Origin of the sequence: Halomonas sp. 25-S5 (assembly GCF_029889845.1) — a bacterium.
Classification (GTDB): Bacteria; Pseudomonadota; Gammaproteobacteria; order Pseudomonadales; family Halomonadaceae; genus Halomonas.
In genome coordinates this window covers 1-92,951 of sequence record NZ_JARANV010000017.1, presented here as the reverse complement: position 1 = coordinate 92,951, position 92,951 = coordinate 1, and the positions used below count along the sequence as shown (strand labels likewise).

General features: G+C 65.4%; 99 protein-coding genes, 5 tRNA genes and 1 rRNA gene. 84 read left to right on the top strand and 21 right to left on the bottom strand.

Annotated features, from left to right (window positions below; translation table 11 throughout):
* The 47 genes from rrf to rplQ form a co-directional block, all read left to right on the top strand.
* Positions 1-109: ribosomal RNA gene (gene rrf, locus OP498_RS12910) — 5S ribosomal RNA — on the top strand; the annotation flags it as partial.
* A 293-nt stretch (positions 110-402) separates the two neighbouring features.
* Complete coding sequence (locus tag OP498_RS12905) at positions 403-1,386, top strand: biotin--[acetyl-CoA-carboxylase] ligase (protein WP_280548524.1); 984 nt, start codon at positions 403-405, stop codon at positions 1,384-1,386.
* Positions 1,383-2,222, top strand: coding sequence for a type III pantothenate kinase (locus OP498_RS12900; RefSeq protein ID WP_280548522.1), 840 nt, complete (start codon positions 1,383-1,385; stop codon positions 2,220-2,222). The genes OP498_RS12905 and OP498_RS12900 overlap by 4 nt, the downstream gene beginning before the upstream one ends.
* Positions 2,223-2,338: 116 nt before the next feature.
* A tRNA-Tyr gene (locus OP498_RS12895) sits at positions 2,339-2,422 on the top strand.
* Positions 2,423-2,471: 49 nt separating this feature from the next.
* A tRNA-Gly gene (locus OP498_RS12890) sits at positions 2,472-2,545 on the top strand.
* 29 nt (positions 2,546-2,574) lie between these two features.
* Positions 2,575-2,649: transfer RNA gene (locus OP498_RS12885), tRNA-Thr, on the top strand.
* Positions 2,650-2,800: 151 nt separating this feature from the next.
* Positions 2,801-2,876 (top strand) — tRNA-Trp (locus tag OP498_RS12880).
* A gap of 72 nt (positions 2,877-2,948) precedes the next feature.
* Entirely contained in the window at positions 2,949-3,317 is a 369-nt protein-coding gene (secE, locus tag OP498_RS12875; protein WP_133636922.1) for a preprotein translocase subunit SecE, read from the top strand.
* A gap of 8 nt (positions 3,318-3,325) precedes the next feature.
* Complete coding sequence (nusG, locus tag OP498_RS12870) at positions 3,326-3,859, top strand: transcription termination/antitermination protein NusG (RefSeq protein WP_280548517.1); 534 nt, start codon at positions 3,326-3,328, stop codon at positions 3,857-3,859.
* A gap of 92 nt (positions 3,860-3,951) precedes the next feature.
* Positions 3,952-4,383, top strand: a complete 432-nt coding sequence (gene rplK, locus OP498_RS12865; RefSeq protein ID WP_106232368.1) for a 50S ribosomal protein L11 — start codon at positions 3,952-3,954, stop codon at positions 4,381-4,383.
* A gap of 2 nt (positions 4,384-4,385) precedes the next feature.
* A complete protein-coding gene (rplA, locus tag OP498_RS12860) occupies positions 4,386-5,078 on the top strand; it encodes a 50S ribosomal protein L1 (RefSeq protein WP_280548514.1) in 693 nt (230 codons plus the stop codon).
* 258 nt (positions 5,079-5,336) lie between these two features.
* Positions 5,337-5,840 (top strand): 50S ribosomal protein L10, encoded by a 504-nt coding sequence (gene rplJ, locus OP498_RS12855; RefSeq protein WP_071943769.1) that lies wholly within the window; start codon positions 5,337-5,339, stop codon positions 5,838-5,840.
* A gap of 90 nt (positions 5,841-5,930) precedes the next feature.
* Positions 5,931-6,302, top strand: coding sequence for a 50S ribosomal protein L7/L12 (gene rplL, locus OP498_RS12850; RefSeq protein ID WP_280548513.1), 372 nt, complete (start codon positions 5,931-5,933; stop codon positions 6,300-6,302).
* A gap of 231 nt (positions 6,303-6,533) precedes the next feature.
* Complete coding sequence (gene rpoB, locus OP498_RS12845; RefSeq protein WP_280553784.1) at positions 6,534-10,619, top strand: DNA-directed RNA polymerase subunit beta; 4,086 nt, start codon at positions 6,534-6,536, stop codon at positions 10,617-10,619.
* A gap of 10 nt (positions 10,620-10,629) precedes the next feature.
* Positions 10,630-14,847 (top strand): DNA-directed RNA polymerase subunit beta', encoded by a 4,218-nt coding sequence (gene rpoC, locus OP498_RS12840; RefSeq protein ID WP_280548511.1) that lies wholly within the window; start codon positions 10,630-10,632, stop codon positions 14,845-14,847.
* A 154-nt stretch (positions 14,848-15,001) separates the two neighbouring features.
* Positions 15,002-15,376 carry a 30S ribosomal protein S12 gene (rpsL, locus tag OP498_RS12835; RefSeq protein WP_071943783.1) on the top strand — a complete coding sequence of 125 codons (375 nt, stop codon included), beginning with the start codon at positions 15,002-15,004 and terminating at the stop codon, positions 15,374-15,376.
* A gap of 119 nt (positions 15,377-15,495) precedes the next feature.
* On the top strand, positions 15,496-15,966 hold the full coding sequence (gene rpsG / locus OP498_RS12830) for a 30S ribosomal protein S7 (RefSeq protein WP_040183143.1): 471 nt from the start codon (positions 15,496-15,498) through the stop codon (positions 15,964-15,966).
* A gap of 60 nt (positions 15,967-16,026) precedes the next feature.
* Complete coding sequence (gene fusA / locus OP498_RS12825) at positions 16,027-18,147, top strand: elongation factor G (RefSeq protein WP_280548507.1); 2,121 nt, start codon at positions 16,027-16,029, stop codon at positions 18,145-18,147.
* A gap of 29 nt (positions 18,148-18,176) precedes the next feature.
* On the top strand, positions 18,177-19,370 hold the full coding sequence (tuf, locus tag OP498_RS12820) for an elongation factor Tu (protein WP_280548506.1): 1,194 nt from the start codon (positions 18,177-18,179) through the stop codon (positions 19,368-19,370).
* Between the two features lie 163 nt (positions 19,371-19,533).
* Positions 19,534-19,845 (top strand): 30S ribosomal protein S10, encoded by a 312-nt coding sequence (gene rpsJ, locus OP498_RS12815; protein ID WP_280548504.1) that lies wholly within the window; start codon positions 19,534-19,536, stop codon positions 19,843-19,845.
* Positions 19,846-20,007: 162 nt separating this feature from the next.
* The gene (gene rplC, locus OP498_RS12810; RefSeq protein ID WP_280548502.1) at positions 20,008-20,646 is read left to right on the top strand and encodes a 50S ribosomal protein L3; all 639 of its coding nucleotides are present in this window, start codon (positions 20,008-20,010) and stop codon (positions 20,644-20,646) included.
* Between the two features lie 14 nt (positions 20,647-20,660).
* Positions 20,661-21,269 carry a 50S ribosomal protein L4 gene (gene rplD / locus OP498_RS12805; protein ID WP_280548500.1) on the top strand — a complete coding sequence of 203 codons (609 nt, stop codon included), beginning with the start codon at positions 20,661-20,663 and terminating at the stop codon, positions 21,267-21,269.
* A complete protein-coding gene (gene rplW, locus OP498_RS12800; RefSeq protein ID WP_280548497.1) occupies positions 21,266-21,562 on the top strand; it encodes a 50S ribosomal protein L23 in 297 nt (98 codons plus the stop codon). Before rplD ends, rplW begins: the two co-directional genes overlap by 4 nt.
* A gap of 17 nt (positions 21,563-21,579) precedes the next feature.
* Positions 21,580-22,410 (top strand): 50S ribosomal protein L2, encoded by an 831-nt coding sequence (gene rplB, locus OP498_RS12795; RefSeq protein WP_280548495.1) that lies wholly within the window; start codon positions 21,580-21,582, stop codon positions 22,408-22,410.
* 33 nt (positions 22,411-22,443) lie between these two features.
* Positions 22,444-22,719 (top strand): 30S ribosomal protein S19, encoded by a 276-nt coding sequence (rpsS, locus tag OP498_RS12790; RefSeq protein WP_089714455.1) that lies wholly within the window; start codon positions 22,444-22,446, stop codon positions 22,717-22,719.
* 18 nt (positions 22,720-22,737) lie between these two features.
* Complete coding sequence (rplV, locus tag OP498_RS12785) at positions 22,738-23,070, top strand: 50S ribosomal protein L22 (protein ID WP_280548492.1); 333 nt, start codon at positions 22,738-22,740, stop codon at positions 23,068-23,070.
* Positions 23,071-23,081: 11 nt separating this feature from the next.
* Complete coding sequence (rpsC, locus tag OP498_RS12780; RefSeq protein WP_280548490.1) at positions 23,082-23,780, top strand: 30S ribosomal protein S3; 699 nt, start codon at positions 23,082-23,084, stop codon at positions 23,778-23,780.
* A 15-nt stretch (positions 23,781-23,795) separates the two neighbouring features.
* Positions 23,796-24,209: a 50S ribosomal protein L16 gene (gene rplP / locus OP498_RS12775; RefSeq protein WP_280548488.1), complete on the top strand. Its 414-nt coding sequence runs from the start codon at positions 23,796-23,798 to the stop codon at positions 24,207-24,209.
* Positions 24,209-24,400 (top strand): 50S ribosomal protein L29, encoded by a 192-nt coding sequence (gene rpmC / locus OP498_RS12770; protein WP_040183129.1) that lies wholly within the window; start codon positions 24,209-24,211, stop codon positions 24,398-24,400. The genes rplP and rpmC overlap by 1 nt, the downstream gene beginning before the upstream one ends.
* 1 nt (position 24,401) lies before the next feature.
* Positions 24,402-24,662, top strand: coding sequence for a 30S ribosomal protein S17 (gene rpsQ, locus OP498_RS12765; protein ID WP_280548455.1), 261 nt, complete (start codon positions 24,402-24,404; stop codon positions 24,660-24,662).
* A 52-nt stretch (positions 24,663-24,714) separates the two neighbouring features.
* Positions 24,715-25,086, top strand: a complete 372-nt coding sequence (gene rplN, locus OP498_RS12760) for a 50S ribosomal protein L14 (RefSeq protein WP_040183127.1) — start codon at positions 24,715-24,717, stop codon at positions 25,084-25,086.
* 14 nt (positions 25,087-25,100) lie between these two features.
* Positions 25,101-25,415, top strand: a complete 315-nt coding sequence (rplX, locus tag OP498_RS12755) for a 50S ribosomal protein L24 (protein WP_280548453.1) — start codon at positions 25,101-25,103, stop codon at positions 25,413-25,415.
* An 18-nt stretch (positions 25,416-25,433) separates the two neighbouring features.
* On the top strand, positions 25,434-25,973 hold the full coding sequence (gene rplE / locus OP498_RS12750; RefSeq protein WP_280548452.1) for a 50S ribosomal protein L5: 540 nt from the start codon (positions 25,434-25,436) through the stop codon (positions 25,971-25,973).
* A 10-nt stretch (positions 25,974-25,983) separates the two neighbouring features.
* Complete coding sequence (gene rpsN, locus OP498_RS12745) at positions 25,984-26,289, top strand: 30S ribosomal protein S14 (RefSeq protein ID WP_280548451.1); 306 nt, start codon at positions 25,984-25,986, stop codon at positions 26,287-26,289.
* Positions 26,290-26,321: 32 nt separating this feature from the next.
* On the top strand, positions 26,322-26,714 hold the full coding sequence (rpsH, locus tag OP498_RS12740) for a 30S ribosomal protein S8 (RefSeq protein ID WP_151442454.1): 393 nt from the start codon (positions 26,322-26,324) through the stop codon (positions 26,712-26,714).
* Positions 26,715-26,723: 9 nt separating this feature from the next.
* Positions 26,724-27,254, top strand: coding sequence for a 50S ribosomal protein L6 (gene rplF, locus OP498_RS12735; protein WP_280548444.1), 531 nt, complete (start codon positions 26,724-26,726; stop codon positions 27,252-27,254).
* A 9-nt stretch (positions 27,255-27,263) separates the two neighbouring features.
* Entirely contained in the window at positions 27,264-27,614 is a 351-nt protein-coding gene (gene rplR / locus OP498_RS12730) for a 50S ribosomal protein L18 (RefSeq protein WP_280548443.1), read from the top strand.
* 11 nt (positions 27,615-27,625) lie between these two features.
* Positions 27,626-28,126, top strand: coding sequence for a 30S ribosomal protein S5 (gene rpsE / locus OP498_RS12725; protein WP_280548442.1), 501 nt, complete (start codon positions 27,626-27,628; stop codon positions 28,124-28,126).
* Between the two features lie 5 nt (positions 28,127-28,131).
* The gene (rpmD, locus tag OP498_RS12720) at positions 28,132-28,314 is read left to right on the top strand and encodes a 50S ribosomal protein L30 (protein WP_280548441.1); all 183 of its coding nucleotides are present in this window, start codon (positions 28,132-28,134) and stop codon (positions 28,312-28,314) included.
* Positions 28,315-28,317: 3 nt separating this feature from the next.
* On the top strand, positions 28,318-28,752 hold the full coding sequence (gene rplO / locus OP498_RS12715) for a 50S ribosomal protein L15 (RefSeq protein ID WP_280548440.1): 435 nt from the start codon (positions 28,318-28,320) through the stop codon (positions 28,750-28,752).
* The gene (secY, locus tag OP498_RS12710) at positions 28,753-30,084 is read left to right on the top strand and encodes a preprotein translocase subunit SecY (protein WP_280548438.1); all 1,332 of its coding nucleotides are present in this window, start codon (positions 28,753-28,755) and stop codon (positions 30,082-30,084) included. It begins immediately after the preceding gene.
* A 74-nt stretch (positions 30,085-30,158) separates the two neighbouring features.
* Entirely contained in the window at positions 30,159-30,272 is a 114-nt protein-coding gene (rpmJ, locus tag OP498_RS12705) for a 50S ribosomal protein L36 (RefSeq protein WP_009099023.1), read from the top strand.
* Between the two features lie 123 nt (positions 30,273-30,395).
* On the top strand, positions 30,396-30,752 hold the full coding sequence (gene rpsM / locus OP498_RS12700; RefSeq protein ID WP_280548435.1) for a 30S ribosomal protein S13: 357 nt from the start codon (positions 30,396-30,398) through the stop codon (positions 30,750-30,752).
* A 39-nt stretch (positions 30,753-30,791) separates the two neighbouring features.
* Positions 30,792-31,178, top strand: coding sequence for a 30S ribosomal protein S11 (gene rpsK / locus OP498_RS12695; RefSeq protein ID WP_040183105.1), 387 nt, complete (start codon positions 30,792-30,794; stop codon positions 31,176-31,178).
* 12 nt (positions 31,179-31,190) lie between these two features.
* Positions 31,191-31,811, top strand: coding sequence for a 30S ribosomal protein S4 (rpsD, locus tag OP498_RS12690; protein WP_280548431.1), 621 nt, complete (start codon positions 31,191-31,193; stop codon positions 31,809-31,811).
* Between the two features lie 85 nt (positions 31,812-31,896).
* Complete coding sequence (rpoA, locus tag OP498_RS12685; RefSeq protein ID WP_280548430.1) at positions 31,897-32,895, top strand: DNA-directed RNA polymerase subunit alpha; 999 nt, start codon at positions 31,897-31,899, stop codon at positions 32,893-32,895.
* 39 nt (positions 32,896-32,934) lie between these two features.
* The gene (rplQ, locus tag OP498_RS12680) at positions 32,935-33,321 is read left to right on the top strand and encodes a 50S ribosomal protein L17 (RefSeq protein ID WP_030074204.1); all 387 of its coding nucleotides are present in this window, start codon (positions 32,935-32,937) and stop codon (positions 33,319-33,321) included.
* 247 nt (positions 33,322-33,568) lie between these two features.
* On the opposite strand, the gene uvrA is transcribed toward rplQ, so the two are convergent.
* Positions 33,569-36,430 carry an excinuclease ABC subunit UvrA gene (uvrA, locus tag OP498_RS12675; RefSeq protein WP_280553781.1) on the bottom strand — a complete coding sequence of 954 codons (2,862 nt, stop codon included), beginning with the start codon at positions 36,428-36,430 and terminating at the stop codon, positions 33,569-33,571.
* 160 nt (positions 36,431-36,590) lie between these two features.
* Here uvrA and OP498_RS12670 point away from each other — a divergent pair, with 160 nt between their 5' ends.
* Genes OP498_RS12670 through OP498_RS12655 form a run of 4 tightly spaced genes read left to right on the top strand, consistent with a single transcriptional unit; the run spans position 36,591 to position 40,330 of the window.
* Positions 36,591-37,985, top strand: a complete 1,395-nt coding sequence (locus OP498_RS12670; RefSeq protein WP_280553779.1) for an MFS transporter — start codon at positions 36,591-36,593, stop codon at positions 37,983-37,985.
* Positions 37,986-38,033: 48 nt separating this feature from the next.
* Positions 38,034-38,657 (top strand): single-stranded DNA-binding protein, encoded by a 624-nt coding sequence (gene ssb / locus OP498_RS12665; RefSeq protein WP_280553777.1) that lies wholly within the window; start codon positions 38,034-38,036, stop codon positions 38,655-38,657.
* A 24-nt stretch (positions 38,658-38,681) separates the two neighbouring features.
* The gene (locus OP498_RS12660; RefSeq protein WP_280553776.1) at positions 38,682-39,572 is read left to right on the top strand and encodes a sugar nucleotide-binding protein; all 891 of its coding nucleotides are present in this window, start codon (positions 38,682-38,684) and stop codon (positions 39,570-39,572) included.
* Positions 39,569-40,330 (top strand): lysophospholipid acyltransferase family protein, encoded by a 762-nt coding sequence (locus tag OP498_RS12655; RefSeq protein ID WP_280553775.1) that lies wholly within the window; start codon positions 39,569-39,571, stop codon positions 40,328-40,330. Before OP498_RS12660 ends, OP498_RS12655 begins: the two co-directional genes overlap by 4 nt.
* 72 nt (positions 40,331-40,402) lie before the next feature.
* On the opposite strand, the gene fabB is transcribed toward OP498_RS12655, so the two are convergent.
* Both fabB and fabA read right to left on the bottom strand, forming a co-directional pair.
* A complete protein-coding gene (gene fabB, locus OP498_RS12650) occupies positions 40,403-41,620 on the bottom strand; it encodes a beta-ketoacyl-ACP synthase I (RefSeq protein WP_280553773.1) in 1,218 nt (405 codons plus the stop codon).
* A 13-nt stretch (positions 41,621-41,633) separates the two neighbouring features.
* Positions 41,634-42,149 (bottom strand): 3-hydroxyacyl-[acyl-carrier-protein] dehydratase FabA, encoded by a 516-nt coding sequence (gene fabA, locus OP498_RS12645; protein WP_280548417.1) that lies wholly within the window; start codon positions 42,147-42,149, stop codon positions 41,634-41,636.
* 243 nt (positions 42,150-42,392) lie between these two features.
* On the opposite strand from fabA, the gene OP498_RS12640 reads away from it, so the two are divergent.
* Positions 42,393-44,261 (top strand): GGDEF domain-containing phosphodiesterase, encoded by a 1,869-nt coding sequence (locus OP498_RS12640; RefSeq protein WP_280548416.1) that lies wholly within the window; start codon positions 42,393-42,395, stop codon positions 44,259-44,261.
* A gap of 16 nt (positions 44,262-44,277) precedes the next feature.
* Here the strand turns inward: OP498_RS12640 and OP498_RS12635 are convergent, their stop codons facing one another.
* The 8 genes from OP498_RS12635 to OP498_RS12600 form a co-directional block, all read right to left on the bottom strand.
* A complete protein-coding gene (locus OP498_RS12635; RefSeq protein WP_280548528.1) occupies positions 44,278-45,465 on the bottom strand; it encodes a cyclopropane-fatty-acyl-phospholipid synthase family protein in 1,188 nt (395 codons plus the stop codon).
* 77 nt (positions 45,466-45,542) lie between these two features.
* Positions 45,543-46,322, bottom strand: coding sequence for a DUF1365 domain-containing protein (locus tag OP498_RS12630; protein WP_280548414.1), 780 nt, complete (start codon positions 46,320-46,322; stop codon positions 45,543-45,545).
* Positions 46,319-47,698 (bottom strand): FAD-dependent oxidoreductase, encoded by a 1,380-nt coding sequence (locus tag OP498_RS12625; protein ID WP_280553771.1) that lies wholly within the window; start codon positions 47,696-47,698, stop codon positions 46,319-46,321. Before OP498_RS12625 ends, OP498_RS12630 begins: the two co-directional genes overlap by 4 nt.
* A complete protein-coding gene (locus OP498_RS12620; protein ID WP_280553770.1) occupies positions 47,695-48,489 on the bottom strand; it encodes an SDR family NAD(P)-dependent oxidoreductase in 795 nt (264 codons plus the stop codon). The genes OP498_RS12625 and OP498_RS12620 overlap by 4 nt, the downstream gene beginning before the upstream one ends.
* The gene (locus tag OP498_RS12615) at positions 48,486-48,950 is read right to left on the bottom strand and encodes a nuclear transport factor 2 family protein (protein ID WP_280553769.1); all 465 of its coding nucleotides are present in this window, start codon (positions 48,948-48,950) and stop codon (positions 48,486-48,488) included. Before OP498_RS12615 ends, OP498_RS12620 begins: the two co-directional genes overlap by 4 nt.
* A gap of 27 nt (positions 48,951-48,977) precedes the next feature.
* Positions 48,978-50,396: a deoxyribodipyrimidine photo-lyase gene (gene phrB, locus OP498_RS12610; RefSeq protein ID WP_280553768.1), complete on the bottom strand. Its 1,419-nt coding sequence runs from the start codon at positions 50,394-50,396 to the stop codon at positions 48,978-48,980.
* A gap of 13 nt (positions 50,397-50,409) precedes the next feature.
* Entirely contained in the window at positions 50,410-51,324 is a 915-nt protein-coding gene (locus tag OP498_RS12605) for a MerR family transcriptional regulator (RefSeq protein WP_280548405.1), read from the bottom strand.
* On the bottom strand, positions 51,321-51,701 hold the full coding sequence (locus OP498_RS12600; protein ID WP_280553766.1) for a CbiX/SirB N-terminal domain-containing protein: 381 nt from the start codon (positions 51,699-51,701) through the stop codon (positions 51,321-51,323). The genes OP498_RS12605 and OP498_RS12600 overlap by 4 nt, the downstream gene beginning before the upstream one ends.
* A 217-nt stretch (positions 51,702-51,918) precedes the next feature.
* Between OP498_RS12600 and OP498_RS12595 the strand changes: the two genes are divergently transcribed.
* Positions 51,919-52,824, top strand: a complete 906-nt coding sequence (locus OP498_RS12595) for a TIGR01777 family oxidoreductase (RefSeq protein ID WP_280553765.1) — start codon at positions 51,919-51,921, stop codon at positions 52,822-52,824.
* Positions 52,825-53,026: 202 nt separating this feature from the next.
* Here the strand turns inward: OP498_RS12595 and rapA are convergent, their stop codons facing one another.
* Together rapA and OP498_RS12585 are read right to left on the bottom strand one after the other, a co-directional pair.
* Positions 53,027-55,990: an RNA polymerase-associated protein RapA gene (rapA, locus tag OP498_RS12590; protein ID WP_280553764.1), complete on the bottom strand. Its 2,964-nt coding sequence runs from the start codon at positions 55,988-55,990 to the stop codon at positions 53,027-53,029.
* 114 nt (positions 55,991-56,104) lie between these two features.
* The gene (locus tag OP498_RS12585; RefSeq protein WP_280553763.1) at positions 56,105-56,905 is read right to left on the bottom strand and encodes a TlpA disulfide reductase family protein; all 801 of its coding nucleotides are present in this window, start codon (positions 56,903-56,905) and stop codon (positions 56,105-56,107) included.
* 116 nt (positions 56,906-57,021) lie between these two features.
* On the opposite strand from OP498_RS12585, the gene OP498_RS12580 reads away from it, so the two are divergent.
* From OP498_RS12580 to OP498_RS12570, 3 genes are all read left to right on the top strand, one after another.
* Positions 57,022-57,264: a hypothetical protein gene (locus OP498_RS12580; protein ID WP_280548396.1), complete on the top strand. Its 243-nt coding sequence runs from the start codon at positions 57,022-57,024 to the stop codon at positions 57,262-57,264.
* A gap of 208 nt (positions 57,265-57,472) precedes the next feature.
* Complete coding sequence (locus tag OP498_RS12575; RefSeq protein ID WP_280548394.1) at positions 57,473-57,925, top strand: universal stress protein; 453 nt, start codon at positions 57,473-57,475, stop codon at positions 57,923-57,925.
* A gap of 56 nt (positions 57,926-57,981) precedes the next feature.
* Complete coding sequence (locus tag OP498_RS12570; RefSeq protein ID WP_280553761.1) at positions 57,982-58,911, top strand: DUF808 domain-containing protein; 930 nt, start codon at positions 57,982-57,984, stop codon at positions 58,909-58,911.
* Between the two features lie 97 nt (positions 58,912-59,008).
* On the opposite strand, the gene OP498_RS12565 is transcribed toward OP498_RS12570, so the two are convergent.
* Both OP498_RS12565 and ispB read right to left on the bottom strand, forming a co-directional pair.
* Positions 59,009-59,085: transfer RNA gene (locus OP498_RS12565), tRNA-Pro, on the bottom strand.
* 92 nt (positions 59,086-59,177) lie between these two features.
* Entirely contained in the window at positions 59,178-60,185 is a 1,008-nt protein-coding gene (ispB, locus tag OP498_RS12560) for an octaprenyl diphosphate synthase (RefSeq protein ID WP_280548390.1), read from the bottom strand.
* 293 nt (positions 60,186-60,478) lie between these two features.
* Between ispB and rplU the strand changes: the two genes are divergently transcribed.
* The 20 genes from rplU (at position 60,479) to OP498_RS12460 (ending at position 77,272) form a co-directional block, all read left to right on the top strand.
* Positions 60,479-60,790, top strand: a complete 312-nt coding sequence (rplU, locus tag OP498_RS12555; protein ID WP_280548388.1) for a 50S ribosomal protein L21 — start codon at positions 60,479-60,481, stop codon at positions 60,788-60,790.
* Positions 60,791-60,848: 58 nt separating this feature from the next.
* Positions 60,849-61,106, top strand: coding sequence for a 50S ribosomal protein L27 (gene rpmA / locus OP498_RS12550; protein WP_280548386.1), 258 nt, complete (start codon positions 60,849-60,851; stop codon positions 61,104-61,106).
* Positions 61,107-61,191: 85 nt separating this feature from the next.
* Complete coding sequence (gene cgtA, locus OP498_RS12545; RefSeq protein ID WP_280553759.1) at positions 61,192-62,379, top strand: Obg family GTPase CgtA; 1,188 nt, start codon at positions 61,192-61,194, stop codon at positions 62,377-62,379.
* A gap of 45 nt (positions 62,380-62,424) precedes the next feature.
* Positions 62,425-62,649: a DUF433 domain-containing protein gene (locus tag OP498_RS12540; RefSeq protein WP_280548382.1), complete on the top strand. Its 225-nt coding sequence runs from the start codon at positions 62,425-62,427 to the stop codon at positions 62,647-62,649.
* Positions 62,646-62,987: a DUF5615 family PIN-like protein gene (locus tag OP498_RS12535; RefSeq protein ID WP_280548380.1), complete on the top strand. Its 342-nt coding sequence runs from the start codon at positions 62,646-62,648 to the stop codon at positions 62,985-62,987. Before OP498_RS12540 ends, OP498_RS12535 begins: the two co-directional genes overlap by 4 nt.
* Positions 62,988-63,015: 28 nt before the next feature.
* Positions 63,016-64,155 carry a glutamate 5-kinase gene (gene proB / locus OP498_RS12530; protein ID WP_280553757.1) on the top strand — a complete coding sequence of 380 codons (1,140 nt, stop codon included), beginning with the start codon at positions 63,016-63,018 and terminating at the stop codon, positions 64,153-64,155.
* A gap of 205 nt (positions 64,156-64,360) precedes the next feature.
* A complete protein-coding gene (gene rpsT / locus OP498_RS12525; RefSeq protein WP_280548376.1) occupies positions 64,361-64,627 on the top strand; it encodes a 30S ribosomal protein S20 in 267 nt (88 codons plus the stop codon).
* Positions 64,628-64,969: 342 nt separating this feature from the next.
* On the top strand, positions 64,970-66,493 hold the full coding sequence (gene murJ, locus OP498_RS12520) for a murein biosynthesis integral membrane protein MurJ (protein ID WP_280553788.1): 1,524 nt from the start codon (positions 64,970-64,972) through the stop codon (positions 66,491-66,493).
* An 82-nt stretch (positions 66,494-66,575) separates the two neighbouring features.
* Entirely contained in the window at positions 66,576-67,721 is a 1,146-nt protein-coding gene (gene ribF / locus OP498_RS12515) for a bifunctional riboflavin kinase/FAD synthetase (protein ID WP_280553755.1), read from the top strand.
* A gap of 10 nt (positions 67,722-67,731) precedes the next feature.
* A complete protein-coding gene (gene ileS, locus OP498_RS12510; protein WP_280553753.1) occupies positions 67,732-70,566 on the top strand; it encodes an isoleucine--tRNA ligase in 2,835 nt (944 codons plus the stop codon).
* A complete protein-coding gene (lspA, locus tag OP498_RS12505; RefSeq protein WP_280553751.1) occupies positions 70,559-71,113 on the top strand; it encodes a signal peptidase II in 555 nt (184 codons plus the stop codon). The genes ileS and lspA overlap by 8 nt, the downstream gene beginning before the upstream one ends.
* A gap of 75 nt (positions 71,114-71,188) precedes the next feature.
* Entirely contained in the window at positions 71,189-71,650 is a 462-nt protein-coding gene (gene fkpB / locus OP498_RS12500) for an FKBP-type peptidyl-prolyl cis-trans isomerase (protein ID WP_280553749.1), read from the top strand.
* Between the two features lie 221 nt (positions 71,651-71,871).
* Positions 71,872-72,825: a 4-hydroxy-3-methylbut-2-enyl diphosphate reductase gene (ispH, locus tag OP498_RS12495; RefSeq protein WP_280553787.1), complete on the top strand. Its 954-nt coding sequence runs from the start codon at positions 71,872-71,874 to the stop codon at positions 72,823-72,825.
* A gap of 283 nt (positions 72,826-73,108) precedes the next feature.
* Positions 73,109-73,384: a BrnT family toxin gene (locus tag OP498_RS12490; protein ID WP_280553747.1), complete on the top strand. Its 276-nt coding sequence runs from the start codon at positions 73,109-73,111 to the stop codon at positions 73,382-73,384.
* Positions 73,362-73,631, top strand: coding sequence for a BrnA antitoxin family protein (locus OP498_RS12485; RefSeq protein ID WP_280553746.1), 270 nt, complete (start codon positions 73,362-73,364; stop codon positions 73,629-73,631). Before OP498_RS12490 ends, OP498_RS12485 begins: the two co-directional genes overlap by 23 nt.
* Positions 73,632-73,987: 356 nt before the next feature.
* Positions 73,988-74,404, top strand: coding sequence for a type IV pilin protein (locus OP498_RS12480; RefSeq protein WP_348533485.1), 417 nt, complete (start codon positions 73,988-73,990; stop codon positions 74,402-74,404).
* A 3-nt stretch (positions 74,405-74,407) separates the two neighbouring features.
* Complete coding sequence (locus OP498_RS12475) at positions 74,408-74,818, top strand: GspH/FimT family pseudopilin (RefSeq protein ID WP_280553744.1); 411 nt, start codon at positions 74,408-74,410, stop codon at positions 74,816-74,818.
* A 33-nt stretch (positions 74,819-74,851) separates the two neighbouring features.
* The gene (locus OP498_RS12470; RefSeq protein WP_280553743.1) at positions 74,852-75,268 is read left to right on the top strand and encodes a prepilin-type N-terminal cleavage/methylation domain-containing protein; all 417 of its coding nucleotides are present in this window, start codon (positions 74,852-74,854) and stop codon (positions 75,266-75,268) included.
* 10 nt (positions 75,269-75,278) lie between these two features.
* Positions 75,279-75,860 carry a prepilin-type N-terminal cleavage/methylation domain-containing protein gene (locus tag OP498_RS12465; protein WP_280553741.1) on the top strand — a complete coding sequence of 194 codons (582 nt, stop codon included), beginning with the start codon at positions 75,279-75,281 and terminating at the stop codon, positions 75,858-75,860.
* Between the two features lie 50 nt (positions 75,861-75,910).
* Positions 75,911-77,272, top strand: a complete 1,362-nt coding sequence (locus tag OP498_RS12460) for a PilX N-terminal domain-containing pilus assembly protein (protein WP_280553740.1) — start codon at positions 75,911-75,913, stop codon at positions 77,270-77,272.
* A 25-nt stretch (positions 77,273-77,297) separates the two neighbouring features.
* Here OP498_RS12460 and OP498_RS12455 read toward each other — a convergent pair whose 3' ends face one another.
* Positions 77,298-77,828 (bottom strand): GspH/FimT family pseudopilin, encoded by a 531-nt coding sequence (locus OP498_RS12455; protein WP_280553739.1) that lies wholly within the window; start codon positions 77,826-77,828, stop codon positions 77,298-77,300.
* A gap of 141 nt (positions 77,829-77,969) precedes the next feature.
* On the bottom strand, positions 77,970-78,284 hold the full coding sequence (locus OP498_RS12450) for a PP0621 family protein (RefSeq protein WP_280553737.1): 315 nt from the start codon (positions 78,282-78,284) through the stop codon (positions 77,970-77,972).
* A gap of 101 nt (positions 78,285-78,385) precedes the next feature.
* Here OP498_RS12450 and OP498_RS12445 point away from each other — a divergent pair, with 101 nt between their 5' ends.
* Positions 78,386-80,017 (top strand): NAD+ synthase, encoded by a 1,632-nt coding sequence (locus tag OP498_RS12445; RefSeq protein ID WP_280553736.1) that lies wholly within the window; start codon positions 78,386-78,388, stop codon positions 80,015-80,017.
* 88 nt (positions 80,018-80,105) lie between these two features.
* On the opposite strand, the gene OP498_RS12440 is transcribed toward OP498_RS12445, so the two are convergent.
* From OP498_RS12440 to OP498_RS12430, 3 genes are all read right to left on the bottom strand, one after another.
* On the bottom strand, positions 80,106-80,342 hold the full coding sequence (locus OP498_RS12440) for a CopG family transcriptional regulator (RefSeq protein ID WP_280553735.1): 237 nt from the start codon (positions 80,340-80,342) through the stop codon (positions 80,106-80,108).
* Positions 80,329-80,595, bottom strand: coding sequence for a BrnT family toxin (locus OP498_RS12435; RefSeq protein WP_280553734.1), 267 nt, complete (start codon positions 80,593-80,595; stop codon positions 80,329-80,331). Before OP498_RS12435 ends, OP498_RS12440 begins: the two co-directional genes overlap by 14 nt.
* A 275-nt stretch (positions 80,596-80,870) precedes the next feature.
* Positions 80,871-81,686, bottom strand: a complete 816-nt coding sequence (locus OP498_RS12430; RefSeq protein WP_280550561.1) for an outer membrane protein assembly factor BamD — start codon at positions 81,684-81,686, stop codon at positions 80,871-80,873.
* A 125-nt stretch (positions 81,687-81,811) separates the two neighbouring features.
* Between OP498_RS12430 and rluD the strand changes: the two genes are divergently transcribed.
* The 5 genes from rluD to ilvN all read left to right on the top strand — a co-directional run bounded on the left by rluD (position 81,812) and on the right by ilvN (position 89,263).
* Positions 81,812-82,771 carry a 23S rRNA pseudouridine(1911/1915/1917) synthase RluD gene (gene rluD / locus OP498_RS12425; protein ID WP_280550563.1) on the top strand — a complete coding sequence of 320 codons (960 nt, stop codon included), beginning with the start codon at positions 81,812-81,814 and terminating at the stop codon, positions 82,769-82,771.
* A gap of 10 nt (positions 82,772-82,781) precedes the next feature.
* On the top strand, positions 82,782-83,537 hold the full coding sequence (pgeF, locus tag OP498_RS12420; protein ID WP_280550565.1) for a peptidoglycan editing factor PgeF: 756 nt from the start codon (positions 82,782-82,784) through the stop codon (positions 83,535-83,537).
* Positions 83,538-83,882: 345 nt separating this feature from the next.
* On the top strand, positions 83,883-86,465 hold the full coding sequence (clpB, locus tag OP498_RS12415; RefSeq protein ID WP_280553733.1) for an ATP-dependent chaperone ClpB: 2,583 nt from the start codon (positions 83,883-83,885) through the stop codon (positions 86,463-86,465).
* A gap of 582 nt (positions 86,466-87,047) precedes the next feature.
* Positions 87,048-88,772 (top strand): acetolactate synthase 3 large subunit, encoded by a 1,725-nt coding sequence (locus tag OP498_RS12410; RefSeq protein ID WP_280550569.1) that lies wholly within the window; start codon positions 87,048-87,050, stop codon positions 88,770-88,772.
* Positions 88,772-89,263: an acetolactate synthase small subunit gene (ilvN, locus tag OP498_RS12405; RefSeq protein WP_280550572.1), complete on the top strand. Its 492-nt coding sequence runs from the start codon at positions 88,772-88,774 to the stop codon at positions 89,261-89,263. The genes OP498_RS12410 and ilvN overlap by 1 nt, the downstream gene beginning before the upstream one ends.
* A 70-nt stretch (positions 89,264-89,333) precedes the next feature.
* On the opposite strand, the gene ilvY is transcribed toward ilvN, so the two are convergent.
* The gene (gene ilvY / locus OP498_RS12400) at positions 89,334-90,221 is read right to left on the bottom strand and encodes an HTH-type transcriptional activator IlvY (RefSeq protein ID WP_280550579.1); all 888 of its coding nucleotides are present in this window, start codon (positions 90,219-90,221) and stop codon (positions 89,334-89,336) included.
* Positions 90,222-90,411: 190 nt separating this feature from the next.
* On the opposite strand from ilvY, the gene ilvC reads away from it, so the two are divergent.
* Together ilvC and pssA are read left to right on the top strand one after the other, a co-directional pair.
* Positions 90,412-91,428 carry a ketol-acid reductoisomerase gene (gene ilvC / locus OP498_RS12395; RefSeq protein ID WP_280550574.1) on the top strand — a complete coding sequence of 339 codons (1,017 nt, stop codon included), beginning with the start codon at positions 90,412-90,414 and terminating at the stop codon, positions 91,426-91,428.
* Positions 91,429-91,559: 131 nt separating this feature from the next.
* Entirely contained in the window at positions 91,560-92,396 is an 837-nt protein-coding gene (gene pssA, locus OP498_RS12390) for a CDP-diacylglycerol--serine O-phosphatidyltransferase (protein ID WP_280550577.1), read from the top strand.
* Positions 92,397-92,951: the final 555 nt, after the last annotated feature.

Below are 92,951 nucleotides of genomic sequence, written 5' to 3'. Positions count from 1 at the left end.
ACCATAGCGTGCGGGAACCACCTGATCCCTTGCCGAACTCAGCAGTGAAACCGCTCAGCGCCGATGGTAGTGTGGGGCCTCCCCATGCGAGAGTAGGTCATCGTCAGGCACCTATTCTGAAACCCCAGCTTCGAACGAAGCTGGGGTTTTCTCGTTGATGGCCGCGAAAGCGTCGGCTGGATGAGCATCAGAGACTCATCCCGATAAACCCCGAGCTCGTCCAGAGCTCGGGGTTTTTTTATATGGGAAGCCGGGGAAGGTTAGCCGTCGCGGTAATGAACCCCACGACCCCCTGTGCCGTGGCCGTCGAGCCGCCCATGCACTCACCCACTTTGGTCGCTGGCGTTTCCGGGGGCTGGCCGCATCCGCTAGAATGTCATATTTCCCGTCAGGGGCATGAGCATGACCATCGGTGACCTGATCCGCCTGCTGAGCGATGGCGAGTTCCACTCCGGCGAGCAGCTGGGCGAACGGCTGGGCGTGTCGCGGGCGGCAGTATGGAAGCAGTTGCGCAAACTGGAGTCCCTGGGCATTCCCATGGAAGCGGTCAAGGGCCAGGGGTATCGCCTGGTCGAACGCCTGGAGCTGCTGGAGGGGGGCATCATCGTCGCCGGCCTCTCGCGACAGGCGCGCCCGCATCTGACGCGGCTGTTCGTGGAGGAGAGCCTGCCATCCAGCAACGCCTTCCTGCGCGAGCGTTTCTCCCAAGGGGCAGGGCACGGCGAGATCTGCCTGGTGGAGCAGCAGAGCGAAGGGCGCGGGCGCCGAGGACGCCCCTGGGTGACGCCCTGGGGGCGTACCCTGATGCTCTCGATCGGCTGGCGGGTCGAGGCGGGGGTGGCGTCGCTGGAAGGGCTGAGCCTGGCGCTGGGCGTGGCTCTCGCCAGGGTGCTCGAGCGCCACGGCGTCAGGCCTCGTCTCAAGTGGCCCAATGATGTGCTGCTGGAGGGCGATGACGGGGCGCTCGGCAAGCTGGCGGGCATCCTGGTGGAGATCAGCGGTGATGCTGCCGGCCCCTGTGAGGTGGTGCTGGGCATGGGCATCAATGTCGATCTGCCGGCGGCATTCCGTGAGGGCATTGACCAGGCCGTCGCGGCCGTCCATGACCAGGCGCCGGGGCTCTCCCGCAATGCCCTCGCCGTCGAGCTGCTGGACGAGCTGCTGCCCCTGCTGGCGGGCTTCGAGCAGCAGGGCTTCTCCGCCTGGCGTGACGACTGGAACGCCCGTCACGCCTTCGCCGGCTGCGAGGTGGAGATCCTGCAGCGGGGAACCCGGGAGTCGGCCACCGCCGGGGACGTGGATGATGCCGGCCACCTCTGGGTGCGGCAGGATGGGCGGCCGGTGCGGCTTGCTGGCGGCGAGATCAGTGTGCGGAGACGCGCATGATCCTGGACCTCGATATCGGCAACACCCTGTCCAAGTGGCGGCTCAAGGATGCCGACAGCAGCGAGATCCGCTCCCGCGGGGCGGTCTGGACCCGTGAGGAGTGGCGCCCGGGGGCGGATATCCCGGACCTCGACGTCGTCGAGGCGGTGCGCATCTCCAGCGTGGCGCGCAGGGCGGTGCTGGAGGAGACGGTGGCGCTGCTGCACCGGCGTGTCGGCACCGTGCATGTGGCGCGCTCCACGGCCGAGGCCCTGGGAGTCACCAACGGCTACGAGGAGCCCGGCCGGCTGGGGGTCGACCGCTGGATGGGGGCGCTGGCGGGTTACCATCTGGCCGGCGGCTGTTGCGCCGTGGATTGCGGTAGCGCCATCACCGTCGACTTCGTGCTGCCCGGTGGGCGCCACCTGGGCGGCTATATCCTGCCCGGGCTGCGGCTGATGAAGGAGAGTCTGAAGCTTGGTACCCGCAACGTGGCCATCGACCCGGACAGCGAGGCCGAGGAGCTGCTGGAGCCCGGCAGGCGTACCGTCGAAGCGGTCAATCACGGCATCTACATGGCGGCGGTGAGCGCGGTCAATCGCATCTACAGCGAGGTGTGTGATCAGCAGGGGGTGGCACTGCCGATGATGCTGACCGGCGGTGACGCCCGGGTGGTATCGCGGGGCATCCAGGTGCCTCATGCGGTCTGGCCGGACATGGTCTACGGTGGGCTGGAGGCCTGTTTTCCGCTGACCGCTGCCGAGCGGGCGGGACGCATGTCCGGGGCGCCTCGGGTGCCCTCGCCGGTGGCGCTGGAAAAGATCCGGGCCGCGCTTGCATTCTCGATGCTGCTTTGACACAATGCGCCGCGTTCCGGAAAGGCGCAGTCAGCAGGTTTGTCGCGCGCGGTCAAGAGGCAGAGAAAACAGGCACTTGACACCGGAAGCACAGGCGGTAGAATACACCGCCAGCTGGAGGGGTTCCCGAGTGGCCAAAGGGAGCAGACTGTAAATCTGCCGCGAAAGCTTCGAAGGTTCGAATCCTTCCCCCTCCACCAGGTTAAGCCGCACCCGATGCGTCGAGTGATGGCAAGCAAGAGTGGGTCGGCGGGCATAGTTCAATGGTAGAACCTCAGCCTTCCAAGCTGATGATGCGGGTTCGATCCCCGCTGCCCGCTCCAGGTGTTTGGCTTTGATGCCACAAGGTTGCGCTCATGTAGCTCAGGGGTAGAGCACACCCTTGGTAAGGGTGAGGTCGACGGTTCAAATCCGTCCATGAGCTCCATATCGAGAAGGCGAGCCACGGCTCGCCTTTTCTTTTTCTTTCCCACGGTGAAGTCGCGCGGGGAAGGGGTTGCCAGGAGGAGCGGCTTTCGCTATCATGGCGCCCGCTGTCGTACAGGCCGCCTGCAAAGGGTGGTCGCGGAAGCAAGTACAGGCCAGTAGCTCAATTGGCAGAGCAGCGGTCTCCAAAACCGCAGGTTGGGGGTTCGATTCCCTCCTGGCCTGCCAGTCTTCCCCAGGCTGGCGAGATCTCATATACTTTCATGTTTCGATTGCCGCACCCTGAGGAGTCTCGTTTTCATGAAGCATAACGCCGAGGTGCAGGAGTCGCGCCACGACGGGCTCAAGTGGGCGGTTGTCGTCACTCTGCTGGTCCTTGCCGTGGTCGGCAATACCTATTTCGCCGACCAGGCGCTTCTCTATCGTGTGCTCGGTGTCGTCGTGCTCAGCGTGGCGGCGGCACTGGTGGCGCTGACCACGACCAAGGGTCGTGATCTGGTCGAGCTCGCCAGGAGTGCGAAGAAGGAGATTCAGCGTGTCGTCTGGCCGACCCGGCCCGAGACCGTGCAGACCACCGCCATCGTGCTGGTGGCCGTGCTGGTGGTCGGGCTGATGCTCTGGCTGATCGACACCCTTCTTGGCTGGGCGATGTCCGGCGTCATCGGTTAGGAGTTTTCATGTCCAAGCGTTGGTATGTCGTCCACGCCTACTCCGGCTTCGAGAAGCATGTCATGCGCTCGCTCATCGAGCGCGTGAAGATGCACGGCATGGAGGATCGCTTCGGCGAGATCCTGGTGCCGACCGAAGAGGTCGTCGAGGTGCGAGACGGCAAGCGTCGCAAGAGCGAGCGCAAGTTCTATCCCGGCTATGTGCTGGTCGAGATGGAGATGGATGACGAGACCTGGCACCTGGTCAACGAGACCCCGCGCGTCATGGGGTTCATCGGTGGCACCAAGGAGAAACCGGCCCCCATTAGCCGCAAGGAGGCGGATGCCATCCTCAGCCGGGTCAAGGACGGCACCGACAAGCCGAAGCCCAAGACGCTCTTCGAGCCGGGCCAGTCGGTGCGCGTCGTCGATGGACCCTTCGCCGACTTCAACGGGGTCGTCGAGGAGGTCAACTATGACAAGAGCCGTGTGCAGGTCAGCGTGCTGATCTTCGGCCGCTCTACGCCCGTCGAGCTGGAGTTTGCCCAGGTCGAGAAGGAATAGCCTTCCGGCCCTGACTGTTTCGTGACAACCACCCACGGGTGGTTGTGTAACCCGGGGAGCCGCAAGGCGCTACTACCCAACTGGAGTCCATCATGGCCAAGAAAGTACAGGCTTACATCAAGCTGCAGGTGGCAGCTGGCAAGGCCAACCCGAGTCCCCCCGTGGGCCCCGCGCTGGGCCAGCACGGTGTCAACATCATGGAGTTCTGCAAGTCGTTCAACGCCGCGACCCAGGACATCGAGCCGGGCCTGCCGACCCCCGTGGTCATTACCGTCTACTCGGACCGCAGCTTCACCTTCATCACCAAGACCCCGCCCGCCGCGGTCCTACTGAAGAAGGCGGCCGGCATCAAGTCCGGCTCCGGCGAGCCGAACAAGACCAAAGTCGGCACCGTGACCCGCGAGCAGCTCGAGGAGATCGCCAAGACCAAGGAGCCGGACCTGACGGCTGCCGATCTCGACGCCGCGGTGCGTACCATTGCCGGTAGTGCCCGCAGCATGGGCCTGAACGTGGAGGGTCTCTGATCATGGCCAAGCTTACCAAGCGTGCACAGCAGATTCGCGAGAAGGTCGACGCCAACCGCACCTACTCCCTCGACGAGGCCGTGGCCTTGCTCTCCGAGCTCTCCACCGTCAAGTTCAAGGAATCCCTGGACGTCGCCATCAACCTGGGCGTCGACCCGCGTAAGTCCGACCAGGTCGTGCGTGGCGCCACGGTCATGCCCAACGGTACCGGCAAGGACGTGCGTGTCGCGGTCTTCACCCAGGGTGCCAACGTCGATGCCGCTAAGGAAGCCGGTGCCGACATCGTCGGCATGGACGACCTGGCCGAGCAGGTCAAGAAGGGCCAGCTGGACTTCGATGTGGTCATCGCCTCGCCGGACGCCATGCGGGTCGTCGGCCAGCTCGGCCAGATCCTCGGTCCGCGCGGCCTGATGCCCAACCCCAAGGTCGGCACCGTGACGCCTGACGTGGCCACTGCCGTCAAGAACGCCAAGGCCGGCCAGGTGCGCTTCCGGACCGACAAGAACGGCATCATCCATACCACCCTGGGCAAGGTCGACTTCGACATCTCTGCCATCCAGGGCAACCTGGAGGCGCTGGTCGCCGACCTGAAGCGGCTCAAGCCGAGCACGTCCAAGGGTATTTATCTCAAGAAAGTCACCGTGTCCAGCACCATGGGTCCGGGGCTGACCATCGATCATTCTGCCCTGGCTTGATCGGGCGGTGATCGAGACGATTGCAGGAACTTTGCGGTCCCCGTGCCGGGCTATCCTCGCCGGCGGGGCATCGTCAAAGACCGCAGGTGCCGCGTCTCTTGCGAGCGCGGCTTAATCTTCCCCGGGAAGGCCTGCGCAGATGGTGTGGCCGCCAGGTATCTGGTGAGCACCATCACCCAGGACTCCCGACCTCCGGTCGGGAGAGATGGTAACCACCGGAATCCTCTCGTGAGGTTCCGGCACGAAGGAGTGATCACTGTGCCACTAGCACTCGAAGGCAAGAAGGCAATTGTTGCCGAGGTCAGTGAAGCGGCCAAGGATGCGCTCTCCGTCGTCGTTGCCGACTCTCGTGGCGTCGCGGTCAGCGCGATGACCGACCTGCGCAAGCAGGCCCGCGAGAATGGCGTGCAGATCCGTGTTGTCCGCAACACCCTGGCACGCCGCGCCCTGTCCGGAACTCCCTGGGAGATTCTGGACGAGACCTTCTCCGGTCCGACCATGCTGGCCTTCTCCTACGAGCACCCGGGCGCTGCCGCCCGCCTGTTCAAGGAGTTCGCCAAGGGTCAGAAGGAGTTCGAGGTCAAGGCGCTGGCCTACGAAGGTGAGCTGATCCCGGCAAGCGACATCGACCGTCTGGCAACCCTGCCGACCTACGATGAGGCGATCGCCAAGCTGATGTCCGTCATGAAGGAAGCTTCTGCCGGCAAGCTGGTCCGTACCCTCGCGGCGCTGCGAGACCAGAAGCAGGAAGAGGCCGCCTGAACGGCGAACTCTTGCGCTCAGCCCGAATCGAACATTGAATCCCCGAGCCATCGCGATGCCGAGGCTCCCGCAAAGTTAGGAATCTAGACAATGGCACTGACCAAAGAAGACATCATCAACGCCGTCGCCGACATGTCCGTCATGGAAGTGGCCGAGCTGATCGAGGCCATGGAAGAGAAGTTCGGTGTCTCTGCTGCCGCCGCCGTCGTGGCTGGCCCGGGTGGCGGTGAAGCCGATGTCGAGGAAGAGCAGACCGAGTTCGACGTCGTGCTGACCGGCGCCGGCGAGAAGAAAGTCAATGTGATCAAGGCGGTCCGCGAGATCACCGGCCTGGGCCTCAAGGAAGCCAAGGGTGCCGTCGACGGCGCGCCGGCGACCATCAAGGAAGGCCTGTCCAAGGACGACGCCGAAGCGGCAAAGAAGAAGCTGGAAGACGCCGGCGCGAGCGTGGAGCTCAAGTAACCCTTGTGCCCATGGCTTCACGCGCTGCGTAAGCTTCCACGGCTGGTGGCGGGACACCCGCTGCCGGCCTTTTTCTGTTGTCACTAGCCGGTTGCCCTCGGGCCACCGCTAGCCGAATTCCGACGGCGAGCCTCCTGGTGGAGGCTTGCCGTCAGCGCCTGACGGAGCCGTACCCGTCGGGTGACGCCGACACGCATCGGTCACCCATGGTGAACAAGCTGGGGAATACAGATGGCTTACTCATACACTGAGAAAAAACGCATCCGCAAGGATTTCGGCAAACTGCCCCAAGTGATGGATGTGCCTTACCTGCTGGCCATCCAGCTTGATTCCTACTACGAGTTTCTCCAGCAGGATCGCTCACCCGAAGAACGCCTGGAAATCGGCTTGCATGCCGCTTTCAAATCGGTCTTCCCGATCGCGAGCTTCTCCGGCAACGCTGCCCTGGAGTATGTCAGCTACCGTTTCGGCACTCCGGCCTTCGACGTCAAGGAGTGTCAACTGCGTGGCGTCACCTATTCGGCTCCCCTGCGCGTCAAGGTTCGCCTGATCATCTACGACAAGGATTCGTCGAACAAGGCGATCAAGGACATCAAGGAGCAGGAAGTCTACATGGGGGAGATCCCCCTGATGACCGAGAACGGTACCTTCGTCATCAATGGTACCGAGCGCGTCATCGTCTCCCAGCTGCACCGTTCGCCCGGCGTGTTCTTCGACCACGACAAGGGCAAGAGCCACTCCTCCGGGAAGCTCCTGTATTCTGCTCGGGTGATCCCCTACCGCGGTTCCTGGCTCGACTTCGAGTTCGACCCCAAGGACAGCGTCTTCGTGCGCATCGACCGTCGCCGCAAGCTGCCGGCCACTGTGCTGCTGCGCGCGCTGGGCATGAGCGCCGAGCAGATCCTCGGCGAATTCTTCGAGCTCAGCACCTTCCACCTCGAGAAGTCCGGCTTCTCCGTGGAACTGGTGCCCTCGCGCCTACGCGGTGAGACCGCCACCTTCGACATCAAGGACGGCGACGGCGACGGCAACGTCATCGTCGAGGAAGGCCGCCGGATCACCCAGAAGCACATTCGTCAGCTGGAAAAGGCTGGCCTCGAGCGCCTCGACGTGCCGATGGACTACCTGTTCGGCAAGACCCTGGCCAAGGATCAGGTCGACCCGAACACCGGCGAGCTGATCTGCCCGTGCAATACCGAGATCACCCCCGAGCTGCTGGAGAAGATCGGCCAGGCGGGCATCACCACCCTCGAGACGCTCTACACCAACGACCTCGACTGTGGCCCCTTCATCTCCGACACCCTCAAGCTGGACACCACCGGGTCCCGCCTCGAGGCGCTGGTCGAGATCTACCGCATGATGCGCCCCGGCGAGCCGCCCACCAAGGAGGCCGCCGAGACGCTGTTCAACAACCTGTTCTTCAGCGAGGACCGCTACGACCTGTCGGGCGTGGGTCGCATGAAATTCAACCGCCGCCTGCGTCGCGATAGCGACACCGGTTCCGGCGTGCTGAACCAGCAGGACATCCTCGACGTGCTGCGCGAGATGATCGCGATCCGCAACGGCTTCGGTGACGTCGACGACATCGACCACCTGGGCAACCGTCGCATCCGCTGCGTCGGCGAGATGGCCGAGAACCAGTTCCGCGTGGGCCTGGTGCGCGTCGAGCGCGCGGTCAAGGAACGCCTCTCCATGGCCGAGAGCGAAGGCCTGATGCCCCAGGATCTGATCAATGCCAAGCCCGTAGCGGCAGCGGTCAAGGAGTTCTTCGGCTCCAGCCAGCTCTCCCAGTTCATGGACCAGAACAACCCGCTCTCCGAGGTCACCCACAAGCGCCGCGTCTCGGCGCTCGGCCCGGGTGGCCTGACCCGTGAGCGGGCCGGCTTCGAGGTGCGTGACGTCCACGCCACCCACTATGGCCGCCTGTGTCCGATCGAGACGCCGGAAGGCCCGAATATCGGCCTGATCAACTCCCTGGCCACCTACAGCCACACCAACAGCTACGGCTTCCTCGAGACGCCGTACCGCAAGGTCATGGACGGCCTGGTGACCGACGACGTGGTGCATCTCTCGGCCATCGAAGAGGGCGACTTCGTTATCGCCCAGGCCTCCGCCACCGTGGACGAGGCGAACAAGCTGGTCGACGACCTGGTGCAGGTCCGCCATCGCGGCGAGACCACCTTCATGCGTCCCGAGCAGGTCACCCTGATGGACGTGTCGCCGCGCCAGGTGGTCTCCGTGGCTGCGGCGCTGATCCCCTTCCTCGAGCACGACGACGCCAACCGCGCCCTGATGGGGGCCAACATGCAGCGTCAGGCCGTGCCGACCCTGCGTGCCGACAAGCCGCTGGTGGGCACCGGCATGGAGCGCTTCGTGGCGCGCGACTCCGGCGTCTGCGAGGTGGCCCGCCGCGGCGGGGTAATCGACTCGGTCGACGCCAAGCGCATCGTGGTGCGGGTCAGCGAGGACGAGATCATCGGCGGCGAGGCCGGCGTCGACATCTACAACCTGACCAAGTACCTGCGCTCCAACCAGAACACCTGCATGAACCAGCGGCCCATCGTGCGCCCCGGTGACCAGGTGCACCGTGGTGACATCCTGGCCGACGGTCCCTCCGTGGACATGGGTGACCTGGCCCTGGGCCAGAACATGCGCATCGCCTTCATGCCGTGGAACGGCTACAACTTCGAGGATTCCATCCTGCTCTCCGAGCGGGCGGTCCAGGAGGATCGCTTCACCACCATCCACATCCAGGAGCTGACCTGCGTCTCCCGCGACACCAAGCTGGGGTCGGAGGAGATCACTTCCGACATTCCCAACGTCGGCGAGTCGGCGCTGGGCAAGCTGGACGAGGCCGGGGTGGTCTACATCGGCGCCGAAGTCGGCGCCGGCGACATCCTGGTGGGCAAGGTGACGCCCAAGGGCGAGACCCAGCTGACCCCGGAAGAGAAGCTGCTGCGGGCCATCTTCGGCGAGAAGGCGTCCGACGTGAAGGACACCTCGCTGCGTGCCCCGACCGGCATGAAGGGCACCGTCATCGACGTCCAGGTGTTCACCCGCGACGGCGTGGAGAAGGACTCCCGAGCGCTCTCCATCGAGCAGATGCAGCTCGATGAGGTGCGCAAGGACCTCCAGGAGACCTACCGCATCGCCGAGGATGCCACCTTCGAGCGCCTCAAGCGCACCCTCTCCGGCCAGGTCGTCAACGGCGGCCCCAGGCTGAAGAAGGGCGACGCGCTCTCCGACAGCTACCTCGAGGAATTGCCGCGCCAGCAGTGGTTCAAGCTGCGCCTGCAGGACGAGACCTTCAACGAGCTGCTGGCCCAGGCCGACGAGCAACTGGAGAGCCGTCGCAAGGAAATGGACGAGCGCTTCGAGGACAAGAAGCGCAAGCTCACCCAGGGCGACGACCTGGCGCCGGGCGTGTTGAAGATCGTCAAGGTCTACCTGGCGATCAAGCGCCGCCTGCAGCCGGGCGACAAGATGGCCGGCCGTCACGGCAACAAGGGCGTCATCTCGGCGATCATGCCCATCGAGGACATGCCCTTCGACGACAACGGCGAGCCCATCGACGTGGTGCTCAACCCGCTGGGCGTGCCCTCGCGGATGAACGTGGGCCAGATCCTCGAGACCCACCTGGGCATGGCGGCCCGCGGCCTCGGCGTCAAGATCGAGGGGCTGTTGCGCGACGCCCGCGAGCAGCAGGTGGCCGAGATCCGCGACTTCCTGGGGCAGGTCTACAACACTACCCAGGGGACCCGCGTCGAGGAGCTCGACTCGCTCACCGACGAGGAGGTGATCGCCCTGGCGAAGAACCTCAAGGGCGGCGTGCCGATGTCCACCCCGGTGTTCGACGGTGCCCAGGAGCACGAGATCAAGCACCTGCTGCGCCTCGCCGATCTGCCGGAGTCGGGCCAGATGACGCTCTACGACGGGCGTACCGGCGATGCCTTCGACCGCCCGGTGACCGTGGGCTACATGTACATGCTCAAGCTCAACCACCTGGTGGATGACAAGATGCACGCGCGCTCCACCGGTTCCTACTCCCTGGTCACCCAGCAGCCGTTGGGCGGCAAGGCGCAGTTCGGTGGACAGCGCTTCGGCGAGATGGAGGTCTGGGCCCTGGAGGCCTACGGCGCGGCCTACACGCTCCAGGAGATGCTCACCGTCAAGTCTGACGACGTGGAAGGACGCACCAAGATGTACAAGAGCATCGTGGACGGCGACCACACCATGCAGGCGGGCATGCCGGAATCCTTCAACGTGCTGGTGAAGGAAATCCGCTCGCTGGGCATCGATATCGAGTTAGAGAGCTAGGAGCCTCCCAATGAAAGATTTGGTGAAAGTCCTCAAATCGCAGTCTCAGGCCGACGAGTTCGACGCGATCAAGATCACGCTGGCGTCGCCGGCGATGATCCGCTCCTGGTCGTTCGGCGAGGTCAAGAAACCCGAGACCATCAACTACCGCACCTTCAAGCCGGAGCGGGACGGCCTGTTCTGTGCCAAGATCTTCGGCCCGGTGAAGGATTACGAGTGCCTGTGCGGCAAGTACAAGCGCATGAAGCACCGCGGCATCATCTGCGAGAAGTGCGGCGTCGAGGTCACCAAGGCGGCGGTGCGCCGCGAGCGCATGGGCCACATCGAGCTGGCAAGCCCGGTCGCCCACATCTGGTTCCTCAAGTCGCTGCCGTCGCGCATCGGCATGTTCCTGGACATGACCCTGCGTGACATCGAGCGCGTGCTCTACTTCGAGAGCTTCATGGTCATCGATCCGGGCATGACCACTCTCGAGCGCGGCCAGCTGCTCAATGACGAGCAGTACTTCGAGGCCCTCGAGGAGTTCGGCGACGACTTCGACGCCCGCATGGGGGCCGAGGCCGTCCAGGCGCTGCTCAAGGACATCGACCTCGAGGAGGAGATCGGTCGCCTGCGCGAGGAGATCCCGCAGACCAACTCCGAGACCAAGATCAAGAAGCTCTCCAAGCGCCTCAAACTGCTGGAGGCCTTCCAGGGCTCTGGCAACGACCCGGCGTGGATGGTCATGGAGGTGCTGCCGGTGCTGCCGCCGGACCTGCGCCCGTTGGTGCCGCTGGACGGTGGCCGCTTCGCGACCTCGGACCTCAACGATCTGTACCGTCGCGTGATCAACCGCAACAACCGCCTCAAGCGGCTGCTCGACCTCAATGCGCCGGACATCATCGTGCGCAACGAGAAGCGCATGCTGCAGGAGTCGGTGGACGCCCTGCTCGACAACGGCCGCCGCGGCAGGGCCATCACGGGGTCCAACAAGCGCCCGCTGAAGTCCCTGGCCGACATGATCAAGGGCAAGCAGGGCCGCTTCCGCCAGAACCTGCTGGGCAAGCGCGTCGACTACTCAGGCCGCTCGGTGATCACCGTGGGCCCGACCCTGCGCCTGCACCAGTGTGGCCTGCCCAAGAAGATGGCGCTGGAGCTGTTCAAGCCGTTCATCTACTCCAAGCTGCAGAGCCTCGGCTATGCCTCCACCATCAAGGCCGCCAAGAAGATGGTCGAGCGCGAGACGGCGGAGGTGTGGGACATCCTCGCCGATGTCATCCGCGAGCACCCGGTGCTGCTCAACCGCGCCCCGACCCTGCACCGCCTCGGCATCCAGGCCTTCGAGCCGCTGCTGATCGAGGGCAAGGCGATCCAGCTGCACCCGCTGGTGTGTGCCGCCTACAACGCCGACTTCGACGGTGACCAGATGGCGGTGCACGTGCCGCTGACCCTGGAGGCCCAGCTCGAGGCCCGCGCGCTGATGATGGCCACCAACAACGTGCTGTCACCGGCCAACGGCGAGCCGATCATCGTGCCGTCCCAGGACGTGGTGCTGGGCCTGTATTACATGACCCGCGAGCGCATCAACGACAAGGGCGAGGGCATGGTGTTCTCCGGCCTCGACGAGGTAGAGCGCGCCTTCGGCACCCAGAGCGTGTCGATGCATGCCCGCGTCACGGTGCGCCTCGACGAGGTGGACATCGACGAGGAGACCGGCGAGAGGAGCGACCACCGCCGCCTCTACGACACCACCGTGGGCCGTGCGCTGCTGTTCCGCATCCTGCCCGAGGGCGTGCCCTTCGCGCTGGTCGACCAGCCGATGAAGAAGAAGGCCATCTCGAGGCTGATCAACGAGGTCTATCGCCGCGCCGGCCTCAAGCCGACGGTGATCTTCGCCGACCAGCTGATGTACACCGGCTTCCGACTGGCCACCTGGTCTGGCGCCTCCATCGGCGTCAACGACTTCGTCATCCCGGACGCCAAGGCCGAGATCGTCGAGGCCGCCGAGGACGAGGTGAAGGAGATCGAGGACCAGTTCTCTTCCGGTCTCGTCACCGCCGGCGAGAAGTACAACAAGGTCATCGACATCTGGGCCCGGGCCAACGACCAGGTCGCCAAGGCGATGATGGCCGGGATCTCCAAGGAGACCGTGGTGGACCGCGATGGCAAGGAGGTCGAGCAGGACTCCTTCAACAGCGTGTTCATCATGGCCGACTCCGGGGCCCGGGGTAGCGCCGCCCAGATCCGTCAGCTGGCGGGCATGCGCGGCCTGATGGCCAAGCCGGATGGCTCGATCATCGAGACCCCGATCGTCGCCAACTTCCGCGAGGGCCTGAACGTCCTCCAGTACTTCATCTCGACCCACGGCGCGCGCAAGGGTCTGGCGGACACGGCACTCAAGACCGCCAACTCCGGTTACCTGACCCGTCGCCTGGTCGACGTGGCCCAGGACATGGTGATCACCGAGCCCGACTGTGGCACCGAGCGCGGCCTGACACTGCACCCGGTCATCGAGGGCGGCGACATCATCGTCTCCCTGGCCCAGCGTGTGCTGGGTCGGGTGGTGGCTCAGGATGTCCTGGACCCGAATGGCGAGGATGTGCTCATTCCGCGTGGCACCCTGCTCGACGAGAAGTGGTGTGCGGAACTCGACACCATGGGGGTCGACGAGATCGTGGTGCGCAGCACCATTTCCTGCCAGACCGCTCATGGCGTCTGCTCGTCCTGTTACGGTCGCGACCTGGCGCGTGGCCACCAGGTCAACATCGGCGAATCCGTGGGCGTCATCGCCGCCCAGTCGATCGGCGAGCCGGGCACCCAGCTGACCATGCGCACCTTCCACATCGGCGGGGCGGCCTCCCGGGCCTCCGCGGTGGACAGCGTCCAGGTCAAGCACGGCGGCAAGGTGCGCCTGCACAACATCAAGCACGTCGAGCGCAGCGACGGCAAACTGGTGGTGGTGTCCCGCTCCAGCGCCCTGGCCGTGGCCGACGATCACGGCCGCGAGCGTGAGTACTACAAGCTGCCCTACGGTGCCGAGCTGGACGTGCGTGACGGCGACAGCGTCGAGGCCGGCCAGGCCGTGGCCAAGTGGGACCCGCACACCCACCCGATCATTGTCGAGGCCGAGGGGCAGGTGCAGTACAGCGACCTCGACGAGGGCGTCACCATGCACCGCAGCGTGGACGAGATGACCGGCCTCTCCTCCATCGAGGTCATCGAGTCGGCGGCACGTCCCATGGCCGGCCGCGACAAGCGCCCGATGGTCCTGCTGACCGACGCCGCCGGTGCGCCAGTCACCGTTTCCGGTTCCGACACACCGGTGCAGTACCCGCTGCCCGGCAAGGCGATCATCACCGTCGACAATGGCTCGAAGATCGGCGTCGGCGAGGTGGTGGCGCGTATCCCGGTGGAAGCCACCGGCAACAAGGACATCACCGGGGGTCTGCCGCGCGTCGCCGACCTGTTCGAGGCGCGCAAGCCGAAGGAGCCGGCGATCCTTGCCGAGATCAGCGGCGTGATCAGCTTCGGCAAGGAGACCAAGGGCAAGCGGCGCCTGGCCATTACCCCGGAAGACGGGGATCCCTTCGAGATGCTGATCCCGAAGTGGCGCCAGATCGCGGTCTTCGAGGGCGAGTCGGTCGAGAAGGGCGAGGTGATCTCGGACGGTCCGAGCAACCCGCACGACATCCTGCGGCTGCTGGGCATCGCCGAGCTGGCCAAGTACATCACCACCGAGGTGCAGGACGTCTACCGCCTGCAGGGCGTGGGCATCAACGACAAGCACATCGAGGTGATCGTGCGTCAGATGCTGCGCAAGGTGGAGATCTCCGACGCCGGCGACAGCGACTTCATCCCGGGCGATCAGGCCGAACTGGTCCGCGTGCTCGAGCAGAACGCGCGCCTGGAGAAGGAAGAGAAGTTCCCGGCCAAGTACCAGCGGCTGCTGCTGGGGATCACCAAGGCCAGCCTGGCCACCGAGTCGTTCATCTCCGCGGCCTCCTTCCAGGAGACCACGCGGGTGCTGACCGAGGCGGCAGTCACCGGCAAGCGCGACTACCTGCGCGGCCTGAAGGAGAACGTGGTGGTGGGACGCCTGATCCCGGCCGGTACCGGTCTGACTCACCACGCGGAGCGTCGCCGCAAGCGTGAAGACGCCGAGCGGCTGCTCCACCCGTCGGCCTACGAGGTCGAGCAGGAGCTGGGCGCCCAGCTCACCGCGCTGGACTCGGACGACGACGAGATCTGACGCCCGTGTCGCGGCACCGCGCCTCCCCCGCGGAGGCGCGGTGCTTGACGACGCGCCGTGTCAGCCATTAGAATGCGCAGCCTTTAACAGTGGGGCGGGTGCGCCCGCACCCGCTGGGCAAGGCAAGGCAACCCATTGGAGTCAGCTACACACCATGGCAACGATCAATCAGCTCGTGCGCAAGCCGCGCAAGCGCCAGGCCGCCAAGAGCGACGTGCCTGCGCTGCAGGCCTGCCCGCAGAAGCGCGGCGTCTGCACCCGCGTCTATACTACCACCCCGAAGAAGCCGAACTCTGCACTGCGCAAGGTGTGCCGTGTTCGTCTGACCAACGGCTACGAGGTCTCCTCGTACATCGGCGGTGAAGGCCACAACCTCCAGGAGCACTCCGTGGTCCTGATCCGCGGCGGCCGTGTCAAGGACCTTCCCGGTGTGCGCTATCACACCGTGCGTGGCGCCCTGGACACCTCCGGCGTGCAGAACCGTAAGCAGGGCCGTTCCAAGTACGGCACCAAGCGTCCGAAGGTCTGACCGGCCGCGGTACGCAGCAGTCACCCCATTTTGAGCACGGTCTGATAAGAGTAAGGTCGAGCGCTGCCGCCGGCAGGAGTCTCGGGTTTACCTGAAGGATCCTTGACAGAGGGCTTATCATGCCTAGAAGAAGAGTTGCGGCCAAGCGCGAGATCCTGCCGGATCCCAAGTTCGGAAGTGAGCGCCTGGCGAAGTTCATGAACCACCTGATGATCGGCGGCAAGAAGTCCGTCGCTGAGCGTATCGTCTATGGTGCGCTGGACAGGGTTGCCGAGCGTAGCAAGGAAGAGCCGCTTGAGATCTTCGACAAGGCGCTGGAAGCCATCCAGCCCATGGTCGAGGTCAAGTCCCGCCGCGTCGGCGGCGCGACCTATCAGGTGCCCGTGGAAGTTCGCCCCTCGCGCCGTCATGCGCTGGCCATGCGCTGGCTGGTCGATGCGGCCCGTCGCCGTGGCGAGAAGACCATGGTGCTGCGCCTCGCCGGCGAGATGCTCGATGCCGCCGAAGGCAAGGGCTCGGCCGTGAAGAAGCGGGAAGACGTGCACCGCATGGCAGAAGCCAACAAGGCCTTCTCTCACTATCGGTTCTAAGTGCACCGCTTCTGAGCGTAGCCCTCTGCTACGCATCGCCAATCAACGGGGAGTTCCAACGTGGCTCGCAAGACTCCGCTAAAGCGCTACCGCAACATCGGTATCGTTGCGCACGTAGACGCCGGCAAGACCACCACCACCGAGCGCGTCCTGTTCTACACCGGCCTGTCCCACAAGGTCGGCGAGGTCCATGAAGGCGCTGCCACCATGGACTGGATGGAGCAGGAGCAGGAGCGTGGTATCACCATCACCTCCGCCGCGACCACCTGCTTCTGGCAGGGCATGAACAAGCAGTTCGATGAGCATCGCATTAACATCATCGACACCCCCGGGCACGTCGACTTTACCATCGAGGTGGAGCGTTCGCTGCGCGTGCTCGACGGTGCCGTGGTGGTGCTGTGCGGCTCGTCTGGCGTCCAGCCGCAGACCGAGACCGTCTGGCGTCAGGCCAACAAGTACGAAGTCCCGCGCATGGTGTTCGTCAACAAGATGGACCGCACCGGCGCCGACTTCTTCATGGTCGTCGAACAGCTCAAGGAGCGTCTCGGCGCCAACGCCGTGCCGATCCAGATCAACTGGGGCACCGAGGACGAGTTCAAGGGCGTCATCGATCTCATCCAGATGAAGGCCATCCTCTGGGATGAAGAAAACTTCGGGATGAACTACGACCTGGTCGATATCCCCGCCGAGCTCCAGGAGACCGCGGAGAAGTACCGCGAGGAGATGATCGAGGCGGCCGCCGAGGCGTCCGAGGAGCTGATGGACAAGTACCTCGAGGGGGGTGAGCTCTCCACCGAGGAGATCAAGGCCGGCCTGCGTCGCCGTACCCTGGACAACGAGATCGTGCTGGTCACCTGCGGCTCGGCGTTCAAGAACAAGGGCGTCCAGGCCGTGCTGGACGGCGTCATCGAGTACATGCCGTCACCCACCGAGGTCAAGGCCATCGAGGGTGAGCTGGACGACAAGGACGGCACCATCGCCACCCGCGAGGCGGACGATAGCGCCCCCTTCTCGGCGCTGGCCTTCAAGATCGCCACCGACCCCTTCGTCGGCACCCTGACCTTCATTCGCGTCTATTCGGGCGTGCTGAAGTCGGGCGACAGCATCTACAACTCCGTGAAGGAGAAGAAGGAGCGTGTCGGTCGTATCGTTCAGATGCATGCCAACTCACGCGAAGAGATCAAGGAAGTGCTGGCCGGCGACATCGCCGCCTGTATCGGCCTGAAGGATGTCACCACCGGTGACACTCTGTGCGACCTGAACGACAAGATCGTGCTCGAGCGCATGGAGTTTCCGGATCCGGTCATTTCCGTGGCCGTTGAGCCGAAGTCCAAGGCCGACCAGGAGAAGATGGGCGTGGCGCTGGGCAAGCTGGCCCAGGAAGACCCCTCCTTCCAGGTCCGCACCGATGAGGAGACTGGCCAGACCATCATTTCCGGCATGGGTGAGCTTCACCTCGACATCCTCGTCGATCGCATGCGTCGCGAGTTCAAGGTCGAGGCCAATATCGGCAAGCCGCAGGTGGCCTATCGCGAGACCATCCGCGCCAAGGTCGAGCAGGAAGGCAAGTTCGTTCGCCAGTCCGGCGGTCGCGGCCAGTACGGTCATGTGCATCTGCGCATCGAGCCGCTGACCGCAGAGGACAAGGGCGACGACGAGGACATGTACTTCAAGTTCGTCTCGGAGATCGTTGGTGGTGCGGTTCCCAAGGAATACGTGCCGGCCGTCGAGAAAGGGGCCTACGAGCAGCTGAAGAACGGTGTCATCGCGGGCTATCCGATGATTGACGTCAAGGTCACGCTGTTCGACGGTTCCTACCATGACGTGGACTCGAACGAGACCGCGTTCAAGGTTGCCTCTTCCATGGCGGTCAAGGAGGGCGCCAAGAAGGCCAAGGCCGTGCTCCTCGAGCCGGTGATGAAGGTCGAGGTCGTGACCCCCGAAGAGTTCATGGGTGACGTCATGGGCGATCTGAACCGCCGTCGTGGCCTCGTCCAGGGCATGGATGACTCCTCCATGGGCAAGGTCATCCGCGCCACGGTACCTCTGGCTGAGATGTTCGGTTACGCAACCGACCTGCGCTCTCAGACCCAGGGGCGCGCAAGCTACGTGATGGAGTTTGCGGACTACGAAGAGGCGCCGTCCAGCGTCGTTGAAGCCGTCATCAACCAGAACGGTTAACCGTTAGCTAACGTAAAGAGGTTATAGCAGTGGCTAAGGCAAAATTTGAACGTTCCAAACCGCACGTCAACGTCGGCACCATCGGTCACGTCGACCACGGCAAGACCACGCTGACTGCGGCCCTGACTCGCGTCTCCGCCGAGGTGTTCGGTGGTGACTGGAGCGAGTTCGACGCCATCGACAATGCGCCGGAAGAGCGTGAGCGCGGCATCACCATCGCCACCTCTCACGTCGAGTACCAGTCCGAGTCGCGTCACTACGCGCACGTCGACTGCCCGGGGCACGCCGACTACGTCAAGAACATGATCACCGGTGCCGCCCAGATGGACGGCGCTATCCTGGTCGTGTCCGCCGCCGACGGCCCCATGCCGCAGACCCGCGAGCACATCCTGCTGTCTCGCCAGGTTGGCGTGCCGTACATCGTCGTGTTCCTCAACAAGGCCGACATGGTCGACGACGAGGAGCTGCTCGAGCTGGTCGAGATGGAAGTCCGTGAACTCCTCGACGAGTACGACTTCCCGGGTGACGACACCCCGATCATCACCGGTTCTGCCCTGATGGCCCTGGAAGGCAAGGACGACAACGGCATGGGCACCACCGCCGTGGCCAACCTGATCAAGGCCCTGGACGATTACATTCCGGAGCCGGAGCGCGCCATCGATCAGCCGTTCCTGATGCCGATCGAGGATGTGTTCTCCATCTCCGGCCGTGGCACCGTGGTCACCGGCCGTGTCGAGCGCGGCGTGGTCAAGGCCGGCGAGGAAGTCGAGATCGTCGGTATCAAGGACACCGTCAAGACCGTCGTGACCGGCGTCGAGATGTTCCGCAAGCTGCTCGACGAAGGGCGTGCCGGTGAGAACGTCGGCGCCCTGCTGCGCGGCACCAAGCGTGACGACGTCGAGCGTGGTCAGGTCCTGGCCAAGCCGGGCACCATCACCCCGCACACCAAGTTCGAGGCCGAGGTGTACGTGCTGTCCAAGGACGAGGGTGGTCGTCACACGCCGTTCTTCAAGGGCTACCGTCCGCAGTTCTACTTCCGTACCACCGACATCACCGGTACCTGTGAGCTGCCGGAAGGCGTCGAGATGGTCATGCCGGGCGACAACGTCAAGATGGTTGTCACCCTGATCGCCCCGATCGCCATGGATGACGGCCTGCGCTTCGCCATCCGTGAAGGCGGCCGTACCGTCGGCGCTGGCGTCGTGGCCAAGATCGTCGAGTAAGCGTCTCGCGGCTTGACCGAACGAAGGGGGCTCCACCAGGAGCCCCCTTTCTGCGCACCGCAAGCGAGTGTTTGACTCTCGTCGCTGGCGTGCCTATAATGCGCATCCTTTGAATGCGTGGGTTGACGGCTCGCGCCGTCAGATTCCATTGGAGTTAGGGCAAATGCAGAACCAGAAGATTCGCATTCGGTTGAAGGCTTTCGACCATCGCCTGATCGACCAGTCCGCCGCGGAGATCGTAGAAACCGCCAAGCGTACCGGCGCCCAGGTCCGTGGTCCGATTCCTCTGCCGACCAATCGCGAGCGTTTTACCGTGCTGATCTCTCCGCACGTCAACAAGGACGCGCGCGATCAGTACGAGATTCGTACCCACAAGCGGGTGCTCGATATCGTCGAGCCCACCGAAAAGACCGTTGATGCCCTGATGAAGCTCGACCTCGCCGCCGGCGTGGACGTGCAGATCAAGCTCGACTGACACCACACTAGTCACTCGCGGCCCAGCGCCTGGTCTGTACACCGAATGCAGCGCCAAGCAGCAGCCGCCACGCCGGGATGGCGTCATACAACGTGCTAGTGGAATGCTCTGGAAAGGGCAGCCATAGCGGGTGATAGCCCCGTACACTATAGGAGACTGAGAATGACTATCGGTTTAGTCGGTAGGAAGGCCGGGATGACCCGCGTCTTCACCGAAGACGGCGCATCCGTGCCCGTGACCGTGATCGAGGTTGATCCCAACCGCGTAACGCGCGTGAAGTCTGTCGAGTCCGACGGCTACGCCGCGGTTCAGGTGACCACCGGCTCCCGCAAGGCCAAGCATCTGTCGAAAGCCCAGGCCGGGCAGTTCGCCAAGGCAGGTGTCGAGGCCGGTCGTTCACTGATGGAGTTTCGCCTTTCCGACGGCGATGAAGCTCCGGAAGTGGGTGGCCAACTCACCGTATCCCTCTTCGAAGCTGGTCAGATGATCGACGTGACCGGTACCTCCAAGGGCAAGGGTTTCCAGGGCGCCGTCAAGCGCTGGAACTTCCGCACCCAGGACAACACCCACGGTAACTCCCTGTCGCATCGCGCGCCGGGTTCCATCGGCATGTGCCAGACGCCGGGCCGCGTATTCAAGGGCAAGAAGATGGCCGGCCAGATGGGCAATGTTCGCTGCACCGTGCAGAGCCTGGAAGTCGTCCGTGTCGACGCCGAACGCAATCTGCTGCTGATCAAGGGTGCCGTACCCGGTGCCACCGGCAGTGATGTCATCGTGCGCAGCGCCGTCAAAGCAGGCTGAAGGGGAACTTACCGATGAATCTGAATCTTGCAGGTGCAGGCGCCGGTACTGTTGAAGTATCCGATGCCACCTTTGGCAAAGAATTCAACGAGGCCCTCGTGCACCAGGTCGTCACCGCCTATCTGGCCGGTGGTCGCCAGGGTACTCGTGCCCAGAAGAACCGTTCCGACGTGCGTGGCGGCGGCAAGAAGCCGTGGCGCCAGAAGGGCACCGGTCGTGCCCGTGCCGGTACCATCCGCTCGCCGATCTGGCGTGGCGGCGGCGTGACCTTCGCGGCCCGTCCGCAGGACCATTCCCAGAAGGTCAATCGCAAGATGTACCGTGCGGCCATGCGCTCGATCCTCTCCGAGCTGGTTCGCCAGGAGCGCCTGGTGGCCGTTGATGGCTTCGCCGTCGAGGCCCCCAAGACCAAGCAGCTGGTTGCCAAGCTCGTGGAGCTGGGCCTGGAGAAGGTGCTGATCGTCACCGAGGAAGTCGACGAGAACCTGTACCTTGCAGCCCGCAACATCCCCAACGTGGATGTGGTGGACGTCGCCGCCGCTGATCCGGTGAGCCTGGTCGCCTTCGACAAGGTGCTGGTCACCGTCTCCGCTCTGCGTAAATTCGAGGAGAAGCTGGCATGAACCAGGAACGTGTATTCAAGGTTCTGCTCGGTCCGCACGTGACCGAGAAGGCCGCCATGGCCGCCGAGCGCAACCAGTACGTGTTCAAGGTGGCAGGCGACGCGACCAAGCCCGAGATCAAGGCTGCCGTGCAGGAGCTGTTCGGCAAGAAGGTCGACCGTGTTCAGGTGTTGAACATGAAGGGCAAGACCAAGCGCACCGCGCAGGGTCTGGGTCAGCGCAAGGGTTATCGCAAGGCGTACGTGACACTGGCCGCCGGCGAGACGCTTGAAGACTTCTCTGGCGCCGAATAAGGGCAGGAGTACGGATCATGGCAATCGTCAAGACTAAACCCACATCCGCCGGTCGTCGCCACGTCGTCAAGATCGTTGGCGAGGAACTGCACAAGGGCCGCGCCTTCGCGCCGTTGCTCGAGAAGCAGTCCAAGTCCGGTGGCCGTAACAACTACGGTCGCATCACCACCCGCCACGTGGGCGGTGGTCACCGTCATCACTATCGGATCATCGATTTCAAGCGCACCAAGGATGGCATCCCGGCCACCGTCGAGCGCTTGGAGCATGACCCGAACCGCAGCGCACACATTGCCCTGCTCAAGTACCTCGATGGCGAGCGTCGCTACATCATCGCGCCCAAGGGCGTGAGTGCCGGCGATCGTCTCGAGTCCGGTGTCAACGCGCCGATCAAGAAAGGCAATGCGTTGCCGCTGCGCAACATCCCGCTGGGTTCCACCGTGCACTGCATCGAGCTCAAGCCCGGCAAGGGCGCCCAGCTTGCACGCAGCGCCGGCACCAGCGCCCAGCTGGTCGCTCGCGAAGGCAACTACGTCACCCTGCGTCTGCGCTCCGGCGAGATGCGCAAGGTGTTGTCCGAGTGCCGCGCGACCCTGGGCGAAGTGAGCAACTCCGAGCACAGCCTGCGTCAGCTTGGCAAGGCCGGTGCGAAGCGCTGGAGAGGGGTGCGCCCGACCGTTCGCGGCGTGGCCATGAACCCGGTGGATCACCCGCACGGCGGCGGCGAAGGCCGCAGCAGCGGTGGGCGTCATCCGGTGTCTCCGTGGGGCATCCCCACCAAGGGCCACAAGACCCGCAAGAACAAGCGCACCGACAAGCTGATCATCCGTCGCCGCAAGGCCCGGAAATAAGATCCAACGCCAAGACATCAAGAGGTAACGGCTGTGCCACGTTCACTGAAGAAAGGTCCCTTTATTGACCTTCATCTTTTGAAGAAGGTTGAGACTGCAGTGGAGAAGAGCGACCGCAAACCGATCAAGACCTGGTCGCGTCGTTCGATGATCCTGCCCAACATGGTCGGGCTCACCATTGCTGTCCATAACGGTCGCCAACACGTCCCGGTGCACGTTTCCGAGGAAATGGTTGGCCACAAGCTGGGCGAATTCGCTGCTACCCGCCTCTACCGCGGTCATGTGGCGGACAAGAAAGCCAAACGGTAAGCCAGAGAGGATTGAGAGATGGAAGTCACAGCAAAGCTGCGTGGCGCTCGTTTATCCGCCCAGAAGGCCCGTTTGGTGGCTGACCAGGTGCGCGATAAACCGGTCGCCGAGGCGCTCGACCTGCTGACCTTCTCCCCGAAGAAGGCCGCGAAGCTGGTCAAGAAGGTGCTGCAGTCCGCCATCGCGAATGCGGAAGAAAACGACGGCATGGATATCGACGAGCTGCGTGTCTCGACCATCTGCGTCGATGAGGGCATGACGCTCAAGCGCATCCGTCCGCGCGCCAAGGGCCGTGCGGACCGCATCCTGAAGCGCACTTGCCACATCACCGTCAAGGTAGCCGAGAAGTAGGAGTCGACCAGATGGGTCAGAAAGTCAATCCAACAGGCATTCGCCTGGGTATCGTCAAGGACCATACCTCGGTGTGGTATGCCGAGCGCGGCGCCTATGCCGACAAGCTGAACAGCGACCTCGAAGTACGTCGCTTTCTGGAAGAGCGCCTGAAGAATGCGTCCGTGAGTCGCATCATCATCGAGCGCCCGGCCAATAACGCCCGCATCACCATTCACACCGCCCGCCCGGGCATCGTGATCGGCAAGAAGGGCGAAGATGTCGACCGGCTGCGTCGCGACGTCACCGCGATGATGGGTGTGCCCGTGCACGTCAACATCGAGGAAGTCCGCAAGCCGGAACTCGATGCCAAGCTCGTCGCGCAGAATATCGCCGGCCAGCTCGAGCGTCGCGTGATGTTCCGCCGTGCCATGAAGCGGTCCGTGCAGAACGCCATGCGCCTGGGCGCCGGCGGTATCAAGGTGATGCTGTCCGGTCGCCTCGGCGGCGCGGAAATCGCCCGTACCGAATGGTATCGGGAAGGTCGTGTCCCGCTGCATACGCTGCGCGCGGACATCGACTACGCCACCTACGAAGCCAAGACCACCTACGGCATCATCGGTGTCAAGGTCTGGGTCTTCAAGGGTGAAATCCTCGGGGGCATCGAGGAGGTCCGCGCCAAGGCGAAACAGCCGCAGGCCGCGCCCTCCAAGAAGAAAGGTTCCAGGTAAGGGGAGAGCGAGTCGATGTTACAACCTAAGCGTATGAAGTTCCGCAAGATGCAGAAGGGCCGCAACCGTGGCCTGGCGCATCGTGGAAGCAAGGTGAGCTTCGGCGAGTATGGCCTTAAGGCCACTGGCCGGGGCCGCGTCACCGCCCGTCAGATCGAGGCCGGTCGTCGTGCGATCAGCCGTCACGTCAAGCGTGGCGGCAAGATCTGGATCCGTGTCTTCCCGGACAAGCCGATTTCCAAGAAGCCGCTGGAAGTCCGGATGGGTAAGGGCAAGGGCTCAGTCGAGTACTGGGTCGCGCAGATCCAGCCGGGTCGTGTCCTGTACGAGATCGAAGGCGTTTCCGAGGAGCTGGCCCGCGAGGCCTTTGGCCTGGCTGCCCAGAAGTTTCCGGTCTCCACCACCTTTGTGAAACGGACGGTGATGTGATGAAAGCCCAGGAAATTCGTGAGAAGTCAGCCGAGCAGCTCCAAGAGCAGCTCTTCGAACTCCTCCGCGAGCAGTTCAACCTGCGCATGCAGAAGGCCACCGGTCAGCTGAGCCAGACTCATCTGCTCAAGCAGGTTCGTCGGGACATTGCCCGCGTGAAGACTGTGCTCAACGAGAAGGCAGGTGACTGAGATGGCCGAAGAGAAAAAAGCCCGTACGCTCACCGGCAAGGTGGTGAGCGACAAGATGGATAAGTCCATCGTTGTGATGATCGAGCGTCGTGAGCGCCACCCGATCTACGGCAAATACGTCAAGCGCTCCACCAAGCTGCACGCCCACGACGAGGCGAATCAGGCCAAGGCCGGCGACACGGTGTCCCTCCAGGAATGCCGTCCGCTGTCGAAGAAAAAGGCCTGGGCCCTGGTCGAAGTCGTCGAACAGGCCAAGGGTTGATCGGCCCACGCCGGTCAAGCCAGTGCAGTCAGATTAGGTTTGGAGAAAACCGATGATTCAGACTCAGACAATGCTGGATGTCGCTGACAACAGCGGAGCGCGCCGGGTGCAGTGCATCAAGGTGCTGGGCGGTTCCCACCGCCGCTACGCCCGCGTCGGTGACATCATCAAGGTCACGGTGAAGGAAGCCATTCCGCGTGGCAAGGTCAAGAAGGGCCAGGTCCTCAAGGCGGTGGTGGTTCGCACCCGTAGTGGCGTCCGTCGTAACGACGGCTCGCTGATCCGCTTCGATGGAAATGCGGCTGTGCTGTTGAACAACACCAACGATCAGCCGATCGGTACCCGTATCTTCGGGCCGGTGACGCGTGAGCTTCGCAACGAAAAGTTCATGAAGATCATTTCCTTGGCGCCTGAAGTGCTGTAAGGAGCGAGGCGGATATGCAAAAAATCAAACGTGACGATGAAGTGATCGTCATCGCCGGCAAGGACAAGGGCAAGCGCGGTACCATCAAGCGGGTTCTCGAAAACCGCTTCGTGGTGTCCGGTGTGAACATGATCAAGCGTCACACCAAGCCCAACCCGATGGCGGGCAACCAAGGCGGTATCGTCGAGCGCGAGGCACCGATTCACGCGTCCAACGTGGCCATCTTCAACCAGGAGACCGGCAAGGCGGATCGCGTCGGCTTCCAGGTTCAGGAAGACGGTACCAAGGTACGTATCTACAAGTCGACGCAGTCGCAGATCGACGCCTAACGCGAGTCGGATAGCAAAATGGCGAACTTGAAAGAACGTTATCAAAACGAGGTGGTGGCTCAACTCCACGAGCAGTTCAGCTACGCCAACGTGATGCAGGTACCGCGGGTCACCAAGGTGACCCTGAACATGGGTATCGGCGAAGCGACCAGCGACAAGAAGCTGATCGACAACGCCATCAGCGACCTGGAGAAGCTCTCCGGTCAGAAGCCGCTGGTGACCAAGGCACGCAAGTCCATCGCGGGCTTCAAGGTGCGTGAAGGCTGGCCGATCGGGATCAAGGTGACCCTGCGCTCCGAGCGCATGTGGGACTTCCTCGATCGCCTGGTGAATATCGCGATCCCCCGCGTTCGTGACTTCCGTGGTCTCAACCCGAAGTCCTTCGACGGTCGTGGCAACTACTCCATGGGGGTGCGTGAGCAGATCATCTTCCCGGAGATCGAGTATGATAAGATCGACCGAGTCCGTGGTCTGGATGTCACCATCACTACCACCGCCAAAACCGATGATGAAGGTCGCGCGCTGCTCGGCGCGTTGAACTTCCCGTTCAAGAAATAAGGGTGGGATCATGGCAAAGAAAAGCATGGTAGAGCGCGAGCTCAAGCGCACCAAGCTGGTGGCGAAGTATGCCGCCAAGCGCGCCGAGCTCAAGGCGGTCATCCAGGACGTCAACGCTTCTGACGAAGAGCGCTTCGACGCGCAGCTCAAGCTGCAGCAGTTGCCGCGCAACTCCAGCCCGGTACGTCAGCGCAACCGCTGCCGCATCACGGGTCGTCCGCACGGCTACTACAACAAGTTCGGCCTCGGCCGCAACAAGCTGCGTGAAGCCGCCATGCGTGGCGATGTGCCCGGACTCAAGAAGTCCAGCTGGTAACGCCACGTAGAATCATCAGGAGCGCAACGTAAATGAGCATGCAAGACACTCTGGCGGATATGTTCACTCGTATCCGCAATGCGCAGATGGCCACCAAGGAGACGGTTTCCATGCCGTCCTCCAAGCTCAAGGTCGAGGTGGCCCGCGTGCTGAAGGAAGAGGGCTACATCAGCGACTTCGCCGTCAGCGAAACCGCCAAGCCCGAGTTGACCGTGACCCTCAAGTACTTCGAGGGCAAGCCGGTCATCGAGCACCTGCAGCGAGTTTCCAAGCCGTCCCTGCGCCAGTACAAGGGCAAGGATGCGCTGCCGAAGGTCGCCGAAGGTCTGGGCGTTGCCATCGTCACTACCTCCAATGGGGTGATGACCGATCGTGCGGCGCGTCAGGCGGGTGTTGGTGGTGAAGTCATCTGCACCGTATTCTAGGAGTTTGGAATGTCCCGCGTAGCCAAATATCCGGTCAAATTGCCCGCAGGCGTCGAGGTCAAGCTCGACGGTGACCAGCTGTCCGTCAAGGGCAGCCAGGGCTCTCTTTCCCAGACCGTTCACCCTGATGTGGTGATCGGCCAGGAAGAGGGGCAGCTGACCTTCCAGCCGAGCGAGTCCGCGAAGAGCTGGGCAATGGTCGGTACCACCCGTGCCCTGGTCCAGAACCTGGTCACCGGTGTCAGCGAGGGCTTCACCAAGAGCCTCGAAATCATCGGCGTCGGGTATCGTGCCCAGGCCAAGGGCCAGACGCTCAATCTTACACTGGGCTTCTCGCACCCGGTCGACTACACGCTGCCTGAAGGTGTCACGGCGGAAACGCCCAAGAACACCGTTATCGTGCTGAAAAGCGCGGACAAGCAGCAGCTCGGCCAGTGTGCTGCGGAAATCCGCGCCTTCCGTCCGCCCGAGCCCTACAAGGGCAAGGGTGTCCGGTACGCCGACGAGCAGGTGCGTCGCAAAGAAGCCAAGAAGAAGTAAGGCAGGGTTATGAACGCGAAGAAAGAATCTCGTCTCCGTCGTGCCCGCCGTGCTCGCGCCAAGATCCGCGAGCTGGGCGTGCATCGCCTGTGCGTCAATCGTACCCCCCGCCACATCTATGCGCAGATCATCTCGCCGGATGGTGGTAAGGTCCTCGCCAGCGCTTCCACGCTGGACAAGGTCCTGCGTGAGGGGGCGACCGGCAATGCCGACGCCGCCGCCAAGGTGGGCGCAATGATTGCCGAACGCGCCAAGCAGGCTGGCATCACCCAGGTGGCCTTCGATCGTGCCGGCTTCAAGTACCACGGTCGTGTGAAGGCCTTGGCCGACGCCGCTCGTGAAGGCGGCCTGGAATTCTAAAGGGTTTTACGATGGCGAAGAACGAACAGCAAAGCGGCGATCTGCAGGAAAAGCTCGTGCAGATCAACCGTGTCGCCAAGGTGGTCAAGGGTGGCCGAATCTTCGGTTTTACCGCCCTGACCGTCGTGGGTGACGGTAACGGTCGTGTGGGTTTCGGTCGCGGCAAGGCGCGTGAAGTGCCGGTAGCGATCCAGAAGGCCATGGACCAGGCGCGTCGCAACATGGTCAAGGTGAACCTCACCAGTGGCACTCTGCAGTACCCGGTCAAGGCCCGTCACGGCGCCTCCAAGGTGTACATGCAGCCCGCCTCCGAGGGTACCGGGATCATCGCCGGCGGTGCCATGCGCTCCGTGCTCGAATTGGCCGGCGTGCACAACGTCCTGGCCAAGTGCTACGGCTCCACCAACCCGGTGAACGTGGTGCGGGCGACCGTCAATGGTCTGGCCTCCCTGCAGTCGCCGGAAGACGTGGCCGCCAAGCGCGGTCTGCCTGTCGAAGCGATCACGGGATAAGCACCATGTCAGCAGCGATCAAGGTTACCCAGACCCGCAGCACCATCGGCGTACTGGCCAAGCACAAGGCCACCATGAAGGGCCTCGGCCTGCGTCGCATCGGTCACACGGTTGAACTGGAAGACACCCCTGCCGTCCGCGGCATGATCCACAAGGTCAACTACCTTGTGCGAGTTGAGGGAGAGTAATCCATGAAACTCAATAGTCTGAGCCCGGCACCGGGCTCCAAGCACGCCGAGAAGCGCGTCGGCCGTGGTATCGGCTCCGGTCTGGGCAAGACCGGCGGCCGTGGCCACAAGGGCCTCAAGTCGCGCAGCGGCGGCAGCGTGAAGCCCGGTTTCGAGGGCGGTCAGATGCCGCTGCAGCGGCGCCTGCCCAAGTTCGGCTTCACGTCCGCGAAGTCGCTGGTTTCCCAGGAAGTCCGCCTGGCCGAGTTGGGTCGGGTCGCCGGTGACGACGTCACCCTGGACACCCTCAAGGAAGCCAACGTGCTGAAGGATGCCACCAAGCATGCCAAGGTGATCCTGTCCGGCGAACTGAACAAGGCGGTCACGGTCCGCGGCATCAAGGTCACCAAGGGTGCCCGTGCCGCGATCGAAGCCGCCGGCGGCAAGGTAGAGGACTAAATGGCCAAGTCAGGAAACATGCCGGCGATGGGCAGCGGTCTGGGTGAACTCTGGGCGCGTCTGCGCTTCGTGCTTCTCGCCATCGTGGTCTACCGTATCGGTGCCCACATCCCCGTTCCCGGTATCAATCCTGACCAGCTTGCTGCCTTGTTCAGGGAGCAGCAGGGTACCATCCTGGGCATGTTCAACATGTTCTCGGGGGGCGCCCTGGAGCGCATGAGTATCATGGCGCTGGGCATCATGCCCTACATCTCAGCGTCGATCATCATGCAGTTGATGACCGCTGTCTCGCCGCAGCTCGAGCAGCTGAAGAAGGAAGGTGAGGCCGGCCGCCGCAAGATTAGCCAGTACACGCGCTACGGCACCGTGCTGCTGGCCCTGGTCCAGGCCACCGGCATGTCGGTGGGCCTGGCCAGCCAGGGTATCGCCTACACGGCCGACTTCAGCTTCTACTTCACTGCCATCGTGACCTTCGTCACCGGGGCGGTGTTCCTGATGTGGCTGGGCGAACAGATCACCGAGAAGGGCATCGGCAACGGCATATCGCTGCTTATCTTCTCCGGTATCGTCGCCGGTCTGCCGGGTGCCGTGGGGCAGGCCTTCGAGCTGGCCCGCAACGAGGGTGCCTGGAACGTGCTGCCGCTACTGGCCCTCACCGTGCTGGGCGTGGCCACCGTGGCCTTCGTGGTCTTCATCGAGCGTGGCCAGCGCCGCCTCACCGTGAACTATCCACGTCGCCAGGTCGGCAACAAGATGTATGCCGGTCAGAGCAGCTACCTGCCACTCAAGGTCAACATGGCGGGCGTGATTCCGGCGATCTTTGCCTCGAGTATCCTGCTGTTCCCGGCTTCACTCGGACAGTGGGTCGGTGCCGGCGAAGGCATGGAATGGCTGCAGCGTGCGTCCCAGGCCTTGGGTCCGGGGCAGCCACTGTACATCTTGCTTTTCGGTGCGGCGGTGGTATTCTTCTGCTTCTTTTACACAGCGCTGGTCTTCAACCCCAAGGATGTCGCTGACAACCTCAAGAAGTCAGGGGCCTTCCTGCCGGGTATTCGCCCTGGTGAGCAGACCGCTCGCTACATCGACAAGGTCATGACCCGTCTGACCTTGTTCGGTGCCCTCTACATCACTGCGGTTTCCCTGATGCCTCAGTTCCTGATCGTGGCCTGGAACGTGCCGTTCTTCTTCGGCGGTACCTCACTGTTGATCGTGGTAGTGGTCATCATGGATTTCATGGCCCAGGTGCAATCGCACCTCATGTCGAACCAGTACGAGTCGGTGATGAAGAAGTCTAACCTGAAAGGCTACGGTAGCGGCGGCATCATGCGCTGAGGCGCCGCTGGCGATTTGGTGCGCCGCGAGCTGGGTTTCGGCTCGCGGCGCGAGCCAACTTTGGAGATGGAACGATGAAAGTTCGAGCTTCCGTGAAGAAAATGTGCCGCAACTGCAAGATCATTCGTCGCAATGGCGCCGTGCGCGTCATCTGCATCGAACCGCGGCACAAGCAGCGTCAGGGTTGATCCTGAGGCTGCACTGAACCGGGTGCCGGCATGCCTCTTGTCCTCGAGCGAGGAAAGAGGTATGCTGTTGCGCCTTTTGTAGATGATTAATCGAGCAAGCCGCTCAAATTTCGGAGTAAGCTGATGGCCCGTATTGCAGGCGTCAATATCCCGGACAACAAGCATGCGGCGATCTCGCTGACCTATATCTTCGGGATTGGCCGTACGCGCGCTCAGGGCATCTGTGCCGCGACCGGCATCGCGCCGACCACCAAGATCCAGGAGCTGTCCAGTGAAGATCTGGATACCCTGCGGTCCGAAGTCGGCAAGTACACCGTGGAAGGTGACCTGCGTCGTGATGTCACGCTTAACATCAAGCGTCTCATGGACCTGGGTTGCTATCGTGGTCTGCGTCATCGTCGTGGTCTTCCGCTGCGTGGTCAGCGTACCAAGACCAATGCGCGTACCCGCAAGGGCCCGCGCAAGCCGATCCGCAAATAACACGCACGTTCTGGCGTAAAGACAGGAATAGACATCAACATGGCTAACCCGCGTAGCAACCGTAAAAAGGTTAAAAAGCAGGTAGTGGATGCCATCGCGCATATCCACGCCTCTTTTAACAACACGATCATTACGATCACAGACCGCCAGGGCAACGCCCTTTCCTGGGCGACTGCCGGTGGTTCGGGTTTTCGTGGTTCTCGCAAGAGCACCCCGTTCGCTGCTCAAGTGGCAAGCGAGCGTGCAGCGACCGCTGCAGCCGAGTATGGTGTGAAAAACGTCGACGTGCTGGTCAAGGGCCCCGGTCCTGGCCGTGAATCCGCCGTGCGCGCGCTCAATGCCGCCGGCTTCCGCGTGCAAAGCATCACCGACGCGACGCCCATTCCCCACAATGGCTGCCGTCCGCCGAAGAAACGCCGCGTTTAAGGAGACAGATTCATGGCTCGTTACATTGGACCGAAGTGCAAACTGTCTCGTCGTGAGGGGACCGACCTCTTCCTCAAGAGCGGTATCACTCCCTTCGAGAAGAAGTGCAAATCCGAGCAGATTCCGGGTGTGCACGGCCAGCGCCGTCAGCGTCTTTCCGACTACGGCTTGCAGCTTCGCGAGAAGCAGAAAGTACGTCGCATGTACGGCGTACTCGAGAAGCAGTTCCGCAACTACTACAAGGAAGCGGCCCGCCTGAAGGGCGCGACCGGCGAGTTGTTGCTGCAGCTTCTCGAATCCCGACTGGACAACGTCGTCTACCGCATGGGCTTCGGCTCCACGCGTTCCGAGGCACGTCAGCTGGTCAGCCACAAGGCGATCGCCGTCAACGGCAAGACCGTCAACGTGGCCTCCTACCAGGTCAAGGCCGGTGACGTGGTCGCCGTGCGCGAGAAGGCGAAGAACCAGGCGCGCATCCAGACTTCCCTGGCCATCGCCGCCAACCGCGGCGACGTGGTGTGGGTCGAGACCGATGCCAAGAAGATGGAAGGCACTTTCAAGGCCCTGCCCGAACGCGGTGACCTGTCTGCCGACATCAACGAAAACCTGATCGTCGAGCTGTACTCCAAGTAAGCGGCGCCCGCGTCGTGCCGCTCCCCGTCCGCGGGGGGCGGCCCAGAGTACCGACAATCCGTTTGGCAGCCTGAAAGGTGTTCATATGCAGCGTTCAGTGACAGAGTTTCTCCGTCCTCGCGACATCAAGGTCGAAGAGATCAGCGCACACCACGCCAAGATCGTGCTCGAGCCCTTCGAGCGGGGCTTCGGCCACACGCTGGGGAATGCCCTGCGTCGCATCCTGCTCTCGTCCATGCCCGGCTCTGCCGTGGTGGAGGTCGAGATCGCCGGTGTCGAACACGAGTACAGCGCGATCGAGGGCGTCCAGGAAGATGTCATCGAAATCCTCCTGAACCTCAAGGACGTGGCGCTCCGGATGCACAGCCGCGACGAGGCAGTGCTCTCGCTGAACAAGCAGGGGCCCGCCGTCGTGACGGCAGGGGACATCGCCCTCGACCATGATGTCGAGATCGTCAACCCCGAGCATGTCATCGCCCACGTCAACGAGGGGTCCGAGCTGAAGATGCAGCTCAAGGTCGCTCGCGGCCGCGGCTACGAGCCGGCGGACGTGCGTGGCGATGCCGACGACGAGTCGCGCGCCATCGGTCGCCTGCAGCTGGATGCTACCTTCAGCCCCGTGCGCCGGGTTTCCTACAGCGTCGAGGCCGCGCGTGTCGAACAGCGCACCGACCTCGACAAGCTGATCATCAACCTGGAAACCGACGGCACCCTGGATCCGGAAGAGGCGATCCGTCGCAGCGCGACCATCCTGCAGGAGCAGCTGGCCGCGTTCGTCGACCTGGAAGCCGACAAGGAACAGGAAGTGGTGGAGGAAGAGGATCATATCGATCCGATCCTGCTGCGCCCCGTAGACGATCTCGAGTTGACCGTTCGCAGCGCCAACTGCCTGAAGGCCGAGAACATCTACTATATCGGAGATCTGATCCAGCGCACCGAGGTGGAGCTGCTGAAGACCCCCAATCTCGGCAAGAAGTCCCTGAATGAGATCAAGGACGTGTTGGCCGCCCGCGGGCTTTCCCTGGGCATGCGGCTGGAGAACTGGCCGCCGGCAAGCCTGAAGGACGACAAGGCCTCCGCGTGAGCCTCGACTCGAGTCCCAGTTTGGTAAGGAATCACAACCATGCGTCATCGTAAGAGTGGTCGTCACCTGAATCGCACCAGCTCGCACCGCCAGGCCATGTTCAAGAACATGTCCGTCTCGCTGGTCGAGCACGAAGTGATCAAGACAACCCTGCCCAAGGCCAAGGAACTGCGTCGCGTCATCGAGCCGCTGATCACCCTGGCCAAGCAGGACAGCGTTGCCAATCGTCGTCTGGCCTTCAGCCGCACCCGCTCGAAGGAAGCGGTCGGCAAGCTCTTCAACGAGCTGGGTCCGCGTTACGCCGAGCGTCCGGGTGGCTACATCCGTATTCTCAAGTGCGGCTTCCGCACCGGCGATAACGCCCCCATGGCCTTCGTCGAACTGGTTGACCGTCCGGTCGTCGAGGAAGCCGCCGCCGAGGAGTGATCCTCGACCGGCCTTCCGCCAGTGGCACGCCAAACCGGCTCCTCAAGGGGAGCCGGTTTTTTCGTCGTATGGGTCTGCCTCGTTGACCTGAATCGCAGCTTCCCCGGCGCCAGGTCTGCGCGGGGGCGCTGTGAACCCTTCCCTGGGCGCTACCGATGCCATCCCTGGCATAGGACCCCCGCTCCGACCTGTCCCCGGCGCTGCTCGCCATCTTGACGGCTTCAAGCTTAAAGCTTTCGGCTCGCTGTCAGGCGGTGGTCTCCGGCTCCGCCTTGCTGGCCTTGGCGCGCTCCAGCAGCGGCTTGAGGAAGCGGCCGGTGTGCGACGCTTCCATGCGCGCCACCTGCTCGGGGGTGCCCTCGGCGATGATGCGCCCGCCGCCGGAGCCGCCCTCGGGGCCGAGGTCGATCAGCCAGTCGGCGGTCTTGATCACGTCCAGGTTGTGCTCGATCACCACGATGGTGTTGCCGTGGTCGCGCAGGCGGTGCAGCACCGTGAGCAACTGGCGGATGTCCTCGAAGTGCAGGCCGGTGGTCGGCTCGTCGAGGATGTAGAGGGTCTTGCCGGTATCGCGCTTGGCCAGCTCCCGGGCCAGCTTGACCCGCTGGGCCTCGCCACCGGATAGCGTCGTGGCGCTCTGCCCCAGGCGGATGTAGGAGAGCCCCACGTCGAGCAGGGTCTGCAGCCGTCGGGCGATGGCGGGTACCGGCGAGAAGAACGCCAGCGCTTCCTCGACGGTCATCGCGAGGACCTCGTGGATGCTCTTGCCCTTGTAGGCGATCTCCAGGGTCTCGCGGTTGTAGCGCTTGCCCTTGCAGACGTCGCAGGGCACATAGATGTCGGGCAGGAAGTGCATCTCCACCTTGATCATGCCTTCGCCCTGGCACGCCTCACAGCGCCCGCCCTTGACGTTGAAGGAGAAGCGTCCCGGCTTGTAGCCCCGCGAGCGCGCCTCCTGGGTGCCGGCGAACAGCTCGCGGATGGGCGTGAAAATGCCGGTGTAGGTCGCCGGATTGGAGCGCGGGGTGCGGCCGATGGGGCTCTGGTCGATATCGATCACCTTGTCGAGGTGATCGAGGCCCTCGATACGCTCATGGACCTCCGGCGTCAGGCTGGTGGCGCGGTTGAGCTCGCGGGCGGCGATGGGCATCAGGGTGGCGTTGATCAGTGTCGACTTGCCGGAGCCGGAGACGCCGGTGATGCACACGAACAGCCCCAGCGGGAGCGTGAGGGTGACGTCCTGGAGGTTGTTGCCGCGGGCGCCGGTCAGGCGCACCACGTTCTCCGGGTTGCCGGGAATGCGCCAGGGCGGGATCTCGATGCGCCGGGTGCCGGCGAGGTACTGGCCGGTCAGCGACTCGGGGTTGGCGATGATCTCCTGCGGGGTACCCTGGGCGACGATGCGCCCGCCATGGACGCCGGCGCCGGGGCCGATATCGAGCACGTGGTCGGCGGCGCGGATGGCCTCCTCGTCGTGCTCGACCACGATCACGGTGTTGCCCAGGTCGCGCAGGCGCTCCAGGGTCTGCAGCAGGCGGTCATTGTCGCGCTGGTGCAGGCCGATGGAGGGCTCGTCGAGGATGTACATCACCCCCACCAGGCCGGCGCCGATCTGGCTGGCCAGGCGGATGCGCTGGGCCTCGCCGCCGGAGAGGGTCTCGGCGCTGCGCTCCAGGTTCAGGTAGTCGAGCCCCACGTTGACCAGGAACTCCAGGCGGGCGTGGATCTCGTTGACGATCTTGACGGCGATCTCGCCCTTGCGGCCGGGCAGGCTGAGCGCGCCGAAGTAGCTCAGGGCCTCGCCGATGGGCAGGTGGACCAGCTGGGGCAGGGTGCGGTCGTCGATGAAGACGTGGCGTGCCTCGCGACGCAGCCGCGAGCCGTGGCAGGTGGGGCAGGGCTGCACGGCGATGTGGCGCGCCAGGTCCTCGCGCACCATGCTCGACTCGGTCTCGCGATAGCGGCGCTGCATGTTGGGCAGCACGCCCTCGAAGGGGTGCTCGCGGGTGACCTTGCGGCCGCGGTCGTTGACGTAGCTGAAGGCGATATCGTCGCTGCCGCTGCCATGCAGGATCACCTCGCGCTCGTGGCGCGCCAGGTCCTGCCAGGGAGTCTCCAGGGTGAAGCGGTAATGGTCGGCCACGGCCTGCAGCTGGTTGAAGTAGTAGACGCTGCGACGGTCCCAGCCCTTGATCACCCCCTCGGCCAGCGACAGCTCCGGGTGGCTGATCAGCTTGTCGGGGTCGAAGACCTGCTGCACGCCCAGGCCGTCGCAGGTCGGGCAGGCGCCCGCCGGGTTGTTGAAGGAGAACATGCGCGGCTCGAGCTCGGCGATCGAGTAGCCGCACACCGGGCAGGCGAAGCGTGCCGAGAAGGCGATGTCCTCGTGCTCGCCGTCCATGAAGTGGACCGTGGCCACGCCGTCGGCCAGGTTGAGGGCCGTCTCGAAGGACTCCGCCAGGCGCTGTTGCAGGCCGTCACGCACCTTGAGGCGATCGACCACCACGTTGATGTCGTGCTTCTTGTTCTTGTCGAGCGGGGCGATGTCGTCGAGCTCCAGCACCTGGCCGTCGACCATGGCGCGCACGAAGCCCTGGGCGCGCAGTTCGGCGAGCAGCTGCAGGTGCTCGCCCTTGCGCCCCTTGACCACCGGGGCCAGCAGCATCAGTTTGCTGCCCTCGGGCAGGGTCAGCACCTGGTCGACCATCTGCGAGACGGTCTGGGCCTCGAGGTCCTCGCCGTGCTCCGGGCAGCGCGGGGTACCGGCGCGGGCGAACAGCAGGCGCAGGTAGTCGTAGATCTCGGTGATGGTGCCCACGGTGGAGCGCGGGTTGTGGGAGGTGGACTTCTGCTCGATGGAGATCGCCGGAGAGAGCCCCTCGATATGGTCGACGTCGGGCTTCTCCATCATCGACAGGAATTGGCGCGCGTAGGTGGAGAGCGATTCCACGTAGCGGCGCTGGCCCTCGGCATAGAGGGTGTCGAAGGCCAGCGACGACTTGCCCGAGCCGGAGAGCCCGGTGACCACGATCAGCTTGTCGCGTGGCAGATCGACGTCGATGTTCTTCAGGTTGTGGGTGCGGGCACCCCTGACCAGAATTGTGTCCATTCCCACCTCGCCGGACGCGGCAAAAGCTCGATTATACGGGGCGGGCCGCACCGGCGGCAAAGCGCGGGTCGCCATCGGCTTTCCCTGCAGGCCGGCGAGCCGCTAGAATATGCGGTCCACGTCCGGGCCCGAGGGGCCGTCCACGGAAGTTCGAACCGCCATGCGAAAGGTCTCAGGACTGTTGTTAGCCACCGAGCGCCGCGCCATCATCGGGTTGGCGGGGCTCTATGCCACGCGCATGCTGGGCCTGTTCATGGTGCTGCCGGTGCTGGCCCTGTATGCCGATGACCTGCGGGGGGCGACGCCGCTGCTGGTCGGCCTGGCGCTGGGGATCTACGGCCTCACCCAGGCAGTGCTGCAGATCCCCTTTGGCCTGCTCTCCGACCGCCTGGGGCGCAAGCCGGTGATCGCCGCCGGTCTGGTGCTGTTCCTGCTCGGCAGCATGGTGGCCGCCGGCGCCGACTCCATCGGCGGGGTGATCCTGGGGCGCTGCCTGCAGGGTAGCGGTGCCGTGGCCGCGGCCATCATGGCGCTGCTCGCCGACCAGACCCGCGAGCAGGTGCGCACCGCCGCCATGGCCACCATCGGGCTCTCCATCGGCGTGGCCTTCGCCGTGGCCATGGTGCTCGGCCCCTGGCTCGCCGCGGGCTTCGGCCTGGCGGGGGTCTTCTGGTCCACCGCGGCGCTGGCGGCCCTGGGCCTGGTGGTGCTGTGGAAGCTGGTGCCGCCGGCGCCGCGTCGGGTGCGCCACCGCGACGTGGGCATGGACCGCGGCCAGCTGCGTGGCATCTTCACGCACGGTGACCTGTGGCGCATGGATATCTCGATCTTCGCTTTGCACCTGGTGCTGATGGCGATCTTCGTCGCCGTGCCCTTCCGGCTGGTCGAGGCAGGCATCGCCGTCGAGCGCCATGGCCTCACTTACCTGGGCATCATGCTGCTGGCCTTCGTGGCCATGGTGCCGCTGGTGATCATCGCCGAGAAGTGGCGGCGCATGAAGGCCATGTGCCTGTCGGCGATCGCCGGCATCACCCTGAGCCTGTTCGGGCTAGCCGGCCTGGGCGACGGGTTCCCGGCGCTGTTCGGCTGGCTGCTGCTGTTTTTCATCGCCTTCAACCTGCTCGAGGCCACCCTGCCGTCGATGCTCAGCAAGCTGGCGCCGGCCGGCGCCAAGGGCACCGCCATGGGCATCTACTCCACCAGCCAGTTCCTCGGGGCCTTCCTGGGCGGGGTGCTGGGGGGCGCCCTGGTGCAGCAGTGGGGGCTTTCCGCGGTGTTCGTCGGCTGCGGCCTGGTGGGCCTGGCCTGGCTGGCGGCGATGGCCGGCATGGCGCCCCCCCGCCACCTGACCAGCGAGGTGGTGGCGCTCGACGACAACGAGCAGCAAGATGCCCTGGACACCCTGATGGCGCGTTTCACCGAGGTGGCCGGGGTGGAAGACGTGCTGGTCGTCCCCGAGGAGCGCCTGGCCTACCTCAAGGTGGATCGCCAGCGTCTCGACGAGCAGGCCCTGGCACGCTTCACCGGTTCCGGGAATCACCACAGCGGCGCCTGAGCCGCGTATGATCCTTACAACGTATCTCATGACAGCAAGGAGTCCCTCATGGCCCGTGGCATCAACAAAGTCATCCTGATCGGCAACCTGGGCCAGGATCCGGAGGTGCGTTTCACACCCTCCGGCACCGCCGTTGCCAATCTCAACCTGGCCACCACCGATACCTGGATGGACAAGCAGAGCGGCCAGCGCCAGGAGCGCACCGAATGGCACCGGATCGTGCTGTTCAACAAGACCGCCGAGATCGCCCAGCAGTACCTCAAGAAGGGCAGCAAGGTCTATATCGAGGGCCGCCTGCAGACCCGCAAGTGGCAGGACCAGAACGGCCAGGACAAGTACAGCACCGAGATCGTCGCCAACGACATGCAGATGCTGGACTCCCGCGGCGGTGACGGTGGTGGTCAGTACGGAGGTCAGCAGGGCGGCCAGTATGGCGGTCAGCCCCAGCAGGGTGGTCAGCAGCAGGGAGGCAATTTCGGCGGTGGTCAGCCCCAGCAGGGTGGCTATGGCAACGCCCCGCAGCAGGGTGGCAACGTCGCTGGTGACCAACCCCAGCGTCCTGTTCCGCAGCCCGCTCCCCCGCAGCAGGGTGGCGGCCAGCAGCAGGGCGGCAACTACGGTGCCCCGGACCCGGGCAGCTTCGACGATTTCGATGATGAGATTCCGTTTTAACCAGGGGCCAGCCGAGGAGGTGCCGTGAAGCTGCTGATTCTGGAGGCCGGGCACTGCCTGAGCCTGGCGCTGGCCCGCGAGGCCAACCGGCGCAGCGACACCGAGCTCACCATCGAGCCGGGTCTTGCGCCCACGCCCCAGCTGCTCGAGGAGCTGCGCCCGGATGCGCTGGTGATCCCGCCGCTGTCGCGGCCGATCACCGCCGAGCCGGCGGCCGTCACGGCCCATGCCGAGGCGGTCGAGGCCTGCATGGAGGCCTGCCGCGAGGCGGACACCCCGCTGGTATGGTGCGTCTCCGACCAGCTCTACGAGGATGGCCTCGATATCCCCATCGACGAGCACGTGATCCCCGAGCCCCGCGACGACAGCCTGCGGCGACTGATACGTACTGGCGATCGGATCCGTGCCGAATACCCTCGACACCTGATCGTGCGCCTGGGGCCGCTGTTCGCCCTGGAGGGCAGCCAGGCCTGGCTCAGCGAGCTGCTCGACACCCTGGTGGATGGCGGCGAGGTGCGTGCTGAGTCCGATGTGATCTTCTGCCCGACATCGGCGGATGCCGTGGCCATGGCGCTGATCGGCATGCTCCAGCAGCAGCACTGCGGGGCCGAGGCCTGGGGCAGCTACCACCTGGCCGGCACCGAGCCGGTGAGTGCCTACACCTTCGTCTCCATGGTGCGCACCCAGCTCACCACGCGGCTCGAGGGGCGTGGTGAACGGGTTGCGCTGGGCGGCGTCAAGGCGCTGAACCACCACCATGACCAGCCGCTGCGTCGGGTGCTCAACTGCCGGCGGGTGCTGGACGTGTTCGGCGTCCACCAGAAGCCCTGGCGCCTGGAGGTCGGGCGCATGCTGGATACCTGGTGCCTGGCCAGGGACGACGTCAAGGCGGCAGAGGAGTCGATGCCACGATGAATGTGATCCGCAGCCTGGTCTTCTATGCCGGCTACTTCCTGGCGATGCTGGTCAGCGGCGTGCTCTTCCTGCCGCCGGCGCCCTTCCTGCCGCTGCGCTCCCGCTATCGCTTGCTCAACCTCTACAATCACTTCATCATCGCCTGGTTTCGCCTGGCCTGCGGGGTGCGCTACGACTTCCGCGGCCATGAGCGATTGCCTGACGGCCCCTGCGTCATCCTCGCCAACCACCAATCCGAGTGGGAGACCGTCTACCTGCAGCTGCTGCATCCGCCGGTCTGCACGGTGCTCAAGCGGGAGCTGCTGAACATCCCGATCTTCGGCTGGGGGCTGCAGCTGTTGCATCCCATCGCCCTGGACCGCAGCAAGCCCGCCCGGGCCATGAAGCAGGTGCTCGCCCAGGGCAAGTCCCGGCTCGACGAGGGGCTCTCGGTGCTGATCTTCCCCGAGGGGACCCGGGTGGCACCGGGAAGCCAGCGTCGCTACAGCAAGAGTGGTGTGGTGATCGCCTGTCGCGCCGGGGTGCCGGTGGTGCCGGTGGCCCACAACGCCGGGGAGCGCTGGCCGGGACGTCACTGGGTCAAGCGCCCGGGGCGCCTGTCGCTGGAGGTGGGCGAGCCCATCGAGACCGCCGGCCGTACCTCTGAGGAAGTGCTGGTCGAGGTGGAGGCGTGGATCGAGGCCCGGCTGGCCGAGATCTCCGAGGTGCCGCGCCCGGCCACGGCCGAACCGGCGGCCACCGAGAAGCCCCTGGCCTGACGCTGACCGGCCACGCAACGCAAGAGGCGCCCCCAAGGGGCGCCTCTTGCGTTGCGTGCGGAGCGCGACGGATCAGTCGCGGACCTTCTCCAGCACCAGGCAGGCGTTGGTGCCGCCGAAGCCGAAGCTGTTGGAGAGCACCCGCTCGATCTTCACGCCGTCGCGGCGCTGGGTGACGATATCGAAGCCGTCGGCCTGCTCGTCGAGGGACTCGATGTTAGCGGAGGCGGCGATGAAGTCGTGCTCCATCATCAGCAGCGAGTAGATCGCCTCCTGCACGCCGGTGGCCCCCAGGGAGTGGCCGGTCAACGACTTGGTGGAGCTCATCGCCGGCGTAGTGTCGCCGAAGACCTCACGGATCGCCTTGAGCTCGGCCACATCGCCCACTGGCGTCGAGGTTCCGTGGGTGTTGATGTAGTCGATCTTGCCATCGACGCCGGCCATGGCCTGGCGCATACAGCGCATCGCGCCCTCGCCGGAGGGAGCGACCATGTCGTAGCCATCGGAGGTGGCGCCGTAGCCGGTCACCTCGGCATAGATCTTCGCGCCGCGGGCGCGGGCGTGCTCCAGCTCCTCGAGTACCAGCATGCCGCCGCCGCCGGCGATGACGAAGCCGTCGCGGGCCTGGTCATAGGGCCGGGAGGCCTTGTCGGGGGTGTTGTTGTAGTGGGTCGAGAGCGCTCCCATGGCATCGAACAGGCAGGAGAGGGTCCAGTGCTCCTCTTCGCCGCCGCCGGCGAAGACCACGTCCTGCTTGCCCATCTGGATCTGCTCCATGGCACTGCCGATGCAATGGGCCGAGGTGGCGCAGGCCGAGGAGATGGAGTAGTTGACGCCCTTGATCCGGAACGGGGTTGCCAGGCAGGCCGAGACGGTGCTGCCCATGGTGCGGGTGACCCGGTAGGGACCCACGCGGCGCAGCCCCTTCTCGCGCAACAGGTCGGCGGCCTCCACCTGGTTGGCGCTGGAGGCGCCGCCGGAGCCGGCGATCAGCCCGGTGCGTTCGCTGGAGACCTGCTCCGGGGCCAACCCCGAGTCCTCGATGGCCTGGGCCATGGAGACATAGGCGAAGGCCGCGGCGTCGCCCATGAAGCGACGCAGCTTGCGGTCGATCAGGACGTCCAGGTCGATGTCGACGCTGCCGGCCACCTGGCTGCGGAAGCCCCGCTCTGCGTAGTCTTCCTTGAAGCGAATACCCGAGCGCCCGTTCCTGAGCGCGTCCAGAACCTGTTGTGCGTCATTGCCCAGGCAGGACACGATGCCCAGGCCGGTGACTACCACTCGTCGCATGGGAGCCTCCTGTTCAGAAATTCGCGGTGGAGGTGAACAGGCCGACGCGCAGGTCGTTGGCCTGGTAGATGTCGCGGCCGTCGACGGATACGGTGCCGTCTGCCATGCCCAGGATCAGGCGCCGGGTGATGATGCGCTTGATGTTGATGCGGTAGGTGACCTTGCGGGCCTCGGGCAGGATCTGGCCACTGAACTTGACATCGCCGCAGCCCAGGGCGCGGCCGCGGCCGGGGTGGCCGAGCCAGCCCAGGTAGAAGCCCACCAGTTGCCACATGGCGTCCAGGCCCAGGCAGCCGGGCATCACCGGATCGCCGGGGAAGTGACAGCCGAAGAACCACAGGTCGGGGTGAATATCCAGCTCGGCGATCAGCTCGCCCTTGCCGTGATCCCCGCCTTCCTCGTGGATGTGCATGATGCGATCGAGCATCAGCATGTTGGGGGCCGGCAACTGGGCATTGCCCGGACCGAACAGCTCGCCGCGTGAGCAGGCCAGCAGTTCTTCGTGATCAAAGGAGTGTTGCTTGGTCACTGAATCGTTCCGAGAGTCGAGATTGATGTGTGCCGAAAGCGGCCTGGGCCGCCGGGCGGCTGTGCCTAGTCTACTGTCCACACTCGATGAATGCACGCCGAACGGATTCGAGGGGAATCCCCTGCGACCCGATCGCCATGACGCGGCAAGGGGTTCAGATTTTCGCGTGGCAGCCGATAGGTCATGCATGCTCCTGGTCATGCCGGGACATGATTCCATCCACCAAGTGAGCGTCAGCCCTCCATGTGGCCAGCCTTCTCCCTCAATCGTCCCATGCCCTGGGTGGCGCTCTCGGCCTTCTCGGCCAGTCTCTGGCTGCCCGGCATTCCGCTGCGCCTGGCCGCGGCCGTCCTGGTCGTCCTCGGCCTGCTGGATGCCTGGCGCCAGGTGCGCCTGGTGCACCAAAGGGCTCGCCTCGGCGAGGAGGCCCTCTCCCTCTCGGAGGAGGGCGTCATCATCACCGATGCCGCCAACCGCATCGAGGCCGTCAACCCGGCCTTCACCCGCATCACCGGCTACACCCTGGACGAGGTCCGCGGCATTTCTGCCAGCTCCCTGGCGGCACCGCGTCATGACAAGGCATTCTTCGAGCGCTATTGGCAGGCCCTGTGGACCACTGGCGGCTGGCAGGGGGAGATCTGGAGCCGGCGCAAGCAGGGCGACGAGTATCCCGAATGGCTGCGCGTCCGAGCCGTCCATGACGAGGCAGGTCGCATCACCCACCATGTCTGCCTGTTTACCGATATCTCTGTCCACAAGGCCCGGGAGAGGGATCTTCAGCGGATCGGCTTCGAGGACCCGCTCACCGGCCTGCCCAACCGCCGGCGACTGCATGACCTGCTGGCCTCCCGTCTCCGTCACCTGCGGGCGGGCGAGAGCCTGGACATGGCGCTGATCGACATCGATGGCTTCAAGGAGATCAACGACGGCATCGGCGTCGAGCTCGGCGACCGGCTGCTATCGCACTTCGGGCAGCGGCTGGCCAGGCACGCGGCCGGCGGCGTGGTCGGTCGGTTGGGGGGCGACGAGTTCATGGTGATCCGCACCACGACGCAGAGCGATCATGACACCTGGATCAAGGGGCTCCAGCACCATCTGGGTCAACCCTTCGAAATCGACCGGCACAGCCTCCGGCTGGGGCTGACGATAGGCAGCTGCCGCTCCCCCGAGGATGGCCGCGAGGCCGATGTGCTCTTCCAGCGGCTGGAGTCGGCCCTCTTCGGTGCCAAGCGCAACGGTCGCAATCACAGCCTGCGTTTCCGCCCCGCCCTGGATGTCCAGGATAGCCCGCAGCTCGGCCTGCTCAATGACCTCCGCAACGCCCTAGCCATCGGCGGCCAGCTCGAACTGCACTTCCAGCCGCAGTATCGACTGGAAGATGACAGCCTGGCCGGGCTGGAGGCGCTGCTGCGCTGGCGGCACCCCCGGGACGGCATGATCTCCCCCGGCGACTTCATCCCGCTGGCCGAGCGCCACGGCCTGATGTCGACGCTGGGCGACTGGGTAATCGACCAGGCCCTCGCTCAGCTCGCTCACTGGCAGAAGACGGGGATGCCCGAGGCGATGGTATGGATCAACATCTCGGCCATGCAGCTCTTCCAGGGGGATCTGGAGACCGCGCTCGCCACCGGGCTGGCCCGCCATCGGGTGCCGGCCCGGCTGCTGGGCCTGGAGCTGACCGAATCGGTCCTGCTCGACGAGCGTGCCGGCGATATCGCCCCGCGGCTGGAACGGCTGCGACGGCAGGGGCATCAGGTCGCCATCGACGATTTCGGCACCGGCTATTCTTCCCTGGGGTACCTCAAGCACTTGCCGCTGGACAAGCTCAAGCTCGACCGTGCGTTTATCCAGGCGCTGCCCGATGACCGCGCCGACGCGTCCATCGTCTGTGCCGTCCTAGCCATGGCCCGGGGGCTCGAGCTGGAGGTGATCGCGGAAGGCGTCGAGACCGAGGCGCAGCGTGACTTCCTCTTCGCCCAGGGCTGTGCCCAGGTCCAGGGGTTCTTCTATGCCAGGCCCCTGCCGGCGGCGCGCCTGGAGGCCCAGTGGCGGGAGCAGGCCTCAGGGAGCCGGTCTGCTCAGGGCCGGCGCCTTGCCGAGGCGTCCGCTTAGCACCAGGCAGAGCGGATCACGCCGCGCCGGTGAGCGGGGCCGGCCGGGCGCCGGGCTTGGCCAGCAGCAGCTGGCAGGTGCCGATGGTGCGCTCCAGGAAACCGCCCTCGCAGTAGCACAGGTAGTAGCGCCACATGCGGATGAAGCGCTCGTCGTAGCCGAGCCGGCGTACGGTCTCCAGGCTCGCCTCGAAGCGGTGGCGCCACTCGCGCAGGGTGCGGGCGTAGTGCAGGCCGATCTCGTCCAGGTCGATGACGTTGAGCGAGGTATGGTGCGTCAGGCCATCGAGGATAGCGTGGTGCGAGGGCAGGAAGCCCCCCGGGAAGATATGACGCTTGATGAAGTCCATCTCGCGCTTGGCCGCCTCGTAGCGCTGGTCACGAATGGTGATCGCCTGCAGCATGGCCTGGCCGTCATCGGTCAGCAGCCGGTCCAGCGTCGCCAGGTAAGTGCCGAGGTACTGGTGACCCACCGCCTCGATCATCTCCACCGAGATCAGCCGGTCGAAGCGCCCCTCCAGCTGGCGATAGTCCTGCTGCAGCAGGGTGATGCGCTCGCCCAGCCCCTCCTCCTCGATGCGCTGTGCCGTGAAGGCGTGCTGCTCCGCGGAGATGGTGGTGGTGGTGACGCGACAGCCGCGGGTCTTCGCCGCGTGGATGGCCAGCCCGCCCCAGCCGGTGCCGATTTCCAGCAGGTGGTGGTGGGCCTGGACGTCGAGCTTCTCGAGCATCAGGTCGAGCTTGTGGGACGAGGCCTCCTCGAGGCTCGCCTCGGCGTGGGGGAAGACCGCGCTCGAGTACATGCGGTGCTCGCGGTCGAGGAAGGTGGAGAAGAGCGCGTTGCCGATGTCGTAGTGGGCGGCGATGTTGCGCTTCGAGCCGCTCAGGCTGTTGCGCTGCAGGCGGTAGAGGCCGCCCAGCAGCCAGCGGCCGAGGCGCGCCGGGCCATTCTCGATCTCGCCGTTGACCCGCTCCAGGTTGGCGGCGAACAGCCGCACCAGGGCCACCGGGTCGTCGGCGTCCCAGTCGCCGTCCATGTAGGCCTCGGCGGCCCCCACGGTGCCGCCCAGGGCCAGGCGCTTCCAGGCGCGGTGGTGGCGCACCACCAGCGTCACGCGCAGCGCGCCGCCCTGGCCCAGGCGATGGCGCTGATGGCCGTCGGTCAGGATGATGGTGCCGCCCTCCAGGCGGTCGAGCTGGGCCATCACCCGCGGCTTGAGCCAGCGAGTCAGGCGATCGCCCTCGGCGGCCAGGGGGCGGGCGGTGGCGGAGCGAAGCGTGTTCACGACGAGCTCTCCTCACGGGAAGGGGGGTCTTGTCCGGGGTGGTCATGGACCGGGAGGCGCTTGAGCCACAGCCGCAGCGCCTCGAGGTGGATGCCGGCCAGCGTCTTCAGGCTCATCCACGGCTGGCGCGCCAGGGTGGCGAGCAGCACGCCGCGGGTCGCCGGGCGACCCTCGAGGGTCAGGGTGGCGTCGAAGTGGCGCTGGCCCTCCTTCCAGTTCTCCATGTGCATGGACAGCGATTCGCCGGGCGTGTCGAAGCGCCAGCGATAGGTCATGTCCATGGGGTTGAAGGGCGAGACGTGCATGGCCTTGTCGAACTCGGCGGTGTGGCCATGGCGCCGGGGCTCCACGGAGCAGGCGTAGTGCGTGCGCTCGCCCCAGGGGGTGTTGCTCACCTCGCCGAGCAGGGCGCGCAGCTCGCCGCGGGCATCGAAGGCGTAGTAGAGCGAGACCGGGTTGAAACCGAGCCCCAGGGTGCGCAGCTGGGTCAGCACGCAGATGCGACCGTCCGGGGCGCTGCCGAGCTGGCGCTCGAGCTCCTCGCGCACGGCCTGCTTGAGGGGGCGGTCGTGGGGGGCCAGGTAGTCCCGGCGGCGAAAGCGTGCCAGGGCCGGTCGCCGCGCGCTGAAGCCGGGTACGCCGTCGAACAGCTCGGGCAGCTCGTCCAGGTCGAGCCAGGCCATCCACAGGCCGTAGGTGAAGGCGTGGGGACGGGGCAGGAAGCGGCGGTGGCGCAGGCTGCCCCGGTAGATCCGCGAGCGCGGCGTTCGCCTCATGCCAGGCTCTCCTCGATCGCCGGCGACCGGGTGGCGGGAGCCTCGGCGCCCGGGCCCTGCTCGTCGCAGCCCAGGTCCCGGGCAACCCGCAGGGCGCTCCAGACGCCGTCCTCGTGGAAGCCGTTGCGCCAGTAGGCGCCGCAGTAGTGGGTGCGCCGCGATGGCCCCGAGATCTCGTCGTGGCGGGCCTGGGCGGCCTGGCCGGCCAGGGTGAACTGCGGGTGGGCGTAGGTGAAGCGGCCCAGCACCCTGGCGGGGTCGATGGCGGCGCTGTCGTTGAGGGTCACGCAGAAGGTGTGCGGGGCCGTCATGCGCTGCAGGATGTTCATGTCGTAGGTGACCGAGACGCGCGCCGCGTCGCCGCGGCCGTCGAGCCGGTAGTTCCAGCTCGCCCAGGCGCGCCGGCGGCGCGGCAGCAGCCGGGTGTCGGTGTGCAGCACCACCTCGTTGTCGGCGTAGGGCAGGGCGCCGAGGATCTCGCGCTCGGCGTCGCTCGGATCCTCCAGCATCGCCAGCGCCTGGTCGGCGTGGCAGGCTAGCACCACCTGATCGAAGGCCTCCACGCCGCCGTCGCATCGCACCTCGACCCGGTCGGCGTGGCGGCGAAGGCCGCGCACCGGGGTCGAGAGCCGGATGCGCTCGGCGTAGGGCGCGGTCAGGGCCGGGATGTAAGCGCGCGAGCCGCCGACCAGGGTGTACCACTGGGGGCGGTCGTTGACCGACAGCAGGCCGTGATGGCGGAAGAAGCGCACGAAGAACAGCAGCGGGAAGTCGCGCAGGTCGCGGATGCTGGCCGACCAGATGGCGGCGCCCATCGGCAGCAGGTAGCGCTGCTGGAAGTCGGCGTCGTAGCCGCCGGCATCGAGCCAGGCGCCGAGGGTCATGGCCGGGTCGAGCCGGCCGCTCTCCAGTGCCCGGGTCGCCTCGCGGTTGAAGCGCAGGATGTTGCGCAGCAGCCGGTAGAAGCGGGGGCGCAGCAGGTTGCCCCGCTGGGCGAAGAGGCTCGCCAGAGTGTGGCCGTTGTACTCGAAGTCGCGGGCCGTCTCGTGCACCGAGAAGCTCATCTCGGTGGGCTGGGCGGTGACCCCGAGGCGCCCCAGGAGGCGCTGGAAGTGCGGGTAGGTCCAGTCGTTGAAGACGATGAAGCCGGTGTCGATGGCGTAGTCCCGTCCCTCGAGCGAAACGTCGATGGTGGCGGTATGGCCGCCGAGGCGGTCGTCGGCCTCGAAGAGCGTCACCTCGTGGTGGCTCGACAGGTACCAGGCGGCGGCCATGCCGCCAATGCCGCTGCCGATCACGGCGATGCGTTGGGCGGCATTCCGTCGGGCGGCGTCCCGTCGGGCCGTGTCATGCGGGGGGCGAATCGGCGCGTTCATCGGCGAGTCTCCACGGGCGAATCCTGGCGGGTCATGCGCCGGCCCAGGCGATAGCGCAGGCTCGGGGGCAGGATGCCCATCAGCCGGACCAGCAGCGTGAAGCGGCGCGGGAAGTGAATGTCCAGGCGGCGCCGCGCGAGGCCTTCGAGGATCGCCTCGGCGGCGGCGTCGGTGGAGACGCGCATGGGCATGTCGAAGTCGTTGCGGTCGGTGAGCGGGGTCTTCACGAAGCCCGGGTGGATCAGGCTGACCCCGATGCCCTTACCGGCCAGGTCCAGGCGCAACGACTCCATGAAGTGGCTCAGTGCCGCCTTGGAGGCGCCGTAGGCCTCGGCCCGGGGCAGCGGCAGGTAGGCGGCGGCGCTGGAGGTGGCGGCCAGCAGCGGATGGCCACCCGCCTCGCGGGCCCGGCGCAGCAGCGGCAGCGCCGCCTCGATGCCGTAGACGGCGCCGAAGAAATTGGGAGCGAAGACGCGTTCGACGAGGTCGGCCTCGAAGTCGCGCGCGTCCAGGTATTCGCAGGTGCCGGCGTTGAGGATCGCCAGGTCCAGGCCGCCGAATGCCTCGGCCAGGCGCTCGCCGGCCCGCTTGACGGCCTGGCGGTCCGCCACGTCCAGGGGCAGCGGCAGGGCATTGTCATGGCCGTCGCAGAGCTCGGCCAGGGCCGATTCGCTGCGCGCGCTCAGCGCCACCCGGTGCCCCTGCTCGAGCAGGCGCTCGGCCAGGGCGCGGCCGATGCCCGAGGTGGCCCCGGTCAGCCAGATGCGCTGCCTGTCGCTCGCTGTGGTCATGGTCTCTCCCCGTTCTCGGTGGCCGTCAACGGGCCATTTGTCGCTTCACCAGGCGTATCGCGCCCCCCCAGCAGGGGCAGTCGCTCGTAGAGCAGGGCGCCGGCGTCGAAGTAGTCGCGGTGCCGGGCCACCCGGCCGTCCTGTGCGAAGCGCAGGTGCGAGCAGCCCTCGACCTCCACCCCGCGTCCGCCGTCGAGGCGGGGATGCACCAGGTGCATCGTCCAGGTAACGAACCCCGTATCGTGCCGTTGCAGCGTCTCGTGGAAGGTGAAGCGGCACGATGTCACGTTGTCGTACAGGGTGCGGAAGTAGGCCTCCAGCGCCTCGCGGCCCCTGATGTGGTGCAGCGGGTCGATGAAGTCGACGTCGTCAGTGTATACCTCGTATAGCTTTTCTGTACAGGTCTTGTCTAGTTTATTGAAGAAGGCGCAGAAGGCCTCCAGGTCAGGTGCCTGGCGCATGAAAGGGGCTCCGGTGGCAGGTGGGCGTTATGCCGCGTTCAGGGCCTTGAAGGCTTCGAGGGCGCGTGCCCGAGCGGCCCGGTGGTCGACGATGGGGGGCGGATAGTCGACCCCGCCGAGCAGGTCGCTTGCGGGCGCGTGGCGCGCCTTCGCCGGCAGCTCGGCCAGCGCCGGCAGCCACTCGGCGAGGAAGGTGCCGTCGGGATCGAAGCGCGTCGACTGGGTCGTGGGATTGAAGATGCGGAAGTAGGGGGCGGCATCCGTGCCGGTGGAGGCCGCCCACTGCCAGCCGCCGTTGTTGGCGCAGAACTCGCCGTCCACCAGGTGGCGCAGGAAGAAGGCCTCGCCGCGGCGCCAGTCGATCAGCAGGTGCTTGGCGAGAAACATGGCAGTGACCATGCGCAGCCGGTTGTGCATCCAGCCGGTGGCCACCAGCTGGCGCATGGCGGCATCGACGATCGGGTAGCCGGTGCGCCCCTCGCACCAGGCGGCGAAGCCGGCCTCGTCGTCGCGCCAGGCGAGCGCCTCGGTATGCACCTGGAAGGCGCGATGGCGGCAGACCCGCGGGAAGCCCACGGCCACGTGGCGGTAGAACTCCCGCCATACCAGCTCGTTGACCCAGGCCGTGAGCCCGGTATCGCCCTCGGCCAGGGCGCCGTCGTTCTCGGCGAGCACCGCCTGCAGGCACTGGCGGTGGGAGATCATGCCCAGCGCCAGGTAGGGCGAGAGCTCGCTGGTGCCGCGGATCGCCGGGAAGTCACGCTGTGCGCCGTAGTGGCGCCCCCGGAAGCGCAGGAAGCGCTCCAGGCGGTCGGCGGCGGGCTCCTCGCCGGCCGGCCACTGGCGGCCGTCGACGGGCGTGTCGGCAAGCTCGGGGAGCTCGGGCAGCGGATCGGAGGCGATGTCGAGCCGCGCCTGGGGCGGCGGGGTGTCGTGCAGGGCGATGCGTTGCGGCGTCAGCTGGCGGTGCCAGGCCTTGGCGAAGGGGGTGAAGACGCCGTAATAGTCGCCCTTGCCGGTGAGCAGCTCCCCCGGGGCGAAGGCCACGGCGTCATGGTGGCCGGTGGCGGTGAGACCCGTCTCGTCGAAGGCCTCGATCACCGCGGCATCGCGGGTGAGCTCATCTACCGGGTATTCGCGGTTGAAGTGCAGGGCGGCGGCGCCGGTCTCGCGGGCAATGGCCAGCAGGGTCGCCGGGGCCTGGCCGAAGTCGTCGATGTCGCGGTGCAGCAGTGAGATGCCGAGGCCGCCCAGGCTATCGCCCAGGGCGGCCACCCCGCGGCCCCAGAAGTCGAGCTTGTTGGCGCCGTGGCCGTGGCGTTGCCAGTGGGGGAGGCTGCGCAGGAAGACGGCGATCACGGGGCCCTGGTGGGCGGCCGCGGCCAGGGCGGTGTTGTCCTGGATGCGCAGGTCGCTGCGAAACCAGACGATCACGGGGCGGGTCATGGGTGGCTCCGGTTCAGCGGATGGGAAGGCGGGCCTGGAGGCGCTCCATGGCCTCGCCGAGGTCATCGCCCAGCAGCTCCACCCGGGTCTCCTCCAGGTCGGCCTCGCGGATGCGGGCCATGGGGCCACAGGCCATCAGCGGCACCTCGAGCTGCTCGGCCAGGCGCGGCAGCTGGCGCCTCACCAGCTCGGCCTTCTCGGCCTTGCCGCTGGCCAGCAGCAGGGCCGCCGCCTGGAAGCGTTCCACCGCCAGCGGCAGTTCGCTGCAGGGCAGCGGGGCATCGAAGAGGTGCACCCGATAGCCGCGGTCGCTGGCGGCCAGGGCCGTGAGCAGCACCCACAGCGGGGCGGGGTCATCGGGCAGGGGCGCGACCAGCAGCGTCGGGCCCTTGCCCAGCCGGTTGGCATGCAGCAGCCGGGTGCCGATGCGGGTGCGCAGGAAGGTCTCGAGGGTACGGCGCTGCAGCGTATCGCCGAGCTGCTCGCCCCAGCCCTCCTCGAGCTGGCGGACCACCGGCTGCCAGAGCTCGGCCAGGCAGGTCGGCACCGGATAGAGCGCCAGCGACTGGTTGAACAGCTCCTCCAGGCGCGTCAGGTCCAGGGCCTGCACGGCGCTGACCAGCAGGCGACGCTGGCCGGGCCAGTCGCCGGCCGCCGGCGCCGGGGTCTCCGCGGTTTCCGGCTGGTCGAGCAGCTCGCGGACCTGGCTGACTGGCACCCCGCGATTGAGCCACTGCAGGATGCGCTCGACGCGCTCGATGTCCTCGCGGGCATAGAGGCGGTGACCCTTGGGAGTCCGTTGCGGCTTGATCAGGCCGTAGCGACGCTCCCAGGCGCGCAAGGTGACGGAGTTCACCCCGGTCAGCCGGGAGACCTCGCGGATCGGGTAGAGCGGCGTGTCGGCCGGGCTCCTTGCCGGGTCAGTCATGAGCGTACCGACTCCCCTGCCTGCTCGGCGACCACCGCCGCCAGGGCTTCGACGAAGGCGGGATGCTCGCCCACCGGGGGCAGAAGCGTCAGCTCGATGGCCGGGTGGGTGGCGGTCAGGGCCTCGACCTGGCCGGGCACGTCGCGGCGCAGGTGGCGGCCGGCGGCGAAGAACAGCGGCAGGATCTCGGCGCGTTCGACGCCCGCCTCGGCGAGCTCGGCCACGGTGGACTCGAGCGACGGCTCGCTGAGCTCCATGTAGGCCAGGCGCAGCGGGGTCTCAAGGCGGCCGGTGAGGGCCTCGGCGAAGTGTTCGAAGGGGGCTCGCCAGTGCGGGTCGCTGGAGCCGTGGGCGAGCAGGATCAGGGCATAGGACATGGAAGTCTCCAGTCGCGATAGGTCAGGGGGCGTCGGCCGCCAGGGCCTGCCCGCAGGCGAGGCCGGCGATGCCGGCGCCGATGATGGCGGTGGAAACGGGAGGCTGGGGCATGGTCATCTCGTGCAGTCAACGGCGTTCATCGCTAGACTAGCAGAAGTGTACAACGGCTGTATAACTCACGGTGGCTTGTCTTAATGGCATGGGGAGGGATTCCGGATGCGAGTGCTGATCACGGGCGGCAGTGGTTTCGTCGGGCAGCGGCTGTGCCGGCGATTGAAGGAGGCCGGGCATCGCCTGCTGGTGGTGTCACGCGAGCCGGAGCAGGTGCGCGACCGCCTGCCGGAGGGCAGCGATATCCGCCGTTCGGTGCTGGACTTCGTCGACACGCCGCCGGACGCCATCGTCAACCTGGCCGGCGAATCGATCGCCGCCCGCCGCTGGAGCGATGACCAGAAGAAGCGCCTGATCGATTCCCGGGTCAACATCACTGGGGACCTGGTGATGCTCTGCGAGCAGCTCCAGGCCAGCCAGGGCCGGATGCCGCGGCTGATGGTCTCGGCCTCGGCGATGGGCTACTACGGCGACCAGGGCGATCGCGAGGTTACCGAACAGACACCGCCCCACGACGAGTTCGCCCACCGCCTCTGCAAGCGCTGGGAGGACACCGCCCGGGAGGCGGCGGACTTCGGCGTCCGCGTGGCCCTGTTGCGCATCGGCCTGGTGCTCGATGCCGGCGGCGGCAGCCTGCAGAAGATGCTGCCGCCCTTCAAGCTGGGGCTGGGCGGTCGCTTCGGCGACGGCAAGCAGTTCATGCCCTGGATCCACCGCGAGGACCTGGTCGGCGCGATCCTCTTCCTGCTCGAACGCGATGACCTGGAGGGCCCCTTCAACGCTAGCGCCCCCCACCCCGTCACCAATGCCGAGTTCACCCGCACCCTGGCCAAGCAGCTGGGGCGTCCCGCCCTCATGCCGGTGCCGGCCATTGCCCTGGAGACCGCCTTCGGCGAGATGTCACGGCTGCTGCTGACCGGCGCCGACATGCGCCCGACCCGGCTGCTCGAGGCGGGCTTCGAGTTCCGGTTCCCGACTCTGGAGAAGGCCCTGAGCGATATTCTGGGCTAGCCGCCCAGCCGCCCAGCCGCCCAGCCGCCCAGCCGCCCAGCCGCCCAGCCGCCCAGCCGCCCAGCCGCACTTCCTCCTGTAGGCCCGGTAAGCTCCTGTAGGCCCGGTAAGCGACAGCGCACCGGGCATCTGCTCAAGGCGCTTTAGCCACGCCGGCTACGCCCTCGATTGATCCGGCCGACGGTTATCCAGCTCATCGGCGTCAGCGCGTTTCTTCCCCCACGGTGACGATCACCCGCACGGCGTCCAGGCGCAGCCGGGTGCCCTCGATCGCCGCGTCCAGGGCGGCGCGCTCGGCGCGCAGCGCCTCGAGTTCGTCGGCGCGCACCGCCGGGTTGAGCCGCGAGAGCGCCTCGAGGCGGCTGAGCTCGGCGTCCAGCTCGGCGCGCATGCGCCCCTGGGCGGCCTCGACGATGCTCGGCAGCTCCCGCTCGGCCTCCGCCTCGGCCCCGTCGAGCAGCTCGCGCAGTTGGTCTTGGCGGCTCTTGATCAGGTCCCGGGCCACCGCCTTCTTGACCTTCTGCACCGCCCGGGAGAGGCCGGTGAAGGAGATCCTGGCGGTCAGGTTGGCGCCGGATTCATCGAGCAGAACACGCACCGCGGTGGGTGGCAGGAAGCGGTTGAGGTGCAGGCGTTTCGGCGCGGGACAATGGGTGCGGAAGACCAGCTCGACCATCAGGCGACCGGCGGGAATCGCCGGGTGCTTGAGCAGGGCGAGGGCGGTATTGCCCATGGGGCCGTCGAGGATCCGCCCCATCATCTCGCGCAACAGCGGATGCTCCCAGGAGAGGCGCTGGACGTCGTCCCGGGCCAGGGCCCGCGAGCGGGAGAAGGTGGTCGAGAAGCCCTCTTCGCCTTTCACCAGCCCCGGCAGGCCCTCGAGCATCTGCGGGCTCGGCTGCAGGTGCAGGATGTCGCCGCCCAGCTCCTGGCTGTCGACGCCGAAGATGTCCAGCGCCTGATCCAGGTAGCGGGTCAGGGCCTTGTCGGCGTCGAGCTCGCGGATCGCCTCGATGACCGCATCGGCGCGCTCGTGTCGACAGGCGTTGAGCTCCAGCAGGCGGTTGCGGCCGGCGTCGCGCTCGGCCAGTCGCGCCTCGAACAGCGCCCGGGTCTCCGCGATCACCTCCTCGAGGCTCTCGTCGTCGAGCAGGCTGTCGGCCAGGGTGTCGCCGAAGGCGGCATGGATCTCGCTGCCCAGGCCATGGGGTGCACTGAAAGCGTCCATGCCTTGGTGGTACCAGCGCAGCAGCTTCTCGCCGGGGCTGCCGGCGAACACCGGCACATGCAGCTCGATGGCGTAGCGCTGACCGATGCGGTCGAGCCGGCCGATGCGCTGTTCCAGCTGGTCGGGGTGCAGCGGCAGGTCGAACATCACCAGGTGGCGGCAGAACTGGAAGTTGCGCCCTTCCGAACCGATCTCCGAGCAGACCAGCACCTGGCAGCCCTCCTCGGGGTCGGCAAAGGCCGCCGCGGCGCGGTCGCGCTCCACCAGCGAGAGCCCCTCGTGGAATACCGGGGCCTGGTAGCCGCCGAGTACCCGCAGGCCTTCGGCCAGGCCCTGGGCGGTTTCGCGGTCATGGGCGATCACCAGCACCTTGTCATCGGCGAAGCCGGCCTCGCCGTCGTCGGCGAGGCGCTCCAGCAGCCAGGTCACGCGCGGGTCGAACTGCCACCAGGGCTCGGTATTGAGCGGATCGCCGCCCGGCAGGTCGTCGCCCAGCGCCCGGTACATGGCGTCGGGGTAGATCAGCACCTCGGGATGGTCGAGGCCGGTCTCGATCAGCAGCTCGTCGAGGTAGTCCTCATCGCGCGCCAGGCGGCGCAGCACCCGGCGGTAGGCCGAGGGCGCCTCGAGCTCTGTGATGTGCAGGCGGCGCTCCGGGAAGCCACCCACATGGCGGCGGCTGTTGCGGAACATCACCCGGCCGGTGCCGTGGCGGTCCAGCAGCTGGTCGCGCAGCTGGTCGCGGGCGGCGGCGCGCTGGTCGTCGCCGCGCTCGGGGTCGGCCAGGGTGTCGAGCAGGGCCAGGCTGTCGGGTTCGGCGATCACCGCGGCGACCTTCGAGCGGTCGGCGTCCTTGCCCGGCAGGCACTCCAGCGCGTCGATCGCCTCGGCGACCTCCACGTAGTGCTCCTCCTCCTCGCGGAAGGCCGCGAGGCTGTGATAGCGGTCCGGATCGAGCAGGCGCAGCCGGGCGAAGTGGCTGGTGAGGCCCATCTGCTCCGGGGTGGCGGTGAGCAGCAGCATGCCGGGCACCTGGGCGGCCAGGCGGCCCACGCAGGCATAGCCGGGGCCGCTCTGCTCCGGGCTCCAGTCCAGGTGGTGGGCCTCGTCGACGATCAGCAGGTCCCAGTCGCAGGCCAGCGCCTGCTGCTGGCGATGGGGGGTGGCGAACAGCCAGTCCTGGCTGGCCAGCACCAGCTGGCCGGCCTCGAAGGGGTTGGCGTCGCCATGGGCCTCGCTCTGCTGCTCGTCGAGCAGGGTGACCTCGAGGGCGAAGCGGCGCAGCAGCTCCACCAGCCACTGGTGGGTCAGGCTCGCCGGCACCAGGATCAGCGCCCGCTCGGCGCGGCCGGTGAGCAGCAGGCGATGCAGGATCAGCCCGGCCTCGATGGTCTTGCCCAGCCCCACCTCGTCGGCCAACAGCACCCGCGGCGCGTGGCGACGGGCCACCTCGTCGGCGATATAGAGCTGGTGGGGGATCAGGTCGATGCGCGGGCCGGCCAGGCCGAGTGCCGGGTTCTGCTCGATGCGGTGGAAGTGGTGCAGGGTGCGAAAGCGCAGGTCGAACCAGTCGTTGCGGTCGACCTGGCCGGTGAGCAGGCGGTCGCGGGCCTGGTCGAATTGCATGCTGTCGGCAAGCCGCGACTCGGGCAGCTCGGTGAGCTCGCCGGCGTCGTCCTCGCCGATGTAGACGATCAGACCGCCGAACTCCTTGCTGTCGTCGACGGTCATCTGCCAGCCCTCGGCGGACTGGATGCGGTCGCCGCTGCCGAAGGCCACCCGGGTCAGGGGGGCGTTGCGGCTGCTGTAGGTGCGGGTTTCCTGACTGGCGCCGAAGAGCACGGTGACGCTGCGGGCGTCGACGTTGAGGATGGTGCCTAGGCCGAGTTCGGCCTCGCCGTCACTGATCCAGCGCTGGCCGGGAGAGAAGTCGCTCATGGTGCCTCGGGGATGCTTGGGATCGGTTCGGTGCCGCTGGCCACACCCGGCCCGGCGGCGACAGGGCGCGGTATCGTACAGCAAAGCCCGGCGCGGCTTAAGCACTCGCTTCGATCAGCGCTCCTCCAGCCATGTCGACAGCCGGGCGCGGGTGAGTTCCCCCACGTGCTGATCCAGGGCGCGGCCCTCGCCGTCGAACAGCAGAGTGGTGGGCAGGCCCGGGGACTCCGCCAGCACCATCAGCCGCTGGCGCGGGTCGAGAAGGGCATGGCGGAAGTCGAGGCCCTGGTCATCGAGATAGCGCACCACCTGCAGCAGCTCCTCGCCCTGGTTGACGATCACCACGGTGACGCCCTCGCGGGCGTCGGCCTCGGCTAATATTGGCATCTCGCGACGGCAGGGTGGGCACCAGGTGGCCCAGAGGTTGACCACCACCCGCTCGCCGGACAGCGAGGCCAAGTTTACCTGCTCGCCGTCGAGGTTCTCCAGGGCGAGGTCGGGCAGCTCGCGCAGGGCCATGCCGCCGCCGAGCGGGGCCAGGGTGACCAGCGTTAGCCACAGCAGCGAGGCGCCCAGCGCCAGGGCCATGCCGCCCAGCATCGCCCCCAGCCGGTCGCGCAGCGTCCAGGCAGTCCAGCCCAGCGCGGCCAGCAGGCCCCAGAGGCCATGGTAGCCGGGCTGCCAGAGCTTGAGGATGTCCAGTGGCGCCTCGGCATAGGCGGCCAGGTTCATCAGCCCATGCCCCAGGCGGGCGCCGACCAGCCAGACCAGCAGCAGGCCGTTGAACCAGCGGGCATGGCGGCCCCGGGGCAGGCCGAGCAGGAAGGCGCTGGCGGCCAGCAGGATCAGGGCGGCGAGGAAGGCATAGAGACGCGGCAGCGCGATCAGGACGGGCCCCAGGGCGATGGCATCCATGGCGTGACGGTGACTCCCGAGAGGTCGGCGGCGGGCACCGCAGCGGGTACACTGGGCGCATTCGTTTCGCCAAGCCTACTGCCGGCGGGCAGGGCTGTCATCCAGCGGGAGCACTCATGGCACGACCGGCCTTCGATACCCTGCGCGCCCTGGCGATCGCCAGCCAGGCGACGGGCTTTGTCCTGATCATCACCCTGGAGACCCTGATGGGGGATGCTGCGCGTCCCTGGCAGGGCTGGACCCTGGCGGCCATGGTGGTGGCCGCCCTGTGGATCGCCCTGGTCCGTCTCTACCACCGCAACAAGGCGCGCAAGGCCATGGCCAGGCGCCTGGCCGATGATGACGGCGATGCGGACTGAGCGGGCCCGGCGGCCAGGCGCCTCGCCTGCCGACACCAATGCAGCCGCTGGTGCAAAAGCCACCGCGGCGATACGCCTTGCCCGGCCGCTGATGGGTTTCGGCTCACGCGCTTGACCTAGGACATTGCCGGATTGTTGTCAGCGACTAGGCTAGGATTCAGGTGGGGTGCCGCGCGGCACCCCGGTATGTCTCTGAAGGGAAGAAATCATGTACCAGTCAATCCTCGTACCCCTCGACGGCTCCAGCCATGCCGAGAAGGCGCTCCAGGTGGCCGCCCAGCTGGCGAAGGGGACCTCCGCCGTCCTGCACCTGATGACCGTGGCCGAGTTCCCGCCGGACAACCTCGGTCTGTTCACCGGCGGCACCGCCGAACCCTTCTCCGAGGAAGACCGGGAGAAGCTGGCGGCCGGGATGAAGGAGGAGGCCCACAAGGTGATCGACAAGGCTCGCGCCACCGTCGATCTCTCCGGCATCGAGGTCAAGGAGGTGATCCGCCAGGGCCGTCAGGCGGAGCTGATCGTCGGCGAAGCCGAGGCGCTCGGCGTCGATGCCATCGTCATGGGCAGCCGTGGTGTCAGCGACGTGCGTGGTATGGTGTTCGGCAGCGTCTCCCACAAGGTCAGTCACACCGCCGGCTGCACCGTCATTACCGTGACCTGAGGCGCGCTGGTGCCCGCCGGACATGCGGGACTGCCCAATGACAAGGAGCCCCTACCGTGGCCGGCAGCAGTCTTCTCACCCTGATCGACGACATCGCCACCATCCTTGACGATGTCTCGTTGATGACCAAGGTGGCGGCCAAGAAGACTGCTGGCGTGCTGGGGGACGACCTGGCCCTCAACGCCCAGCAGGTCACTGGCGTCGACGCCGACCGGGAACTGCCGGTGGTCTGGGCGGTGGCCCGGGGCTCGCTGGTCAACAAGCTGATCCTGATTCCGGCGGCGCTGCTGGTCAGTGCCCTGCTGCCTTGGGCAGTCACCCTGCTGCTGATGTTCGGCGGGGCCTACCTCTGCTACGAGGGGTTCGAGAAGCTGGCGCACAAGTTCCTGCACGGCGGCGAGGAAGATGAGGCGCATCGCCGGCGCCTCGCGGCGATGGCCGACGAGCAGGTCGACATGCGGGCCTTCGAGAAGGACAAGATTCGGGGGGCGGTTCGCACCGACTTCATCCTCTCTGCCGAGATCATCGTCATCACCCTGGGCACGGTGGCGGGTGTCGCCCTGACACAGCAGGTCGCGGTGCTGGTGGGGATCGGCCTGCTGATGACCCTGGGGGTCTATGGCCTGGTGGCCGGCATCGTCAAGATCGACGATCTGGGGCTGTACCTGAGCCGACGCAACGGCCTGCTCAGTGGGCTGGGGCGTGGCCTGCTGGCGGGGGCGCCCTACCTGATGAGGGGGCTGTCGGTGGTCGGTACCCTGGCGATGTTCCTGGTCGGCGGCGGCATCCTCACCCATGGCATCCCCGTGGTCCACCATCTGATCCAGGGCGTGGCCGAGGCGCAATTCGACATCCCGGGACTCGGTGCCGTGGTCCATGGCCTGGGCCCGTCGCTGCTCAATATGCTCTTCGGCCTGGTGGTGGGCGCGGCCGTGCTGGCCGCGGTGACCCTGGGGCAGCGGCTGTGGGGCGCAAGAGGGGCGTGAGGGGCGGACGCGCGCGCGTCTTGGGCGTCACCTGATTGGGCGAAACGAAAAACGGCCGCCGCTCATGTGAGCTAAGTGGCCGTTTTTACTGAATTCTTGGTCGGAGTAGCAGGATTCGAACCTACGACCTCTGCCTCCCGAAGGCAGCGCTCTACCAAGCTGAGCTATACTCCGAATTTTTTAAGCGTCGGGGCTGTGCTGACCGACGGAGCGCATTATACGCAAGCCGTGCCGGCATGCAAGCCCCCTGAGCGGCTTTGCGGCGCTCAGTTCTGCCGGTCAACGGCCAGGCGGGCGAGCTGGGCCATGCTGTCGCGGAAGGGGCTCTCGGGCAGCGCGTCGAGCTGTGCCAGGGCCTTGTCGGCCATCTCCTCGGCGCGGGCCCGGGTGTAGTCCAGGGCGCCGGTGTCGCGGACGATGGCCAGCACCTCGTCCAGGTGCTCGAGGCCGCCCTCGCGGATGGCCTGGCGCACCAGGTCTCGCTGCGCGGGGGTGCCGGCGACCATGGCCTTGATCAGCGGCAGGGTCGGCTTGCCCTCGGCCAGGTCATCGCCCACGTTCTTGCCCATCGCCTCGGCGTCGCCCTGGTAGTCGAGCAGGTCGTCGATCAGCTGGAAGGCCAGGCCCAGGTAGCGGCCGTAGTATTGCAGCGCCACTTCCTGTTCCGGGGTGGCGTCGGCGAGGATGGCGCCGCTGTGGGAGGCCGCCTCGAAGAGCATGGCGGTCTTGCCCTGGATGGTCTCGAAGTAGGTCGCCTCGTCGGTGTCGGGGTTGCCCACGTTGGTGAGCTGCTGCACCTCGCCCTCGGCAATGGTGCAGGTGGCCCGCGAGAGCACGTTCATGATGCGCATGGACCCCACTTCCACCATCATCTGGAAGGAGCGGGAGTAGAGGAAGTCGCCCACCAGCACCGAGGGGGCGTTGCCCCAGGCATCGTTGGCCGTGGCCTTGCCGCGGCGCAGGTGGGACTCGTCGACCACGTCGTCATGCAGCAGCGTCGAGGTGTGCATGAACTCGACCAGGGTGGCCAGGGTGATGTGCCGGTCGCCCGCGTAGCCCAGTGAGCGCGCCGCCAGCAGCACCAGCAGCGGGCGCAACCGCTTGCCGCCGCTCTCGATGATGTACTGGCCGATGGTCTCCACCAGCGGGACGCGCGAGGCGAGCTGGTCCATGATCGTGCGGTCCACGGCGAGGAAGTCATCGGCGACCGCGGCATGCAGGGGCGATGCGGGAGCGGTGCTGGGTGACTGGGGCGGTGAGGGGTTGGCTGGCATGGAGGCGGTTTCGACGGGTAGGTGGGGCCGGGGCGACGGGCGCCTCTTCGGGCATCGGGTTGCCGGCCATGCTATGGGGCCCCCATGGGGGCGTCAAGCCGGTGCTGGCGGGCCCTCGGCAGGGTCGCCGACCTCGCCCCCGGGAGCCTGCCTCACGGGTTGTGCGGTCGTTCGCCCGCGGTTATAATCCGCGACCCACTCATCATGCTCCCTGTCAGATGGCTGCCGGAAGGGGCGCCACTCGCAGCAGGTCGATGAAGAGCCAACACCCGATGAGTCCTGGAGAAAAAAGCATGTACGCAGTTATCAAGAGCGGTGGCAAGCAGTACCGCGTTCAGGAAGGCCAGACTCTCAAGCTCGAGAAGCTGGAAGTGCCGACCGGCGACACGATCGAATTCGACGAGGTCCTGCTGGTCGGCAACGACGAGGACGTCACGATCGGCGCCCCGCTGATCGACGGTGCCAAGGTGGCGGCCGAGGTCGTCTCCCACGGCCGTGGTGACAAGGTCACCATCATCAAGTTCCGTCGTCGCAAGCACAGCATGAAGCGTCAGGGCCACCGCCAGTGGTTCACTGAAGTCAAGATCACCGGGATCTCTGCGTAAGCGCCGCGCCAGCGGAACGCTTTTCGAGAGACTCCCCTGAACGAGCGAGGATTTTGCAATGGCTCACAAGAAGGCAGCGGGTTCCACCCGTAACGGTCGCGACAGCGAATCCAAACGCCTCGGCGTCAAGCTGTTCGGCGGCCAGGTCGTCAACCCGGGCAACATCATCGTGCGCCAGCGTGGCACCAAGTTCCACGCCGGTACCGGCGTCGGTATCGGCAAGGACCACACGCTGTTCGCGCTGGACGAGGGCGTAGTCAAGTTCGAGATCAAGGGTCCGAAGAACCGCAAGTTCGTCAGTATCGTCTCCGCCTGAGACCCCTGACGCTTGCAGCGAGAAGGCCCCGCCCAGGCGGGGCCTTCTTGTATCATGGCGGCACAGGCCGTCAGGAGAGTGAGAGATGCAGTTCGTCGACGAAGCCTCGATCATCGTGGAAGCCGGCAATGGCGGCAATGGCTGCCTGAGCTTCCGCCGCGAGAAGTACGTGCCCAAGGGTGGCCCCGACGGCGGCGATGGGGGTCATGGCGGCAGCGTCTACCTGATCGGTGACGATGCCCTCAATACCCTCATCGACTTCAAGTACCAGCGCTTCTACAAGGCGCAGAATGGCCAGCCCGGCATGGGGCGGCAGATGAGCGGGCGCGCCGGCGATGACCTGCACGTCAAGGTGCCGGTGGGCACCACGGTAATCGACGAGGATACCCTCGAGGTGATCGCCGACGTCACCGAGATCGGCCAGGTGGTGCCGGTCGCCCAGGGCGGCCGCCGGGGGCTTGGCAACATCCACTTCAAGTCCTCCACCAACCGGGCGCCGCGGCGTACCACGCCGGGCACCGAGGGCGAGCGTCGTAACCTGCGCTTCGAGATGAAGGTGATGGCCGACGTGGGCCTGCTGGGCCTGCCCAATGCCGGCAAGTCGACATTGATCCGTTCCGTCTCTGCGGCCAAGCCCAAGGTCGCCAATTATCCGTTCACCACTCTGGTGCCCAACCTGGGCGTGGTGAAGCTCGGCCTGCATGAGCACTTCGTGATGGCCGACGTGCCCGGCCTGATCGAGGGTGCCTCCGACGGTGCGGGCCTGGGGCTGCGCTTCCTCAAGCACCTGACCCGCACCCGGTTGCTGTTCCATGTGGTCGACGTGGCGCCCTTCGACGAGTCCGACCCGGTGGCGGCCGCCGAGGCGATCATCCACGAGCTGGGCGAGTTCTCGCCGGCGCTGGCCGAGTTGCCGCGCTGGCTGGTGCTCAACAAGCTCGACCTGCTGCCGGCCGAGGAGCGCGAGGCGGTGGCCGATGAGATCGTCCGCCGGCTCGGCTGGGAGGGGCCGGTGTTTCGCATCTCGGCGATTTCCAGCGACGGCACCGATGCCCTGGTCCAGGCCGCCTACCGCTGGCTCACCGAGCAGCGCCGCCTCGAGAACGAGGACGAGGAGGCCGCCGAGCGGGCCCGCGAGATGCGCGTGCGCATGGAGGACGAGGCGGTGGCCCGCACCGAGGCACGCCTGGGCCGCAAGCGCAAGCCGGCCGACGAGGGTGACGACGATTTCGATGACGACGACTACGACGTCGAGGTCGAATACGCGCCGTGATGAAGTAGACTGAGGCCAGGTGGGCGATACGAGAGGAGGTGCCGGATGAGTGACTTGTTGCGTCGTATCACGATCGACCCCTCGCAGTGCGGGGGCAGGCCCTGTGTCCGCGGCATGCGTATCCGGGTGGTGGATGTGCTCGACTTGCTGGGGCAAGGGTTGACCGCGCAGGAGGTGCTCGAAGAGCTGCCGGATCTGGAGCAGGAGGATGTCCTGGCGTGTCTGCAGTTCGCCGCGCGCCGTCTCGGCCACCCCGTCCTTGCGGCATGATCCTCTGGGTTGATGCTCAACTGTCTCCCCACCTGGCGCCCTGGATAACCGAAACTCTGGGTATCGAGGCCTATTCTGCCCGCTGGCTTGGCTATCGTGATGCGTCGGATGAGGAGATATTTTCCGCAGCAAGCAAGGCGGAGATTGTCGTGTTGACCAAGGATCGAGATTTTCCTGATCTTCTAGAGCGTCACGGCCCGCCGCCGCGTGTCATCTGGATCACCATGGGGAACACTACGAATGCGCGTATGCGGGACGTGCTGCAGAGGCTGTTGCCGGCCGCGCTCGAGCTGTTATCGCAGGGTGAGCCCTTGGTCGAGCTGAGTGATCGTCCTTAACCCTGCAAAGACAACATCAGGAATCAAGATGACGGAAGGGGTTGCGAATCCTGGCCGCGAGTCGCTGGTGGGCGCCCGCCGGGTGGTGGTCAAGATCGGCAGCGCGTTATTGACCAACGACGGCCGCGCGCTGGACGAGGCGGCCATCGGCGGCTGGGTGGATCAGATTGCCGAACTGCACCGTCGCGGCATCGAGGTAGTGCTGGTCTCCTCTGGCGCGGTGGCAGCCGGCATGGCGCGCCTGGGCTGGCAGGTGCGTCCCTCGGCGGTCCACGAACTGCAGGCCGCGGCGGCGGTGGGCCAGAATGGCCTCACCGAGTGCTACGAGGGCCACTTCGCCCGCCATGGCCTGCTCTCCGCCCAGGTGCTGCTCACTCACGACGACCTTTCCAACCGCAAGCGCTACCTCAACGCCCGGTCGGCGCTGCGCACTCTGGTCGCGTTGGGGGTGGTGCCGGTGGTCAACGAGAACGACACCGTGGTCACCGACGAGATCCGCTTCGGCGACAACGACACCCTGGGGGCCCTGGTGGCCAACCTGCTGGAGGCCGACGCACTGGTGATCCTCACCGACCAGGAGGGGCTGTTCGATGCCGACCCGCGCAGCAATCCCCAGGCGCGGCTGATCGCCGAGGGGCGCGCCGACGACCCGAGCCTGGCCGCGGTGGCTGGCGGCGGCGGGGTGCTCGGTCGCGGCGGCATGGCCACCAAGGTGCGCGCGGCCCAGCTGGCGGCCCGCTCCGGCGCGGTCACGGTGATCGCTAGCGGTCGTCAGCCGGCGGTGCTCGGCCGCCTGGCCGAAGGCGAGCGGCTGGGTACCTTGCTGCTGCCCGAGCAGGCGCCAATGGCGGCGCGCAAGCGCTGGCTGGCGGGGCAGCTGCAGGTATGCGGCAGCCTGACCCTGGATGCCGGCGCGGTGAAGGTGCTCAAGGGCAGCGGCTCCAGCCTGCTGGCGGTGGGGGTGACCGCGGTCAGCGGCCAGTTCCGCCGCGGCGACATGGTGCTCTGCGTCGACGACCAGGGGCATCGCGTGGCCAAGGGGCTGGTCAACTACGGCGCCGACGAGGCCCGTCTGCTGGTCGGCAAGCCCAGCCACCAGATCGAGGCCATCCTCGGCTACATGGAGGCGCCGGAGCTGATCCACCGCGACAACCTGGTGGTGCTCTAGCGCTCTCGCAGGAACGATGGCAAGCACGGGGCTGGCATGATAGGATACGCCATCCTCTCAGACACGGCCCCTAAGCGACTGCGTTCAATGGCGCAGCCGGCAACATGGCCAGGCCGGCGGGGATTTTTTATTTCCCTGTTGGATCATACAGTTATCAAGTGTCGCCCGCAGATGGCGACCACAACTTTCTCCAAGGAGACAGTCAGTGGCGAACAGTAAGCAAGCCCGTAAGCGTGCCCGTCAGGCAGAAGGCCGTCGTGTCCTGAAGGCGAGCCAGCGCAGCATGGTCCGTACCTACATCAAGCGTGTCATCCATGCCATCCATGGCGGTGACCACGCCCAGGCGATGGACGCTTTCAAGCAGGCGCAGCCGGTCATCGACCGCATTGCCGACAAGGACGTGCTCTCCAAGAGGAAGGCCGCGCGCCTGAAGAGCCGCCTGAACAAGCGTATCAAGGCGCTGGCCGCGTAAGCACGCCGGACGCCTCAGGGTGCCCGCCGCGTGCGGGCGTACCGATGAAAAACCGGCTTCGGCCGGTTTTTTATTCGTTAAGATCCCGGCACTCTCCTGTGGGAGCGCAATTCATTGCCGGTTCGACGCTTCGACGAATGGCGCCGGCAGGCGCCCGGCGGTGTTGCCTGAGCCGCCGGGGAGGCGTTCGACCCCCTTCGCGATCTGAAGTCGGAGCGCCGAACCGTCGCTCCCACGGGGCACGGCTCAGGTGAGGAGGTAGACGTGACGGATCGCGAGCAGTCGCCACAGGACCCGTTGGACGAGAATGACAAGGCGGTGGCGCCCAAGGCGGGCGGCCTGATGCGCTCCGGCCTGGTGGTCAGCGTGATGACCCTGCTCTCGCGGGTGATGGGGCTGGCGCGCGACGTGGTGATCGCCACCCTGTTCGGCGCCGGCGACGGGGCGGACGCCTTCTTCGTCGCTTTCAAGATTCCCAACTTTCTGCGCCGCCTGTTCGCCGAGGGGGCCTTCAACCAGGCCTTCGTGCCGGTGCTCTCGGAATATGCCACGCGCGGCAGCAAGCGCGAGGTGAAGGAACTGCTCGATGCGGTGGCCGGCAGCCTCACGGCGGTGCTGGCGCTGATCACCGCGCTGGCCATGCTGGCCTCGCCCTGGCTGGTATGGGCCTTCGCGCCCGGCTTCGGCCGCGATCCGGAGAAGCTGGCGCTGACCGCCGACATGCTGCGGCTGACCTTCCCCTACCTGCTGCTGATCTCGCTCACGGCCTTCGCCGGCAGCACGCTCAACACCTGGAACCGCTTCGCCGTGCCGGCCTTTACCCCGGTGCTGCTCAACCTCTCGCTGATCGGTGCGGCGGTCCTTCTCACGCCGCTGTTCGAGGAGCCGGTCATGGCGCTGGCCTGGGGCGTGCTGATCGCCGGTGGCGCCCAGCTGGCCTTCCAGGTTCCCTTCCTGGCGCGGCTGGGGCTGCTGCCGCGGCCCTGGCCCGACTTTGCCCACAGCGGCGTGCGGCGCATCCTGCGGCTGATGGCGCCGGCGCTGTTCGGTGTCTCGGTGTCGCAGATCAACCTGCTGCTCGACACCGTGCTGGCCTCGCTGCTGACGGCGGGCAGCGTCTCCTGGCTCTACTACTCGGACCGCCTGGTGGAGCTGCCGCTGGGGGTGTTCGGCATCGCCATCGGCACGGTGATCCTGCCGGCGCTCTCCCGGCGCCATGCCGAGCAGTCCGGCGAGCACTTCGCCGCCATGCTCGATTGGGCGATCCGCGCCGTGCTGCTGCTCGGCCTGCCCGCGGCCCTGGCCCTGGCGGTGCTCGCCGAGCCGCTGCTGATCGCGCTGTTCCACTACGGCGCCATGACCGAGCGCGACATCGCCATGGCGGCGATGAGCCTCAGGGCGTATGCGTTCGGACTAGTCGCCTTCATGCTGATCAAGGTGCTGGCACCGGGCTTCTTCGCCCGCCAGGACACCGCCACGCCGGTGAAGGTGGGCATCATCGCCATGGTCGCCAACATGGTCTTCAACCTGATCCTGATCTGGCCCCTGGCCCATGCCGGCCTGGCGCTGGCCACGGCGCTCTCGGCCTTCCTCAACGCCGGCCTGCTGGGCTGGCTGCTGAGAAAGCAGGGCGTGCTGGTCTTCCAGCCCGGCTGGGGCCGCTACGCGGTGCAGCTGCTCGGCGGCTGCACGGTGATGGGCGTGGGGCTGGCCTGGCTGGCCCCCGAGTGGCGGGCCTGGCTCGAGTGGAGCGTCTGGACCCGCGCCGGCTGGCTGGCGGTGCTGGTGACGGGCGGGGTGGTGGTCTACTTCGCGTGGCTGGCGGCCTTCGGGGTGCGGCTTCGCCATTTTCGAATGAAAGGGTAGACAAAGACCAAGCCGCGCCGGCTGTCAAGGGCCTCCCGGTCCGTTATAATCGTGGACTTTATTTCCCAGCGTGATGACGCCCATGCGAGTGATTCGAGGACTGCACAACCTGCGTGACGAGGATCGCGGCTGCGTGGCCACCATCGGCAACTTCGATGGCGTGCACTGCGGGCATCGGGCGATTCTCGACCAGTGCCGCGAGCAGGCCGCCCGGCTCGGGCTGCCGGTGACCGTAGTGGTCTTCGAGCCCCAGCCGCGGGAGTTCTTCGCCGGCGACCAGGCCCCGCCGCGGCTGACCCGGCTGCGCGACAAGGTGGCGCTGCTCGGCGAGTGCGGGGTCGACCGCATCCTCTGCTTGCCCTTCAACGACGCCCTGCGCAGCCTGACCGCCCTGGCGTTCATCGAGCGGGTGCTGGTAGACGGCCTGGGCGTGCGCCACCTGGTGGTGGGCGACGACTTCCGCTTCGGCTGTGACCGGCGCGGCGACTTCCACCTGCTCACCGAGGTGGGGGTGTCTAGCGGCTTCGGCGTCGAGCACACTCGCACCTTCACCATCGACGACGAGCGGGTCTCCAGCAGCCGGGTGCGTACCCTGCTGGCCAGCGGCAACTTCGCCGCCGCGGCGCGCCTGCTGGGCCGTCCCTACCGGCTGGGCGGCCGGGTGGTGCCCGACCGCCAACTGGGCCGCACCATCGGCGTGCCCACCGCCAACCTGCCGCAGCCGGCCCTGTCGCTGGCCCTGCAGGGCGTCTATGCGGTGGTCGCCGAGCTCCCCGACGGGCGCTGCCTGCCCGGCGTGGCCAACATCGGCTGGCGCCCCACGGTGGGTAGCGAGCGGCCGGTGCTCGAGGTGCACCTCTTCGACTTCGACGGCGACCTCTACGGCCGGCGCCTGACGGTGCTGCCCTGCGCCAAGCTGCGCGGCGAGGTGAAGTTCGACGATTTCCAGGCGCTCAAGCGCCAGATAAGCGCCGACCAGGCGCGCGCCCGGGCCTACTTTCTACAGCACCCCGCTGCCGGTGCCGGTTTTCTAGAGCACCCCGCTGCCGGTGCCGATTTTCTACAGCACCCCGCTGCCGGTGCCGGTTATGCGGAACACTCCGTCGCGGCCGATTCGGCGGGCGACGGCTGCGACGCTTCTCTTCCTCTGGCATCGGCGCCGCTGGCGCGCGAGGCCGTGACTTCCGATTCCTCGGCGGGTGCGCCCGCTGACCACGACGACGGCTGATCCCCAGGATATGAGCGACTACAAGCACACGCTGAACCTGCCAGAAACCGATTTCCCCATGCGCGGCATGCTGCCCAAGAAGGAGCCCGCCCGGGTGGCGCAATGGAAGGCGATGAATCTGTACCACCGCCTGCGCGAGGAGCGCCGGGGCAGGGAGCTCTTCGTGCTGCACGACGGCCCCCCCTACGCCAACGGCAGCATCCACATCGGTCACGCCGTCAACAAGATCCTCAAGGACATCATCGTCAAGTCGAAGAACCTGGCCGGCTTCGATGCCCCCTACGTGCCCGGTTGGGACTGCCACGGCCTGCCCATCGAGCACAAGGTGGAGACCACCCATGGCAAGCACCTCGAGCCGGAGCGTGCCCGCGCGCTGTGCCGCGAGTACGCCGCCGAGCAGATCCAGGGCCAGCTCGCCGACTTCGTGCGCCTGGGGGTGATCGGCGACTGGGATAATCCCTATCGCTCCATGGACTACGCCAACGAGGCCGGCGAGATCCGCGCGCTCGCCGACATGGTCAAAACCGGTTATGTGTTCAAGGGCCTGAAGCCCGTCAACTGGTGCTTCGACTGCGGATCGGCGCTGGCCGAGGCCGAGGTGGAGTACGCCGACAAGAAGTCCGATGCCATCGACGTGGCCTTCCCGGTGGCGGACGCCGACCGCCTGGCCGCAGCCTTCGGCCTCGAGGCGCTTGCCAAGCCGGCCGCCGCGGTGATCTGGACCACCACCCCCTGGACCATTCCCGCCAATCAGGCGCTCAACGTGCACCCCGAGTTCACCTATGCCCTGGTGGATGTGGGTGAACGGCTGCTGGTGCTGGCCGAGGAATTGGTAGAGAGCTGCCTGGAACGCTTCGGGCTGGAGGGCGAGATCATCGCCACCGCCACCGGCGAGCGACTGGACGGCGTGCGCTTTCGCCACCCCTTCTACGATCGCCTGTCGCCGGTGTACCTGGCCGACTACGTCGAGGTCGAGGTCGGCAGCACCGGCATCGTCCACTCGGCCCCGGCCTATGGCGTCGATGACTTCGTGACCTGCCGCGCCCACGGCATGACCTTCGACGAGATCGAGAGCCCGGTGCAGGGCAACGGCGTCTATGTCGATGATCTGCCGTTCTTCGGCGGCCAGATGATCTGGAAGGCCAACCTGCAGATCGTCGCCAAGCTCGACGAGGTGGGCGCGCTGTTGGCTCACCAGACCATCACCCACAGCTACATGCACTGCTGGCGCCACAAGAGCCCGGTGATCTACCGCGCCACCGCCCAGTGGTTCGTGGGCATGGACGTGCAGGGCCGTCATGGCAAGACCCTGCGTGAGCGGGCCTTGAAGGGCATCGAGGCGACCACCTTCACCCCGGCCTGGGGCCAGGCGCGCCTGCACAGCATGATCGCCAACCGCCCCGACTGGTGTATCTCCCGCCAGCGCAACTGGGGCGTGCCGATCCCCTTCTTCCTGCACAAGGCCACCGGCGAGCTTCACCCGCGCACCCTCGAGCTGATGGAAGAGGCCGCCCAGCGCGTCGAGGCCGAGGGCATCGACGCCTGGTTCCGCCTCGACCCCGCCGAGCTGCTGGGCGAGGAGGCCGCCGACTATGAGAAGGTCACCGATACCCTGGACGTCTGGTTCGACTCCGGCACCACCCATCGCCACGTGCTGCGCGGCTCGCACCCCCACGGCCACGAGCAGGGGCCGGTCGCCGATCTGTACCTGGAGGGCTCCGACCAGCACCGCGGCTGGTTCCACTCCTCGCTGCTCACCGGCTGCGCCATCGACGGCCACCCGCCGTACCGCGGCCTGCTGACTCATGGCTTCACCGTGGATGCCCAGGGCCACAAGATGTCCAAGTCGGTAGGCAACGTGGTGGCACCTCAGGAGGTGATGGACAAGCTCGGCGCCGACATCCTGCGCCTGTGGGTGGCCTCCACCGACTACGGCGGCGAGATGGCCGTCTCCGACGAGATCCTCAAGCGCACCGCCGATGTCTACCGGCGCATCCGCAACACCTCGCGCTTCCTGCTCGCCAACCTGAGTGGCTTCGACCCGAACCGCGACCAAGTGGCCTTCGATGACATGCTGGCCCTGGACCAGTGGGTGGTCGACCGCGCCGCCCAGCTGCAGGCGCGCATCGAGACGGCCTATGAAGAGTACCGCTTCCTCGACGTCTACCAGCAGGTGCACGGCTTCTGTGCCCGGGAGCTCGGCGGCTTCTACCTGGACGTGATCAAGGATCGCCAGTACACCACCCAGGCCGACTCCGTGGCGCGCCGCAGCGCCCAGACCGCGCTCTATCAGGTGGTCGAGGCGCTTGCCCGCTGGGTGGCGCCGATCCTCTCGTTCACCGCCGAGGAGATCTTCGAGAACATCCCCGGTGAGCGTGGCGACAGCGTGCTGCTGGCCGAGTACACCACGGGGCTCGAGACGCTCGCCGATGACGCCGCCATGGGCCGCGACTTCTGGGAGCAGGTGCTTGAGGTCAAGCAGGCGGTCAACAAGTGCCTGGAGGACGCCCGCAACGCCAAGGCCATCAAGGGCAGCCTGGCCGCCGAGGTCACCCTCTACGTGGATGACGTCCTGCAGGCCACGCTCGCCAAGCTGGGCGACGAGCTGCGCTTCGTGATGCTCACCAGCGAGGTGCGCCTGGCGCCGCTCGGCGAGGCCAAGGAGGCCGAGGCCACCGAGCTCGAAGGGCTGAAGGTGGCCGTGGCCGAGAGCCCCAACCAGAAGTGCGAGCGCTGCTGGCACCACCGCGAGGACGTCGGTCAGCATGTGGACCATCCCGACCTGTGCGGGCGCTGCATCGGCAACCTGCCGGATGGCCCAGGAGAGACGCGTCACTATGCCTGATCGCCAAGCGTCATCCAGCAAGCAGGCGGATGCAGGCGGCGCCATCGCGGTGCCGCCCATGCGCAGACCCCTGCGCTGGCTGTGGCTGGCGCTGGCGGTGGTCGTGCTGGACCTGGCCACCAAGTACCTGGCCGGCGGGCTGCTCGACTACGCCCGGCCGGTGGCGGTGCTGCCGTTCTTCGATCTCACGCTGCTGCACAACACCGGCGCGGCCTTCAGCTTCCTGGCCGGCCATCCCGGCTGGCAGCGCTGGCTCTTCGCCGCCATCGCGGTGGGGGCGAGCATCGGCCTGACGGTGTGGATGCGCCGCCTCAAACGCGACGAGACGCTGCTGGGCGTGTCGCTGGCGCTGATCATCGGTGGGGCGCTCGGCAACCTCTACGACCGGCTGGTGCACGGCTACGTGGTGGACTTCCTCTCCTTCCATGTGGCCGGCTGGTACTACCCGGCCTTCAACGTGGCGGACATCGGCATCACCCTGGGGGCCATCGGCCTGATCTGGGAGTCGCTGTTCGCCGAGCGGCGCCGGGCTCGCCGGCGTGGTTGAGGAACCCGCTCGCCGCCTGGCCGTCCAAGCCGCCACACCCTTCGCGACCTTCATGCACGCTTCGAGAGACACGCCATGAGCAACCAGGAATCCCAGGACCTTCGCATCGACGAAGGCATGGAAGTGACCCTGCACTTCACCCTCAGCCTGGAAGACGGCACCGTGGTGGATTCCACCCGGGACAAGGCACCCGCCACCTTCCAGGTGGGGGATGGCAACCTGCCCCCGGGCTTCGAGCATCCCCTCAAGGGGCTGGCGAGCGGCGACACCGGCAGCTTCGAGATCACCCCCGAGCACGCCTTCGGCCAGCACAATCCCCAGAACATCCAGCTGCTCAAGCGCGACGACTTCGAGAGCGACGAGCCGGAGGTGGGCATGGTGATGTCCTTCGCCGATGCCGCCGGCGGCGAGCTGCCCGGGGTGATCAGGCACATCGAGGGCGAGCAGGTGGAAGTGGACTTCAACCACCCGCTGGCGGGGCGTACCCTGACCTTCGAGGTGGAAGTGCTGGACGTGAAGCCCGCTACCACCCACTGACCCCCATCGCTTTGCAAGCAAGGCTCCTACAGTGACTGGCGGATTACCGAGGTTCTGTGTAGGAGCGCTCGGTCTGGCGATCAGGCTTGCAGCGTGATGGACGCACCTGTGGGAGCGCTGCTTGCAGCGCGATAGCGGTGTTTCTCGATTTACCCAATGCAACGATGCTGTGGCATCAAGGCAAGGCCCCCATGCAACCTGACACCCTTCAGACCGAACCCATGCAGATCAAGCTGGCCAACCCCCGCGGCTTCTGTGCCGGTGTCGACCGCGCCATCGAGATCGTCAACGGCGCCCTGGACGCGTTCGGCCCGCCGATCTACGTGCGCCACGAGGTGGTCCACAACCGCTTCGTGGTCGACAGCCTGCGCGAGCGGGGGGCGGTGTTCGTCGAGGAGCTTCATGAGGTGCCCGACGACGTCATCGTGATCTTCTCGGCCCACGGGGTCTCCCGCACCGTGCAGGAGGAAGCCGAGCGCCGGGGCCTCAAGGTGTTCGACGCCACCTGCCCGCTGGTCACCAAGGTGCACCTCGAGGTGCTGCGCTACGCCCGCCGCGGCCAGGAGTGCATCCTGATCGGCCACGAAGGCCACCCCGAGGTGGAGGGCACCATGGGGCGCTACGACACCGCCCATGGCGGGCAGATCTACCTGGTCGAGGACGAGCAGGATGTGGCCAGGCTCGAGGTCAAGGACCCGAGCAAGCTCGCCTTCGTCACCCAGACCACGCTTTCCATGGACGATACCGCCCGGGTGATCGATGCCCTGCGCGCGAAGTTCCCCGAGATCCAGGGGCCGCGCAAGGACGACATCTGCTATGCCACCCAGAACCGCCAGGACGCCGTGCGCGAGCTGGCGGACGGCGCCGACCTGGTGCTGGTGGTGGGCAGCCCCAACAGCTCCAACTCCAACCGCCTGCGCGAGCTCTCCGAGCGGGTCGGCACCCCGGCCTACCTGGTCGACAGCGCCGAGCAGGTCGACCCGGCGTGGCTCGACGGGGTCGGGGTGATCGGCGTCACCGCCGGCGCCAGCGCCCCCGAGGTGCTGGTCAAGGGCGTGATCGATCGGCTGCAGGCCCTGGGGGCCACGGCCCCCGAGGAACTCGCCGGCCGCGAGGAGACCATCACCTTCTCCATGCCCCGCGAGCTTCGCGAGCGCGTGATCGCCAGCGAGTAGCGCAGCTATTGTAGAAGCGCTCGGTCTGGCATTCCGGCAACAATGGGCGCTTGAGCTGTGGGAGCACTGCTTGCAGCGCGATCCATCGCGCAGCGATGGCGCCGCCTGCGGCGTCTGGAATGGCAACCTCCCTCAGCACTTTCAGGCTCTTCACGTCCGCTCAGATACTGCAAGCGCCTGAAACGTCAGCCCTCTCCCTATACTCTCCTTGCTCTATGATGATGGGGGCTAACGGGTGTACCCGAACTTTCCATCTTCTCTTTTTGTCTATACAATAAAAACCATGATCATCGACTTTGATCCCGCCAAGAGTGCTCGCAACGAACGGGAGCGCGGCCTACCCTTCACCGCGGTAGAGCGTTTTGACTGGGAGGGCGCGCTCTTCTCGGAAGATCATCGTTTCGAGTACCCCGAACGGCGGTTTGTCGCATTGGGGAAAATTGGCCAGCGCGTCCATGTGGTGTGCATTACGCCGATCGAGGAGGGGATTCGAGTCATCAGCCTGAGGAAGGCTAACCCGAGGGAGGTACGCCGCTATGAAAACGCGACTCACGGATAAGGACGGGGAGGTTCGCGAGCTTACCGACGCCGACGTGAAACGCATGCGCCCGATGTCGGAGGCCCTGCCTGCCAACCTGCAACGCACCATTGGCCAGCGTGGCAAGCAGCATGCGCCGACGAAGGTGAAGACCTCGATTCGTCTATCCCAGGAGGTGGTCGACCACTTCAAGGCAGAAGGAGAAGGCTGGCAGCGCCGCATCGACCAGGCCTTGAAACAGTACATCAGGGAGCATGGCGACGGATGATGAGTGCTCCGGTGCCATGGCCAGACGAGAAGGCCGCCCACTACTGGCATGATAGTGGCGCATTTTCAGTGAGGCCGTAGGCCCGGTAAGCGCCAGCGCACCGGGCGTAAGGATGGCAACAGTTGATCTGGTGGGAGGCTCGGCCCGGCGCCCCGGCCTGCAGCGCGATCCATCGCGTAGCGATGGCGCTGCCGTCAGGCGGCTGTGGGTCTCCCAAGCCCATAGGCCCGGCCTAACCCAGCGCGTAAGCAGTCGCTCACCCGATGGTATGGCAATATTGAGCCCGCACCCTATCGCAACGCGCCGTATTGATACATACTGAAACAAATGCCTCGACCCGCAGGGAGACGCACCGCGTGACCCACACAAGCCCTCGACCCAGGCCCCAGGCCTGCTCAGGCAGCACCCGGCGCTCCGCCGGCTTCACGCTCATCGAATTGATGATTGCGGTAGCCGTGATCGGAATTTTGGCGGCGATTGCGATTCCCAGTTATCAGGGATATGTGGAACGTGCCAACAGGTCAGATGCACATGCTGGTCTAATGGAGGCCGCCGGGCAGATGGAGCGATGCTACACGGTAAATAATACCTATGAAGGATGCATTTCCGCCAGGCCGTCTCCAGATGAGAAATATACTATAACACCCACGACGGCTACAGCTTCTGAGTACCTCTTGACAGCCTCATGGAGAGTAGGGGCAAGGAATGATAATTGTCCGCAAAACCTGACTCTGGATCAATCGGGTGATAGACAGCCCCCCGAGTGTTGGTGATCTATGAAAAATGATGGTTTTACACTCATTGAGCTGCTAGTCACTATTGCTCTGATCGTGATTGTTAGCTCGATTGCTGTGCCAAATTTCCTGGGCATGATTAATAGTAATCGAGCAGCGAGTGATGTTAACGAGATTCTTTCGGGTTTGAGTTATGCCAGAGCAGAAGCGGTAAAATGTAGAGGCGATGTCGTATTTTCAATCTCTAGTGGTGTAGGGGGTTATACAGTCACTAGTACTGCTTGCAATAATATTCGTGAGCTTGATAGGAGTTTGGAGGTTGGTGCGGACTCCAGCCAGGCAATCACCTTTGGCCCCTTGGGAAAAAATGACTGTGACTCCGGAAGCGCCTGCGAGATTACAGTGGATGGCCGCAAAATATATGTATATTCAACCGGCTATGTAGGCAGATGATATGCTTCAGGTTCCTGATACGGTTTGCTGCCCATGAAGAGTATATCAAATAGAGGTTTTACTTTGGTCGAGGCGCTGGTCGCACTGGTGATACTTTCCATCGGCTTGCTGGGTGTGGCAGCCATGCAGCTAAAGGCATTGCAGGGTGCTCATATGGGGTATCAACGTGCACTGGCCAGCATCATTGCTATCGATGTTCAAGAGTTTTCGTGGGAATTGCTGGCAAGCACTGGCACTTGCCCTCCGGATGATGATCTGACGGGCTGGCTAGGCACGGATGGCGACGGCTGGTCTGGACTTTTACCAAGTGTTGAAAATGCCAGCAGTATATCAGGCGGCCCAGACACGGGTTGTGTGTATTCTGTCACCTTGACTTGGGGTGACTCTCGACTTGCCGATGGTGAGAGTGTCGGGACTTTTGATTATGAATTCAAGCTTCCTAGCGGCTAGGTGAAAAGTCATGCAGGCCAATGAAAAAAAATATGACTTGATGCGCTCTGCGATTGCCGGGCAAAGAGGCTTTTCCCTGGTTGAGCTTCTAGTGGCCTTGGTAATCGGTTTGATTATCATCTTGGGGGCTGGGCAGCTCTTCCTCACAGGATTTCTCAATTTTCATCAGGTGCAGCTTCTCGGTGAGAAACAATCGGCGTTAACCTATGCTACAGAAACCTTGATAAGAGATATTCGTAGGGCCAAAACTATCAGTGTAAATGCAGGTGGGGATGAGTTGTTGTTAGCTGTAGCCAATCGCGGCGATATGGAAAGCTGTAGTGATAATGTAAAAAAGAAGTATGCTGTTGAAGCTGATAATGGTAAGTACTCTCTGAAAGTTTATGTGGGTTGTGGCTCTTTGGCAGGAGTTACACCCCAGCCTATCGCATCCGGCTTTTACTCCAGCGGTTTTTCTGCATTTGAGACTTCATCCGGCGTTTGGGAGCTTACTTTTAACCTCCTCTCCGATAGTAGAGATCCAAGCCAGAGAGAGTCGCTAACCTTTCATGCTGTCAATAGAACATCTGCAATGCAGTCCTTAGGTAGCTGATCCTGGAGGTTTCATTGGGGCCACTGGTTGAAGTTTTTGTGAGGTGATGTATGGCTAATCAGAAAGGTGCGGCGCTGATCGTGGTGCTTTCTCTGTTGGTGGGCTCGTTGGTCATTGGGCTGTCGAGTATGCAGTCCTCCCTAGTGGATGAGCGGCTTGCGGGCAATCAGAAGCTTGCTTCAGAGGTTCAGATGGCGGCGGAAGAGGCTGCTGCAATCGGGTTAGAGAGGTTTCGAGATATCTCTAGCATGTCAGGTGCTGAGCCTGGTGATGACGCTAGTGTATTGTTTGGGATTCTAGTTAGTGATGATTGCGATATTTATGATTTGTTTCTAGATATAGATTCGGTAGTGCCGAGGCATGAGATTAAATCGTCAATAATAAGTTCTCACGTGCCGGATTGGAGTGATATGCTTGATGATGTTATTGATAGTGGCTCTCCATGTCCCAGCTATTCAGGATGGCCAGCAGATGAGACGCATTATGAGGAGCCAGATTATTCAGCTATATATTCTGATATAAAAACTGAGCTCTCTGTATTGTGCGAAGCTCCAATTCAGTGCGCGTATAGGTTTGTAATGTTTGAAGGCAATCCATATGTTTTGGGCGTTGCTCATTATGAAGAAAACGGCCAGGTTCTTGCCGAGAGTCGACCGGTTTTTGTGGAGTTGGAGCTCAGCGATCCACCGAGTAATTTAAGCTGGATTTTTGACGCTCCACCCATAACTCTTCTGTCTTATATTGCCAACTTGAGTGTCAATGGCGCTAATAACCTCACGCTTGAAGGGGTTAATGGTCCAGATATTTTAGCCGACGCCGGAAATGTAGATGCTCTATATCAAGGTTTCCTTGATGGGAATGAAAATAATATAAAATTTGAGCCTGAAGTTGCTGAGATTGATTTAAATGAATTTGGTTTGAGCGATCTTATTCCTGTGATACAGACTCTTAAAGAGCTTTCTGATATGGGCGCTCCAGGCATTACGTTTGTCACTGAAAATCCTGATATGGATGCGGTCGAAGATGGAGTTCTGGTGGTTGGTAGTGATTTTGTTTGGAATGGGACTCATGATTTTAATGGCACCATTATAGTCCTTGGGCCTTCTGCGGATTACAATGGTATGGGTCAAAGTGAATTTCTTGGGTCTTTTATACACGCTCCGTTGAAATTGAAATATCCTGAATATGGTTGGCTTGACGCTGATGAGTATGTTGATTTTAGTAAAGTTGAAGAATTTAAGGTAGATGATTGGAGGTTCTTGGAGTCAACTGATACTACTCAGACAAGTTTTGACTTTAACGGCCTTGGTAAGGCGCTTCTAAAAAATGATTCTGATGTTTTGATTGGCGTTTCTGATAATGTTTATGGTGAATTAGCAGATGCTGATGTTGTCAGCTGGGAACAGGATTGAGTGACTGTTTTTTTAGGTTTTTGGCTTAGCAGTTCTCGGGGGTATTTGGAACACTCCTGATGCGACCGAAGTTGCTTACTATTACTTCTACCCCGGTTTTATAGTGGCCGCATATGCTAAACGTCCCATTATGGCCAGCTGGTCTACCCAGCTGGCCATATCGTATGGGACGGTTGTCTTTGCGATAGGTTACTTGTGGAACTCTACTTTCCTGCATTATCCGGAGCACATCGCCATCCACTGTGCCGCCATCTGCACGCCCTTCGATGATCACCAGCGGTAGGGACCAGTCGCTATTGTTGCAGGTCAATTGGTCTGTGCTCGGACAGACGGTGATCGTGGTTCTGCGTGTAATGGCTACATTTCGAGCCAGATTGAGTGCTGTCGTTAGACGCAGCACCTCCGCGGCGACTTCATTCCTTGCCGTAAACTGCTGAAAGTTCGGAATGCCCACGGTGGCGATAATGGCCAGCACGGCAATGGCGACGATCAACTCGATGAGTGTCAGGCCGTGCTGGCGAGAAGAAGAAAGAGGGAAGTTGACAGCAGGGCGCATGGTGCCCTCCCGGCGGTGGCCTGTTCGAGGAGTCCTTTCTTCAGGCTAGCCGGGAGGTAATGCCGCGCCGTAGGCGATCGCCGACAGCGGCTGTGCGCTATCATTGCGGGAGGTCGGCGAGGTCATCCTCAGTCGAGAGGGTTAGTCCCCGCCCTTGTCGTTGTTCCCTTCCTTGCCTTCTTGCTGCTTCTCTTCCTTCTGCTCTTCTTTCCTTTCTGCCAGGTACTTGTCGCGGTGATCACCGGAGCAGAACCAGTCGCCTCGCTCACGCAGGGCGTCGTCCTCGGGCAGGTGCACCTGGCACCAGCTGCAGCGCACCATGCGATTGCCCTGGTCGTCGCCTTCCTGTGGCGGGCCTTCGCGGTCGAGTTTCCATTCGCGGTACATGCCGTAGAGCTTCAGGCCGGCGATGAATATCACGGCGAAGATGATCAGGCGAATCAGCAACAGGTTCATTCCTTTCGGGACTCCCAGGTAGGGGTGGCCGGCTTTGCCACTCGGCCGCCCTTGCGGGACAATGGCGGATATCCATCGATTCTCGAGAGATTTCCAAGCCCATGCAAGACCTGACCCTGGTGATGGCTCAGCTCGACCCGCTGGTCGGCGACATTCCCGGCAACGCCGACCTCGCCATCGAGACCGTGCGCGAGGCACGCATCGAGCATGGTGCCGATATCGTGGTGCTGCCCGAACTCTTCCTGAGCGGCTACCCGCCGGAGGACCTGCTGCTGCGCCCCTCCATGGAGACCCGCCTGCGTCATGCCCGGGCCCACATGGCCGAGAAGATGGCCCGCGACGTCATGGTCATCGTCGGCTACCCGGGGCGCCGCGAAGGGCAGAACTGGAACCTGGCCGGGGTGCTCTACAACGGCGAGTGGCTCGACGAGTACGCCAAGCAGGCGCTGCCCAACTACGAGGTGTTCGACGAGCAGCGCTACTTCGCCACCGGCAACCAGCCGCTGGTGGTGGAGCACAAGGGGGCCCGGTTCGGCATCCTGATCTGCGAGGACATCTGGAGCGAGAAACCGGTCCGCCAGGCCCGTGATGCCAGCGCCCAGATACTGGTCACCCTGAATGCCTCGCCTTTCCACCAGGACAAGCCCGCCGAGCGCCTGGCGCTGCTCGAGGCGCGGGCCCGCGAGGTGGAACTGCCCATCGTCTACGTCAACCAGATCGGCGGCCAGGACGAGCTGGTCTTCGATGGCGGCTCGGCCTGCGTCGATGCCCGGGGCGAGCTGAGGGTGCAGGCGCCCCACTGGGCGGTGGGCCTGATGCCGGTGCAGTTCGTGCGCGACGCCCACCACTGGGTGCCCCAGCCGGGCGAGACCGAGCCCGAGGTCGAGCCGGAGGAGAACCTCTACTGCGCGCTGGTCACCGGCCTGCGCGACTACGTCAACAAGAGCGGCTTCCAGGGCGTGGTGCTGGGGCTCTCCGGCGGCATCGACTCGGCGCTGTCGCTGGCCATCGCCGTGGATGCCCTGGGCCCGCAGCGCGTCCACGCGGTGATGATGCCCTACCACTACACGGCGGACATCTCGAAGCAGGACGCCGCCGAGCAGGCCGAGCTGCTCGGGGTCGGCTACGAGGTGCTGCCCATCGAGCCGATGGTCGAGGCCTTCATGGCGACCCTGGCCGAGAGCTTCGCCGGCACCGAGCGGGACACCACCGAGGAGAACCTGCAGTCGCGCTGCCGCGGCGTGCTGCTGATGGCGATCTCCAACAAGAAGGGCCTGATGGTGCTGACCACCGGCAACAAGAGCGAGATGGCGGTGGGCTACGCCACCCTCTATGGCGACATGGTCGGGGGCTACAACGCCATCAAGGACGTCTACAAGACCTGGGTCTACCGCCTGGCGCGCTGGCGCAACACCCAGTCGCCGTCGATCCCCGAGCGGGTCATCGAGCGGCCGCCCTCCGCCGAGCTCGCCCCCGACCAGCAGGACAGCGACACTCTGCCGGGCTACGACGTGCTCGACGCCATCCTGGTGCGCTACATCGAGGGCGACATGAGCGCCGAGGCGATCATCGCCGCGGGCTTCGAGCACGAGGACGTCTACAAGGTCGTCAAGCTGGTGGATCGCTGCGAGTACAAGCGCCGCCAGGCGCCGGTGGGGGTGCGCGTCACCCGCCGCGGCTTCGGCCGCGACCGCCGCTACCCGATCGTCAACGGCTGGCAACCGGGGGACTGACGGCGCCAAGCCGTTAGCACCGGGCCAATCGAAACGAGAAACGCCACCCCCTTTCGGGCGGTGGCGTTCTGCTGTCAAGGGGGCAGGGTCAGTGCGAATGCGAGACGTGCTGCTCCAAGCGTTCGGCCAGCCAGATCTTGATGATCGACTGACGGGTGACGCCGAGACGCGCGGCCTCCCGGTCCAGCGAGTCGATCATCCAGGTCGGGAAATCGACGTTGACGCGCTTCTGCTTTCTGAGCGGACGACTGGCTTGCGACAAGTCGAGCTCATCGATGATGTCGTCACTGTCATCGAAGCGGTTATCGAGATCATGGGCTTTCATAGAGGGCTACCTCACTGCTACGCGAACGTCTGACCGAGATCAGGCGAATGCGTTTACCGCGGTACGTGATGATGCCGGACCAGTGCTTGCCATCGATCCTGCCAATCACGACGAAACGTGGCTCATCCATCGTTTTGGCCGGGATCTCAAGCAAGTCCGGGTCTTCCCAGAGACGCTGGGCCTCGACAAATTCGATGCCGTGCTTGTGCCGGTTAGCTTCGCTCTTGTGCGAGTCGAACTCGAAGGCGTCCATGAATAAAAAGTATACCTTTTTTATATCCATGGAAAATGTATTTGTTCAAGGCGGGGTACAAGAATCGGTGTTGCGTTTGCCTGCCCGGGAAGTGACCACGGCGCCGACGCCGAGCTGCTCGGAGACGAGCGGAGGGTATCGAGGCAGTACACGAAAAACCCCACCGGGCTAAGCCTCTGGTGGGGTTACTTGCTACTTGAACCTAGACTCTGCTTGGCAGCTTGGCAGCTTGGCAGCTTGGCAGCTTGGCAGCTTGGCAGCTTGGCAGCTTGTCGTCAGGCCGAGAGGGCGTCGGCCTTGACGTGCTCCGGGCGGAAGGTGCGGCCGCGCAGGCGCTCGTGGTTCGGGGCGTTGTCGATCAGCACCTGCAGGGTCTCGCGGGCGCGGTCGCGCATCTCCAGGCCCAGGTAGCCCTCCACCATCACCGCCAGGGCGTCATGGGTGGCCGCGGACTGCGGGTAGTGCTCGATCACCCAACGGCCGCGCTCCACGGCGGCCAGGTAGGCCCCCTTGCGCAGGTAGAAGTCGGCCACGTGCAGCTCGTGGCGGGCCAGCACGTTGCGCAGGTAGACGATGCGCTGCTGGGCGTCCGGGGCGTACTGGCTGTCCGGGTAGCGCTGGATTAGCTCGCGGAAGTCGCCGTAGGCATCGCGGGTGGCGCCCAGGTCGCGCTTGGCGATGTCGATCAGGCGCAGCCGCTCGAGGCTGAAGCGCCCCGCCTGCCAGGCGGCCAGGCCACGCATGTAGTAGGCGTAGTCCGCCTGGGGGTGGTCCGGATGCAGGCGGATGAAGCGGCTGGCGGCGGCGCGGGCGCCTTCCCAGTCGTCGGTCTCGTAGTAGGCGTAGATCAGCTCCAGCTGCGCCTGCTGGGCATGCTCGCCGAAGGGGTAACGGGTATCGATGGCCTCGAGCCGGTTGATGGCGGTGGTGTAGCGGCCATCCTCCAGGGCCTCGCGACCCTCCTCGTAGAGCTGGCGCTCGGCGACGCCCTCGAGTTCGTCATCCTGGGAACCGTTGCTGGCGCAGCCGGCCAGCAGGACGCCGGCCAGCAGCAGGGACGCCAGACGGGCGGGGGAGGTGATAACGCGCATCGTGATCCTCGTGTCTAACAACCTGGACGGCCGTGGTAGAATCGGCCTCAATCCGCCCACTATAAAGCACCTTGCAGCGAAACGCAGTCATCGCTCCCGGTGCGCAAAGAGCCCTGTCCCGACCCATGTCCCAGACCTTCGAAGCACAGCATCGCGTTCCCGAACGCATGGCCGGCCTGCGCCTCGACCAGGCCGCCGCCGAACTCTTCGCCGACCTTTCCCGGGAGCGGCTCAAGGCCTGGATCAAGAGCGGGGCCCTGACCCTGGACGGCCGACTGGCCAAACCCAAGGACAAGGTCTACGGCGGCGAGGCCCTGGCGCTGGCCGCCGAGATCGAGGACGACACCCGCTTCGAGCCCGAGGACATCCCCCTGACGGTGGTGTACGAGGACGGCGAGGTGCTGGTGATCGACAAGCCGCCGGGCCTGGTGGTGCATCCCGCCGCCGGCAACCCCGACGGCACTCTGCTCAATGCCCTGCTGCACCACGACCCGGCGCTGGCGGCTATCCCCCGGGCGGGCATCGTGCACCGCCTGGACAAGGACACCAGCGGGCTGATGGTGGTGGCCAGGACCCTGGCCGCCCAGACCGCCCTGGTCGAGCAGCTCCAGGCGCGCAGCGTCTCGCGGGAGTACGATGCCGTGGTGGTCGGGGTGATGACCGCCGGCGGCACCGTGGACGCCCCCATCGGCCGCCACCCGCGCGACCGCAAGCGCCAGGCGGTGAACGCCTCGGGCAAGCCGGCGGTGACCCACTACCGGGTGGTGGAGCGCTTCCGCGCCCATACCCATGTGCGCTGCAAGCTCGAGACGGGCCGCACCCACCAGATCCGCGTGCACATGGCCCATGCGCGCTATCCGCTGATCGGTGACCCGGTCTACGGCGGGCGCCTGAAGCTGCCGGCCGGCGCCGGCGAGACCCTCAAGGAGATCCTGCGCGAGTTCTCGCGCCAGGCGCTGCATGCCCGCAAGCTGGCCTTCGTGCACCCGGCCAGCGGCGAGCGAATGGCCTTCCGCGCGCCGCTGCCGGATGACCTGCTGATGCTGCTCGACTACCTGCGCGAAGACCGCGAGACCATGCGCTAAGGACCCCGTGATGAGCGATACCTTCGACCTGCGCCCGACACCGATCCTGCCCGACTGGCCGGCGCCGGAGAGCGTGGGCGCCTTCGTCACCACCCGCGAGACCGGCCCCAGCCAGGGTCCCTTCGCCGCCTTCAATCCCGCCGAGCACCTGGGCGACAATCCGGACCACGTGGCGCTGTGCCGCCGTCAGCTGGAGAAGGAGGTCGGCGACGGCCGCTCGCTGCTGTGGCTCGACCAGGTGCACGGGGCCCGGGTCCAGCAGGCCTACTCCGGCGCCCGGCCCCAGGCGGACGCCGCCGTGGCCACGAATCGTGACTACGCCTGCGTGGTGCTCACCGCCGACTGCCTGCCGGTGTTCCTCTGCGACCGCCGCGGCGAGCGGGTGGCGGTGGCCCATGCCGGCTGGCGCGGGCTGGCCGGCGGCGTGATCGAGGCCACCGTGGGGGCGATGGGCCTGCCGCCGGAGGAGCTGATGGCCTGGCTGGGCCCGGCGATCTCCAACGCCCAGTTCGAGGTCGGCCCCGAGGTGCAGCAGGCCTTCGTCGGCGTGCACCCGGAGGCCGAGGCGGCCTTCGATCCCAGCCCCTACCGGCTCGGCCACTACATGGGCGACCTCTACAAGCTGGCGCGCCTGCGCCTCGAGCGCCTGGGCGTCGCCCATATCAGCGGCGGCCACTTCTGCACCGCCTGCGAGTCCCGCTTCTACTCCTACCGCCGCGACGACGGCCTCACCGGCCGCATGGCCAGCGTGATCTGGTTGCGCTGAAAACAGCGCCGAGCGCCGAGCTGCAAGCGCCAAGGAACCCCTGGCTTGCTTCCTGCGCTTTCGAGCTATCCTGCTTGGCCGCTTGGCCGCTTGGCCGCTTGGCCGCTTGGCCGCTTGGCCGCTTGGCCGCTTGGCCGCTTGGCCGCTTGGCCGCTTGGCCGCTTGGCCGCTTGGCCGCTTGGCCGCTTGGCCGCTTGGCCGCTTGATCAGCGTCAACTCCTCACCCCCTTTCCCTGGCCGCCGACTTGAAAGCCGGCCACGCTGACTCCATTGAGTCTGTCAAGACACATTGACAGGGCCAAACGGTGCGTCCGACCGCGCCGTCACCCCGATGGAGGAAAGCGAATGCGATTCGACAAGTTCACCGCCAGGCTGCAGAACGCCGTGGCCGATGCCCAGTCCCTGGCCGTGGGGCGCGGCCATAACCAGCTGGAGCCCGGCCACCTGCTGCTGGCGCTGCTGGAGGCCACCGATACCGGCGTCAAGGCGCTGATCCAGAAGGCCGGTGGCGATGCCGCCCGGCTGCGCGACGGCCTGGTGGGCCACCTCGACGACCTGCCCAGGGTCGCCAACTTCGACGGCGAGGTGCAGCCCTCCCGCGACCTGATCAAGCTGTTCAACCTCACCGATCGCGAGGCCCAGAAGCGCGGCGATCAATACATCGCCAGCGAGCTGGTGCTGCTTGCGGCACTGGAGATGGGCCACGCCGTCAGCAAGCTGCTCAAGCAGGCGGGTGTGACCCGCCAGTTGCTGGAAACCGCCGTGGACAGCGTGCGCGGCGGCGAGAAGGTCGATGACCCCAACGCCGAGGACCAGCGCGAGGCGCTGGAGAAATACACCCTGGACCTCAACGAGCGCGCCGCCAGCGGCAAGATCGACCCGGTGATCGGCCGCGACGACGAGATTCGCCGTACCATCCAGGTGCTGCAGCGGCGCACCAAGAACAACCCGGTACTGATCGGCGAGCCCGGCGTGGGCAAGACCGCCATCGTCGAGGGCCTGGCCCAGCGCATCGTCGACGGCGAGGTGCCGGAGGGGCTCAAGGACAAGCGCGTGCTGTCGCTGGACATGGGCGCGCTGCTGGCCGGGGCCAAGTTCCGCGGCGAGTTCGAGGAACGCCTCAAGTCGGTGCTCAAGGAGCTGTCCCAGGAAGAGGGGCGGGTGATCCTGTTCATCGATGAGCTGCACACCATGGTTGGCGCCGGCAAGGCCGAGGGCTCCATGGATGCCGGCAACATGCTCAAGCCCGCCCTGGCCCGCGGCGAGCTGCACTGCGTGGGCGCCACTACCCTGGACGAGTACCGCAAGTACATCGAGAAGGATGCCGCCCTGGAGCGTCGCTTCCAGAAGGTGCTGGTGGACGAGCCCTCCGAGGAGGACACCGTGGCCATCCTGCGCGGCCTCAAGGAGCGCTACGAGGTGCACCACGGCGTCGACATCACCGACGGCGCGATCATCGCCGCGGCCAAGCTCTCGACCCGCTACATCACCGATCGCCAGCTGCCCGACAAGGCGATCGACCTGATCGACGAGGCCTCCTCGCGCATCCGCATGGAGCTCGACTCCAAGCCCGAGGAGATGGACCGCCTCGATCGCCGGCTGATCCAGTTGAAGATGGAGCGCGAGCATCTCAAGAAGGAGACCGACGAGGCCTCGAAGAAGCGTCTCGAGAGCCTGGAGGAGCAGATCGAGGAGCTTTCGCGCGAGTACGCCGACCTCGACGAGATCTGGAAGGCCGAGAAGGCCAGCATCCAGGGCGCGGCCCAGTTCAGAGACGAGCTCGACAAGGCGCGCATCGACCTGGAGCAGGCGCGCCGCCAAAATGACTATGGCCGCATGTCGGAACTCAAATATGGAATAATTCCCGAACTCGAGCAGAAGATCGCCGAGAGCACCGAGGGCGAGGCCGACACCGCCAGGCACCAGCTGCTGCGCTCCAACGTCACCGAAGAAGAGATCGCCGAGGTGGTCTCGCGCTGGACGGGCATCCCGGTCGCCAAGATGCTCGAGGGCGAGCGCGACAAGCTGCTGCGCATGGAGGAGGCGCTGCACGAGCGGGTGATCGGCCAGGACGAGGCGGTCACCGCCGTGGCCAACGCCGTGCGCCGCTCCCGCGCAGGCCTCTCGGATCCCAACCGGCCCAACGGTTCCTTCCTGTTCCTCGGCCCCACCGGGGTGGGCAAGACGGAGCTCTGCAAGTCGCTGGCGAACTTCCTCTTCGATACCGAGGAGGCGATGGTGCGCATCGACATGTCGGAGTTCATGGAGAAGCACTCCGTGGCGCGGCTGATCGGCGCGCCTCCCGGCTATGTCGGCTACGAGGAGGGCGGCTACCTGACCGAGGCGGTGCGTCGCAAGCCCTACTCGGTGCTGCTGCTCGACGAGGTGGAGAAGGCCCATGCCGATGTCTTCAACATCCTGCTGCAGGTGCTGGAGGATGGCCGCCTGACCGACGGCCAGGGCCGCACCGTGGACTTCCGCAACACGGTGATCGTGATGACCTCCAACATGGGCTCGGACATCATCCAGCGCATGGGCGGCGACGATTCGGACTATGCGCAGATGAAGGAGATGGTGATGGCGGTGGTCGGCGACCACTTCCGCCCCGAGCTGATCAACCGCATCGACGAGGTGGTGGTCTTCCACGCCCTCGGCCAGGCGCAGATCCAGGCCATCGCCGAGATCCAGCTCGACCGCCTGCGCGCGCGGCTCGCCGAGCACGAGCTTTCTCTCGAAGTCAGCGAGGCGGCGCTGGTGCTGCTGGCCGAGGCGGGCTTCGACCCGGTGTTCGGTGCCCGGCCGCTCAAGCGGGCGATCCAGAGCCGCATCGAGAACCCGCTGGCCCAGGACCTGCTGGCCGGGAAGTTCTCGCCGGGCGAGGTCATCCATGTGGAGGCGGAAGGCGACCGGCTGGTGTTCCAGAGCTGAGGCCGCACGCCGTAAAGCAGCGTCACACTGCGCCACAAAGCGTTACCTTGCCGCCCGGGCGACCGGCCGGCAACGGTCTATACTTTTCTTCAGGTTGCGTCCTGTAACCCCCTTGCCCGTCCCTCCCCGCGAGTGGACGGGCTCTTTTATGGGGCCCGTTGTGCCATATTCGGCTTGCCGGATGGCCGATCATGGGCTACCCACGCCGTTTTCGCGGTTGACACTTCCACAGTGCTAATGGAATCTTGACCCTTCCTGATACGGGCGCGGACTCCAGCGGGCAATCCCCCATTCCCGCGCGAAGGGTGGGCCGAGCGCCTCTACCCGCCGAAGGACTTCCGGCTCCGGGCCAACCGCCCGGGTCGGCCAACGCCCCCGACGCGGTGAACCGCCGTGAAGGGAATCGCTGATTCATGTCGCAATGCATCAGCGTTCCCGAAAGAGTGCAGGCCCCAACAGGGCTTTTTGCCAGGGTTTGGCATCAGGTGCCGGCATGGCCGGCAGCGGCATACCGCCGCACTCGACTTCGTGTCCACGCGGTGGGCGCGGATCGCACTCGAGACCTCCAGGGGAGATACATCTGTGGAACTGCTTTCCGGCGCAGACATGATTGCCCGCTTCCTCCAGGACGAGGGCGTCGAATACATCTATGGGTATCCCGGGGGGGCGGCGCTGCACATCTACGACGCGCTGTTCCGCCAGGACAAGGTCAAGCACATCCTGGTGCGCCACGAACAGGCGGCTACCCACGCCGCCGACGGCTACGCCCGGGCCTCCGGCAAGCCGGGCACGGTGCTGGTGACCTCCGGCCCCGGGGCGACCAACGCCGTCACCGGCATCGCCACCGCCTACATGGACTCGATCCCCATGGTGGTGCTGTGCGGCCAGGTGATGAGCCACCTGATCGGTGACGATGCCTTCCAGGAGACCGACATCGTCGGCGTGACCCGGCCGATCGTGAAGCACAGCTTCTCGATCAGGCACCCGACCGAGATTCCCGAGGTCCTCAAGAAGGCCTACTACCTGGCTGCGACCGGCCGGCCCGGGCCGGTGGTGGTGGACATTCCCAAGGACATGACCGCACCCACCGAGCGCTATGAGTACGTCTACCCGAAGAAGGTCAAGATGCGCTCGTACAACCCGGTCACCCGCGGGCATACCGGCCAGATCAAGAAGGCCGTGGAGCTGATGCTCAAGGCCCGGCGCCCGGTCTTCTACACCGGCGGCGGCGTGGTCACCGGCAACGCCAGCGAAGGGTTGACCGACCTGGTCCAGCGGCTGGGCTATCCCATCACCACCACCCTGATGGGCATCGGTTCCTACCCGCAGAGCGACCGCCAGTGCCTGGGCTGGCTGGGCATGCACGGCTCCTATGAGTCGAACATGGCCATGCATCATGCCGACCTGATCATCGCCATCGGCGCGCGTTTCGACGACCGCGTCACCAACAACACCTCGAAGTTCTGCCCCACCGCCAAGATCGTCCATGTGGACATCGACCCCAGTTCTATCTCAAAGACCGTACGCGCGGATGTGCCCATCGTCGGCCCGGCCGGCAGCGTGATCAACGAGATGATCAGCCTGGTGCAGGGCAAGGAGATCGCCAATCCCGAGGCCCTGGCCGACTGGTGGAAGCAGATCGACGGCTGGCGCGAGGAGCGCCGCGACAAGCTCTATGAGCCCTCCCGGCCCGGCGAGCCGATCAAGCCCCAGGAGGTCATCGAGGCGCTGTGCCGGGTGACCCGCGGCGAGGCCTACGTGACCACCGACGTCGGCCAGCACCAGATGTTCGCGGCCCAGTACTACAAGTTCGACAAGCCCAAGCGCTTCATCACCTCCGGGGGGCTGGGCACCATGGGCTTCGGCTTCCCGGCGGCCATGGGCATCAAGCACAACTTCCCGGAGGAGCAGGTGATCTGCGTCACCGGCGAGGGCAGCTTCCAGATGATGATGCAGGAGCTCTCGACCTGTAAGCAGTTCGGTGGCGGGGTGAAGATCGTCAACCTCAACAATGCCTCGTTGGGCATGGTGCGCCAGTGGCAGGACCTCAACTACAAGTCCCGCCATGCGCACTCCTACATGGAATCGCTGCCCGACTTCCAGCAGTTGATCGGCGCATATGGCTTCACCGCGCTGCGGGTGGAGACACTGGCGGATCTCGAGCCGGCACTGGAACGTGCTTTTGCCGACACGCACGAGCTGGTGTTCCTCGACGTTCTCGTCGACCCGCACGAGCACGTCTATCCGATGCAGGTGCCCCTGGGCTCCATGCGTGACATGCTGCTTTCCAAGACGGAGCGGACCTGATGCGCCATATCATCTCGATTCTGATGGAAAACGAACCGGGCGCCCTGTCACGCGTGGTGGGGCTGTTCTCCCAGCGCAACTTCAACATCGAAACGCTGAACGTGGCACCCACCGAGGACCCGAGCCTGTCGCGGTTGACCGTGACCACCGTGGGCGACGACCGGGTGATCGAGCAGATCACCAAGCACCTCAACAAGCTGATCGACGTGGTCAAGCTGGTGGACCTGACCGAGGGCAACCACATCGAGCGCGAGCTGATGCTGATCAAGGTCAAGGCGCTGGGCTCGGCCCGCGACGAGGTCAAGCGCACCGTGGACATCTTCCGCGCGCAGATCGTCGACGTGACACCGAGCCTCTACACGGTGCAGATCACCGGCGACGCCGGCAAGCTGGATGCCTTCCTGCAGGCCATGGCGCCGGTGGGCATCCTCGAGGTGGCGCGCACCGGGGTGTCGGGGATTGCTCGCGGCGATAAAGTGCTGTCTCTGTAGCGGTTCCTGAAAGAGTGCCATCTGCCAAAATGCAAAGGCCGCCCTTCGAGGCGGCCTTCGTGATTGGGGCTCAGCGCTCCACCACCTCGTCCCAGAGGGCGGCGATCAGCGGACTCTTCAGACGGCGCTCGAGCACGCAGAGCCCAACGTCGTAGTGGGGCAGCTCCGGCTTGACCGGCAGGACCCTGACCCGCTCCGCCAGGGGGCTGGTATCGAGCACGATGCGCGGCACCACGCCGACGCCGAACCCCAGTCCCACCATGCTGACGATGGCCTCGTGGCCGGCCACCTGGGCATAGATCCGAGGCGCCACGCCCAGTGCGCGAAACCAGGTGTCGCTGTATTGGCGCGACAGGCCGGCCTCGGAGAGGATCATGGGCACGTCTCGCCACTGTTCGGCGGAGGGCGACTCGGGCGTGGGGGGAATCCAGTCATGGGCCTCGTGGGGCGCGATGAACACCAGCGGCGAGCGCGTCAGCGACTTGAAGGCCAGGGCATCGGGGGCCTGGCGCGGCCGCGGGGTGATGGCCATGTCCTCGTTGCCGGCCAGTACCCGGGGCAGGGACTGGGCCGGGTCTCCGGTGTGCAGCTTGAGCTCGATGCCCGGATGGCGGGTGCGGAACTCGCTGAGCAGCTCGTAGAGGAAGCTGTAGCTGGCAGTCACCGAGCAGTAGATGCTGATTTCGCCGGTGAGGGTGCGCGCCTCGCTCATCAGCGATTGGCGCAGCCGTTGCCACTCCTCCAGGGTGTCCCGGGCATAGCCCTGGAAGGTGCGGCCCTGACGGGTCAGCACCACATGGCGGTTGTCACGCTCGAAGAGGCGCACGCCCAGGCTCTCCTCGAGCTGGCGGATGGTGCGCGAGAGCGTCGAGGGGCTGACGTGGCAGGCCTCGCTGGCGCGGCCGAAGTGCAGGGTCTCGGCCAGGGCGAGGAAGTGCTTGAGGGGGCGCATGTCCATGTCGGCAGTATTGCATATTTCGGGATGTGACATTGCAAATATCGCGTTTTACGCAACACGAGAGCTGGCGTAAGCTGACTCCATTGGCTGCAACGAATTCTCTATATCACAATCCGGCGCCGCGACAGACGGCGCGGGTGGCCATCAACGCTGACCTCGATTCCACGCTATTATTTTCAGGAGACCCCCTATGCGCGTCTACTACGACAAGGACTGCGACCTCTCCCTTATCCAGGGCAAGAAGGTGGCCATCGTGGGCTACGGTTCTCAGGGCCATGCCCACGCCAACAACCTCAAGGAGTCCGGCGTCGACGTCACCGTCGCCCTGCGCGAAGGCTCCTCCTCCGCGGCCAAGGCCGAAGCCGCCGGCCTCAAGGTCGCCTCCGTCGAGGACGCCAGCAAGAACGCCGACGTGGTGATGATGCTGGCGCCGGACGAGAACCAGAAGGCCATCTACGAGAACCAGATCGCGCCGAACCTGGCGCAGGGCGCCACTCTGGCCTTCGCTCATGGCTTCAACATCCACTACAACCAGATCGAGCCGCGCAAGGATCTGGACGTGGTAATGATCGCGCCCAAGGCCCCGGGCCACACCGTGCGCTCCGAGTTCGTGCGCGGCGGCGGCATCCCGGACCTGATCGCCATCCACCAGGACGCCACCGGCAACGCCAAGGAGCTGTCGCTCTCCTACGCGGCGGCCATTGGCGGCGGTCGCAGCGGCATCATCGAGACCACCTTCCAGGACGAGACCGAGACCGATCTGTTCGGCGAACAGGCCGTGCTCTGCGGTGGCGCGGTCGAGCTGGTCAAGGCCGGCTTCGAGACCCTCACCGAGGCGGGCTACGCCCCGGAGATGGCCTACTTCGAGTGCCTGCACGAGCTCAAGCTGATCGTCGACCTGATGTACGAGGGCGGCATCGCCAACATGAACTACTCCATCTCCAACAACGCGGAGTATGGCGAGTACGTGACCGGCACCGAGGTGATCAACGAGCAGTCCCGCGCCGCCATGCGCAATGCGCTCAAGCGCATCCAGACCGGCGAGTACGCCAAGATGTTCATCAACGAGGGCAACAGCAACTATCCCTCGATGACCGCGCGTCGCCGCCTGAACGCCGAGCATCCGATCGAGCAGGTCGGCGAGAAGCTGCGCGGCATGATGCCGTGGATCGCCGCCAACCAGCTGGTCGACAAGTCGAAGAACTGATCTCCCGATCCGTTACGGCTGAGGCGAGGGCGCGGGTTTCCGCGCCCTCGCTGCGTCTGGTCTCGCCATCGTGAGTCGTCGGGCGCTCTGTGTGTAGAATGGGGTGACACCCAAGCCGATGGAAGAGACAGATGAATCGGGATTCGCACCACAGCGAGCAAGAGCCGGACCAGCCGAGAGACGAGGACCTGGCGAGCACCTTCATGCGCGAATCGGAGGTGATCGAGGAGGCCGAGGAGGGCGGCAGGAAGGTGCGGCGCAAGGGCGTTTACCTACTGCCCAACCTCTTCACTACCTCGGCCCTCTTCTCCGGCTTCTTCGCCATGGTGGCAGCCATCAACGGCGACTTCACCACGGCCTCCATCGCCATCTTCATCGCCATGGTGCTGGATGGCCTGGACGGTCGGGTGGCTCGCCTGACCAACACCCAGAGTGACTTCGGTGCGGAGTACGACAGCCTCTCCGACATGCTCTCCTTCGGCGTGGCGCCGGGCCTGGTGGCCTTCATCTGGATCCTGCAGGACATCGGCAAGACCGGCTGGGTGGTGGCCTTTCTCTACGTGGCCTGCGCCGCGCTGCGCCTGGCGCGCTTCAACGTGCAGATCGGCAGCGTCGACAAGAAGTGGTTCATCGGCCTGCCCAGCCCCTCGGCGGCGGCCCTGGTCGCGGCTAGTGTCTGGACCTTCCACAGCTTCGATGCCGATGCCTTCGGCTTCAAGCTGCTGATGCTCTTCGTGGTGGGCGCCGCGGGGGTGCTGATGGTCAGCAACATCCGCTACTACAGCTTCAAGGACGTGGACCTCAAGGGGCCGGTGCCCTTCGTCTTCCTGCTGGCCATCGTGCTGGGCTTCGTGGTCATCTCCATCGAGCCCTCGGTGATGTTGCTGCTGCTGTTCGGTGCCTACGTGGTCTCCGGGCCGGTGATGGCGGTGGTGCGCAAGCTCAAGCATTCACCGTCCACGGACTGAACCGGGTCGCCCTCCCCACGACGCCCGCCTCGCGCGGGCGTTTTCGTCTCTGCCGGCGGGCCAAGTCATCCACAGGCGGTCGGCGCGACATATTTCTTCCCGAGGGTCTTGCGCGGTCCCGTGGGAATCCGTAGAGTACGCACTCGCTGCCGGCAACGGGCAACGTTGCAGGCGGTGATGAGTGGCAAAAGTGCTTGTTTCCATTTGGGTTTTTCGAAGAAGTTCTGGAAATTCCCGCTTGACGAACTCGCCGCATTCGGTAGAATGCCCGCCACTCGTGACAGAGGCCCGCTAAGGGCTCTATCGGCCGCCATCTCGATGGCACGATGATCGCCCAGGACGCTTCTTCGGAACGCCTCGCAGGGTTGACACCGACAGCCGATCACGTAGAATACGCCTTCCTCGCAGGGCGCCGACGAGACCGCCGCTTCATCGGAAGCAGCCGGGCACGACGGCAACAGCGAGACGCTCCGCGCTTTCTTCATTCGAGCCCGGAGCCGCTCTTTAACAATCGATCAGGTAATTCATGTGGGCGCTTGTCGGGATGTTGGTGAC

Bases quoted from the DNA above. Each gene is read 5' to 3' on its own strand.
- OP498_RS12905 (WP_280548524.1), top strand. From the start codon at position 403: ATGACCATCGGTGACCTGATCCGCCTGCTGAGCGATGGCGAGTTCCAC.
- OP498_RS12900 (WP_280548522.1), top strand. From the start codon at position 1,383: ATGATCCTGGACCTCGATATCGGCAACACCCTGTCCAAGTGGCGGCTC.
- secE (WP_133636922.1), top strand. From the start codon at position 2,949: ATGAAGCATAACGCCGAGGTGCAGGAGTCGCGCCACGACGGGCTCAAG.
- nusG (WP_280548517.1), top strand. From the start codon at position 3,326: ATGTCCAAGCGTTGGTATGTCGTCCACGCCTACTCCGGCTTCGAGAAG.
- rplK (WP_106232368.1), top strand. From the start codon at position 3,952: ATGGCCAAGAAAGTACAGGCTTACATCAAGCTGCAGGTGGCAGCTGGC.
- rplA (WP_280548514.1), top strand. From the start codon at position 4,386: ATGGCCAAGCTTACCAAGCGTGCACAGCAGATTCGCGAGAAGGTCGAC.
- rplL (WP_280548513.1), top strand. From the start codon at position 5,931: ATGGCACTGACCAAAGAAGACATCATCAACGCCGTCGCCGACATGTCC.
- rpoB (WP_280553784.1), top strand. From the start codon at position 6,534: ATGGCTTACTCATACACTGAGAAAAAACGCATCCGCAAGGATTTCGGC.
- rpoC (WP_280548511.1), top strand. From the start codon at position 10,630: ATGAAAGATTTGGTGAAAGTCCTCAAATCGCAGTCTCAGGCCGACGAG.
- rpsL (WP_071943783.1), top strand. From the start codon at position 15,002: ATGGCAACGATCAATCAGCTCGTGCGCAAGCCGCGCAAGCGCCAGGCC.
- rpsG (WP_040183143.1), top strand. From the start codon at position 15,496: ATGCCTAGAAGAAGAGTTGCGGCCAAGCGCGAGATCCTGCCGGATCCC.
- rpsJ (WP_280548504.1), top strand. From the start codon at position 19,534: ATGCAGAACCAGAAGATTCGCATTCGGTTGAAGGCTTTCGACCATCGC.
- rplC (WP_280548502.1), top strand. From the start codon at position 20,008: ATGACTATCGGTTTAGTCGGTAGGAAGGCCGGGATGACCCGCGTCTTC.
- rplD (WP_280548500.1), top strand. From the start codon at position 20,661: ATGAATCTGAATCTTGCAGGTGCAGGCGCCGGTACTGTTGAAGTATCC.
- rplW (WP_280548497.1), top strand. From the start codon at position 21,266: ATGAACCAGGAACGTGTATTCAAGGTTCTGCTCGGTCCGCACGTGACC.
- rplB (WP_280548495.1), top strand. From the start codon at position 21,580: ATGGCAATCGTCAAGACTAAACCCACATCCGCCGGTCGTCGCCACGTC.
- rplV (WP_280548492.1), top strand. From the start codon at position 22,738: ATGGAAGTCACAGCAAAGCTGCGTGGCGCTCGTTTATCCGCCCAGAAG.
- rpsC (WP_280548490.1), top strand. From the start codon at position 23,082: ATGGGTCAGAAAGTCAATCCAACAGGCATTCGCCTGGGTATCGTCAAG.
- rplP (WP_280548488.1), top strand. From the start codon at position 23,796: ATGTTACAACCTAAGCGTATGAAGTTCCGCAAGATGCAGAAGGGCCGC.
- rpmC (WP_040183129.1), top strand. From the start codon at position 24,209: ATGAAAGCCCAGGAAATTCGTGAGAAGTCAGCCGAGCAGCTCCAAGAG.
- rpsQ (WP_280548455.1), top strand. From the start codon at position 24,402: ATGGCCGAAGAGAAAAAAGCCCGTACGCTCACCGGCAAGGTGGTGAGC.
- rplN (WP_040183127.1), top strand. From the start codon at position 24,715: ATGATTCAGACTCAGACAATGCTGGATGTCGCTGACAACAGCGGAGCG.
- rplX (WP_280548453.1), top strand. From the start codon at position 25,101: ATGCAAAAAATCAAACGTGACGATGAAGTGATCGTCATCGCCGGCAAG.
- rplE (WP_280548452.1), top strand. From the start codon at position 25,434: ATGGCGAACTTGAAAGAACGTTATCAAAACGAGGTGGTGGCTCAACTC.
- rpsN (WP_280548451.1), top strand. From the start codon at position 25,984: ATGGCAAAGAAAAGCATGGTAGAGCGCGAGCTCAAGCGCACCAAGCTG.
- rpsH (WP_151442454.1), top strand. From the start codon at position 26,322: ATGAGCATGCAAGACACTCTGGCGGATATGTTCACTCGTATCCGCAAT.
- rplF (WP_280548444.1), top strand. From the start codon at position 26,724: ATGTCCCGCGTAGCCAAATATCCGGTCAAATTGCCCGCAGGCGTCGAG.
- rplR (WP_280548443.1), top strand. From the start codon at position 27,264: ATGAACGCGAAGAAAGAATCTCGTCTCCGTCGTGCCCGCCGTGCTCGC.
- rpsE (WP_280548442.1), top strand. From the start codon at position 27,626: ATGGCGAAGAACGAACAGCAAAGCGGCGATCTGCAGGAAAAGCTCGTG.
- rpmD (WP_280548441.1), top strand. From the start codon at position 28,132: ATGTCAGCAGCGATCAAGGTTACCCAGACCCGCAGCACCATCGGCGTA.
- rplO (WP_280548440.1), top strand. From the start codon at position 28,318: ATGAAACTCAATAGTCTGAGCCCGGCACCGGGCTCCAAGCACGCCGAG.
- secY (WP_280548438.1), top strand. From the start codon at position 28,753: ATGGCCAAGTCAGGAAACATGCCGGCGATGGGCAGCGGTCTGGGTGAA.
- rpmJ (WP_009099023.1), top strand. From the start codon at position 30,159: ATGAAAGTTCGAGCTTCCGTGAAGAAAATGTGCCGCAACTGCAAGATC.
- rpsM (WP_280548435.1), top strand. From the start codon at position 30,396: ATGGCCCGTATTGCAGGCGTCAATATCCCGGACAACAAGCATGCGGCG.
- rpsK (WP_040183105.1), top strand. From the start codon at position 30,792: ATGGCTAACCCGCGTAGCAACCGTAAAAAGGTTAAAAAGCAGGTAGTG.
- rpsD (WP_280548431.1), top strand. From the start codon at position 31,191: ATGGCTCGTTACATTGGACCGAAGTGCAAACTGTCTCGTCGTGAGGGG.
- rpoA (WP_280548430.1), top strand. From the start codon at position 31,897: ATGCAGCGTTCAGTGACAGAGTTTCTCCGTCCTCGCGACATCAAGGTC.
- rplQ (WP_030074204.1), top strand. From the start codon at position 32,935: ATGCGTCATCGTAAGAGTGGTCGTCACCTGAATCGCACCAGCTCGCAC.
- uvrA (WP_280553781.1), bottom strand. From the start codon at position 36,430: ATGGACACAATTCTGGTCAGGGGTGCCCGCACCCACAACCTGAAGAAC.
- OP498_RS12670 (WP_280553779.1), top strand. From the start codon at position 36,591: ATGCGAAAGGTCTCAGGACTGTTGTTAGCCACCGAGCGCCGCGCCATC.
- ssb (WP_280553777.1), top strand. From the start codon at position 38,034: ATGGCCCGTGGCATCAACAAAGTCATCCTGATCGGCAACCTGGGCCAG.
- OP498_RS12655 (WP_280553775.1), top strand. From the start codon at position 39,569: ATGAATGTGATCCGCAGCCTGGTCTTCTATGCCGGCTACTTCCTGGCG.
- fabB (WP_280553773.1), bottom strand. From the start codon at position 41,620: ATGCGACGAGTGGTAGTCACCGGCCTGGGCATCGTGTCCTGCCTGGGC.
- OP498_RS12640 (WP_280548416.1), top strand. From the start codon at position 42,393: ATGTGGCCAGCCTTCTCCCTCAATCGTCCCATGCCCTGGGTGGCGCTC.
- OP498_RS12635 (WP_280548528.1), bottom strand. From the start codon at position 45,465: ATGGCCCAGCTCGACCGCCTGGAGGGCGGCACCATCATCCTGACCGAC.
- OP498_RS12630 (WP_280548414.1), bottom strand. From the start codon at position 46,322: ATGAGGCGAACGCCGCGCTCGCGGATCTACCGGGGCAGCCTGCGCCAC.
- OP498_RS12625 (WP_280553771.1), bottom strand. From the start codon at position 47,698: ATGAACGCGCCGATTCGCCCCCCGCATGACACGGCCCGACGGGACGCC.
- OP498_RS12620 (WP_280553770.1), bottom strand. From the start codon at position 48,489: ATGACCACAGCGAGCGACAGGCAGCGCATCTGGCTGACCGGGGCCACC.
- OP498_RS12615 (WP_280553769.1), bottom strand. From the start codon at position 48,950: ATGCGCCAGGCACCTGACCTGGAGGCCTTCTGCGCCTTCTTCAATAAA.
- phrB (WP_280553768.1), bottom strand. From the start codon at position 50,396: ATGACCCGCCCCGTGATCGTCTGGTTTCGCAGCGACCTGCGCATCCAG.
- OP498_RS12605 (WP_280548405.1), bottom strand. From the start codon at position 51,324: ATGACTGACCCGGCAAGGAGCCCGGCCGACACGCCGCTCTACCCGATC.
- OP498_RS12600 (WP_280553766.1), bottom strand. From the start codon at position 51,701: ATGTCCTATGCCCTGATCCTGCTCGCCCACGGCTCCAGCGACCCGCAC.
- OP498_RS12595 (WP_280553765.1), top strand. From the start codon at position 51,919: ATGCGAGTGCTGATCACGGGCGGCAGTGGTTTCGTCGGGCAGCGGCTG.
- rapA (WP_280553764.1), bottom strand. From the start codon at position 55,990: ATGAGCGACTTCTCTCCCGGCCAGCGCTGGATCAGTGACGGCGAGGCC.
- OP498_RS12585 (WP_280553763.1), bottom strand. From the start codon at position 56,905: ATGGATGCCATCGCCCTGGGGCCCGTCCTGATCGCGCTGCCGCGTCTC.
- OP498_RS12580 (WP_280548396.1), top strand. From the start codon at position 57,022: ATGGCACGACCGGCCTTCGATACCCTGCGCGCCCTGGCGATCGCCAGC.
- OP498_RS12575 (WP_280548394.1), top strand. From the start codon at position 57,473: ATGTACCAGTCAATCCTCGTACCCCTCGACGGCTCCAGCCATGCCGAG.
- ispB (WP_280548390.1), bottom strand. From the start codon at position 60,185: ATGCCAGCCAACCCCTCACCGCCCCAGTCACCCAGCACCGCTCCCGCA.
- rplU (WP_280548388.1), top strand. From the start codon at position 60,479: ATGTACGCAGTTATCAAGAGCGGTGGCAAGCAGTACCGCGTTCAGGAA.
- rpmA (WP_280548386.1), top strand. From the start codon at position 60,849: ATGGCTCACAAGAAGGCAGCGGGTTCCACCCGTAACGGTCGCGACAGC.
- cgtA (WP_280553759.1), top strand. From the start codon at position 61,192: ATGCAGTTCGTCGACGAAGCCTCGATCATCGTGGAAGCCGGCAATGGC.
- OP498_RS12540 (WP_280548382.1), top strand. From the start codon at position 62,425: ATGAGTGACTTGTTGCGTCGTATCACGATCGACCCCTCGCAGTGCGGG.
- OP498_RS12535 (WP_280548380.1), top strand. From the start codon at position 62,646: ATGATCCTCTGGGTTGATGCTCAACTGTCTCCCCACCTGGCGCCCTGG.
- proB (WP_280553757.1), top strand. From the start codon at position 63,016: ATGACGGAAGGGGTTGCGAATCCTGGCCGCGAGTCGCTGGTGGGCGCC.
- murJ (WP_280553788.1), top strand. From the start codon at position 64,970: ATGCGCTCCGGCCTGGTGGTCAGCGTGATGACCCTGCTCTCGCGGGTG.
- ribF (WP_280553755.1), top strand. From the start codon at position 66,576: ATGCGAGTGATTCGAGGACTGCACAACCTGCGTGACGAGGATCGCGGC.
- ileS (WP_280553753.1), top strand. From the start codon at position 67,732: ATGAGCGACTACAAGCACACGCTGAACCTGCCAGAAACCGATTTCCCC.
- lspA (WP_280553751.1), top strand. From the start codon at position 70,559: ATGCCTGATCGCCAAGCGTCATCCAGCAAGCAGGCGGATGCAGGCGGC.
- fkpB (WP_280553749.1), top strand. From the start codon at position 71,189: ATGAGCAACCAGGAATCCCAGGACCTTCGCATCGACGAAGGCATGGAA.
- ispH (WP_280553787.1), top strand. From the start codon at position 71,872: ATGCAGATCAAGCTGGCCAACCCCCGCGGCTTCTGTGCCGGTGTCGAC.
- OP498_RS12490 (WP_280553747.1), top strand. From the start codon at position 73,109: ATGATCATCGACTTTGATCCCGCCAAGAGTGCTCGCAACGAACGGGAG.
- OP498_RS12485 (WP_280553746.1), top strand. From the start codon at position 73,362: ATGAAAACGCGACTCACGGATAAGGACGGGGAGGTTCGCGAGCTTACC.
- OP498_RS12475 (WP_280553744.1), top strand. From the start codon at position 74,408: ATGAAAAATGATGGTTTTACACTCATTGAGCTGCTAGTCACTATTGCT.
- OP498_RS12470 (WP_280553743.1), top strand. From the start codon at position 74,852: ATGAAGAGTATATCAAATAGAGGTTTTACTTTGGTCGAGGCGCTGGTC.
- OP498_RS12465 (WP_280553741.1), top strand. From the start codon at position 75,279: ATGCAGGCCAATGAAAAAAAATATGACTTGATGCGCTCTGCGATTGCC.
- OP498_RS12460 (WP_280553740.1), top strand. From the start codon at position 75,911: ATGGCTAATCAGAAAGGTGCGGCGCTGATCGTGGTGCTTTCTCTGTTG.
- OP498_RS12455 (WP_280553739.1), bottom strand. From the start codon at position 77,828: ATGCGCCCTGCTGTCAACTTCCCTCTTTCTTCTTCTCGCCAGCACGGC.
- OP498_RS12450 (WP_280553737.1), bottom strand. From the start codon at position 78,284: ATGAACCTGTTGCTGATTCGCCTGATCATCTTCGCCGTGATATTCATC.
- OP498_RS12445 (WP_280553736.1), top strand. From the start codon at position 78,386: ATGCAAGACCTGACCCTGGTGATGGCTCAGCTCGACCCGCTGGTCGGC.
- OP498_RS12440 (WP_280553735.1), bottom strand. From the start codon at position 80,342: ATGAAAGCCCATGATCTCGATAACCGCTTCGATGACAGTGACGACATC.
- OP498_RS12435 (WP_280553734.1), bottom strand. From the start codon at position 80,595: ATGGACGCCTTCGAGTTCGACTCGCACAAGAGCGAAGCTAACCGGCAC.
- OP498_RS12430 (WP_280550561.1), bottom strand. From the start codon at position 81,686: ATGCGCGTTATCACCTCCCCCGCCCGTCTGGCGTCCCTGCTGCTGGCC.
- rluD (WP_280550563.1), top strand. From the start codon at position 81,812: ATGTCCCAGACCTTCGAAGCACAGCATCGCGTTCCCGAACGCATGGCC.
- pgeF (WP_280550565.1), top strand. From the start codon at position 82,782: ATGAGCGATACCTTCGACCTGCGCCCGACACCGATCCTGCCCGACTGG.
- clpB (WP_280553733.1), top strand. From the start codon at position 83,883: ATGCGATTCGACAAGTTCACCGCCAGGCTGCAGAACGCCGTGGCCGAT.
- ilvN (WP_280550572.1), top strand. From the start codon at position 88,772: ATGCGCCATATCATCTCGATTCTGATGGAAAACGAACCGGGCGCCCTG.
- ilvY (WP_280550579.1), bottom strand. From the start codon at position 90,221: ATGGACATGCGCCCCCTCAAGCACTTCCTCGCCCTGGCCGAGACCCTG.
- ilvC (WP_280550574.1), top strand. From the start codon at position 90,412: ATGCGCGTCTACTACGACAAGGACTGCGACCTCTCCCTTATCCAGGGC.
- pssA (WP_280550577.1), top strand. From the start codon at position 91,560: ATGAATCGGGATTCGCACCACAGCGAGCAAGAGCCGGACCAGCCGAGA.